Genomic DNA, 115343 nt, shown 5'->3' with positions numbered 1-115343 from the left:
ACGGTGATCACCAGGAGCGAGATGCCGACCGCTTCGCGGCCGCCGAGGAAGCTGACGCCGCCGAGGATCGCCGTGAGGATCGGCAGGTACAGCGCCATCACGAGGTCCTCGAACACCAGGATCGACAGCACCACCGGCGTCTCGCGGTTACCGAGGCGGCCGAGGTCGCCGAGCACCTTCGCGACGATGCCGGACGACGAGATGTAGGTGACGCCCGCCATCACGATCGCGCCGATCGGGCCCCAGCCCAGCAGCAGCGCCACGGCCGCGCCGGGCAGCGCGTTGAGCACGATGTCGAGCAGGCCCGCCGTCCACGAGCGGCGCAGGCCCGTGAACAGCTCCGCCGCCGAGTACTCCAGCCCCAGCAGCAGGAGCAGCAGCACCACGCCGATCTCGCTGGCCAGGTGAGTGAAGTCGCCGATGTCGGTGAGCGGGATCAGGCCGCCGGAGCCGAAGCACAGGCCGCCGAGGAGGTAGAGCGGGATGGGGGAGAGGCCGATGCGGCCGGCGAGCCTGCCCAGCACGCCGAGCACGAAGAAGACCCCGCCGAGTTCGATCAGGGACAGCGCGGTGTGGTCCATCAGCCTTGCTTGAGGATCTTGGCGGCGGCGTCCAGACCTTCGGACGTCCCGACCGCGACGAGCAGGTCGCCCGCTGTGAAGGTGAAGTCAGGCGTCGGCGACGGGTGCACCTGACCGGCGCGCGCCACCGCGACCACCGACACGCTGGTGCGGGTGCGCATCGCCGTGTCGCCGAGCGTGCGGCCGTCGAACGGCCCGTCCTCGGTGATCGGCAGCTGGCGCGTGTGGATGCCGGGCAGCTCCCGGTGCTCTTCGGTCAGCTGCGCGACGAGCTGCGGCGCGCCGAGCAGGTTGGCCAGCGCGCCGGCCTCGTCCGCGGTGAGCGGCAGCGAGGCGAGGCAGGCGTCGACGTCATCCGCCTTGGACACGATCAGCTCGATCTTGCCGTCCCGCTGGGTGACGACACCGATGCGCCGTCCCGCACGCGTGGCGAAGTCCTTCCGGACACCGATTCCGGGCAGGGGAGTCACTTCCACGTTCACACCGGCCACGGTAACCCATTGTCCGATTCGCGAGGCTCAGACGAGCTCCGGCAGCCGGGTGGTCACGACCACCGCGCGCGTCGCCGACCGTGGCGGCCCGGTGAAATTCCCGCCCCGCACGAGGTCTGGAGCACCACGGTCGTGCTCGCCTAGGGTTCCCCGTGCCGGGAGGAGGCCACGATGGCCGAGTTCGCACGGGACCGCGTCGCCGCCAACGGGATCACGTTCGAGTACCTCGAGGCCGGTGAGGGTCCGCTCGCGTTGTGCATGCACGGGTTCCCGGACACGCCCTTCACCTACCGGCACCTGCTGCCCGCGCTCGCCGCGGCCGGGTTCCACGCGGTCGCGCCGTTCGTGCGCGGGTTCGCGCCGACGGAACTGCCACCGCTGCGCCACTTCGTGCACTCGAGCGTGATGGTCGCCGACCAGATCGCGCTGACCCGGGCGCTCGGCGGTGGTCCGGACGCGCTGCTGGTGGCGCACGACTGGGGCGCGGTCGGGGCGTGGGGCGCGCTCGGGCGGGCTCCCGAGCTGTGGGGGCGCGCGGTGATCCTCAACATCCCGCCGTTCGAGATCTTCGGCGAGAACCTGGGCACCTACGCGCAGATCAAGCGCAGCTTCTACTTCTGGTACTTCCAGATGCAGCGGGCGATCGAGGACCGGATCCGCCAGGACGACTTCGCCTTCATCCGTGACATCTGGCGACTGGTCTCCCGGCTACCCGGCCGACGAGGACTTGGGCTACCTGCGGGCCGCGCTCGCCGATCCCGACCACCTGAACGCCGCGCTGGGTTACTACTGGGGCCAGTTCGACCCGACGCGCTTCGGCACGCCCGAGTGGATGGCCGAGCAGGCCGCCGCGTGGGGTGGCAGTGTGCCCCAGCCGTTGCTCTACCTGCACGGCACCAACGACGGCTGCCACGGCATGACCGCGGCCCAGGTCGAGCGGGTGACCGAGTTCGGCGGGCCGGGCTCCGAGTCGGAGCTGATCGAGGGGGTCGGGCACTTCATGCTCGTCGAGCGGCCGAAGGAGCTCAACGACCGCATCAGCGGCTGGCTGAACCGCACCGGCTGACCGGCCGCGCCACGTGCCGGGGCGCAGCCCCACGGTGCCGCCGGTCAGGAGAGCTCGAGCAGGAGCGTGGCCACGACCATGACGGCCGCCGTCGCGCCGTGGACGGAGAACGCGATCGCCCGGCTTCCCTTGTGGCGCAGGATGATCAGCATGTCGCCCACGGGGATGAACGCCTCGGCGAGCAGGATCCAGCCGAGGACGTGCGGACCGGCCGCGAGCATCGCCGCGCCCACCACCAGCCCGGACGCGATGTCGCGCACGCCCTTGATGTGGAAGAACGCCGTCGTGCCGGTCGGGATCGTGGCGAGGCCGAAGCCGGCGGCGGTCTTCTCCGGCGCCAGCAGGTAGCTCAGTCCCACGTAGATGATGCCGATCGCGACGATTCCGGCGATGACGTAGGCGGTGACGAGCACAGGGTCCTCCAGTGAATCTAGCGATGCTAGGAACCCCGTCAACGCTAACTTAGCTGAGATAGTTTGTCTAGCGGTGCTAGAGTCACTGCTCATGAACCGGCGACTGCGCAAGGAGCGCGGCCGAGCGGACCGGAAACGGCGGATCGTCGCCGCCGCCCGCGAGCTCGCCGAGGCGCAGGGCTGGGACGCGGTCACCACGCGCCGGCTCGCCGCGCTGATCGAGTACAGCCAGCCCGTGCTGCACAGCCACTTCGCCGGCAAGGACGCGATCATGGCGGCCGCCGCGCTGGCGCCCTGCACGGCCTGGTCATCCTCGACCGCGGGCACCGGCTGAGCCCGGGTCACCGCGAAAAGCGGCTGGCCGTGCTGGTGTCGCGCTTCGGCGGCTGAGCGGCCCGCCGGGCGCGCCGCCGGAACCGTTGCCGGACCCTTGCCGGACCCCTTGCCGGACCCGGACGAACAGCCCGGCAGAGCCGCCTCACCGGCCGTGCCGGGCGGCGGGCAGAATGAACGCCGATCACGCAGAGCAGGACGAACGCGAGGAGAGTTTCGGTGACGGGAGCCCTACGTGGTGTGGTCGCGCTGGACGGCCCGTCGGGAACCGGCAAGACCACGGTCGCGCGCAAGCTCGCCGACCGGCTCGGCGCGGGCTACCTCGACACGGGCGCGATGTACCGGCTCGTGACGCTCGCCGTGCTGCGCGCGGGCACCGACCCGGCCGACACCGACGCCGTCGGTCACCTCGCCCACGACGTGCACTTCAGCATCGGCACCAGCCCCGAGCGCCCCGAGGTCCGCCTCGGCGACGAGGACGTGGCCGCCGACATCCGCGGGCCCGAGGTCACGCAGGCCGTGTCGGCCGTCTCCGCGGTGCCGCAGGTGCGCGAGCTGCTCGTGTCGCGGCAGCGCCGGATCATCGCCGACGTGCTCGCCGACACCGGCGGCATCGTCGTGGAAGGCCGCGACATCGGCACGGTCGTGGCGCCCGAGTCGCCGCTCAAGGTCTACCTCACCGCGTCGGCCGACGTCCGCGCCGCGCGCCGCAGCGGGCAGGACAGCGCCGCCGGGCGCGACACGAGCGTCGAGGCGGCGCGCGAGTCCGTCGAACGCCGGGACCGCCTCGACTCCACGCGGGCGACGTCGCCGCTGCGCGCGGCCGGGGACGCCGTGCCGGTCGACACCTCGGAGCTGTCCATCGACCAGGTGATCGTGGCGCTCGCCGAGCTGGCCTGCCGTCGCGGCCTGCTCGACGACTGTCCCGCCGAAGCCGAGGTCGAGGCGCGGGCATGACCGGTGGCGCTCTCCCCGAGGGTGCGATCGGCCTCCTGCACGACGCCGGTCGTGTCTTCGGGCGGTACCATCTGCGATCGGTCTTCCGGATCCGGGTGCACGGGCGCGACCGGATGCCCGACGCCGGCCCGGTCGTGGTGATCGCCAACCACAGCTCCATGATCGAGCCGCAGCTGATTTTCGGAATGCTGCCGCGGCGTTCGGCGTTCCTGGTCAAGGCCGAGATGTTCAAGGGCGCGTCGGGGTGGTTCCTGCGGGCGATCGGCCAGATCCCGGTCAAGCGGGGTGAGATCGACCGCACACCGCTGATGACGGCGGTCGGCGTGCTGAAGGCCGGCGGGGTCGTCGGCATCTTCCCCGAGGGCACCCGGGGCGCCGGCGACGTCGGCGTGGCCGAAAAAGGCGCGGCCTGGCTGGTCCGCGCCGCCGGGGCGACCGTGCTGCCGGTCGCGACGCGGGGCACGTTGAAGCCCGCGAACGGGAAGCGGCGCTGGCGCCCGCGCGTGGACATCCTCGTGGGGGAGCCGTTCACGCCGAAGGTGGGCCCGGGCCGGACCGGCCTGGAAGAGGGCACCGAGGAGCTGCGCCTGCAGCTCGCGGGGCTCGTGAAGACTTTGGACGATTGGCGCGCCGAGAACCGAATCGGCTCGCCGTAGGTGAAGTGGGAACACGATGACAGGGTTTGACGGCGTCGCTGACGCCGGGTTCGAAGGTGCCGGAGAGATCGACGGCACCTGGTCCGACGAGACCGAGTTCGCCGCGCTCGACGCGCAGATCGAGGCCGACGGCGCCGCCGAGCAGGCGAACCTCGCGCAGCCGGTGCTGGCCGTGGTGGGCAGGCCCAACGTGGGCAAGTCCACTCTGGTCAACCGCATCCTCGGCCGGCGCGAGGCCGTGGTGCAGGACGTGCCGGGTGTGACGCGCGACCGTGTCGCCTACGACGCCTACTGGGGCGGTCGGCGGTTCACGCTCGTCGACACCGGCGGCTGGGAGCCCGACGCGACCGGCCTGCAGGCTTCCGTGGCGGCGCAGGCGGAGATCGCGATGCAGACGGCCGACGCCGTGCTGCTCGTGCTCGACGCGTCCGTGGGCGCCACGGCCACCGACGAGGCCGTGGCCCGCGTGCTGCGGCGCTCGAAGAAGCCGGTACTGCTGGCCGCCAACAAGGTGGACGACGACCGGCTGCTCGCCGACACCGCGTCGCTGTGGCGCCTCGGCCTCGGCGAACCGCACCCGGTCAGTGCCCTGCACGGGCGCAGCTCGGGCGACCTGCTCGACGCGATCATCGAGGCCCTGCCCACCGCGCCGCGCGAAGCCGGCACCGTGAGCACCGGCCCGCGCCGCGTCGCGCTCGTCGGCAAGCCGAACGTGGGCAAGTCGAGCCTGCTCAACAAGCTCTCGGGCGAGCAGCGCTCGGTGGTCGACTCGGTCGCCGGCACGACCGTCGACCCGGTCGACTCACTGGTCGACCTCGACGGCGAGACCTGGCGGTTCGTGGACACGGCGGGTCTGCGCAAGCGGGTGAACTCCGCCAACGGCGCCGAGTACTACGCCTCCCTGCGCACCAAGACGGCGATCGACGCGGCCGAGGTCGCGATCGTGATGCTCGACGCCGGCGAGCCGTTGTCCGAGCAGGATCTGCGGGTGCTCACGATGGTCGTCGAGGCGGGCCGCTCGCTCGTGCTCGCCTTCAACAAGTGGGACCTCGTGGACGAGGACCGCCGCCACGCGATGGTGCGCGAGCTCGACCGCGGCCTGGTCCGCGTGCCGTGGGCGGAGAAGGTGAACATCTCCGCGCTCACCGGCCGGTCCGTGCGCAAGCTCGCGCCGGCGCTGCGGACGGCGCTGAAGTCGTGGGACCAGCGCGTGCCCACCGGCCAGCTCAACGGGTGGCTGTCGGACCTCATCGCCGCCACGCCGCCGCCGGTGCGCAGTGGCAAGCAGCCGAAGGTGCTCTTCGCCACGCAGGCCGGCATCCGCCCGCCGACGCTCGTGCTTTTCACCACCGGTTTCCTCGAGGCCGGTTACCGACGGTTCATCGAGCGCAAGTTCCGCGAGCGGTTCGGCTTCGAGGGCAGTCCCGTCCGGGTGAACGTCCGCGTGCGCGAAAAGAAGGCGAAGCCCAAGGTCGGGGGCAAGGCCGCGAAGAGCCGCTGACCTCGTCGGACGCTGATCGGACGCGGTTCGGACGCGCCGGGGGAGATCGTTTCCCCGGCGCGTTTTCGCGCTCTGTCACCGAATGCGGAACCGGTGACGCCCGACACTCGACCGTGACCCTTGCGCTATCTGACGTTCACCTCCGCGTATGGTGGATGGCTGCACCGGGCGCCTCATTCGGAGAGCCAGCCCGAATGACGCTCGCGGAAGGTGAGTGATGGGCTTGCGCGCCCACGGTAGGACCCTTTACGGCCTTTTTTCGAAACCCGCGGCTACGCGGCGTGACGGGGTGGCCCGGTGACTCTCACCGCCGACCACGCCCCCACCACCGAACTCGCCCTCGCCGCCGACGAGGCAACCACCGCACTGGCCTGTGTCGCCGAGGTGACCCACGCTCCCTCCGACACCCCGATCGCCGACCGCGCCCTGTTCTGGTCCGGGCTCGGCGCCAGCGAGCGCACGCTGCTCCAGATCCTCATGGAGACGGCCGAGCAGCACCCCAACGCCGCTGCCATCGACGACGGCACCACCACCCTGACCTACCGCCGGCTGCTCGAGGAGATCGAGACCTACGGCCGCCGCCTGCGGGCACACGGCGTCGGCCTCGGAGACCGCGTCGGCGTCCGCGTCTCGTCCGGCACTGCCGAGCTCTACGTCGCGATCCTCGCCACCCTGTCCGTCGGCGCCGCCTACGTGCCGGTCGACGCGGACGACCCCGAAGAGCGCGCGGAGCTCGTGTTCGGCGAAGCCGGCGTGGCCGCGATCGTCACCGACGGCATCATCACCGTCGCCGGCACCACTCTGGGACAGGGTGACGGCCGCCCCGGCCCGGCCGACGACGCGTGGATCATCTTCACGTCCGGGTCCACCGGCAAGCCCAAGGGCGTCGCCGTCACGCACGCCTCCGCCGCGGCCTTCGTGGACGCCGAGGCCGAGCTGTTCCTCACCGAGGAGCCCATCGGCCCCGGCGACCGCGTGCTCGCGGGCCTGAGCGTCGCGTTCGACGCCTCCTGCGAGGAGATGTGGCTCGCGTGGCGCCACGGCGCCTGCCTGGTGCCCGCGCCGCGCGCGCTGGTGCGCACCGGTGTCGACCTCGGCCCGTGGCTGGTCGCGCAGCGCATCACCGTCGTCTCCACCGTGCCGACGCTGGCCGCGCTGTGGCCCGCCGACGCGCTTGAGGACGTGCGCCTACTCATCTTCGGCGGCGAAGCGTGCCCGCCGGAGCTGGCCGAGCGCGTGGCCGTGGAAGGCCGCGAAGTCTGGAACACCTACGGCCCCACCGAGGCCACCGTCGTCGCCTGCGCCGCGCAGATGACCGGCGAAGGCCCGGTGCGCATCGGCCTGCCCCTCGTGGGCTGGCAGCTGGCCGTGGTCAACGAGGCGGGCGATCCGGTCGCCATGGGTGAGACCGGTGAGCTCGTGATCGGCGGCGTCGGTCTCGCGCGCTACCTCGACGCCGAGAAGGACGCCCAGAAGTTCGCGCCGCTGCCCTCGCTGGGCTGGCAGCGCGCCTACCGCAGCGGGGACATGGTCCGCGCCGAGCACGAAGGCCTGCTGTTCCTCGGCCGGCTCGACGAGCAGGTGAAGCTCGGCGGCCGCCGCATCGAGCTGGGCGAGGTCGACGCCGCGCTGCAGTCGTTGCCCGGCGTGCAGGGCGCGGCCGCCGCGGTCCGCCGCACCAAGGCCGGCAACCAGGTCCTCGTCGGGTACGTCGTGCCGAGCGCCGGCGCCACCTTCGATTCGGACGACGCCGCCACCCGGCTGCGCGAGCAGCTGCCGGCCGCGCTGGTGCCGCTGCTCGCGGTCATCGACGACCTGCCCACGCGCACCTCGGGCAAGGTCGACCGCGCCGCGCTGCCGTGGCCGCTGTCCACTGTGGACGTCGGGGCCGCCGGCCTGTCCGCCACCGAGGCGTGGCTGGCCGAGGGCTGGTCGGAGATCCTCGGCGTGTCCGTGACGGACCCGAAGGCCGACTTCTTCACCCACGGCGGCGGCAGCCTCACCGCCGCGCAGCTCATCGCGCGCATCCGCACCCGCCACCCCGAGGTGTCGGTCAACGACATCTACCAGCACCCGAGGCTCGGGTCGCTGGCCACGATGCTCGACAAGCTCAGCGGCCAGGAGACCGAACGCCGCGACATCGCGCCGACGCCGCGCCGCGCGGGCGTGGTCCAGACGCTGCTGATGCTCCCCCTCATGGGTCTGGTCGGCCTGCGCTGGGCGTCGCTCGCCGCGGTGGCCTCCAATGTGCTGTCACTGCTCGGGTTCTCCTGGGCGCCCACGCTGAACTGGGCGTGGCTCGTGCTCGCGTGGCTGGTGCTGTTCAGCCCCGCCGGCCGCATCGCGATCGCCGCGGGCGGCGCGCGGGTGCTGCTGTCGGGCGTGCGCCCCGGCAGCTACCCGCGTGGCGGGAGCGTGCACCTGCGCCTGTGGACGGCCGAGAAGCTCGCGGAGTTCAGTGGCGCGGACAGCGTCGCCGGTGCTTCGTGGATGACGACGTACGCCAAGGCGCTCGGTGCCCGGGTCGCCAGGGACGTGGACCTGCACTCGCCGCCGCCGGTCACCGGCTTCCTGAAGCTGGGCCGCGGTGCCGCCGTGGAGCCCGAGGTGGACCTGACCGGCCACTGGGTCGACGGCGACCTCGTGCACATCGGCAAGATCCGGATCGGCGCGGAGGCCCGCGTCGGTTCGCGCAGCACGCTGTTCCCGGGCGCCCGCATCGGCAAGGGCGCGGAGATCGCCGCCGGTTCGACCGTGCGCGGTGCCGTGCCGGCCGGGCAGCGCTGGGCGGGTTCGCCCGCGGTGCGCTCGGGCAACGCCAAGGACGCGCTGAAGTGGCCGGGCAGCCGGCCGCCGCGGTCGCGCTTCTGGGCGACCGTGTACGGCATCACCTCGTTCGTGCTCGGGTTCCTGCCGGGCATCGCGGCGCTGCCGGGCGTGGCCGTGCTCGGCTACGCGATCTGGGGCGCGCCGACGCTGCCGGCCGCCCTCACGCAGGCCCTGATCTTCGCCCCGGTCGCCACCGTCGCCTACTTCCTCACCTACGCGCTGCTGGTGCTGGCCGGCGTCCGGGCGCTCGGCGTCGGCATGGTCGAGGGCTACCACCCGGTTCACGGCCGCGTCGCGTGGCAGGTGTGGGCCACCGAGCGCCTCATGGGGATGGCCCGCGAAGGCCTGTTCCCCTTGTACGCCAGCCTGTTCACGCCGGTGTGGCTGCGGCTGCTCGGCGCGAAGGTCGGCCGCAACGTCGAGGCGTCGACCGTGCTCGCGTTGCCGAAGATGACCAAGGTCGACAGCGGCGCGTTCCTCGCCGACGACACGATGGTCGCGACCTACGAGCTGGGTCACGGCTGGCTGCACGTCGCCCCGGCACGCATCGGCAAGCAGGCGTTCCTCGGCAACTCCGGTATGACGGCGCCGGGCCGTTCGGTGCCGAAGCGCGGCCTCGTGGGCGTGCTGTCCTCGACGCCGCTGAAGGCCAAGAAGGGCTCGTCCTATCTCGGCATGCCGCCGCTCCCGGTCCGCCGGGCGGTCGGCGACGCCGACACCAGCCGCACCTACACCCCGGCGCTGCACCTCAAGGCCGCGCGGGCGTTCGTGGAGCTGCTGCGGATCGTGCCGGTGATGTGCGGGGTCGCCCTCGCCGTGGGCGTCGCGTTCTCACTGCTGGCGATCGCGTCGCTCTGGGGGTTCGGCATCGCCGCGCTGCTGGCCGGACCGGTGTTGCTGGCCGCCGGTGTCGTCGCCGCGCTCACCGCCACCGTGGTGAAGTGGCTGCTGGTCGGGAAGTTCCGCGCGATCGAGCACCCGTTGTGGAGCTCCTTCGTGTGGCGTAACGAGCTGGCCGACACCTTCGTCGAGACGCTCGCGGTGCCGTGGCTGATCGGATCGGTCGGCGGCACGCCCCTGCTCACCGCCTGGCTGCGCACCATGGGCGTGAAGATCGGCCGCGGCGTGTGGCTGGAGACGTACTGGCTGCCGGAGTCGGACCTCGTCCGCCTCGGCGACGGCACGACGATCAACCGCGGCTGCGTGGTGCAGACGCACCTGTTCCACGACCGGATCATGAGCATGTCCCGGGTGGAGCTGGACGAGGGCGCCACGCTCGGCCCGCACGGCATCGTGCTGCCGGGCGCGAGCATCGGCGCGCGCACCACCGTGGGCCCGGGTTCGCTCGTCACGCGTGGCGACGCGGTGCCGGCCGACACGCGCTGGCTCGGCAACCCGATTTCGACCTGGCGTCGGTGAGCCCGGGACCGTTGCGGCGCGCCAAGATCCGCGCGATCCTGCTGGAAGACGATTACCTCACGGAAAGCGGGGTTCTGCTCGCGTGACGTCGAAGGCTGCCGCGCCGGCACCCGGCGCGGAAACCTCCGCAGATTCGTACCTCCCCGGTCACGGCAACGGTGGCTACCACGTCCGCCACTACGACTTGGACCTCGACTACCGCGTCGGGCCCAACCGGCTCAGCGCTACCGCGGTGCTCACCTGCGTGGCGACGCAGGCCCTGTCGCGGCTGTCGCTCGACCTCGGCGAGTTCCGCGTCTCGCGGGTGTTCGTCGACGGCCGGCCGGCGAAGTTCGTCCGGCGCGGGCTGAAGCTCCAGGTGAAGCCCGTCCGGTCGATGGCGGCCGGCACGGAGTTCCGTGTCGAGGTCCGCTACGTCGGCAACCCGCGGCCGGTGCCGAGCCGCTGGGGCGACATCGGGTGGGACGAACTCACCGACGGCGCGCTCGTCGCGAGCCAGCCGATCGGCGCTCCGTCGTGGTTCCCGTGTAACGACCACCCGGCAGACAAGGCGACCTACCGCGTCACGGTGACGACCTCGTCGTCGTACCTGGTCGCGGTGACGGGGAACCTCGTGTCGCGCTACCAGTCGGCGAGCACCGCGACCTGGGTGTTCGAGCGGCCGGAGCCGACGGCGACGTACCTGATGAGCGTGCAGGTCGGGCGCTACGACGACGTCGAGCTCGTGGCCGGGGCCGGCGCGGGCTGGTTCTCGCACCCCGAGGCGCGGGCGTTCCGGCTGCGCCTCGGGTTCGGGCGCGCCAGCAGCGTCGAGTCCGTGGTGTCGACCGTGCCGCAGCGGGCCGCGGTGCCGCCGCGGCTGCGCAAGGCGTTCGCGCGCGACTTCGGCCGCCAGGGCCGGATGATGGACGTGCTGCAGCGCCTGTTCGGTCCGTACCCGTTCGGCGAGTACGTGGTGGTCGTGACCGATGACGAGCTCGACGACCCGATCGAGGCGCAGGGGATGTCCATCTTCGGCGCCAACCACGTCGACGGCCGGCGCACCTACGAGCGCCTGGTCGTGCACGAGCTCGCGCACCAGTGGTTCGGCAACAGCCTCTCCGTCGCCGACTGGCGCCACATTTGGCTCAACGAGGGCTTCGCGACATACGCCGAGTGGCTGTGGTCGGAGGAGTCCGGCGGCCAGTCGGCGGAGTCGCTGGCGCGGATGTGGCACGCACGGATGAAGGCCAGGCCGGCCGACGTGCGCATCAGCGACCCGGGTGTGGGGCGGATGTTCGACGAGCGCGTGTACAAACGCGGCGCGCTCACGCTGCACGCCCTGCGCGGCGAGATCGGTGACCCGGCGTTCTTCGCGCTCGTCAAGGCGTGGACCTCGGAACACCGCCACGCCACGGTGAGCACCGAGGAGTTCGTCGCGTCCGCCGAGGCCTACGCGGCTCGCGCCCTGCGGCCGTTCTTCACCTCCTGGCTGGAGACACCCGCGCTGCCGGAGCTGTAACCCGTTCCCTCGCGCGAGCCGGAGCGGGCAGAATGGCGGCCTGACGAAGGGGGCGTCCATGACATGGCCGCAGCAGCCCGGTCCGCCGTGGCGAAGTGGTACCGGCGCTTGGGTGGTGTTCGGCGCGGTGGTGGTGGTCGTGGTCGCTTTCGGGGTGACCGCGTTCGTCGCCCCGGGGTTCCTCCGCCGGACGCGCACGGTGTCGGGCGTGGGACAGGTGGTGCCGGGCGCTTCCGTGGCGGCTCCGCCGTCTTCGGACGCCGCTGCGCCGTCGGCGGGCGACGGGCCGCCGGTCTCCATCCCGGCCGCGCGCACGGCGGAACCGCATCGCCCGCAACCGCTGGCCGACCCGTCGAGCTGCAGCTACCCGGCCGACCCGAACGGACCCGCCGCCAAGCCCGCGACGCCGCCCGCCGACGGGCCGGAGCCCGCGAGCGGCACCGTCGGCGCGACCTTGGCCACCACGGCCGGGGACATCGGGCTGACGTTGGACCGCGCGCTCGCGCCGTGCACGGTGGCGAGTTTCGTGACACTGGCGAAGGAGGGCTTCTACACGGGGACCAGCTGCCACCGGCTCGGCACGACCGATCTGCAGATGCTGCAGTGCGGCGACCCGGCCGGCGACGGCACGGGCGGGCCCGGGTACACGGTGCCGGACGAGTTCTTCCCGCAGCTGACCTACGGCCGCGGCCTGGTCGCGTTGGCCAACACGGGCCAGCCCGCCTCCGGCGGCAGCCAGTTTTTCCTGATGTTCGGCGACACGCCGATCCCGCCGACGTACACGGTGTTCGGCACCGTCTCCGACGCCGGGCTCACCGTTCTGGACAAGGTCGCGCGTGGTGGCGTGGACACGTCGTCGGCGGGTGCGTACGGCGACGGTACGGGACGGCCGCGGATCCCCGTCACCTTCACGGCGGTGTCGGTCCAGGGCTGAGCAGTCCGGGGCCGGCCGTCCGGAGTCGAGCACCCGGCCGTCACCCCGGCCGTCACGCGGACGGCGGCTGTGGCCCCGCTGGCTGGGACGGCAGGCTCTTCCGATGGCTTCCGTCAGGCGGCAACGGCATCTGAACAAGGCGCTCATGGGCATCCCGCGAAGGGCGGAGTCGTCGGATCGGGCCACGCTGACGCGGACGTTCGTGGCGGCCGGGTCGTTTTCGGCGATGCTGCACTCGACCGACCACCAGGTGCTCTACGGCCGCCGCGGCGCGGGTAAGACGCACGCTTTGCTGTACCTCAGTGATCTCGTGGACCGCACCGGCGACATCGCGGTCTACGTCGACCTGCGCACGCTCGGCAGTGCGGGCGGGTTGTACTCGGACGGCGGAACTTCGGCGGCCGTCCGGGGGACGCAACTGCTCGTCGACACGATCGAGGCGGTGCACGAGGAACTGCTGGCCGTGGCCGTGGAGCGCGAGCTGGGCAACCCGGACACGCTGTTGCCGGCACTCGACGCGCTCGCCGAGGCGGCCACGGCGGTCGAGGTGGTGGGGGAGGTGGAGCGCGAGACGCGGGCGAGTGCGTCGGAGGACGCGGTCCTCGGCGTCGAGGTCGGGCTGCCGCCCGCGGCGCGGATCTCGCTGGGGCACAAGCGTTCCGCCGGCCGCGAGAGCCGCCTGCGGCGCACCGGTACCGAGCGCCACCACGTGGTGTTCGGCCCACTGGGGCGCGCGTTGCGGGCGGTGGTGCGAGCGCTGGAGGGCCGGCGGCTGTGGCTGCTGCTCGACGAGTGGAGCGCGCTTCCCTTGCAGCTGCAGCCGTTGCTGGCCGACCTGCTGCGCCGCACGTTCCTGCCGACGGCCGGCGTCACCGTGAAGATCGCGGCCATCGAACGGCGCTCGCGGTTTCGGGAACGGCTCGCCGACGGCGATCACCTCGGCATCGAGGTCGGCGCCGACGCCGCTTCGGCCGTGAGCCTCGACGACATCATGATCCTTGACGACGCCCGCACCCGTGCGCTCGAGTTCTTCGCGCAGCTGTTCCACAACCACGCTGCCGTCCGGCTGGTCGCCACACTCCCGGCACCGCCGTCCGACGCCGAGGCGTTCGTCGCGGAAACCTTCCGCGGCACCGCGTTCGCCGAGCTGGTGCGCGCGGCCGAAGGCGTGCCGCGCGACGCGATCAACATCGCGGCCCTGGCGGCCCAGCACGCGCACGACCAGCCCATCGGGCTGCGCGAGGTCCGCCTCGCCGCCCGCGACTGGTACCTGCGCGACAAGCACAGCGCCATCAGCGCCGACGAGACGGCCACGACAGTGCTGCGCCTGCTCGTCGACGAGGTCGTCGGCCGGCGCCGCTCGCGCACCTTCCTGCTCGACCGCTCGCCCGGCCCGCGCCACGCCGTGATCGCCGACCTCTACGACGCGCGGCTGATGCACGTCCTGCGCCGCGGGCTCGCCGATCCGCACCGGCCCGGCACACTGTACGACGGCTTCGCCATCGACTACGGCTGTTACGTGGCTCTGCTGCTGGGCAAGGACGCCACTCGCCGCCCGCACGCCCGGGGTTCGTGGCTCACGTTGCCGAGGGGCGTGCCGCCCGACGGGTTCAACCTCGCGCACGAAGCCGTGGATCTCGAGGCCCTGTAACGCGGTCCGCCCGCGGAGCCACCGAAGTGACCCCGCGGGCGGGAGCGCGTCGAGCTCAGGCCCGCGACAGCACGGTTTTCAGCGCGGTCAGCAGCGCCGTCGTCGCTTCCGGTTCCGCGGCGCCGGTCGAGTGGCGCCAGGCGATGTAGCCGTCCGGGCGGACGAGGAGCGCGCCGGCCTCGTCGATCTCGCTGGCGCGGGTCCAGTCGCCGTAGGAGTCGCGGGCGTCGTCGGCGCCGACCGTCAGCACGCGCAGGTCCAGGCCGAGCTCCGCGGACGCCTTTTCCGCTGCCACGCGCCACGCGGCGCCCGAGAGCCCGGTGACCACCGTGAACTTGCCGTGGCCCACCAGGTCCAAAGTGGACTCCCGGCGGCCGTGTGCGCCGACGAGCCACACGTGCGGGATCTTCGCGCCCGGCGTGGTCGTCGCGTGGTGGAAGAGTTCCGGGTCGCGGCCGGACACCGGGGCTGTGTCGGCCGGGCCGTCGGCGAGCACGGCGGTCGAGGCGTAACGCTGGTCGAGCTCTACGCCGTGGGCGTTGAACTCGTAGTTCTTCAGCTCGATCGCCTTCTCCAGCCGGCGGCGGCGGCGCGCACCGTCCTCGGTGGCGGCTTCGCAGGCGGCCAGGCCGGCCGCGATGCCGTCGGAGTCGGTGTCGCCCGCGATGCCGAGCGCTTCGAAGATCGGGCCGAACTGGTCGCGCGAGAGGTTCGCCCGGTCGACGATCTGCTTGCCCACCGGCGCGCGCTCGGCCGAGTACGTCTCCAGCAGCCCCTCACCGGCTTCACCGCGCACGACCATCGCGAGCTTCCACGCGAGGTTGAACGAGTCCTGCACGGACGTGTTCGACCCCAGTCCGTTGGACGGCGGGTGCCGGTGCACGGCGTCGCCGGCGCAGAACACGCGGCCGCTGGAGTACTGCGTGGCGTAGGAGTGGTTGACCGTCCACAACGACGTCGAGGTGATCTCGACGTCGAGCTCGGGGTCGCCGATCAGGTCGCGCACGATCCGCGTGGCCTCGGCGACGTCGACCTCCGGCGCTTCACCGGCGATGTCGTAGCCCCACACGAGCAGCCACTCGTTCCACGGCCGCACCATGCGCACCAGGCCCATGCCGATCCCGCCCATGTGCGCGCCCGGCCGCATCACCCAGTAGAGGACGCTCGGCCGGTGGGCGACGTACGGCGCGAGGTCGGCCTTGAACGTGATGTTCATCGAGCCGGCTTTGCCCGTCTCACCCGCGATCGGCAGCCCGGCCTGCTCCGCGACGCGGCTGCGCGCGCCGTCGGCACCGACGAGGTACCGCGCCCGCAGGGTGAATTCGTCGCCGCGCACGCGGTCGAGGAACCGCGCGGTGACGCCGTCGGCGTCCTGGGTGTAGTCGAGGAACTCGGTGTCCAGCCGCAGCTTCGCGCCGCGCTTGGCCGCGTTGGAGACCAGGATCGGCTCGAGGTAGGTCTGCGGCAGGTCGATCATGTGGCACGGGCTCGCCGCGCCGTACTCGGACGCCGAGCGTTCCCCGGTGCCCCAGCTGGTGATGCGGCCGATCTCGTTGCCGGCCAGCGAGGTGCACAACACGGTGTCGCCCATCAGCTCCGGCGGGGTGCCCTGCGCCAGCGCCTGGTCCTCGACGCCGAGGTCACGCAGCACCTCCATGCCGCGCTGGTTGGTGATGTGGGCCCGGGGCGTGTTGGCCGTCCAGCCGTACTTGGTGGCCAGAACCGTGGGCACGCCGTAGGTCGCCAGCGCCAGCGCGGCCGACCCGCCGGCCGGCCCGCTGCCGACCACGATCACGTCGGTGTCGAACTCTGTCATGGCGGGATTCCTCGTCAGTGAGCGGGAGCGGGGGAGATGTGGAAGGTGAAGTCGAGCCGGCGCCAGTGGGCGGGCTCGCGGCCGTCCGGCGCCGGGCCGGTCTGCTCGGTGAAGTCGACGATGAGGCCGTCCTTGACGCCGAACACGGTGTCGGAGTCGAGGTAGTCGCCGCCCTTGACGAACAGCTGGGTCACCAGGGTCCGGTAACCGGGCTTGGCGATCATGAAGTGCACGTGGGGTGCGCGGTACGGGTGGCGGCCGACCGCGCCGAGCATCTGACCGACCGGGCCGTCGGCCGGGATCGGGTAGGCCGAGGGCACGATCGACCAGTACCGCAGCCGGCCTTCGGCATCAGTGCGGAAGCGGGCGCGCAGGACCGGGCCGTCGAGGTCCGGCAGCTGCACGTCGTAGAACCCGTCCTCGTTGGCCTGCCAGACGTCGACCACGGCGCCGGTCACCGGGGTGCCGTCGGGCTCGGTGACCCGCACGTCCGTCCACAGTGGAGTGCCGGGCAGGCCCGCGGCGAGGTCTGAGCCCTGCTCGGTCTCCGGCGGGCCTTCCACGTAGAACGGGCCGAGCACGGCCGACGGGGTGGTGTCCGGCGTGCGGGAGTTGGTGAGGACGTCGACGACGCTGGACACGCCGAGCGTGTCGGACAGCAGGATGAACTCCTGGCGCTTGTCGTCGGTGATGTGTCCCGTGCGCGTCAGGAATTCGATCGCGAACTCCCACTCCTGCTGGGTGAGGTCGGTGCGGACCACGTAGGAGTGCAGCGTGCGCACCAGGTCCTGCAGCAGCTCTCGCAGACGCGGGCTGGGCGTCGAGGCGAAGCTGTCCACGACCTCCCGTGTCAGGGCGCGCAGGTCCGGCTTGGTGCCCTCGGCCGGGGCCGGGCGGGTGCCCGCCCACGCCTGGCGCAGCAGGTCCTCGATGCCGTCACGGGTGATCTCGCGCGGGTTGGGGTAGGGCTTGGCGGTGGCGATCTCGGCGGCTGTGGTGATGTCGTTTTCGGTGAACCCGAGTTCGCTCAGCGAGTGGGGGACGGGCAGGCTCGCGATGAGGTCGTAGACGCCGGTGGCGGCGTCGGGTGTGCCGAGGACTTCGGCGATGCGGCGCAGGGCGTCGGGGGCGCCGGTGGTGTTGTAGGCCATGGCGTAGGGCAGGACCACGGTGTGGGTTTCGGAGTGCGGGAGGTCGAAGCTGCCGCCGAGGGTGTGGCAGAGCTTGTGGTGCAGGGCCATGCCGACGGAGCCGAGGCAGGTGCCGGCGAGCCAGGCGGCGCGCAGGGCTTCGCTGCGGGCGTTCGGATCGGACGGGTCGGCGGCGATGCGGGGCAGGGCGGAGGCGAGCAGGCGGATCGCTTCGAGGGCGAATTGGTCGATGATCGGGTTGGCGTCGGGCGAGTAGAGGGCCTCGACGGCGTGGGCCATGGCGTTGATGCCGCTGGTGAGTGACACCTGGACCGGGAGTTTGAGGGTGAGGTCCACGTCGTAGACGACGACTTCGGGCTGGACCTTGGGTGTGGTCTGGGTGGTCTTGCGCCCGTCGGCGGTTTCGCCGAGCACCGGGGTCATCTCCGAGCCGGCGTAGGTCGTGGGCACGATGATCTGCGGCAGATCCGTGCGCAACGCGATCGCCTTCGCCAGACCGGTCGTCGAGCCGCCGCCGATGGCGAGGACGCAGTCGACGTCGTTCTCGGTCACGACCTTGAGCGCGCGCTCGGTCACGTCCACGGGTGTGTGCATCGCGGCTTCGTCGAAGCGGGCGGCGAGCAGCGGGCCGAGCGAGTCGGCGACGCGGTCCGCAGGTCCGGCCAGCGGCGGGCTGCCCAGCAGCAGGACGCGGGTCGCGCCGAGGCGGCGCACCTCGTCGGGCAGCGAAGCGAGGGTGCCGCTGCCGAAGACGACCCGGGCCGGGTTCGCGGTGTAGCTGAACATCGTTGGTCCTTCCACGCGGGTGCCTCGAGTATCCGGATGTCGCCGCCCGGTTTCCTGCACGTTCCTGCCGCGCAGGCAGCACGAAACGCGCGCGTCACCCGCAGGGGCGCCTATCCCTCGCGCCGCAGGGCCGCGGGGGTGGTGCCGAGCTGCGTGCGCAGCACCCGCGTGAGGTGCTCCTGGTGCGAGAAGCCGCAGCCGGCCGCGATGTCGGCGATGGGGTCGCTGGAGGTGCGCAGCAGCAGCCGGGCCTGCTCGACGCGCAGCTTCAGCAGGTACTGGTGCGGGGGCAGGCCGGTGCGGGCCTTGAAGCGGCGGGCGAACCGGCTCACGCTCAGCCCGGTCACGGCCGCCAGCTCGGGCAGCCCCAGCGGTTCCGCGAGCCGCTCGGCCATCAGGTCGCGTACGCGGCCGAACTGCCGGTCCGACAACGCGGCGGGCGCCGCGGGGACCGGCTCGGCGGTGGTGCCCCCGGCACGGTGGCGGCGGGTGAGGTGGGTGGCCACGAGGGCGCACAGCTGGTCGGCGTAGGTGCGAGCACTCGGCTCCCAGTCGCGGACCACGCCGTCGAGGGAGAGCAGGAGCTGCTCCAGCAGCGGGTCGACGGTGCCGAGCTCCTCCGAGAGCCGGATCGGCGTGTCGGTGCCCGCGGCCTCCTGCACGGCCGAGTCGGCGACGTACACGTGCAGCGTGTCGAGCTCCCCGCCCAGCTCCACGGACAAGTCCGCGTGCGAAGGCTGCAGGAACAGGCCGCCGGCCGGCACACGCCGGCTCTGCTCTCCCGGCGTGCCGACCCGGCGGCGGACCGTCACCGGCCCGGCCAGGTGCAGGATGAGCTGGTGGGTCGGGGCCGCGGCGAACAGGCCGCGGTGGGGCCGTTCGTGCTGCTTCGACAGGTAGAGGTGCTCCCAGCCGAGACCGGCGCTGGTGCGTTCGGGCCGGATCCAGGGCAGCGCGAGGATGCCGTTGGTGTCGGCGGCCGAAAGCTCACCCACCCGCGTCCTCCTCGTCGCGCCGTCTCCGAACACCACGAGTGTAGGCGCCTGCGTGGCTCGACCGGACGCGTGAAGGCCCACCGGGCAGCTCGGGTTCCGGGAGTGGTCGCAACACCCCGGTTCAGGGGATGCCTCAGGCGGCCGTCCACCCAATGCGCTCGGCTGGGACACCCCAGCCGAGCGCTTGGCCCGACTCCTGACCGAAGCCGGTGGACACGTTGCCACGACCCTTCGGCTCCGCCCAGGCCGAGGGGCCTCACGGGCCCGCGGGGGTGGCTCAGAGCGGGTTGAACTGCCCGAGCGGAGCGGTGCAGAACGGCCCGCCGACGAACTCGGCGGCCGCGCCCGTCGGCGCGGGTTTGTCGGCGAGCTGCTCGGCGTAGACCTCGGCGTTGTCGAGGGACTTGTAGCCCAGCGCCTCGGCCTCGGCGAGAGAGTAGACGCGCCGGGTGTTGTCGGAGACACCCCAGACCAGCCGGTAGCCGGGCGAGGGCGCGCTCAGGCAGGCCTCGAACAGGCGGGCGCCATCGTCGGGGGAGAGCCACGTGGTCAGCCCGCGCGGGCCGAGGGGCAGCGGCGTCTCGAAGCAGGAGCCGATGCGGATCACGATCACGTCCATGTCGAACCGCGACGCGTACAGGCTGCCCAGCGACTCGATGGCCGCCTTGCTCACGCCGTAGTAGGTGTCCGGCCGCGGGCTCGAGTCGGCGGGCAGGCCGGCTATACCGGCGTCGGCGTTGCGGCGGAAGCCCACCGCGTGGTTGCTCGACGCGAGGACGACCCGCTTGACCCCGGCTTCGCGGGCGGCTTCGAGCACGGTGTGGGTGCCGTTGATGTTGACGTCGAGCGTGGCTTCCCACGTGTTCTCGCGGCTGTGGCCACCGAGGTGGATCATGGCGTCGGCACCGGCGCAGGCCGCCGCCATCGCCTCGCGGTCGGTGACCGAGCCGGTGACGATCTCGACGGCTTCGCCCGCCTCGGCCGGAGCCTGCTCGGCCAGGTCGAGCAGCCGCAGCACCCGGCCGGGCTTGCGCAGCCGCGGGCGCATCAGGGTGCCGACGATGCCTGCCGATCCGGTGATCAGCACGCGCTGGTCTGCCATGGGGTTCCTCTCGAAACGCTTCGCAACAGGGGAATGGCGGCGGTCAGCGGATGCCGGCCCGGCGCAGCTGCTGCCCGAGCTCGGCGGTCGTCTCGGCCAGGAGCTCGCCGACGCGCTGGACGTCGGCGTCGGTGACCTGGCCGACCGGCATCGAGCAGCTCATCGCGTCGGTGCCCGGGATGCGGTAGGGGATCACGGCGGCGACGCACCGGACGCCGAGCGTGCCTTCCTCGATCTCGGCGGCGTAGCCGACCTCGCGGGTGCGCGCGAGGTCGGCGTGCAGCTGCTCGCGAGTGGTGATCGTGTGCGGCGTGAGCGGCGGGAGCTTCGCCGGCATCAGCTCTTCGATCTCGTCGTGCGTCAGCTCGGCGAGCAGCGCCTTGCCCAGCGCCGTGGCGTGGGTGGGCAGCGTGCGGCCGACGCGCGAGACGAGGTGCGTCGAGTGCTGCGACTCGCGGGTCTCGAGGTACACGACCTCTGTGCCGTTGCGGCGCGCGAAGTGCGCGGTGAACCCGGTCTTCTCGCGGATGCGCTCCAGCGCCTCGGTGGCGAACGGGACGATCGCGTCGCGGTCGAGGTAGGCGGTGCCGCAGATCAGCGCGCGCACGCCGAGGCGGTAGCGCGCGGTGTTCGCGTCGGCTTCGAGCCAGCCGGCTTCCAGCAGCGTGCGCAGCAGGCCGTGGAGGCTGGACCGCGGGAAACCGGTGCGCGCGTGCAGGTCGGACAGCGACAGCCACACGTCGTTGGCCGCGAACGTCTCGATGAGGTCGATGGCGCGCCGCGCGGACTTCACGCCCGCGCTCTCCGCACCGGGCGTCGCGATCCGCTCCGCGGTGGCCGGCTTCTGCGCCATGTGCGTCCTCCAACCGGGCCGTTGACTTGTGACTCCGGCCATATTAGCGTCCCGAACAGCATTCTTATGGATGAACATAATCAGCATAACAGACTCCATTCAAGAATGTGAACACCGGGGCGGTCTCAAGCGAGGAGACGGCGGCGGTGGGATCGTCGAACCCGTGGCCGGGCACGCCACCCGGACGCCCCGACGAGGACGGAAAGAGCAGAAACTGATGGCACAGCCCAAGATCGAGCTGGACGGCCTGCTGGCGTTCCCGCTGACGCCGTTCACCGAGGACCTCGAGGTGAACCTCGACGGGTTCGCGGAGAACGTGGAAAGCCACGTGGCCGCCGGCGCGGGGGCGTTGTTCGTCGCGTGCGGCACGGGCGAGTTCTCCTCGCTGTCGCCCGACGAGGTCGCGGCGCTGCTGGCGCGGGCGCGCGAAGTCGTGGCCGGGCGCGTGCCCGTGTGGATCGGGGCCGGTGGCGGTGCGGCCGCCGCGCGCGCGGGTGTGGCCGCGGCTCAGGCCGGTGGTGCCGACGGTGTGCTGCTGCTGCCGCCGTACCTGGTTTCCGGGCCGCAGGCGGGGCTGGTCGATTTCGTGCGGTTCGCCGTGGGCGACACGTCGGTGCCGGTGATCGTGTACCACCGCGGCACCGGGGTGTTCACGGCTCCGTCGGCCGCACGGCTGCTCGACATCCCGTCGATCGTCGGGCTCAAGGACGGGTACGGCGACGCGGAAGTGATGACGCGCATCGTCACCACGATCCGCTCGCTGGGCACGCAGCGGTCCGAGGACTTCCTGTTCTTCAACGGGTTGCCGACGGCGGAGGTGTCGGCGAAGGCGTACGCGGCGATCGGCGTGGCGCGGTATTCCTCGGCGGTGCACTGTTTCGCGCCGGAGATCGCGCACCGGTTCCACCGCGCGCTGGCCGAGGGCGACACGGACGTGATGGACACGTTGCTGGCCGGGTTCTACCTGCCGCTGGTGGCGTTGCGAGATGAGACGCCGGGGTTCGCGGTGTCGCTGGTCAAGGCCGCCGCCCGCCTGCGCGGTGACAAGGTCGGCACGGTCCGGCCGCCGCTGGTGGAGCCGACGACCGAGCAGATCGACCGGCTCGGCGGAATCGTGGAGCGCGGGTTCGAGGTGCTCAAGGGGATCGAGGGCCGATGAACATCCGGGATGTGGTGCTCACGCCCGTCGCGTTCGCGGATCCTCCGTTGTTGAACGTGATGGGGGTGCACGAGTCGTTCGCGTTGCGCAGCGTGGTGCAGGTGGTGTGCGACGACGGTGTCGTCGGGCTCGGTGAGTCTTACGGTGACGCGGCGTTTCTGGGTGAGGTGCGCAAGGTTGTGCCCGAGGTGGCCGGGCACGATGTGTTCGATCTGCCGGGGTTGAAGCGGATCGTCACGCGGGTGCTGGCCGGGACGGTGCTGACCGACGAGCACGGGTTGATCGGCGGGTTCTCCATCCGCAAGACGATCGCCAGCGTGTATTCGCTGTTCGAGGTCGCATGCCTGGACGCGCAGGGCCAGGTGCTCGGTCGTCCGGTCGTCGATCTGCTGGGCGGCAAGGCCCGCGACGCGGTGGATTTCTCGGCGTACCTGTTCTACAAGTACGGCGCTCACGTCGGGGCCGACGTGGATTCCTGGGGCGAGGTGATCACGCCGGAGGCGCTCGTGGGCGAGGCCCGGCGGATGGTCGAGCAGTACGGGTTCCGCTCGATCAAGCTCAAGGGCGGCGTGTTCAAGCCTGAGGAGGAGGTCGAAGGCATCCGCGCGCTCGCGGAGGCGTTCCCGGGTCACCCGTTGCGGATCGACCCGAACGCCGCGTGGACCGTCGACACGAGCATCCGGGTCGCGGCCGAGCTCGACGGTGTCCTGGAGTACCTCGAAGACCCGACGCCCGGCATCGAGGGCATGGCGCGGGTCGCGGCCGAGGCGAGCATGCCGTTGGCGACCAACATGTGCGTCGTCAACTTCGGCGACATCGAGGCCGCGTTCCGGGCCCGGACGATCGGGGTGCTGTTGTCCGATCACCACTTCTGGGGCGGGATGCGCGACACCCAGGCGTTGTCGGTGCTGTGTGAGAGTTTCGGGGTCGGGCTATCGATGCACTCCAACAGCCACCTCGGCATCAGCCTCGCCGCGATGGTCCACGTGGCCGCCGCGACGCCGCACCTGACGTATGCGTGCGACACGCACTGGCCGTGGAAGACGACCGATGTGATCGTGCCTGGGGTGCTGGAGTTCGTCGAAGGCGCGGTGGTGGTGCCGGACAAGCCGGGGCTGGGCATCGAGTTGGACCAGGACGCGCTGGCCCGCGCGCACGAGGACTACGTTCGTTGTGGACTGACGAAACGGGACGACGTGACCTACATGCGCTCCTACGTACCGGACTTCGAACCCAACACGGCCCGGTGGTGACCCCGTGAAGGTGACTGGATACGCGTACTCCTGGGACGTCCTCGGCGACCCCGGTTTCGTGGAGCGCGTGCAGGACCTGGAGGTGGACGAGGTCGCCGTGGCGCTGACCTACCACAGCGCCCGGGCCGCCACGCCGTACTCCGCCGAGCGCACCTCGGTGATCGCTCGCACGGCGGCGAGCTACCGGCCCGTTCGTGAAGAAGCGTGGCAGGGCAGGGAACTGCGTCCGTCCACTCCGGACTGGGTCGCGCGGCCCGACAGCGGCGGCGACGCCGTGCGCCTGCTCAACACCGCGGGGATTCGCGCCGCTGCCTGGATCGTGCTCACGCACAATTCCCGGCTGGGCACGGCTTTCCCGCAGTACACCGTGCGCAACTGCTTCGGCGAGTCCTACCCTTGGGCACTGTGTCCGGCCCAGCCTGCCGTGCGCGAGTACGCGGCCACGCTGACCGCCGAGGCCGTGGCGGGGCTGGAGCTTTCGTCGGTGATCCTCGAGGCGTGCGGCCCGCTCGGCGCGGTGCACCAGCACCAGCACGAGAAGACCGACGGCGTGTGGGCGCCCGCCGTGGCGCGCCTGCTGTCGATCTGCTGCTGCGACGCGTGCGCCGAAGGCTGGACCGGTTTGGACACTGCCGAGGTGCGTGCGACGCTGCGCACGGAGGTCCGCCGGCTGCTCGACACGGCCGACCTCACCGTCACCGAGGACCGGCTGCCCGTCGTGCTCAAGGACACCGTGCTCGCCGGGCGCCACCGCGCCACCGACGCGTTGCGGGCCGCGGTGCTCGCCGAGCTGGAACCGGGCATGCGGATCGTGCTGCACGGCGCGCTCGACCCGTGGGTCACCGGTGCGCTGCCGGGCCTCACGCCGACCGCGGCCGCGGACGCCGCCGTGGTCGTGCTGCAGAACTGGGCGCCGGGACAGGGCAGCGTAGACGCCGTGGCCGCGGCCCGGCGGGCGCTGCCGGAGGACGTGGCGGTGGGCAGCTACATCACCGCCGTCGCCGCGAGCCCCGTGCCCGACGTCGAGGCGTACGTCACCGAGCTCGGCAAGGCCGGCGCGGCCGAGCTGCACCTCTACCATCTGGGCTTGGCGGGTCCCGGCCGGTGGCCGGACCTGCACGCGGCCACGGCGGCCGCCCGCAGCCTGCCCTGAACCGTGCCTGAACCTGAGCGATCCACCGAGGAGACACGTTCCACCATGAGCCGAGAAACCTCCGCACCGGAGCTCGAGCGCACCCTCGCCGCCGCGGCCGCGGCCGCCCGCCCGTTCGCGGCGAGCACGCCCACCGAACGCGCCGGCTGGCTCGAAGCCGCCGCCGACGCTCTTGACGCCGAAGCCGAGGAGCTGATCGCCCTCGCCCACACCGAGACCCACCTGCCCGCCGTGCCGCGGCTGAAGGGCGAGCTCGCCCGCACCACGTTCCAGCTGCGCCTGTTCGGCCAGGTCCTGCGCGACGGCGCGTTCCTCGGGGCCACCGTCGACCACGCCGACGCCGAGTGGCCCATGGGCCCGCGCCCCGACATCCGCCGCGTGCTCGTGCCGATCGGCCCGACGCTGGTGTTCGCGGCCAGCAACTTCCCGTTCGCGTTCAGCGTCGCGGGTGGCGACACCGCCTCCGCGCTGGCCGCGGGCTGTCCGGTGATCCTCAAGGCGCATCCGGGCCACGAGGAGCTGTCCACGCGCACGGGCGAGATCGTCGTCGGCGCGCTCGCCGCCGCCGGTGCGCCCGCGGGCGCGTTCGCCGTGATCCACGGATTCGAGCAGGGTGTGACCGCGCTCAAGGATCCGCGCGTCCAGGCCGCGTCGTTCACCGGCTCGGTGCCGGGCGGGCGCGCGCTGTTCGACATCGCCGTCTCGCGGCCCACGCCGATCCCGTTCTACGGCGAGCTCGGCAGCGTGAATCCGGTCGTCGTCACGCCGGGCGCGGTCGCCCAGCGCGGCGAGGCCGTGGCGAAGGCGTACGCGGGGTCGTTCAGCCTCGGTGCCGGACAGTTCTGCACGAAGCCGGGCCTGCTGTTCCTGCCCGAAGGCCACGGTCTGGACGACGTGCTGCGCGAGGCCGTCGGCGCCGTCGCCGGGCAGCCGATGCTCAACGAGCGCATCGCGCAGGGCTTCGCGCACAAGCTCTCCGAGCTGCGCCAGGCTCCGGGTGTGACCACGGTCGTCGACGGCACGCACCAGGGCGAGTCGTTCACCCCGAGCCTGCTCTCGACCACGGCCAAGGAGTTCCTGGCCGGCGGGGAAGCGGTGCGGGAGGAGCACTTCGGTCCCGCGTCGCTGATCGTCACCTACAGCGACGCCGACGAGCTCATCGGCGTGCTCGACACGCTGGAGCCGGGCCTGACCGCGACGGTGCAGGGCGAGGACGACGAGGCCGACTACGTCCGCCCGCTGCTGCCTTCGCTGACCCGCCTCGCCGGGCGGCTGCTGTGGAACGACTGGCCCACCGGCGTCACGGTGAGCTGGGCGCAGCAGCACGGCGGCCCGTACCCGGCCACCACGGCGCCCACCACCACGTCGGTCGGCACCGCCGCCATCGAGCGGTTCCTGCGCCCGGTCGCGTGGCAGGGCTTCCCCGACGCGCTGCTGCCCGAGCCGCTGCAGGAGCAGAACCCGTGGCAGCTGCCGAGGCGCACGGACGGAGCGCGCTGACCGTTTTCCCGCTGCGCAACCACAACTGAATTCTCGTTTTGCCGATCCGGCCAAAAGTAGGCCGACCCCCACGCGGCACGTAACCGTTGCTGCGAAGCCATTCGGCCGTGACTGTGGTCGGATCGGCAACGATCGGCACAGTCCCTTCCCCGAAAATCCCGCAAGCCAAGGACGTCTTGATCCTGGGAGGCATTGTCATGCCCGTAAACCGGAGAACTGCCCTGCGCGGCGGCGCCGTCGCGGCCGCGTCGGTGGCCCTGACCGCCGCCGCGCACCCGGCCTTCGCGGCGGGTGCCGCGCCCGCCGAGACCGGGTCCGCCGCGAACGGCACCGCCACGGATCCGCTGAAAGCGATCGTGGTCGGCTACCGCGAGATGCAGACCGGGATCAACCGGCCTTCGCCCGAGCGCACGGCCGCGCTGAAGAACCTCGGCCGCGTCGCGAAGGCCTACAACGACACGATGACCGTCACCGGCGGTCCACTGTGGACCGACCTGCCACTCGGGCCGGGCAGTGACTACACCACCTCGATGTACGCGCGGCTGCGGGCGATCGCCGTGGACTGGGGCACCCCGGGCGGCACGCTCTCGGGTGACCCGCAGGTGCTTGACCGCATCAAGAAGGCGCTCGAGCTGATCTACGCGAGCCAGTACAACCCGCAGGTCGGCGAGATCGGCAACTGGTACACCTACGAGATCGGCGTGCCGTACTACGTGCTGCACACCCTCGTCACGGTCGCCGACGAGCTGACGGCCGACGAGCTCGCGCGCTACGTCAGCCCGATCAAGCGGTTCGTGGGCAACCCCAACGTGCGGGCAAACAGCCCGAGCACCGTCGAGACCGGCGCCAACCGGGCCGACAAGGCCCTGATCTCGATCGTCTCCGGCGCGCTCATCGGCGACACCGCGTGGATCAAGACGGGCATCGACGCGCTCACCGACGTCGCCGGCGGCGGTGCGGCGAGCCTCGTGGCCAAGCTGGACAAGGCGGGCAGCGACGGCTTCCACGTGGACGGCTCGTTCATCCAGCACGACACCATCCCGTACCCCGGGCACTACGGCATCGTGCTGCTGACCGCGCTCTCCGGCGCGATCCACGTGACCGAAGGCACCGAGTACGCGCTGCCCGAGGACCTCAAGCAGAAGATCTACGCGCTGGTGCCCGACACGTTCGCGCCGTTCGTCTACGCGGGCGCGCTGATGGAGCCGGTGCGCGGGCGGATGCTCTCGCGCCAGGGCGAGACCGGCCACGACATCGGCCACCAGCTCACCGTCGCCACGCTCCTGCTGGCGCGCTCGGCCACCGGCGCAGCCAAGACCGAGCTGTCGGGCCTCGCGGCGAAGTGGATCTCCGAAGGCACGTACGCGCCGTTCCTGGAGATCCCCGACCCGGAGCGGTTCGCGCCGGGCCCGGACCTCGTGGCGACGCCAGGCATCGAGTTCGCGCAGGAGATGCTCGCGACCCACGTGCGGCCGACGCCGATCACGGCCACACACCGGATCTTCGGCCAGCAGGACCGGATGCTGCACGTGACCGAGGGCTGGTCGAGCTCGCTCGCCGTGGGATCCACGCGGATCTCGCGCTACGAGTCGATCAACGGCATGAACCAGCACGGCTGGTACGTCGGCGACGGTGTGCTGTACCTGTTCCTGCCGAAGGCCAAGGGGCACTACTCCGACGCGTACTGGCCGACCGTCGACCCGCTGCTGCTGCCCGGTGCCACCACGAAAGCCGGGCCGACGGGTGCGCTGCAGTCCACGCCGATGTCGACCAAGGCCCACGTCGGCGGCGTGCGCTGGGACGCGCGCCACGGTGCGTACGCTTTCGACTTCGTGTCGCTGGACGGCACGCTGACCGCGAAGAAGTCGTGGTTCTTCACGCCGGCGGGCGTCGTGTGCCTCGGCGCGGGGATCACCGACACGTCGGGGCAGCAGGTGCGGACCACGATCGAGAACCGCAACCTGGGGGAGAACGGCCGGGGCACGCTGCTGGCCGACGCGCGGCTCGTCTCGTCCGCGCTGGGCCGCACGGCGTCGCTGCGCAACCCGCGCTGGCTGCACCTCGACGACGTCGCCGGCTACGTGCTGCTCGACAAGGCCGACGTCACCGCGCTGCGCGAGGACCGCACCGGCGCGTGGCGTGACATCGACACGGGCGCGAACACCAAGGGCACGACCGATCCGTACACACGGCGTTACCAGAAGCTCGTGATCGAGCACGGAGTGAATCCGTCGGACGCGAAATACGCGTACGCGGTGTTGCCCGCGGCTTCGGTCGTGAGCACCGTCGCGTCGGTGCTCGCGTGGCGAGTGCGGGCGAACACAGCCGCCGTTCAGGCGATTCGGCTGTGGGACAACACACTGCTCGCAAACTTCTACAAGGCGGATACTGTAGATGAGGTGACTGTCTCAGGTCCGGCTTCCGTGGCCCTGGGGCGCAGCGGCTCGGGCTGGCAGCTCGCCGTCTCGGATCCGACGCAGACGCAGGACAGCGTGCGGGTGACGGTGCGGCGCCAGACCGTGGAGGTCCCGCTGAAGGGCACCTTCGGCGCGACGCAGGTGGTCCACCTGCCGCGCTGACCCAAGGTTTCCCTGCCGGGCCGGTGATTCCCCGCCCGGCCCGGCAGGGCCCCACTTCCGAATCTCGTTCTGCCCGGGCCCGGCCGACAGGGCCTTCCGACGGTACGATCCCGGGAACACGCTCGAGCCGGGGAGAGTGATCACGATCGCCACGCACGTCGATGTCCTCGTGGTGGGCGCGGGGTTGTCCGGGATCGGGGCGGCGTGCCGCCTCCAGCTGCGGACTCCCGGCAAGACGTACGCGATCCTGGAGGCCCGCGACTCGATCGGCGGGACCTGGGACCTCTTCCGCTACCCGGGCATCCGGTCCGACTCGGACATGTTCACGCTCGGTTACCCGTTCCGGCCGTGGAAGGACCCGAAGGCCATCGCCGACGGTCCGTCGATCCTCAGCTACATCCGCGCCACGGCCGAGGCCTACGGCGTCGAGCGCCACATCCGCTTCGGGCACCGTGTGGTGTCCGCTTCGTGGTCCTCGGCCGAAGCGAGCTGGACGGTCGAGGCCGAGCACGACGGCGAGCCGGTCACGTTCACCTGCTCATTCCTGTACCTGTGCAGCGGCTACTACAGTTACGACAGCGGCCACGTCGTCGACTTCCCGGGCCGCGAGGACTTCGCCGGCGAGATCGTGCACCCGCAGCACTGGCCCGCGGATCTGGACTACGCGGGCAAGAACGTGGTGGTGATCGGCAGCGGCGCCACCGCCGTGACGCTGGTGCCGGCGATGGCGCCCGAAGCGGCTTCGGTGACCATGCTGCAGCGCTCGCCGAGCTACGTCGTCGCGCGCCCCGGCGCCGACGCGCTCGCCGACCGCCTGCGGGCCGTGCTGCCGGAGAACCTGGCGCACCGGCTGGTGCGTGGCAAGAACGTGGTGATGGGCACGTTGTTCTTCCAGCTCATGCGCCGCCTGCCCGAGCGCGCGGCCGCGGTGCTGCGCGACGGCGTGGCGAAGCAGCTGCCACCGTCGATCCCCGTCGACCCGCACTTCGTGCCCGCCTACAACCCGTGGGACCAGCGTCTGTGCCTGGTGCCCGACGCCGATCTGTTCCGCGCCCTGCGCAGCGGCAAGGCCGACGTGGTCACCGACCACATCACCCGCTTCACCCCGGGCGGCATCCAGCTGGAGTCCGGCCGTGAGCTGCCCGCCGACGTCATCGTCACCGCGACCGGCCTGCGCATGGTCGCGTTCGGCCAGGTCGCGTTGACCGTCGACGGCCGGGCCATCAAGCCGGGCGAGCAGCTCGTCTACAAAGGCATGATGTTCGGCGGCATCCCCAACCTGGCGTGGTGCGTGGGCTACACCAACAACTCGTGGACCCTGCGCGCCGACCTCGCCTCGCAGTACGTCTGCCGGCTGATCTCGCACATGGACCGCCACGGCTACGTCGCCTGCGCCCCCGACCCGGGCCGCGCCCCGACCACGGGCCTGCGTCCGGTCGTCGACCTGATGTCGGGCTACATCAAACGCGCCACCTCGGCCCTGCCGAAACAAGGCGACCGCCGCCCGTGGGTGATGCGCCAGAACTACCTGCTGGACCTGGCCGACATGCGTCTCAACCGTCTCGACGACGGTGTCATGGCCTTCCGCCGGGCGGACGAACGCATCCCGACGCCGGCCTGAGCGCACGGCTGAGCGCACTCTGAGCGTAAAAAAGGGGCGCCACCCACCTGAGGTGGATGGCGCCCGACGCTGTGCAGCTCAGCCCTGGCGAGCCTTGTTCCGCGGGTTGTCGCGGTTGATCACGAGGATCTTGCCGTGCCTGCGGATGACCTGGGCCCCCTGCTGGCGAGCCAGCGACCTGACCGACGCGCGAACCTTCATGGTTACCCGTCCTCTCTTCGAAGTCTCGTTCTGTCTTCTTCAACCAGATGACCGGTCGGTTTAATCCCCGGTCGCGGTGGCGGCGCTCACCCAGCGGCCGAGGTCCTCGCGGCGCAGCGCCGCGGCCATCAGCTCGGGGAACAAGTCCGGGGTGCACGCGAAGGCCGGCACGCCGAGCTCGGCCAGCGCGGCGGCGTTCTCGTGGTCGTAGAACGGCGCGCCGGAGTCCGACAACGCCAGCAGGGTCACGACCTGCACGCCCGAGCCGACCAGCTCGCCGACGCGGCGCAGCAGCTCGTCGCGCACGCCGCCTTCGTAGAGGTCGCTGATGAGCACCAGCAGCGTCTGCTCGGGGCGTTCGACGAGGCCCTGGCAGTAGGTGATGGCGCGGCTGATGTCGGTGCCGCCGCCGAGCTGGGTACCGAAGAGGAGCTCGACGGGGTCGTCGAGGTGCTCGGTGAGGTCCACCACGGCCGTGTCGAAGGCGACGAACTTCGTGCTCAGCGCCCGCATGGACGCCAGCACGGCACCGAACAGGCCCGAGTACACCACCGACTCCGCCATCGACCCCGACTGGTCCACGGCGAGGATCACTTCGCGCTGCACGCTGAGCTGGCGCCGGCCGAAGCCGACCAGCCGCTCGGGCACGATGGTCTTCAGCTCGGGGGAGTAGTGCTTCAGGTTCGTGCGTACGGTGCGGGCCCAGTCGATGTCCGCGGCCCGCGGGCGCTGCGTGCGGGCTGCGCGGTCGAGCGCGCCCCGGATCGCCGCGCGCGTGGGTTCGGCCAGGCGCTCCTCGAGCTCGGCCACCACGGTGCGCACGACCGAGCGCGCCGTCTCCTTCGTCTCCTCGGGCAGCACGCCGTTGAGCGACAGCAGCGTGCCGACCAGGTGCACGTCGGGTTCGACCGCGCTCAGCAGCTCCGGCTCCATCAGCATGCGGGTGAGGCCGAGCCGGTCGACGGCGTCGCGCTGCATCACCTGCACGACCGAACCCGGAAAGTACCGCCGGATGTCGCCGAGCCAGCGGGCGACGCGCGGCGCCGAGGAGTTGAGGGTCGCGCCGCGGCGGTCGCCCGAGCGGACGGGCTCGTCGCGCCGGTCGTAGAGGGCCGCGAGCACGGCGTCGAGGCCACTGTCCTCTTCGGACAGCGAGCGGCCGGTGCCGTCCTCGCCACCGCCGAGCACGAGGCGCCAGCGGCGCAGACGATCGGGGTCCGGGGTGGTCATGACGCTGCTCCGAGAAGGGTCGCGAGCACGGGCAGGGCACTGCGGGCGCGGATCTCGTCCAGCTCGTCGGCGGCGAGGCGAGTCGCGGGGGCGCCGCCGGAGAGGGTGGCGGCGCGTTCGCCGATGGCGCGTTTCTCCGGTCCCGCGAAGGCGCCGAAAGTGCGGCGCAGCAAGGGAAGCACCTCGGTGAACACGTCGGACGGGATGGTGCCCAGCCAGGTGTCGACGACCCGCAGCATGCGCTCGTCGTGGACCAGCAGGAGCGCGCCGCCGGCGAAGAAGCCCTCGACGTAGGCCGCACCCGCGGCCGGCTCGACACCCGGGGTGAGCGCGCGGCCGAGGCGCAGCTCGACCTCCGCGCTGTCGAACAGGTCGGCGTCGTGCAGCAGCCGCACGATGCGGCCGGCGAGCAACGACGGCAGGGAGTCGCGGCCGGCGAGCTTGCGCAGCGCGGTGAGCCAGCGTTCGCGCGCCGCGTCGCCCAGGAGGGTCGTGGCTTCGTGGATGTTGTCGATCAGGTCGCAGAACTTCCGGGCCGCGTCGTCGTCGATGCCGTGGACGGCCGGCGGCAGCCCGGCGCACACGCGGGTGAGCAGGCGGTCCGCGACCTCCCGCAGCTGCGCGATGTCGGTTCCGCGCACATCGCCGTAGCGGGTGGACCGGGCCAGCGGGGGCAGTGAGGTCATGAGGTCGGCGACGTCGGTGTCGGCCGCCGCGCGGACGTCGAGTGCGGTCAGCACCTCCGGCAGCGCGTCGCCGAGACCGGCGAGCAGGCAGCCCTCCACGGCCGTGGTGATGTCGGCGAGCGGCGGCTTGCCGGCCATCGCCTCGCGCACGCGGGCGGACGCCGCCGAGGCGACGGTGGTGCCGTGCACGGCGGCCGCGACCAGGTCGACCTCGAAGCCCGGCTCCCAGCACAGCGTCCACGTCTCGCGGAAGGTGCCCTTGCTGCGTGTCGCCGAGATTTCCGGGCTGCCCCAAGGGATGTCGAGCAGCCTGAGCCGGTGCAGCAGCCGCGAGCGGTCGAGGCCGCCGGGCGTGCGCAGGTCGAGATCGAGCTCGCGCGCGGTCGGCTCGCGTTTGAGCCGCAGCCGGCGCGCGGTCGCGATCAGGTCGGCCGCGAGCGGAGCCTGCGGCACAGCTTCGGGGACCTCGCCGAGTCGTTCGCCGACTACGAGCTTGCGCGTGACGAGGTCCGCCTGCACGTCGTCGCCCGAGCACAGCACCGAGCGCGTGGCGGCGTCGACCTCCGCCAGGCCCGCCGAGGACCTGCCGCGCAGCGCCGCCAGCGTTTCCGCCAGTCGCACCGCCTCGATTACGTGCGCCGTCGAGACCGGCAGGTCCTCCTCGCGCAGCACCCCGGCCACGGCGGTGAGCCAGCGCGCGGTGACGTCGTCGGCCGTGGTGAACAGGTGGTGGTACCAGCCGGGCGAGCGCACGCCCGCGCCGTAGCCGCTCGCCGTGGCGAGCCGGCCGTGGGTCCACGGCACCCACGTGCACACGACCTTGCGCTTCGGCAGTCCTTTGAGGACGGTCTGGTCCCGGGTCGCCGGCGGCAGGGGATCGGCCAGCGCCGGTACGTGCCACGCGCCGCACACCACGGCGATGCGCTCGAAGCCTTCCTTACGCGTCTTGCGGAGCACGCCGCGCATGTACGCCTCGCGGCGCTGTTCGTGGAGGTCCTCGGGGCGTTCGTCCTCGCGCAGCGCGGTCATCGCCTCCGCGATCACCTCGAACGGCGACTCCCCGCCGCGCCGCGACTCCACGACGTCGTCCCACCACCGCTCGGGGTCGTCGTAGCCGCCCGCGGCCGCCAGCTCGGCGAGCGGATCGGTGCGCGGCACGCGATCTTCGTCGCCGAGCGCGAACTGGTGCGCGGCCGGCAGGTCGCAGAACCGCACGGGCACCCCGGCTTCCGCGGCGTAGCGCAGGGCCTGCCACTCGGGGCTGAACACCGCGAACGGCCAGAACGCCGCGCGCGACACGTCGTCGGCGGCGTACGCGAGCAACGCGACGGGCGGCCGCATGTCCTCGTCGGCCGCCAGGCCCACGAGCTGGTCGGCTTCGGGCGGGCCCTCGATGAGCACCACGTCGGGCTCCAGCTCGGCGAGCCTCGCGGCCACCGCCCGAGCCGAACCCGGCCCGTGGTGCCGGATCCCGAGCAGGTGCGTGGTCATCCGCTGATCTCCTGCCCCGCGCGGTAGAAGTCGGCCCAGCCGTCGCGTTCGCGGACCACGGTTTCGAGGTACTCGATCCAGATCGCGCGGTCGGCGACCGGGTCCTTCACCACGGCGCCGTGGATGCCGGCGGCGACGTCCTGCGCCCGCAGCACGCCGTCGCCGAAGTGCGCGGCGAGCGCGAGCCCGCCGGTGAGCACGCTGATCGCCTCGGCCGTCGACAGCGTGCCCGACGGGGTCTTGACCGCGGTGCGCCCGTCTTCGGTGCGGCCGGCGCGCAGCTCGCGGAACACCGTGACGACGCGGCGGATCTCGGTCAGCTCGGCCGCTTCGGCGGGCAGCGCGAGCGAGGCGCCCAGCTGCGCGACCCGGCGGCTGACGATCTCCACCTCGGCCTCGGCGGTGTCGGGCAGCGGCAGCACGACAGTGTTGAACCGGCGGCGCAACGCGCTCGACAGCTCGTTCACGCCCTTGTCGCGGTTGTTGGCGGTGGCCACGAGCGTGAAGCCGGGGCGTGCTTGAACCTCGGTGCCGAGTTCGGGCACGGGCAGGGTTTTCTCCGACAGGACGGTGATCAGCGAGTCCTGCACGTCGGCCGGGATGCGGGTGAGCTCCTCGAGGCGGGCCACCTTGCCGTCGCGCATCGCGCGCAGGATGGGGCTTTCCACGAGCGCCTGTTCGCTCGGGCCCTCGGCGATCAGGCGCGCGTAGTTCCAGCCGTAGCGGATCTGCTCTTCGGCGGTGCCCGCCGTGCCCTGCACGAGCAGCGTGGAGTCGCCGCTGATCGCGGCGGCGAGGTGCTCCGACACCCACGTCTTGGCGGTGCCCGGCACGCCGAGCAGCAGCAGCGCGCGGTCGGTGGCGAGCGTGGCGACGGCGACCTCGATCAGGCGGCGCGGGCCGACGTACTTCGGGCTGATCTCGGTGCCGTCGGGCAGCGTGCCGCCCAGCAGGTACGTGACCACGGCCCACGGCGAGAGCAGCCACGACGGCGGCTTCGCGCGGTCATCGGCCGCGGCCAGCGCGGCCAGTTCACCGGCGTACTCCTGCTCGGCGTGGGGCCGGAGGACTGCGGACGTCATGAGAGCTCCTCGTGCATTTCGCGGCGGAAAGTCAGGGTTTCGGCCACGGCGCGCCGCCACGGGGCGGCTTCGCCGGGCTGGGGGACCAGGGACAGGCGGTGGCGCAGGCAACCCGGCGGCACCGCTTTGGCGATGAGCGCGGCGGCGTGGGCCACCAGCCGGTGGTCCTGCTGCGCGGCGACCCAGTCGAGCAGCACCCGGCCCAGCTCCTCGGGCCACGGTTGCGGCAGGTCGAGGATCAGCCGCGTGAGCGCTTCGACCTTCAGGCCGCGCGCCAGCTTCGCGATGGTGGCGGCCTGCTTCTCCGGCGCGAGTACACCGACGAGCGCCGCCGTGGCCCGGCCGCCGGGTTCGGCTTCCACGAGCGCCTGCGCCCACGCCTCGTCGCGCTGCCGGATCGCCGCCGTGGCCCAGCTTTCGCGCACCACGGTGAGCGGGCAGCCCTCCACGAGCATGCCCACGAGGTCGCCCGGCGTGCCGAACTCCGCCCAGAAGGCAAGCGGAGTGGCGGCGATGATCGCCCGCAGCCGCGCGGTGTCCTGCCCGGGCCCGTGGGGCACGCGGACGCCGTCGCGTACCAGCGACTCGTCCGGCCCCGGCAGCGTGACCTGCAGGACGTCGGCCCGCAGCGACCGGCTGCGCACGGTGACGCACTCCTGCAGCCGCGCCGCCATCCGTTTGCCGAGCCCGGTGTCGGGCAGCCCGCCGAGCAGCCGCACAGCGGTGTCGCGCACCGCCGCCGCCCGGTCGGAGAGGGCCGCGTCGAGGAACGGCTCGTCGTCCTGGGTGAGGTGGCGGCCCAGCAACGCGAGGAACACCGCGCGCAGGTCGGCCGGCTCGGTGCGCCACGTCGCCATGAGCGCCGCGCGCGCCGCCGCGGGATCCTGCGCGAGCGCCCGTTCGAACCACGCCTGGCGCCGTGCGGGAGTGCCGAACTGCCAGGCGTCGTCGCTGTCGTCCTCGACCTCGGCGACCAGGAACGCCCAGCCGGTGTTGCGCTCGCCCAGCCACGCCCCGACCGGCCCCGCCACCTCCCCGAGCGGCGCCCGCAACGACACCCGCGCCCGCGCCGCGTCCGCCAGCGCCGGCAGCAGCTCCGGCCCCACCCGCAACCCTTGCCCGGCCGCCGTGTGCAGCCACTCTTCGAGCAGTTCGGGCCGGTTCGCGTGCAGCAACCGCGCCAGCCGCTCCCGCGCGAGCGGCGAGACGAACCGCCGCCCGTCGGGCTTGGCCGGCTCCTCGCGGCGCGCGTTCGCCACGGGGAGGCGGCCCGCACGGCGGTAGTTGGTGAGCAACGCCGCGGTGGCGAGCACGGCGTCTGCCTGGTCTTCGGCCTTGCCCGCGACCTCCCGCACCTCGTCCGGCAGCCCGCTCACGTCGAGACTCCGGCGGCGCGTGCCCAGCAACGCCGTGCCGACGAGGTCTTCCCACGCCTTCATCGGCCCACCACCTTCTCGGCTTTTCCGCCGGCACGCGCCTGCAGACGACCCGGGCCCCGCCCCGCGGCGATGGTGGGCGCGGAGGAACGGCCGGTCGCCGCTGTAGAGCGCGGGTGCGGCTGCGGGAGATGCGTTCCCGAGCCGGTGGCCGGCCGGGTTGGCCGGACTGGGCGGGTCGGGAATCGTTGAGCGGCCGCGCGTGCAGGACGGTTCCCGGCCTTGGTCGGGTAGGTGGTTGTGAGGTGCGGTGCGGGCCTGGGTTGTTTGGTCGGGTGCGCGGGGAACTGTTGCTCGGCTGCGCCTGCTGGACGATGTTCGGCCTTGGCCAGGTAGGTGGTTGCGGGATGGACTGCCGGCCTGGGTTGTTTGGTTGGGTGCGCTGGCAGTTGTTGCCCGGCGGCGTCTGCTGGACGGCTCCCGGTCTCGATCGGGAAGGTGGTTGCGGGGTGCGGTGCGGGCCTGGGTTGCTTGGTTGGGTGCGCCGGGCACTGTTGCTCGGCTGCGCCTGCTGGACGGCGTTCGGCCTTGGCCGGGCAGGTGGTTGCGAGGTGTGCTGCCGGCCTGGGCTGGTTGGTCGCGCGCGCCGCGGACCGTTGCTCGGCTGCGTTGGCGGGACGGCGCTCGGACTCGGTTGGGCAGGTGGTTGCGGGGTGCACTGCCGGCCTGGGCTGATTGTTCAGGCGCGCCGGCCGTTGTTGCCCGGCGGCGCCTGCCGGACGGCTCCCGGTCTCGGGCGGGCACGTGGTTGCGGGGTGTGCTGCCGGCCTGGGCTGGTTGGTCGGGCGCACTGGCGACAGATCGCCGGTCGAGACGTTCGGTTGAAGCCTTGGCGCGGCGGGGTCCGCGTGGTGCGAAGGCGGCGCCGTCGGCACAGCGGACCGGCGTGGGTGCGGCCGTGGCGCGGGCTGATGTGCTTGCGGTGCCAAGGTTTCCGGTCTCTCCCACAGTGTCGAAGTCACAGGCGCACCACGCCGTTCGGGTGCCAGCACGTCAGGGGGCGCAGGCCGGCCGGGGTCAGTTCGGCCGCGAGGGTCACCGGGTGTTCCGCGGCGAGGGCGAGCAGGGGCCACGGGTCGACGCCCGGCAGCAGGGGCAGGGCGGCACCGTCCACATCGGACAGGGCCCAGCCGCCGTCGTGGCGGGCGGGGGTGAGGTCGGACAGGAGCACGGGCCAGCGGTCGAGCCACGGGTCCACGGCGAGGGCCTCGGCGAACGCCGCCAAGGCGTCGGCGACGGTGTCGCCGCGGGGGACCGGGGTCGGGACGGCCGCGGTGCGATCCGCGACGAGCGCGCGCAAAGGCAGCGCGCCCGGGTGGAAGGCGAGCTCGCCGGGGACGACGTAGCCCGGGGGCAGCGAGCTGTCCAACGGCCGCCCGGGCGGGGCGAAGGACAGGACCAGCGCCACGCGCCCCGAATGGCGGCCGCGCAGCCAGGTGCGACGGGTGCGGAGGCTGTCCTGTTCGTCGTCGACCGCGCCGGTCACGAGCCACTGGTCGGCGACGCGTTCACCGGACTCCAGCACCTGCGCGGTGCCAGCCGAGAACCCCAGGCGCGTGCGCACGGTTTCGGCCAGCGCCGAAGGCAGCTCGTCCAGGCGCAGCGCCGCGCCCGCCAGTACGTACAGCAGCGACAGCTCGGCCAGCAGGTCACCCGGCCAGTCGCGGCCGCGCCCGACCAGCCCGGCCGCGCGCCGGAGGCCGCCGGCCAGGCCCGGCGCCTGGGCGTCGATCATCCGCGCGGCTACTGTGCGCAGCTGCTCAGCACCGCCTCCGAAACCGCCGCCGCCGTCGAAACCACCGCCCTCGAACGCACTGCGTTCGAAACTCGCGAAGCCGGCACCAACACGGTCGGTCAGCCAGCCGCGCAGCTCCGCCGCGCCCGCGGTGACGCGCGCGAGCCGCTCCTGCGCCCGTTTGGCGGCGGCTTCCAGGTCCTTCGGCGCGTCCGGTTTGCGTTCCGCGCGCGACGCCCGCGCCTCTCGTTCGGCAAGCCACGTGGCGACATCGGGCTCCTCGGCAGCGGACGGCACCTGCTCCGCCGACCACAGCAGCAGCAACCCCAGCGCGTGCTTGCACGGGAACTTCCGCGACGGGCACGTGCACTTGAACGCCGGCCCCGCCAGCTCGACCACCGTGCGGTACGGCTTCGCGCCACTGCCCTTGCACGAACCCCACACCGCCCGCGCCGAAGCGCCCGCACCCGACCACTTCGCCGGCGCCGCGAGCCCTCGCCCGGCCTTGGCCGACGCCGGGTCCGGCGCGAGCCCGGCGACTTGCTCGGGACTCCAGCGCGCTGCCACCTGTTCGGCCACGTTTCCCTTGCCGCTCCGTGTTTCCGACCCCGTGAGGGGCTGACCGGAGAAGCATCTCATCCGCCACCGACAGTTTCCGAGACCTGCCCGGCCGCGATGAAAAACGCCGGACCGCACAACGGCGATCCGGCGTTTCAGCGTGCCAAGGGAGCAAACAGGGTCAGGACTTGACCGCACCCCGCCAGCGCACGGTCGGGCGCAGCCGCTCGGAGTTCACGCGGTGCTTGTTCGAACCGACGATGTCGAACATCGACTCGATCAGCGTGTCCGACAGCAGGTGCGGCTGCAGGCCGAGCTCGACGAGCCCGGTGTGCTTCACGTTGTAGTAGTGCTCGGGCTGCTCGACCCGCGGGTTCTCGAGATTCTCGATCTGCACCGGGCCGGGGAAGCAGTTCGCGACGATGTCGGCGATCTGCGCCACCGAGTAGCTCTCGGTCATCTGGTTGAACACGCGGAACTCGCCGCGGTCGGCCGGGTTCTCCACGGCCAGGCGGATGCACTCCACGGTGTCGCGCACGTCGATCAGGCCGCGGGTCTGGCCGCCCTTGCCGTAGACGGTCAGCGGCTGGCCCAGCACCGCCTGGATCACGAAGCGGTTCAGCACGGTGCCGAACACCGCGTCGTAGTCGAACCGGGTCGCCAGGCGCGGGTCGAGGGTGGTCTGCGCCGTCTGCTGGCCGTACACGACACCCTGGTTGAGGTCGGTGGCGCGCAGGTCCCAGATGCGGCAAGCGAACTCGATGTTGTGGGAGTCGTGCACCTTCGACAGGTGGTAGAAGGAGCCCGGCTTCTTCGGGTAGAGCATGCGGTCCTTGCGGCCGTTGTGCTCGACCTCGAGCCAGCCTTCTTCGATGTCGATGTTGGGCGTGCCGTACTCGCCCATCGTGCCGAGCTTCACCAGGTGGATGTCCGGGTTGATCTCGGCGATCGCGTAGAGCAGGTTCAGATTGCCGACGACGTTGTTCTGCTGCGTGTAGACGGCGTGCTCGCGGTCGATCATCGAGTACGGCGCGGACCGCTGCTCGGCGAAGTGGACGATCGAATCGGGAGCGAAGTCGCGCACGGCCGAATAGGTGAACTCGGCGTCGCACAGGTCGCCTTCGAACAGGGCGATCTTCTTGCCCGAAACCTCCTCCCACGCCGCGATGCGCGTGGGCAGGTCTTCGATCGAGACGAGACTGTCGGCTTCGAGTTCCACGTCGTACTTGCGCCGGGCGTAGTTGTCCAGAACAGCCACTTCGTGGCCTTTGTCCGACAAGTGCAATGCCGTGGGCCAGCCGAGGTAGCCGTCACCGCCGAGAACCAGCACTCGCATTGAAAAGCCTTTCCGTATCGTTTACGCGACAAGCACGCTGATTCCTCTTTGTACATGACGCCTTGAACACGTCCGAACCTATCGACCGGGTGCTGATGATCACCTGGCAGACAGCTGTGAATCTACTGTGCGTCGGGGGGCCGCACGGCAGGCGGATCGGCCCGAGGGGAGACTGGGGGACATGACGACGGTAACCAACCCGGTGGAGCCTCGCACGACGGAGGATTCACCCCGGCGCCGGCGTCGCCTCGCCGGAAGGTTCTTCCGCGCGGCCACCAGTTCGGTCGCGGCGACTTTGCTCAGCCAGGCGGCGTTGCTCACGGTGCTCGCGATCGGCGGCGCTCCGTGGCTGGCCAGCGCGTTCGCGTTTGCCGCGGGCGCGGTGCTGAACTTCTTCCTCACCCGCCGCTGGGTCTGGGGCCGGCGCGGGAAGCCGGCCCTCGGGCACGAGCTGCTGCCCTACGTCGTCGTCATCTCGCTCGGCGGGCTTGCCTCCGTGGGGCTCACCACGCTCACCGGTCACCTGCTCGCGCCGCTGAACCTGCCGCACGCCTGGTGGATCGTTTTCATCGACGGTGCGTACGTGCTCAGTTACGCACTGGTTTTCGTGGTGAAGTTCACGATGCTCGACCGCTTCGTGTTCGCCCGCGGCGCAGCACGTACCCCCGCCACCACGTCCCCGTCATGACCCGCGCGTAGTTCGCGCCGTAGACGACGCTGCCGCCCTTCTTGCTCTTGCCGGCCTTGCGCAGCCGCATGCTCATCGGCCGTTCGAGCACCCGGGCGCCGCGCGCGGTGACTCCCAGCAACAGTTCCGAAGACTGGTACTGCGGCTCGTTGAGCGGAATCGCGCACGCGAGCTCAGCGCGCATGGACCGGAAACCGAAGGACGTGTCGGTGATCTTCCGCCACGTCAGCGCCGAAGCCAGCCACGCGAACACGCGCACGCCGAGCCAGCGCATGCGGCTGTCGGCCTCTTCGTGGCCCAGCCGCCGCGATCCCGTGACGAAGTCGGCGGTGCCGTCGAGCAGTGGTGCGACCAGTTCCGCCATTTCGCTGTTGTCGTACTGGCCGTCGCCGTCGGTCGTCACCACGTAGCGCGCGCCGCGTTCGGCCGCGAGGTGGTAACCGAGGCGCAAAGCCGCGCCCTGGCCCCGGTTCGTCGGCGCGACGCACACGTAGGCGCCGTGCTTCTCGGCGATGGCGGCGGTGTCGTCGCTGCCGCCGTCGACGACCACGAGCACGTCCACCGGCAGGCCGAGGCACTCGTCGGGCATCTTCTCGAGCACCTGGCCGATTCCGCCTGCCTCGTTGTAGGCGGCGATCACCACGGTCAGCTCCGAAAGCTTCGCGCCCGGGTGCCGGTCGTCGAAATCCTTGACCGCGCCGACATCCACGGCGTCCGGGTACGCGGCGAGGCGTCGGCGGCTCGCGGCCGTGAGCGTGGTGAAGCCCAGTGCGCCCGCGACGGGCAGCAGCACGAGCGCCGGGAGCTGGTAGCGCCAGGAGAACTCGAACACCGCCGACGCGAACAGGAGGAACAGCCCGGAACCTGCGGCGAGCAGCGCGCCGCTGCGGGCCTTGTCGCGCGGTTTCTTGCGGCGCAGCATGGTGAGCAGGCCGAGCAGGGCGAAGAACCCGAGCACGGCCCCGGGCACGAAGCCGCCGTTGATCTGGTAGTCGCGCAGGAAAGTCGCGATCGGCTCGTTCACGCTCGGGTTCACGCCGTCGTACTGCTGCGTGATCATCGCGATGTCGGCCGGTTCGTTCCACTCCGGGTAGGTCTGCTGGAACTGCCAGCGGTCGATCGGCACGTCGTTGATCGCCGTGCTGCGCGTGAACCGGAAGCTCTTCGAGAAGTCGCTCAGGATCGCCTTCGTGACGTCCCACCACTGGACCTTGAGCACGTCGATCGAGAACTCGTGCGCCAGAACGGTGCGGTCGGCGCCGGGCGGCAGCGGGCCCGGCCACGCCGGGTCGAGGTCGGCGTGTGTGTAGTTGTCCACCAGGCGGGTCGACACGTCTTCGGTGGGGCAGAACACCTGGATCTCGGGCGCCAGGTGCAGGTTCGCGCAGTCGGCGACGGCGGCGGTGCGCCCGTAGAGCATGCTGCCCGAAGGCCCGGTCAGCCCCCACTTTCCGGTCTGTGCCTTGACTTCCGCGGCGTAGGGCACGATCACGACGAGCATCGCCAGCACGCCGATGCCGGCGTTGCGCCAGCCGCGCCACGTCCGCCACGCGCTGCCGGCGCTGAGCACGTACAGCAGGAACGGCACCGCGAGCGCGACGCCGATCAGCCGCACCAGCACGGCGAACCCGACCACGAGACCCGCGAGCGCGATCCGCCGCCAGTTCGGCGCGCTCTTCGCCAGCAGGAGCCACAACAGCCCCAGCAGCAACGCTTCGAACAACACCTCGGACATGATGTTCTGCTCGATCTGCAGCTGGTAAGCGTCCAGCAGCAGCGGCGCCGTCGCGAGCGCCGAGACCCAGCGGCGCGCGCCGAGCCGGCGGGCCAGCGCGTAGATCCCCACCGCGATCGCCAGTCCGCCCACGTGCTGCACGGCCGCGACCCACGACAGCCCGCCGACCGCCAGCAGCGGCCGCAGGATCAGGTCGTAGCCGATCGGGTTGAGCTGGTCGGCGCGCAGCGCGTGCAGGTTGTCCAGGTACCGGTAGGAGTCGATATACAGCAGCGCCGGCCGGTAGGCCACCCACGTGAGCACGCGCAGGACCGTGCCCGCGACGAGCAGGAGGAGCAGGAAGGCGTGGCGGCGGAGGAACAGGCTCACGGGGTCGCTTTCAGGTCCAGTTCCGAGAAGTACTTCCAAGCGGTGGCGAGGCCGTCGGCGAGCGAGATCGCCGGGGTGAAGCCGATGGTCTCGGCACTGGCGGACACGTCGACGACGACCGCGGGCATCTCGCCCTTCGGCGCGGCCACGTGCTCCACGGGCAGCTCGGCACCCGTCACGTCGCGCACGGTCTGCACCATCTCCAGCACCGACACCGAATGCCCGGCGCCGACGATCGCCCGGCCGGAGTAACCGCTTTCGAGCGCGAGCGCGATGGCGCGCACCACGTCGTCCACGTGCACGAGGTCGCGGCGCTGCTCGCCCGTGCCGTACACGCGCACGCCCTCGCCCGCCATCGCGGCGCGCATCATGCGCGGCACGAAGCTGTCCTTGTGCGACATGCCGGGGCCGTAGACGTTGGTGAACCGCAAGACACACGTCGTCATGCCGTACGCCCCGGAGTAGCCCGACAGCAGCATCTCGCACGCGGCTTTCGTGGCGCCGTAGGGCGTGAGCGGCCGCGTGGGCAGGTCCACGGTGATGGTCGAGGTGCCGACGTCGCCGATCACGGCGTTGGTGGAGGCGAGCACGACGGTCTGTACCCCGCGTTCGCGCGCGAGCTCCAGCAGCCCGTGGGTCACGGCGACGTTCTCGGTGAACGTGTCGTCGGGCAGCTCCACCGACTTCAGCACCGACGTGAGCGCCGCGAGGTGGACGATGGCGCTCGTACCGGCGGTGACGGCGGCTTCGCGGGTCCCCGCGTCGCGCAGATCGCCGGTGACCACGCGCACGCCCTCGTCTTCGGTGACGTACGGGACCCGGTCCACGACGGTGACGGGGTAGCCGCGATCACGCAGCTCGCGCACGGCCGCGCGGCCGATGAAGCCGCTGCCACCGGTGACGACGACGGGTGTCCTTTCAGGACCGTTCTCCAGCACCATGGCGCACAACCTACCTCCGCAGCCTGTGAGCCAGGACAGCGGACGAGCGCGCCCGGGCCGATCGGTCCCGGATGTCCGGTAGGTCCGCCCGCTCCCGGCGCCCGTGTGTGGCCACCCCCAGTGACCACACACGGACGCCCGTCTCGTTTTCGCGACATCCCGTGCGCCGGAGTGTAGCGTTGACTGGACGGTTGATGTCAAGTTTTCGTGACAGCTATGCTTCATGTCGTCACGAGCGGAGGACGGTTGGGGGACTGATGACCGGGACGCCGGACACCGGGGACGCAGGGGACACGGCGAGCGGTCCCGACGAGGAGACCAGCTTCGCCGAACGGCTCGCGCACTTGATCTCGACGGTGCACCCGCCGGACCGCAAGCCCTACTCCTACCGCGAGATCGCGCAGGGGGTCGCCGAGCTCACCGGGGTGAGCATGTCGGCCACCCACGTGCAGCAGCTCGCCGTCGGGGCGCGGCGCGACCCGAAGCGCTCGCACATCCAGGCGCTGGCGCGGTTCTTCGGCGTGCCCGTCACCTACTTCTTCGACGACGACGTGGCCGAGCGCGTCGACGGGCAGATCGCCGACGTCGTCGCGTGGCGCGACACCGGCGCCCGCGACCTCGCGCAGCGCGCGATGCGCCTCTCCGAACGCGACCGCGACACCGTGTCGGCGCTGGTGGACCAGCTCAACAGCTACGACGCCGGGCGCGAGCGCTCCCGCCGCGGGCGCAAACCCGAGTAGCTATGCTGATCATCGCCGGGGCGCCGCGGTGCACCCGGCTGGTCCAGCCGCCGAGCGCACCGGGAGGGGTCATCGACCCGAGCCTGAGGGCGCGCGCCCGCACCCGAGTGCGTGAGCTGCTGCGCGACGTGCCGCCACCTCGCCCGTGGTCGATGAACGCGTGGGTCGACGAGCTGGAACGCCGCCGTGGCCGCGACATCGACCTGGTGGCGGTGGAGTACGAGCCGGGCCGGCCCTCGGGCGCCTGGCAGCGGCGCCCGGACTACGACCTCATCGCCTACACCGCCGGCACTTCGCCGTTGCACCAGGACCACATCATCGCCCACGAGCTCGCACACCTGCTGTGCGAGCACCGCGGGTCCTGCGTGATGTCCGACGCCGAGGCCGTGGCGCTGGCGCCCGACCTCAGTGCCCACACGCTGTCGCACCTGCTCACGCGCGTGACGACCGACGTAGACGAGTACGAGGCCGAGCTCATCGCCGTGCTGCTGATGAGCGCGGCGACGGCCGAGGACGAACCGCTCAGGCCCGGTGCGTCCGGGCGCTCGGCCGATCGTGCGCGGCGGCTCGCGTCGCTGCTCGGGTAGCGGCCGGATGATCGACGCGCTGTTCTTCGGGGTCGGGCTCGTCGCCGTGGCTGCCGGGATCTGGCGCGCCGTGCGGGCGCGGCGCACCGGCGCGGCCACCGGGCTGGCCACGAGCCTGATCGCGCTCGGTCTCGCGTTGTTCTTGCTGGCCGACAGCGCGCAGGCGATCGAAAGCCGGATCTATCCGAGCCTGGGGCGGCTGCTGTCGAACCTCGCGACGATGGTGGCCGCGTACGGCATCGAGGTCACCGTCGCCGAGATCGGTGGGGTGGCAGGGAAACGGCGCCGCAGCCGGCTCGCCGCGCTCGTGGTCGCGCTGGTCGTGCTTGTGGTGGCGTTCTTCTCGACCCGCGGCCTGCCGGTGGGCATCGGCCTGTTCGACGAGCTGTACCGGACCAATCCGACGCTGGTCGCCTACATCGTGGTCTACACGCTCTACCTCGGGTTCGCGGTGGTGGACATTGCGATCGTGTCGGCGGGCGCGGTCCGGGCGGGCGCCGGCGCGCTGCGAGCCGGACTCGGGCTGATGCTCGTGGCGTGCGTGTTCGCGCTAGCCTACCTCGCGGGCAAGATCGTCGATCTCGTCGCCGACGTGACCGCCGAGCACCCGGTCGCGGTGGTCTGCCGCGGCGCGTTCTCGACGGTCGACTGCGCGCTGGCCGTGGGCTTCCCGGCGATCTCGGTGCTGCTCATCGTGGTCGGCCTGACCGTGCCGGCGATCCCCGCCGCCGGGCGCGCGGTGCGTGACGCGCGGACGCGGGCCGAGCTGCGCCCGCTGCGCGAGCACCTCGCCGAGCGGTTCCCCGATGTCGTGCGCCTCGGCCGCGCGGGCGCGACCGGGCGCGAGCGGCTGCTGACGGTGCTGAGCGAGATCAACGACGGCCTGCTGCTCGCCGGTATCCCGCCGGCGGCTCCGCCCGAGACGGCGGCCGACCTGCTGCGGGAGGGTGGCGGTGACGCCGCGACGGGTGCAGCGGGCGACGTCGAAGGCGACACCGCGTTCGCCGCCGACGTGGCGCGGCTGCGGGCTATCGCGCGGGCGCTGCGAGGGGAGCGGTCAGCCGGAGCTGCCAACTCTGTCCGGTGAGCACGACCAGGTGCAGCGCCTCGGCGCGAGCGGTCAGCGGCAGGAGCCGCTCCACGCGCCGCGTCACCTCGGTGTTCTGCTCGTCGCTGCCGCCCATCGCGACCGTGAGGTGGGCCGGCGGGTGCGGGCCGAAGCGGCCGCCGTACGGCTGGACGCCGGGCCAGCGGTCGCACGCGGCGTCGGCGAGCGGCTGCAGCGCCGGGGCCGCCGCGGCGACGAACCCGGGGGCGACCACCACCTCGGCCAGTGCGACGTCGATCGCTTCGTGGGCGGCCGCCAGCGCGGTCACGGCGGCGTCGACCTCGTCCGTGAGCTCGGCGGCGGGCAGGAACGGGTAGAGCGCCGTGACGTGCGGCGGCAGGCCGGGCCGCACGAGCGGGGGACTGACCGCGACGGCGGCCTCGAGCAGGCCGGCCGCGGCGGGGAGCTCGACGACGAGGGCACTGGTTCCGGGAGCGGGCACGAAGTGATCTTCCCGCACCCGTGCCGTATCGAGAAATTGAGGCTAACCTACGTTCTCGGGTGTACCCGAATGGGAACCCTAAGTCTTCCCCAAGTTTTCCGCTGCACTGTGGGCCGGGCTCTACACTCGGTGAATGAAGATCGTCCTATGGACCGCATTGTGCGGATTGTGTGCCCTCGCCGGCCACGTGCTCCTGGGCGTCGTGGCTGTTTCCCTGCTCCTGGCCTGTGTTCCCGTGCGCCGGGAAGTCGGGCGGGGAGCCGAAGAAAGAGAATTGATCACCACCCGCGGCTGATATTCTCCGGGTCGCCGCGCAATTGCAATTCAGCGGTAATAACCGTCCACGGGCCGGCGGGCTTCGTCGAACAACGCGGGGCCCTGCAGTTCGAAACTCGCGCCGGGCGTGGGCGGTTTGAGGGTGGCCAGCTGCTGCGTGGACAGCGCGAAGACCACCCGGCCGAGTCCTGACCGTTCGATGGCGCCCGTGCACATCCCGCACGGCTGGCAACTGGTGTACATCGTCGTCAGCGCGGCCGCCTCGGGGCTGAGCTCGCGCGCGGCCCAGCGCGCTAGCTTCAGCTCGGGGTGCGCGGTGATGTCCCGGTCCGTGAGCGACGTGTTCCACTCCTCGATGAGCACCTTGCCGTCGGCGGTGGCGAGCAGCGAGCCGAACGGCGGGTTCCCGCTCGCCCGCGCCGTGGCGGCGAGCTCGATCGCATGGCGGAGCAGGGCCTCGGTCATCGTGGTCCCCTTTCGAGGGAGTGCTGCTTCCAGGCGTCCGCGACGGCCGCGAGCGCCCGCCAGGCCGCCGAGGGCCGCCGGGTCTCTTCAGGGTCGCCCGAGAACGGGTCGAACACCACGTCTTCGGCGCCGAGCCGCCGAAGTTCCTCCAGATCGCTCAGGACCTGCTCCAGCGTGCCCTCGCCCGCGAGCCGGTCGGCGGGCGGCGAGTCGGTGAGCCGCAGGACGATCCGCGGCGCGAACCCGGGCACCGGCCTGCCCTCGGCGTCGGCGAGGGTCCGCAGCCGGCAGAGCGCGTCGCGCACCCACGGCAGCCGGAAGCGCAGCGGGTGCCACGCGTCGCCGAAGCGCACCGAACGGCGCAGGGCGGCGTCACTGCCGCCGCCGATCCACAGGGGCACCCGGCCCGCGCGGTAGTCGTCCTCGTCGGCCCACGCGGCGCGGATGGTCGCCAGGTGCGCGTCGGTCAGCGCGCCGCGGCGTTCGAACGGCACGCCGAGCGCCGCGTACTCCTCGCGCGCCCAGCCGACGCCCACGCCGAGCAGGAACCGGCCGCCGCTGAGATCCGCCAGGTTCGCGGCCATGCGCGCGGTGAGCAGCGGGTGCCGGTAGGGGAGGATCAGCACGGTGGTGCCCAGCCGCACGTTCGCCGTCGCGCCCGCCAGCCACGACAACGTGGTGAACGGCTCGTAGAACGGCGCGGGGTACTGCGCCGCGACGTGGGGCGTGATGGCGACGTGGTCGGACACCATCAGCAGGTCGTAGCCGAGCCCCTCGCCGGTCTGCGCCCACGCGCGCAGCACACCGGGGTCGGTGCCGGGGCCGAAGTTCGGGATGTTCACACCGAGTCGCACGCCACCAACGCTATCGGCGCGGACCCGACCGGTGAAGGGAATCCGTCCGGCATATCGGCCCGATGGCCGTGGATCTGCCGGTAGATTGCGGGAATGGCCGAGACTCTCGACGACACCGACTGGGCGATCCTCGCCGAGCTGCAGCAGGACGGCCGGCTCGCGCTCACCGAGCTGGGCAAACGTGTGAGCCTCAGCGCCTCGGCGGCAACCGACCGCGTGCGCCGGCTCGAGGCGCTCGGCGTGATCACCGGCTACCGCGCCGAGGTCGACCTCGGCAAGGTCGGGTTCGGCGTGCTGGCCGTGGTGCGGCTGAAGTTCCCCGGCAACCACCACGAGCCGCTGCACCGGCTGCTGGCCGAACGCGCCGAGCTGATCGAGTGCCTGCGCACCACCGGCGACGACTGCTACACGCTCAAGGTCGCCGCCACGTCCATGGCGCACCTCGAGCAGCTCATGGGGGAGCTGGCTCGGTTCGGCAGCACGACCACGAACGTCGTCTACAGCCAGACGCTGCCGTACCGGGGGCCGCGCAAACCCGCCTGAGGAAATTCCCGCCGATTTGTCGAAGCGCGCCCGCCCCCTCCGACGCGTCCGTGAAGGGGCGCATCGAGCGTCCCCTCCGACCGAAGGAGACGACATGGGCACGGAGATCGACGTCCGGTGGGAAGGCGTGCTGGCGGGGACGCCGGAGCAGGTGTGGGACGCGTTCACCACGCACACCGGCGGCTGGCTGTGGGAGATCGCCTACGAGCCGCGCCCCGGCGGGGCCGAGCGCGGCCTGACGCCGACCGGCGGCACCGTCGTCGAGTGGGACCCGGCGCGGCGGTTCGTGACGCGCGCCGACTCCGCCGACGGCTGGTTCAACCAGCTCGACTACGACCTCGAGCCCCGCGGAGCCGGCACGCTGCTGCGCTACCGACACCGCTCGGTGCTCGGCGAGGACCACGACGTGCAGCTCGACTCGTGCCTGCACCACACGAAGTTCTACTACCACTCGCTCACCGAGTACGTCCGCCACTTCGCGGGCCGCGACGCGACGTACGTGTCGGCCGGTGCGCCGCCGTCCTCGGCCGACGGCGGGTTCGCGGCGGTGTGCGACGCGCTCGGCGTGGGTGACGCGGCTGTCGGCGACCGGGTCGTGGCCGCAGGACCGACGCGGATCGAAGGCGTCGTCGACTACCGCACCGACCGCTTCCTCGGCATCCGCACGGCCGGCGCGCTCTACCGTGTGTACGGCCGCGACGCGTGGGGCTGGCCGGTCGCCGTCGCGGCGCACGTCTTCGCCGGCCCCGCGGACCCGGAAGTGGCCTGGACCACCTGGCTGGCCCGTGTTTTCCCCGCGGGAACGGACGAATAGCCTGGGTCGCCGAGTGTTCACCCGCGCGTCGTTGATGGCGGCGCTCGGCCTCGCCTAGCGTCGGGCCGTCTTCGACCTATGCGGAGGAACGCATGTCCACTGGGGATCTCAGCCGGCGTAACTTGTTGCGTGTGAGTGGTGTCGTGGCGGCCGGAGCGGCGATGGGCATGCTGCCCGGCGTCGCGTTCGCGGCTCCCGCGCCGGGCACGGCGCAGCAGACCAAGACGGTCACGGGCACGTTCAAGCCCGACGTGCCGGACTGGTATTACCTGCCCGTCGACGTGCCCCGCGGGGTCAAACAGATCGATGTCGTCTACTCCTACGACCGGCCGACCGTGCCCGCCGGCGTGCGCGGAAACGCCTGTGACATCGGCATGTTCGGTCCCGAGGGCCACGACCTCGGCAACACCCGCGGCTTCCGCGGCTGGTCCGGCGGGTTCCGCGACCGCTTCTCGATCAGCGCTTCCGACGCCACGCCCGGCTATGTCGCCGGCCCGATCAAGCAGGGCCGCTGGCACGTGATCCTCGGCCCGTACACCGTGGCACCCCAGGGCATGAACTACCGCGTGGACATCACGCTGACGTTCGGCGCGGACGACAAGCCGTTCAAGCCGAACCCCGCGCCGGAGACGGCTCCGGCGCGCCAGCGCGGCAAGTCCTGGTACCGCGGCGACTGCCACCTGCACACCGTCCACTCCGACGGCAAGCGCACGCCGGACCAGCTCGTCGCCGACGCCCGCGCGGCCGGGCTCGACTTCATCGTCTCCACCGACCACAACACCAAGAGCTCGCAGCTGATCTGGGGCGACTACGCCACCGACGACCTGCTGATCCTCAACGGCGAAGAGGTCACCACGCGTTCGGGCCACTGGCCCGCGATCGGCCTGCCCGCCGGCACCTGGATCGACTGGCGCTACCGCGCGTCCGACGCGGCGGACTTCCGGCACTTCACCGACCAGGTGCACCGCGCGGGCGGCCTGGTCACCGCGGCGCACCCGTTCGCGAACTGCTTCGGCTGCACGTACGAGTTCGCCTACGAGATCGCCGACCTCGTCGAGGTCTGGAACGGCCCGTGGACCCAGGACGACGAGGCCAGCGTCACGCACTGGGACGGCCTGCTGCGCGGCGGCCGCTGGATCCCCGCGATCGGCGACTCCGACGCGCACAACCCGGACCAGATCGTGGCCCTGCCGCACACCGTGGTGAAGGCGAACAGCCTCCGCCGCGCCGACCTGCTCGCCGGTCTCAAGGCGGGCCGGACGTGGCTGGCCGAGTCGAAGGACGTGAACCTCGAGTTCGGCGTGTCCGGCGGCGGGCGCAGCGCGGGCATCGGCGAGCGGCTCACGGCCGGCACCGGCACCGCGGTCACGGTGACCGCGACGGTGACCGGCGCGCCGGGCACCACCGTCACGTTCCTCGACCAGCTCGGCCCCGAGCACGTCGAGACGGTACCCGCGAGCGGCACCGCCACCGTGACGTGGACCACCTACCCGCGTTACAGCCGGTGGGTGCGCGTCGAGGTGCGGCGTCCCTCGGGCGGCCCGAACACCACCACGCCGAACGCGATGGTCGCCATGTCCAACCCGATCTTCCTGGGCGCCGCCGACGGCAAGTGATCCCGGCCCGTCCTCCTTCACCCACACACGGGCCCTACCGGTCCTCCGGGCAGAATTGTCCGAACAGGTCTCGGAGAAGGGTGGGGGAGGACGGGTGCGCGGGTGCGGGGTCAAGGCGGCGATCGCTGCGGTTGTCGTGGTCCTCGTGGCCGTGGTTGTCGTGGTGGTGGTGCTGTCGCGCAGCGATGTCGCGACACCCGGGTGCACGGTCACGTTGCCGCAGGAGCCGGGTCAGCAGGATCCGACGCAGTACACGCTGCAGCCCGACCAGATGAGCAACGCGGCGACGATCGCCGCGGTGGCCTCGAAGGAGGGGCTGCCGTCGCACGCCGTCACGGTCGCGCTGGCCACCGCGTTGCAGGAGTCGAAGCTGCGCAACCTCAGCGGTGGTGATCGCGACTCGGTCGGCCTGTTCCAGCAACGGCCGAGCCAAGGCTGGGGCACACCGGCGCAGCTGCAGGACCCGGTCTACGCGGCCACGGCGTTCTACGAGAAGCTCGCCAAGCTCTCGGGCTGGGAGTCGATGCCCATCACCGAAGCGGCGCAGGCGGTGCAGCGCTCCGCCGCACCCGACGCCTACGCCCAGTGGGAACCCGTCGCGCGCGCCGCGGCGAGCGCGCTGACCGGCCAGATCCCGGCCGCGCTGACCTGCCGCAACATCACCGTCGGCCCCGCCACGGCCGACCTCGTGACGACCGCCAACGACGAGTTGGGCACGGCCCGCCTCAGCGGCGCCCACCCGGCCGCCCAGGGTTGGGCGATCAGCACCTGGCTGGTCGCCCGCGCCGCCACGGTGGGCGTCGACAAGGTCACCTTCGCCGGACAAGCCTGGACGGTCGAGTCGGGTGCGTGGACGGCCGACCCGTCCGTCGGGCAGAACCTGACGTTGCACCAAGTGCCGGCTACGCCGCCCAGCTCGCGCTGACCGTCCACTTCGGACTTCGGCTCAACCCGCGAACGCGTCGACCCCGGTCAGCTCCGCGGAAAGCCGCCACAGCCGCGCCGCCGACTCCGCGTTGACGGCGTGGGAAGCGACACGGTTGACGGCCGTCGCCTCGTTGACCTCCGCCTCGACCCACCCGCGCTCCACCACCTCCTCACGCGAGAGGTGCCGCTGCAGCGGCCTCGCGATCGGCCCGGGGTGCAATGCGAACGCGCGGATGCCTTGCTGCTTGGCCAAAGCGTCGAGCTGCACGGCGAACAAGACGTTGGCGTGCTTGCCGTGTCTCCGGCGATGCCCCGAGTCTCGGGGTGGAAGGGCGGCACGTCCGCAAGGTCACCTTCAACGGCTGCAGGCGCCGGCGAACGGCTGATCCACTCGTACCGTGAAACGAGGCTCCTGGGCGCCGCGTGCGGCCGGGAGTCTCCTTTTGTGCCGGGCCGTCCGACCTTGCAGAATGTTGATCACGTGGGGCGGGGAGGAACCGCCGGCGCGCCGGTCATCAGACCACGGCGCGAGACGGTGCAGCGGGAAGGTGGAACCGGAGATGACCTACTCACCTCAGCCGGGGCAGGGCGGCCGGCCCGGCCCCTACGGCCAGGGCTGGCAGCAACCCGGCCCGGGCGGGCAGCCGGGGTGGGTCCCCAACGCTCAGCAGCCCGGGCAGGCCCCGAACACGCAGCGGTACGCGCAGCCCTATCCGGGAACCCAGCCGTACCAGCAACAGGGCTGGGACCCGAACCAGCCGTACGGCGGGGGTTACGGCGGCGGCCCGAAGCCACCGAGGAACAGCAAGACCGGGCTGTGGATCGGCGTCGCGGTGGCCGTGGTGGTGGTCGTGGTGGCACTCGGCATCACCGGGTTCGTCGCGCCGGGTTTCTTCCTGAGCAAGGACTCCTCGAACACCACGGCGCAGATGCAGAACCCCGTCCCGCCCGCGCAGGCGTCGCGGCCGCAGCCGACGGGGTCGCGCCTGCCCACCGATGAGACCGCCGCCCCCGGCACCGGCGGCTCAGCATCGGCCGACGGCAAACAGATCGTCGACGACTTCGTGGCCAAGCTCAACGCCAAGGACGCCTCCGGCGCCAGGGCCCTGGCGTGCAAGGGCGGTAGCGCCACCTTCAAGGACGACGTCGACGAAGCCATCGGCGGCGATCCGCAGCTGACAGTGGACGACTACAGCACCTCGACCAGGACCGCGGACCTCGGCGGTTCGTTGTCCGGTAAGGACGCCCACGGTTCGGTGCTCACCACCGATATCTACGGTGACTGGTGCGTCGACTTCTTTTACGTGCTGGCCTACTGACGCGCGCGGCCCCCTCTGTCGTGGACGTTCGTCGCGTCCGTGCTGCTGCTCGTCGGGGCCGCGGCTGGCTGCTGCCCGGCCCCGACGAGCAGCAGCGACGCACTGAAGACCGGTGGTCCCGCTTACAACCTGGGAGAACGATCTGTACCCGCAAGGTCGGGGATGTGGGACAGAAACGATCGTTTTCGCGCACTCCACGAGCCAAGCCCGGCTCCCACGCCAGCCTGGTTCTCACCCCGCCCGGGACCTTGCCTGGGCGGGATGATCCGCGCGCACGACGGGCGGTGGCGGCACCTGCGGCTTTCGCCAGCCGACTGATTGAGCCGCAGCGCGGTCACCCTTCTGCCGCCGCGTCAGCGGCACGGTCAGGGTTTGCGGCCCACGGCTGCGACCAGGCAGTGATCGGAGAGTTTGAGCGGCTGCACGCGGGGGCCCCCGGGCCACCAGTCGGCCGGCTGCACCAGGCCGGGCTTGAGCAGTTCGAGTCCGGCGAGCATGGCGTTGATCTCGGCGCGGGTACGGAAGTGGATCCGCCCGGAGGAGGCGCCTTGATATACGCGTTCGATGTTGCGGGCGACGACGCTGTATTCGTCGTCTTCGGGATCGAGGGCGTGGCTGAACACCAGATACGATCCTGACGGCAGAGCGTCGAGGTAGTCATGCAGCACTGCGGCCGGGTCGTCGGCGCAGAAGTGCAGGCTCATCGAGTGGATCAGTGCGATGGGTTTGTCCCAGTCGAGCTCACCGCGCACGGTCTGATCGGCAAGCAGCTTCGCGGGCTGGAAGATATCGCCGCTGACGAAGTGGGTTTGCATGTTGTCGGCCAGCAGCGCCCGGCCGTGGGCGAGCACCACCGGATCGTTGTCGACGTAGACCACGCGCGCGTCGCTGTTGGACCGTTGGGCGACCTCGTGGACGTTCTCGGCGGTGGGTAGCCCGGAACCACAGTCGAGGAACTGTTCGATGCCGACGTCGCGGGCCAGGAAGCGCACGGCGCGGATCAGAAATTCTCGAGCGACGATGGCCAGTTCTGTCACCTCGGGCGCCACGGCTTGTACCTTGCGCAGCATTTCCCGATCGACCTCGTAGTTGTCTTTGCCGCCCAAGCCCGCGTCGTAGACCCGGGCGGTACTCGGCACGGTCGGATCGATGACCATCGCAAGGTCGTCAGGCTCGCTCATGAGCAGCAACGTACCGCAAAGCGGTTGCGCCGCGACTTCGACCGAGTGCCCACCGTGATGAGGAACCCGAACCGGCTCTGCTCTCAATACGGGAAACATGTGTTCCGTGTGCCTGAGCAGCAGAAAGGCCAGGTCTCCCGCGAAGGGAGCCCGGCTTCTCGTGGCTGCTGCAGGAGATCACGAGCCGCCACGGACCCGTCGGGCATCGGAGATCCAGACCTCGTCCATCATCCGCTGCGCGGATACCGGGCCGAACCCAGGCAGGGACCTCAACAGCAGCCGCAGGGAACAAGCCGTTGCCGATCCGGACGGTGCGGCCGCCCGCACGCGGGGAGCGCGAATCCGCGCTGGAGAAGGCGAAGCTGCTGCGACCAGACTCTGCCGGCAGCTGCACGCCTACAAGGACGGCGGCGACTGCGCTCTGGTGTTCTACCGCAGTGTCACGGCCATGGCTTCGAGGCAGGAGCTCGAGCGCGTTCCAGGTCAAGTTCGCGGGGCGAGCGACGGTACCGAAGGCGCGACCTCCGGCACGTGGTCCGTGCGTCGCCGGGTGGCGATCGCGAGGCCGGCCACGGAAGTGGCGACGCCGGTGCCGAGGATCAGCAGCCAGCCTCGCCGGAAGGCCGCGAGGTCCTGGGTGCCGGCGTAGATCGCGACGAGCACGGCGGTGCCGAGCACCGTGCCGATCTGGCGGCTGGTGTTGATCATCGACGAACCCGCGCCCCAGCGGGCGGCGGGCAGGACCGTGGCGACGATGCCGGAGACGCTCGGCATGGTGAGGCCCACGCCGGCGCCGGTCAGGAACTGTCCGGGCAGCATCGCCGTCAGGTAGGCCGGTTCGGACCCCATCCGCAGCAGCCACACCGTCACGCCGAGCGCCATGGCCAGGCCGCCGGCCGCGATCACCGGCCCAGGGCCCGTGCGGTGCGCGAGGCGGCCCGCGAGCTGCGACATCGGCACGACCACGAGCGGGCCGGGCGCCAGCGACAAGCCCGCCACGAGGATCGAGTCGTGCCACTGCGATGTCAGGAACAGCACGTTGCCGAACAGCATCGCGCCGAAGCCCGCCGAGTACACGGCAACCGCGAGGCACGCGAGCCACAGCGTCGGCACGCGCAGCGCCGGGAGGTCGAGCACCGGCACGGCGTGGCGCGCGGAGCGCCACGGGACCCACGCCAGCGCCACCGCGGCGACGGCGAACGCGATCAGCACGGCCGGCGAGCCCCAGCCGCGGTCGGGCGCCTCGACCAGTGCGTACGCGAGCGCCCCGACGCCGACGAGCAGGCCGAGCGCGCCGAGGAAGTCGGGCACTCCGGTGGTGCCGTCGCGAGTTTCGCGCAGCACCCGCGGGCCGAACACGAGCGTGAGCACCCCGATCGGCAGGTTCACCAGGAACACCCAGCGCCACGACGCTTCCACCAGCAGGCCGCCGACCGGCGGACCGAGCGCCGCGGCCACCGCGCCGATCGACGCCCACACCCCGACCGCCATCGAGCGCCGGTGCGGTGGGAACGCGGTGAGCAGCAGGGCCAGCGCGGTCGGCATCACCAGCGCCGCGCCCACCGCCTGCAGCGCGCGGAACGCCACGAGCAGCTCGATCGACGTCGCCGCCGCGCACGCGGCCGAGGCCAGCGTGAACACCGCGACGCCCAGCAGGAACAGCCGCCGGCGGCCGTAACGGTCGGCCAGCCGGCCCGCCGGGGCGAGGAAGGCGGCGAAGAGCACGGTGTAGCCGTTGAGCACCCACGACGTCGTCGCGAGGTCGGCGCCGGTGAAGGCCGTGCGGATGGCCGGGAACGCGACCGTGACGATGAACAGGTAGAGGCTCGCCAGGAACGTCGCGGCCGAGACCACGAGCAGGACCGCGCCGGGACGGACCGGGACTGGGGACATGGACGGGCTCCCGTCGAGCTCAGTTGGCAAAGGCAACCTAGCTGGCGGGAGTCGGTCCTCACAAGAGACTGTGCTGGTTGTTACTCGGTGGGCTCAGCCGGTGACGGAATCGTAGAGCCGCTGGATGTCGTCGTCGAAGTACGCGCTGTAGGACACGTCCGGGGTGTCGCCGCCCTGCTCGTAGCCGCCGATCACGCCGACCACCGTGCCGAGCCCGGTCGCCGGGTCGGCCGCCGTGACCCACGGGCCGCCGCTGGTGCCGTCGGGGAAACCGGGGCATTCCACGCGCTGCTGGTAGGTGTCCGACTGGGTCGTGGTGTTCGCGCAGACGACCGGGGCGTCGGCCGTGTCCGGGTAGCCGGTGAGCGTGATGGGGTTCGTGAAGCCCCGGTCGACGCCGAGCTGGTTCGCTCCGGTCAGGCTTTCCAGCGACGCGGCGGTGCCGGGCTGGGCGACGGTGAGGAACGCGAAGTCGAGGTCCTGGTCGGCCAAGGCCGTCCAGCCCGCCGGCACGGCCGCGGCGGTCACCGTCCAGCTGCCGTAGGGGGCGACGCCGTCGTGGTAACCGGGCTCGAACGTCAGGCCCTCGGTGCCGCCGCCGAGGCAGTGCGCGGCGGTGAGGACGAGGTCGCCGGCCGGGCTGTGGACCACGCTGGCGGAGCAGAAGTGTTTGCCTCCGGAGAACAACGCGCCGACCGCATCGGTGGCCGCGATCGTGGGCGTGGGTGACGGGGTCTCGGGCACGGCCGCACTCGCGACGGTGTCGCTGCCGAGCAGCCCGCCGGAGTCCGCGACCGAGGCGGACACCGCCGCGCCGCCCGTCAGCACCAGCACCGCGGCGGCAGACACCGCCAGCGCCGCCCGGGAAACGTTGATCACCACCCGTTCAGGTCAGCACGCTTTCAGGCGCAAAGCACGCCGAGCGCCCGGATGCACAGCAACCTCACAGTGGCGCCGAACGGTGGTGGCGGCCCGGGGGATCCCGCCGCCGGGATCCCCCGGATCCGGCTCAGAAGCGCGTCACCAGCAGGGTCACGCCCGCTTCGCCGCCGCAGTCGACCAGGACCGGCCCGACCCCCGAGCCGATCTGGTCCGACACGCGGGCGGTGGCCCGGTAGTGCGCCGGGTTCGGGTCGGCGACGTGGATGTCGACGAGCGCCGGGTGGTCCGGCAGCCCGCCCAGCACGGACTTCAGCCCGGTGCCGCCGCCGCAGTTCCCGGTGATCGAGACTTCCTGGCCCCGCGCGGTGGCCGGGTTGGGGCTCACGTGCACGGTGGCCCGCGCGCCCTCCGGCGGCTGGTCGCCGCTGGCCGACGCGGTGGTGATCCCGATCGTGCCCGCCGCCGCCAGCGTCACGGCCACGGCCGCCACCAGCACTGTTTTCCTGTTCCCCACAGCGTTCTCCCTCCTCGGGTGTCCACTTCGGACACCAGCCGGCGGGCCCCACGGCGTGGGGCCCGCCGGGCTAGACGCCCAGGGAGACGGCGGAGGTTCTCCATGTGATCCGGATCACTGAAGATCGTCGAGGAACGCGGTGAGCACGGCCTCGTATGCCTCCGGGGTCTCGTCCTGCGGGGTGTGGCCGGCGCCGGGCAGCCCCTGCACTTCGCCGCGCCACAGCCGAGGTGAGGTGACGGTGCGCAGGTACTCGAGGTTCACCAACTGCTCCTCGGCGCCGTGCAGGATCGCCACCGGCACGCGGGAGCCGGCGACGATCGCGCGCTCGTCGGCGTTCTCGACGCTCTGCAGGCTGCGGCCGAGCGCCGCGCGCGCCTCGGGGTCGGTGGCGAGGATGTGGGCGACCGCCGCGTCGACCGGCAGGGCGAGCCGAGCGCGAGCTGGGCGCGGGCGTACGCCGTCGCGTCCTCTCGGGACACCTCGCCGGTGAACCCGGTGGCCACGGCCGGGTTCGGCAGGAAGGCCGTGGCGAGGTCGGCCGGCGACGCGACCGGCGGTGTGCCGTGCACGACGATCCCGCGCACGCCGGGCAGCCGTGTCGAGGCCGAGAGCGCGATGTGCCCGCCGAGGCTCCAGCCGACGAGCACGGCGTCACCGGCGCCCGCCGCTTCGGCGAAGTCCGCGACCACGCGGGCGTAACCGGGGATCGAATAGGCGGCCGGGTCTTTCGCGCGCGCGGACTCGCCGTGGCCCGGCAGGTCGAGCGCGAGCACGCGGAACCGCTGTCCGAAGGCGCCGTCGAGCACCCGCGCCCACGCCGCCGAGGACGAGGAGTTGCCGTGCACGAACACCACGGCGGGGCCGGAACCGGGGCTGGTGCGGTAGGCGATCCGCTGCCCGCCCGCGTCGAGGGTTTCCATGCGGCGCACGCTAGGCCGGGAGGCGCCCGCGCGGTAGCGGCCGCACGGCGGATCGTCCGGCGCTACGATGGCGTGAATCGTCGCCGGAGCCCCGCAGGGTGGTCGTTTCGTGGCAGAAGCCGGACAGACGCGGCAGCCCGGGGAGCGCCTGAGCCCGCGAGTGGCCAAGCAGGTTCGCGACCTCATCATGAGCGGCGCCGTGCGCGGCGGCGAACGGCTGCGCACCGAGCACCTCGCCGAACAGCTCGGCGTGAGCGCGACTCCGGTGCGCGAAGCGCTGATGTCGCTCACCGGCGAGGGCATGGTCGATTTCCGGCCGGGCCGTGGCTTCAGCGTGGTGCCGGTGACGCGCCAGGACGTGACCGACCTCTACGACACTCAGGCCTACCTCTCCGGCGAGCTCGCGGCCCGCGCGGCGGGGCGGCTCACCGCCGCGGACCTCGCCGGCCTGGCCGAGCTGCAGGACGAGCTGGAACGGGCCGTGGCCGCCGGAGATCTCGACGCCACCGAACGCGCCGACTTCGAGCTGCACCGCCGCGTGAACCACGCCGCGGCCGCACCGAAGCTCACCTGGATGCTGTCGCTGACGCTGCGGTACGTGCCGTTCACCGCCTACGCCGACATCCCCGGCTGGCCGCTCGCCGCGCGTGACGGCCACGAGCCGATCCTCGCCGCGCTGCGCGAAGGGGCCACCGCGCGGGCGCGCGCCGCGATGAGCGCGCACATCCGGCTCGCCGGCGATCTGCTCGTCGACTTTCTCGCGGCGCAGGGCGTGCTGGCGGGCGAGTGACGAATCCGCACTGGGCACACGACCGGAGTTTTCTATAGAATCCGCCGCGAAGGCGGTTCCCGGTCGAAGGAGACTCGGTGCAAGAGCGCAACGTGCTGTACATCGGCGGCGAGTGGGTCCCGGCGGCGGGAGCCGCCACGATCGCCGTCGAGAACCCGGCCACCGAACAGGTGCAGGCGCAGATCCCGGAGGGCTCGGCCGACGACGTCGACCGAGCGGTGCGGGCGGCACGTGAGGCCTTCCCGGCGTGGTCGGCCACCACGCGGGCCGAGCGCGCGGAGCTGCTGCGCAAGCTCCACGAAGGACTCGCCAAGCGGGCCGAGGAGATCGGCGAGACGATCGCGCGCGACGTCGGCACGCCGCTGCGCATCGCCACGCGCATCCAGGCCGCGCTGCCGCAGACCGACGTGCAGACGTACGTGGACCTGCTCGGCGAAGACGCGCCGGAGGAGAAGGTCGGCAACTCGCTGATCGTGCGCGAGGCCGCCGGGGTCGTCGCGGCGATCACGCCGTGGAACTACCCGCTGCATCAGATCACCTGCAAGATCGCGCCCGCGCTGGCCGCCGGCTGCACCGTGGTCGTGAAGCCCAGCGAGGTCGCGCCGCTGAGCGCCTACCAGCTGTTCGACGCGATCCACGAGGCCGGTTTCCCGGCCGGCGTGGTCAACCTGGTCACCGGCTTCGGCCCGGTGGTCGGCGAGGCGCTCGCGACGCACCCGGAGATCGACGTCGTGTCGTTCACCGGTTCCGTGCGCGCCGGCACGCGCGTGGCCGAGGTCGCCGCGCGCTCGGTCAAGCGCGTGACGCTGGAGCTGGGTGGCAAGTCCGCCAACGTGATCCTCGACGACGCCGACCTGGCCACCGCCGTGAAGGTGGGCGTCTCCAACGCTTTCCTCAACGCCGGCCAGACCTGCACGGCGTGGACGCGCATGCTCGTGCCGCGCGAGAAGCACGAGGAAGCCGTTGCGCTGGCGAAGAAGTTCGCCGAGGGCTTCACCCCCGGCGACCCGCTGGACGCGAAGACGAAGCTCGGCCCGCTGGTGTCGGCCGCGCAACGGGAGCGCGTGCGGGAGTTCATCGCGAAGGGCGTCTCCGAAGGCGCGACGCTGGTGACCGGCGGCGCCGAAACCCCCGAAGGGCTCGACACCGGCTACTTCGTGCGGCCGACCGTGTTCGCGGGCGTGGACCCGGACTCGACGATCGCTCAGGAGGAGATCTTCGGCCCCGTGCTGTCGATCATTCCGTTCGACGACGAGGAAGACGCGCTGCGGATCGCCAACAACTCGAAGTACGGTCTGCACGGCGCCGTGTGGTCGGGCGACCAGGATCGCGCACTGGCGTTCGCGCGCCGCGTGCGCACGGGCCAGATCGACGTGAACGGCGGCGCCTACAACCCGCTCGCGCCCTTCGGCGGCTACAAGGCCTCCGGCGTCGGCCGCGAGATGGGCCGGCCCGCGCTCGACGAGTTCACCGAGATCAAGTCCATCCAGCTCTGAACCGGATTCTCAAGCGCGAGGAAGGAGAAGACACCGTGGTCAAAGCCGTGGTCGTGCGCGAGCCGGGTGCCGTGCCCGAGGTTCGCGACATCGTGCTGCCGCCCGTCGGTCCCGCCGACGTACGGGTGCGGATCGCCGCCGCCGGCGTCTGCCACTCCGACCTCTCGATGGTCGACGGCACGCTGAAACCGCATTACCCGTTCGTGCCCGGGCACGAAGCTTCGGGCATCGTCGCCGAGACCGGCGCGCAGGTCACGCACGTGAAGCCCGGCGACCGCGTCGTGCTCAACTGGGCCGCGGCGTGCCGCGAATGCTGGTTCTGCCAGGCCGGGGAGCCGTGGCTGTGCTCCACGATCGAAGGCATCACGACCTTGCCGCGCGGCGAGGTGGACGGCGAGCCGCTCAACGTCGTGCTCGGCGTCGGCGGCTTCGCCGAGGAGACGGTGCTGCCCGGCAAGTCCGTGGTTCCGCTGCCCGACGGGGTGCCGCTCGACCTGGCGGCGCTGATGGGCTGCGCGGTGCTCACGGGCGTCGGCGCCGTGCGCAACACCGCGAAGGTCCGCAACGGACAGTCGGTGCTCGTCATCGGCCTCGGCGGCATCGGGCTGTGCGCGGTGCTGGGTGCGAAGCTCGCGGGCGCGTCGCCGATCATCGCCGTGGACGTCTCGCCCGAGAAGGAAGAGCTCGCCCGCGCGGCGGGGGCGACGCACTTCCTGCTGAGTGAGGAGAAGCTCGCCAAGCAGGTGCGGGGCCTCACCGAGGGCCGCGGTGCCGACCACGCCTTCGAGTGCGTGGGCGCGGCCGCGACGATCCGCACGGCGTGGAGCTCGGTGCGCCGCGGCGGGCACTGCACGGTGGTCGGCGTCGGGCGGCGCGACCAGGAGGTGGTCTTCAACCCGCTGGAGATCTTCCACTTCGCGCGCACGCTCACCAGCACCGTCTACGGGGCCTCTGACCCGGACCGCGACATTCCGGTACTCGCCGAAGAGGTGCGCGCCGGTGAGCTGAACCTGGAAAGCCTGGTGACGCACCGCATCTCTCTCGACGAGGTGCCCGAGGCGTTCGATCGGATGCGCGCGGGCCAGGGCGCCCGCTCGCTGATCCGGATCGCGGCGGAGGCCTGATGGGGGAGCTAGACACCGAGGAACAGGCCATTGTGGACACAGTGGCCGAGTTCGTCGACCGCGACGTTCGCCCGGTGGCGCGCGACCTGGAGCACTCGGACACCTACCCCGAGGCGCTGATCGAGCGCATGAAGGAGCTCGGTGTCTTCGGGCTGGCCATCCCGGAGCCCTACGGCGAGGTCAAGGTGTCCACGCCGTGCTACGCGCTCGTCACCGCGGAGCTCGCGCGCGGCTGGATGAGCCTCGCGGGCGCGATGGGCGGCCACACTGTCGTCGCGAAGCTGCTGCTCATGTACGGCACGGAAGAACAGAAGCAGAAGTACCTGCCGCGCATGGCGACCGGTGAGCTACGGGCCGCGATGGCGCTCACCGAACCGGGTGGCGGCTCCGACCTGCAGGCGATGCGCACGCGCGCCCGCCGGGTCGACGACGGGTACGTGGTCGACGGCACCAAGACGTGGATCACCAACGCGCGCCGCGCGGGCCTGGTCGCGTTGCTGTGCAAGACGGATCCCGAGGCCGAGCCCAAGCACCGGGGCATCAGCGTGCTGCTGATGGAGAAGGTGCCCGGCTTCGAGGTCTCGCGCGACCTGGGCAAGCTCGGGTACAAGGGTGTGGAGACCTGCGAACTGTCCTTTTCGGACTGCCACGTTCCTGCGTCGGCGTTGCTGGGCGGGGAAGAGGGCCGCGGCTTCGCGCAGATGATGCGCGGCCTGGAGATCGGCCGGATCCAGGTCGCCTCGCGCGCGCTCGGCGTCGGCCGAGCCGCGTTCGACGACGCGTTCCGCTACGCGCAGGAACGCGAGTCGTTCGGCAAGCCGATCTGGAAGCACCAGGCGGTGGGCAACCACCTCGCCGGCATGGCGACGAAGCTGACGGCCGCGCGGCAGCTCATCCTGCACGCCGCGCGCCAGTACGACTCCGGTGCGCGCTCCGATCTCGAGGCCGGCATGGCGAAGCTGTTCTGCTCCGAGGCCGCGATGGAGGTGGCGCTCGACGCCATCCGCGTGCACGGCGCCTACGGCTACTCCACCGAGTTCGACGTGGAGCGCTACTTCCGCGACGCCCCGCTGATGATCGTCGGCGAGGGCACCAACGAGATCCAGCAGGACGTGATCGTGCGTCAGCTCATCGCCCGCGGTGGTCTCTGACCGACCGCGGGCGATCAGCGCCTCAGTCCGCGACGTCCAGCGCGGCGCGGATGATGTTGTCGGTGTCGATGCCGTGGTGGCGGTACACGCTCTCCAGGTCGCCCGACTGCCCGAACCGCGTCACGCCCAGGTGCGCGGCCCGCACGCGGTGCACGTTGGCTAGGAAAGCGAGCGTGTGCGGGTGCCCGTCGAGCACCGTCACCATCGGCGCGGAGCGCTCGGACGGCAGCGCCGAGTCGAGGATCCACGTGTCGGCGCTGTCCTGGCCCGAGCGCGCCTGCAGCGCGCGGAAGAGCAGGCCCGCGCTCGTCACGCACACGACGTCGGCGTGCTTGCCGAGCGCGTCGAGGCGGTCGGCGGCGGCCAGCGCCTCGGTGACCATCGCGCCCATCGCCACGATCGTCACGTCCGGGCGCGCGACCGCGGCCGTGCGGATCGGGTAGGCGCCGGCCACGACCTGGCGGCGGCGGCGCTCGCGCGCGGCCGGGTCGGTGGGCACCGCGGCCAGGTTCTGCTCCACGGGCCGGGTCGAGAGCCGCAGGTACGCCGACGTGCCGTCAGGCCGGCCGAGGCGCGCCAGTGATGCCAGCAGCGTCCACTCGACGTCGATCGCGAACGCGGGCTCGTAGGTGATGCAGCCGGGCTGCTCGAGCCCGACCGACGGAGTGGTCACCGACTGGTGCGCACCGCCTTCCGGCGCCAGCGTGACGCCCGAAGGCGTGCCGACGAGGATCGACTGCCCGCCGCCGTAGATGCCGAACGACCACGGTTCCAGGGCGCGCTCCACGAAGGGGTCGTAGAGCACGCCGATGGGCAGCAGCGGCCGGCCCCAGCGCGACCACGTGGTGCCCAGCTCGCCCAGCGCGCTCACCAGGTTCACCTCGGCGATGCCCAGCTCCAGGTGCTGGCCCGTGGGCCGCTCACGCCAGTGCAGGATCGTCTCGGGGTCGTCGGCGAACCAGTCCACGCGCTCCTGCGGCGACCACACGCCGACCTTGTTGACCCAGCCGCCGAGGTTGGTGCTCGACGAGACGTCGGGGCACAGCGTCACCACGAGCTTCGCGGCGTCGGGCGCTTCCCGCGTGAGGTCCAGCAGCGCGCGGCCGAGCGCGGCCTGCGTGGTCGTGCGGCCCGACGGAGTGCGGCCGATGTCGGTGGGAATGGCCGGAACCTCGTGGACGACAACGGGTTCGCGGTGCAGCCGCGTGGCTGTTTCGGCGCACAGCCGAGCGGCGGCCGAGCTTTCGGGGAACTTGTGCCACGGGTCGTCGACCGACGTGCCGACGCGCTCGGCCAGCTGCCCGAGCTGCTCGGCCGTGAGCAGCGACGAGTGGTTCTGCGGGTGGCCCTCGCTAGCGAGGCCGAAGCCCTTGACGGTGTAGGCGAAGATCACCGTGGGACGGCGGTCGTCGATGGCGTCGAACGAGTCGAGCAGCGCCGACAGGTCGTGGCCGCCGAGGTTGCGGATCGCCGCGTGCAGGGTCTCGTCGTCGAGCGAGTCCAGCAGCGGCGCCAGCTCGGCCGACGCGAGGCGCTCGCGCAGCTGGGCCGGCGTGCAGCGCAGCAGGCGCTGGTACTCGGGATTGGGCATGTCGTCGATGCGCCGGCGCAGGGCTTCGCCGCCCGGGCGTTCGAACAGCTCCTGCAGGAGGCGGCCGTACTTGACGGTGAGCACCTGCCAGCCCGCCGCGTCGAACATGCCCTGCAGGCGCGTGGCGCCGATGTTGGGCACCACGCGGTCGAGCGACTGGCGGTTGAGGTCGACGATCCACACGACCTCGCCGAGCTCCTGCACGTTCGGGTCGAGGATCGACTCCCAGACCGCGCCCTCGTCGAGCTCCGCGTCGCCGACGAGCGAGTACTGGCGGCCGGTGCCCGCGCCGCCGGTGGTCGACTCGACGTAGCGCCGCGCCAGCGCGCCCCAGATGGGCGCGGTGGCGCCGATGCCGACCGAGCCCGTGGAGTAGTCGACCTGGTCGGGGTCCTTCGAACGCGACGGGTAGCTCTGCAGGCCGCCGAACTCGCGCAGCGACGTCAGATACTTCTCGTCGAGGCCATCGAGCAGGTAGTTGATCGCGTGGAGCACGGGGGAGGCGTGCGGCTTCACCGACACCCGGTCCTCGGCGCGCAGCCGCGCGAACCACAGCGCGGTCATGATCGAGACCATCGACGCGCTGGAGGCCTGGTGGCCGCCGACCTTGAGGCCGGTCGGGTTGGGGCGCACGCGGTTCGCGTGGTCGATGATCGCGGTCGAAAGCCAGAGCACGCGGTCCTGCACCTCGCGCAGGACTTCCGTGTCCACTGCGGTTCCTGGTGTGCGCTCGGCGGCTGGACTGCTCACGACGACAACGACCTCTCTGCGATTTTCTTGGGCGTAACGCGGTCTTCAGTCCAACAGAGCTGGGTATGATGCACAACCGATGGTCTGTTCAGTGAGCAGAACGCCCAGAATCGCGCCTCAGGCGCCGAGAGGACTGCGCACCATGCCCAGTGGCCAGCGGCTCGACGCCACCGACGCCCGGATCCTGCTCGCGCTCAACCGCAACCCGCGCGCCACCGCGGTCGCGCTGGCCGATGAGCTCGGGCTCTCGCGCAACACGGTGCAGAGCCGCCTCGCGCGGCTGGAACAAGGCGACTCGCTGCGCTCGGTCGAGCACCGGATCGACCCCGCCGCGCTCGGCTACCCGCTCACGGCGTTCGTGACCGTGCAGGTCACGCAGCGGCTGCTCGACGAGGTCGGCCGCGCGCTGGCCGCCGTGCCGGAGGTGCTGCAGGTGCGCGGGCTGACCGGGCAGTCCGACCTGCTGGTGCACGTCGTGGCCCGCGAGGCCGACGATCTCTACCGCATCGCCGGGCAGATGCTCGAGATCCCCGGCGTGGAGCGCACGCACAACGCGCTCGTGATGCGCGAGATGGTGCCCTACCGGATCACGCCGCTGCTGGAGCGCGCCGTGGCCGGGAAGTGAGCCGCGAGGGCACACTGGAGCCGTGAACGATCTTGTCGCGCGGGCGCGGAAGCTGCGGCCCCTGCTCACCGCCGAGGCCGCGCAGGGGGAGACCGACCGCAGGCTCACCGACAAATCCGTGCGCGCACTCGACGACGCCGGCCTGTTCCGGCTCGGCACGCCGCGGCGCTTCGGCGGCCACGAGGCCGGCCTGCGAACGCTGCTGGACATCGGCGCGGAAGCGGGCGAGGCGGACGGCGCGACGTCGTGGGTGCTCACGCTCGTGAACGCGTGCGCGTGGGTGGTGAGTCTCTTCCCGGAGCAAGCGCAGGAGGACGTTTTCGGGGCGGACGCGCAGGCGAAGATCGCGGGCGCGCTCGCGCCGACCGCCCGGGCCGAGCGGGTGCCCGGCGGGTACCGCGTCGAAGGGCGCTGGCCGTACGCGTCGGGGATCGCGCACGCGGGCTGGGCGCTGCTCGGGATCCCCGTGGGGGACAGTGGCGAACCCGCGATGGCGCTCGTGCCGGCGAGCGACTACGGCATCGAGCACACGTGGGCCGTCGCCGGCATGCGCGGCACGGGCAGTGACACCGTGGTCGCGGACGAGCTCTTCGTGCCCGAGCACCGCGTCGTGCGGACGGCCGCGCTTCTGGAACGTGTTTCAGTCTTCGCGCCGTATCTGACCGTGGTGCTGGCGGCGCCGCAGCTGGGGCTCGGCCGGGCCGCGCTGCGCCTGGTGCGCGAGGCCGCGTCGGCAAAAGGTGTGACCGGAACCGCCTATGCGCGCCAAGCCGACTCGGCAGTGTTCCAGGTGCGCTTCGCCGAAGCCGCGTTGAAAATCGACACCGCGGGACGACGTCGACGCGGCCCTCTCGTGCGGCGAACCGATGACCGAACTGGCGCGGGCGCGGGTGCACGGGGACATCGGACTGGCCGTGCAGAGCGTCGTCGACGCGATCGGAATCCTCGTGGCGGCGCACGGCACGGGAGGGTTCGCCGACGGGCACCCGTTGCAGCGCATCTGGCGCGATGCGAACTTCGCACTGACCCACGCGATGGCACAGCCGGCGGTGAACCACGAGATCTACGGCAAGGCGCTGCTCGGTGTCCGGCCGAACATCACCGCAATGCTCTGAGCCTGCGCTAGGCCTTCGCGTCGTCGGCAGTGTGGTCGCGCTTGTGCATGAGGATCGACCGGTGGATCCAGACGAGCACCGGGATCGTGACGAGGCCCCACAGGAACATGCCGGTGCTGCCGGCCAGCAGCCCGACCACGATCATCAGCACCACGGTGATGTCTGCGAGGATCAAGGTGGTGAGCCACGTGCGCGACCGCACGGGCGGGGCGCCGGCGCTCAGGGCCGCGACGAAGTCGGGGTCGCTCGCGGCCAGCTCTTCTTCGATCTTCCGCAGTGCACTGCGGTCACGATGGGGAAGCATGACCCCCTCCTCAGGACGGATCGGGCCGGGTGATCGCCCCTACCAGTTCAGTACCCCAGCCCACCCCACGTCAAGCGCCGCTTTTCCAGGAATAATCGCCAAACCGGACGGGCGGTGCGGTGCTCCGTGGCCCGAAGGCCACCTGCTCACTGTAGAACACTTCCGGCGGCCAGGCGGATTTCGTTGCAAACTGAAACACGTTCTAATACTGTCGGAAGTTGTGAGATACGGCATCGTGCTCTTCACGAGCGACCGCGGGATCACCCCCGCGGCGGCGGCGCAGGCTGCCGAATCGGCCGGGTTCGACACCTTCTACGTCCCCGAGCACACGCACATCCCGGTCAAGCGCACGGCCGCGCACCCGCGCACCGGCGACGCGAGCCTGCCCGACGACCGGTATCTGCGCACGCTCGATCCGTGGGTCTCGCTCGCCACCGCGGCCTCGGTCACCACGCGCATCCGCGTGGCCGCGGCGGTCGCGCTCCCGGTGGAGAGCGACGCGATCACGCTCGCCAAGACGATCGCCACGCTGGACCACCTCTCGGGTGGGAGAGTCACGCTCGGCGTCGGGTTCGGGTGGAACACCGACGAGTTGGCCGACCACGGCGTGCCGGCGGGCAAGCGCCGCACCGTGCTGCGCGAGTATCTCGACGCGATGCATGCCTTGTGGACCGACGAGGTCGCGAGCCACGACGGCGAGCACGTGGCGTTCGGCCCGAGCTGGGCGTGGCCGAAACCGGTGCAGGAGCGGATTCCCGTGCTCGTGGGCGCGGTCGGAACCGAGCGCACGTTCCGCTGGATCGCGCGCTCGGCCGACGGCTGGCTCACCACACCGTCCGAAGTGGACGTCGAGGAGAACGTCGGGCTGTTGCGGGAGATCTGGCGCGCCGAGGGTCGCGCGGGTGAGCCGGAGGTGGCCGCGCTCGGGCCGCGGCCCGATCCCGAAGGTCTCGCGCGGCTCGAAGCGGCCGGGGTCACGGAGGTGATCTTCGGGCTGCCGGACCGCGAGCCGGCCGAGGTCCTGGCCTGGCTCGGGCGGCTCGCGGGCAAACTCGATCACGGAACCCTCATCCGGCCCTGACAAGTTCCTGACCGGTTCGGCCCGCCGTTCTGCCAGCCTGGCGCGGTGCTGAAGAGAGTGTGGGCGACCGCGGTCGCCACCGGCTCGATCCTCGTGCTCGACGTCGCGCTGGACTACGACCCCGCGAAGCCCGATTTCCTCACCGGCGACACGACGGCCGACGCCGTCGCCACCCAGGACCTGAGCCGTTTCGATCTCGATCTCGAGGGCTTCACCGTGCAGGGCGTGACGGTGGCGGGCGCGCCCGCGGCCTTCACGCGCACCGGCGAGCACGAGCTCGTGATCACGCCCGCCGAGCCCCTGCGGCGCGGGCAGTCCTTCCGAGTGCGTGTGCGCTACCGGGGCACACCGGGCTTCTTCTGGATGACCGCCGACGACGCGGGCGCGGTGCACGCGTTCGGCGAGCCGCATTCCGCGTCGAGCTGGTACCCGGTGAACGACCACCCGTCGGACAAGGCGAGGTCCCACCTCGCCGTGACGATGCCGGACCTGCCGGGCTGGGCCGTGGTGGGCAACGGGGTGCCCGCGCCGCCGGTGGCGCGCGGCGGGCGCGAGACGTTCTCGTGGACCGAGGACCACCCCGTGGCTTCCTACTTGACGGGCGTGGTGATCGACCGGATAACCGTCCACACGGGACACCTTGCCGACGGCACCCCGGTCGTCGACGCGTACACCACGGGCGCGGAGGCCGCGAAGCCGTTCGAGGACCGGCTGCCCGAGGTGCTCGGCTTTCTCGCCAGTCGCTTCGGCGAGTACCCGTTGTCCTCGGCGGGCGGGATCTTCTACCCCGGCGACACCGGTGGCGGGTTCGAACTGCAGGACCGGCCGGTCTACTCGGGCGGGGTCCCCCCGGAGCGGTTCACCGACATCGTGCACGAGCAGGCGCACCAGTGGTTCGGCGACAGCGTCTCGGTGGCGCGCTGGTCCGACATCTGCCTCAAGGAGTGCTTCGCCACCTACGCGGAATGGCTGTGGCGGGAGGCGAAGGAAGGCCACGACCTCGACGCCGACTACCGCGCGGCGCTCACCGACGCCGCCGCCGACCCGGGCTTCTGGAAGATCCCCCTCGCGGACCCGGGCGACGGGTTCTACGGCGGCTCCTACACCGTAGGCCCGCTCATGCTGCACGCGCTGCGCCGCACCGTCGGCGACCCCGTGTTCTTCCGGACGCTGCGCGATTTCCTCGGCCAGCACCGCGACGCCAACGCCTCCTGGGCCGACTTCGAGCACCTCGCGGCCCACGAGTACGGCCACGACCTCACCGGCTTCTTCACCGCGTGGGCCCACAGCACCGTGATCCCGCTCGAGCCCTACCTCCACCCCGGAACCCTGAAGGACAACGCGTGAGCTGGTACAAAGCGCTCGCCCTCGTCGCGAGCGGAGCGGCGGCGCTCGGCATGGCGCAGCCGCCGGCGATCGGCGCGGACGGCGTCGGCGACCCCTACTTCCCCGGGACGGCAACGGCGGCTACGACGTCTCGCGCTACGAGGTGAAGGTCTCCGTCGACCCCGCCGCCCCCGCGTCCTTCACCGGCGACACCACGGTGCACGCGACGGCGCGCCAGGACCTCGATCGGTTCGACCTCGACCTGGAGGGCTTCACGGTCTCGGCGGTGACCGTGAACGGCGTGCCGGCCACGGCGATCGCGCGGTCGGGGGCGCACGAACTGGTGATCACGCCGCGCACGCGGGTGCGGCGCGGCAGCATCTTCTCCGTGCGCGTCGTGTACTCGGGCCCGCCAGTGGGCGCGAGCTGGCACCGGCTCGTGGGCGGCGGCATCGACGTGAGCGGCGAGCCGCACTCGGCCACGGCGTGGTTCCCCTTGAACGACCACCCCTCGGACAAGGCGGCGCTGCACCTGGAGGCGACCGTGCCGACCGGGTGGACGGTGGTGGGCAACGGGCTGCCCGGCCCGACCACCGCGAACGCCGGGCACACGACGTTCCGCTGGCACGAGGACCACCCGATCGTCTCCTACGCCACGACGATGGCGATCGACAAGTTCACCGTGTACACCTCGAAGCTCGCCGACGGCACGCCCGTGATCACCGCGTACGGGCAGAACACGAGCATCCTCCCCGACTCCGAGGCGCTGCTGCCGAAGATCATGGGCTTCCTGACCGAGGCGTTCGGCCCGTACCCGTTCGACTCGACCGGAGCGATCGTCGTCGAGCCGGAGGCCACCGAGGGCAGCCTCGCGCTGGAGACGCAGACGCGCCCGACCTACGACGGCGCGTTCTTCGACGCGTCGGCCGTGCACGAGCTGGCGCACCAGTGGTTCGGCGACGCGGTGTCCTTTTCGGACTGGCGCGACGGCTGCCTGGCCGAGTGCTTCGCCCAGTACGCCGGGCAGCTGTGGGACGAGGCCGAGAACGGGGCCGACCTCGACGAGAGCTACCGCACGATCGTCGAGCAGAACGCGGGCGACGCGGCCTACTGGCAGGTGCCGATCTACGACCCGGGCAAGGACCGGCCGCTCGACTACGCCCTGTACGACCGGGGCTCGCTCATGCTCCACGCGCTGCGCCGCACGATGGGCGACGACAAGTTCTTCGGCCTGCTGAAGCACTGGATCGCCGCGCACCGCGACGGCAACGCGTCCTGGCCCGACTTCGAGCACTTCGCGTCGGCGCAGGCGGGGCAGGACCTGTCGGGCTTCTTCACCGCGTGGGCGCACAGCTCCGTGATCCCGCCGGTCCAATACCTGCACCCGGGCTCGCTCGCGCGCTGAGCGGGGCGTACTTCACCCGAAATAGTGAAGTGCGCCGCCACGCGTCATTCTGTTCACCGGATGGCCTCTCGGTGGGTGTGGCGGTGACCGGCCGGCACGCCCCCCGACTGGCCGGTCACCGCTGTACGCATCCGGCATTCGGGTGCCGCCCGGCGAGGCGATTGGCGCACCCCGGCGCGGGCCGCGACACTGGGCCGGTGCAGAGCCCGACCGCCTCCGGATCACCGACCCCCGCCGTTTCGCCCGAGCTGGCCGAGCTGGCCGCCGCCTACGGCGTGGCGACCCACTACGAGAACTCCGACCGCGTGGAAGTCCGGGTCGAGGCCGAGGTGGTCGTCGCCGTCCTCGCACAGTTCGACGTGGACGCCTCGAGCGCGGAGTCGATCCGCCGCGCACTGGAGCGCGTCCGAGCGGCCCGGGCGTCGGCCGACCTGCCGCCCACGATCGTCGTGCGCGCCGGTGCCACGCGCGAGCTGGGCCGCGAGGTCACCGTCGAGCTGGAGGACGGCACGACTCGCGACGTCGGCACCACGCTGCCGGCCGACCTGCCGCTGGGCTGGCACCACGTCGTCGCCGGCGAGCGCCGGGTGCCGCTGGCCGTGGTCCCGGCGAAGCTGCCCGAGGTGCCCGCCGCATGGGGCTGGATGCTGCAGCTCTACGCCCTGCACTCGGCCGGGTCGTGGGGGATGGGCGACTTCGGCGACCTCCGGACCACGGCCACGCGCTCGGCCGCCGAGCTCGGCGCGGGTGTGCTGCTGGTCAACCCGGTGCAGGCGTTCAGCCCCGCGCACCCCGTGGAGCGCTCGCCTTACTCGCCGTCGAGCAGGCGCTTCGCGAACCCCGTGTACCTGCGGGTCACCGACACCGAGGCGTTCGCCAAGGCCGACGAGGCCACGCGCACGAAGGTGCTGGCCCTGGCCCCGGACGCGGTTCCGGACCTGATCGACTACGACGCCGTGTGGGACGCCAAGCGCACCGCGCTCGAGCTGCTGCGCCCGCACCACCCGCGGCCCGTCGAGCTCCACGGCGATCTGCGCGACTTCGCGACGTTCGGCGCGCTGGCCGAGGTCCACGGCGCCGACTGGCGCGAGTGGCCCGAGGCGCTGCGCGACCCGGCGAGCCCCGAGGTGGCCGCGGCCCGCGAGAAGCTGGCCGACCGCGTCGAGTTCCACGGCTGGCTCCAGCAGCTGTGTCACGAGCAGCTCGACGAGGTCCGTCTCGCGGCGCGTGAGGCCGGGATGACGGTGGGTGTCGTGCACGACCTGCCCGTCGGCGTGCACCCCGGCGGCGCCGACACGTGGGCGCTGCGCGACGTGTTCGCGGCCCGCGTGCGCGTGGGCGCGCCGCCCGACGCGTTCAACCAGCAGGGCCAGGACTGGAATCTCCCGCCGTGGCGGCCCGACCGCCTCGCCGAGGCCGGGTACGCGCCGTTCCGAGACGTCATCCGCGGCGTGTTGCAGCACGCCGACGGCATCCGCGTGGACCACATCGCGGGCCTGTGGCGTCTGTGGTGGATCCCGCCGGGCGAGCCCGCCGGCCGCGGCACCTACGTGCACTACGACGCCGAGGCGATGCTCGGCGTCCTCGCGCTGGAGGCCCACCGTGCCGGCGCCGTGGTGGTCGGCGAGGACCTCGGCACGGTCGAGGAGACCGTCACCGAGACCATGCACGAACGCGGCGTGCTCAGCTCCGCCGTGCTGTGGTTCCAGCGCGACTGGGACGCACCGGGCAAACCGTTCGTCCGCCCCGCGGACTGGGACCCGCACGCGATGGCGAGCATCTCGACCCACGACCTGCCCACCGTGTCCGGCTGGCTCGAAGCGGAGCACGTGCGCGTCCGGGCCGAGCTGGGCCTGCTCGACCGGCCCGTGGAGCAGGAGTACACGGAGGCGGCGGCCGAACGCGGCGCGCTGCTCGACCTCGTTGCGCGCGAAGGCATCCCCGCCGACGACCCGGTGGTGGCCCTGCACACGCTCCTGGCCTCGGCGGCGTCACGCCTGGTGCTCACCTCGCCCGCCGACGTGATCGGCGAACGGCGCCAGCCCAACCTGCCCGGAACGGTCGACCAGTACCCTAACTGGCGGATCCCGCTCCCCGTCAGTGTCGACGGGTTCTTCGCCGACGCGCGGGTGCGTGCGGCGGTCGCCCCGCTCAAGGCCGCCCGCCCGCTCCCGTAACCGCCCGGGCCGGCCTTCGTGGTTCGAGACCCGCCCGCGCGGGTAAGTCAGTCTTCCCCGAGAAACCCGACAAACCGATGTCCCCCAAGGAGAGTCCCGTGCGTCCCTGGCCCGGAAGGCCCTACCCGCTCGGCGCCACCTACGATGGGGTGGGCACGAACTTCGCCCTGTTCTCCGAAGTCGCCGAGTACGTGGAGCTCTGCCTGTTCGACGAGGACGGCACGGAAACGTGTTCGCGCCTGGAGGAGGTCGACGGGTTCGTCCACCACGGCTACCTGCTCGGCATCGGTCCCGGTCAGCGCTACGGCTTCCGCGTGCACGGCCCGTACGACCCTGACCGCGGCCTGCGCTGCAACCCGAACAAGGTCCTGATCGACCCGTACGCCAAGGCGCTTTCGCGTGGCGTCGACTGGTCGGAGGCGCTGTTCGGGTACGAGTTCGAAAACCCGGAGACGCGCAACGACCAGGACTCGGCCGGGCACGTGCCGTACTCGCTGGTGGTGAGCCCGTTCTTCGACTGGGCCAACGACCGCGCGCCGCGCACGCCCTACCACGAGACCGTGATCTACGAAGCGCACGTGCGCGGCATGACGATGACGCACCCGTTCGTGCCCGACCGCCTGCGCGGCACGTATGCCGGTCTCGCGCACCCCGCCGTGATCGAGCACCTGAAGAAGCTCGGCGTCACGGCGGTGGAGCTCATGCCGGTGCACCAGTTCGTGACCGACCACGGCCTGGACCAGAAGGGCCTGCGCAACTACTGGGGCTACAACACCATCGGCTTCTTCGCGCCCCACGACGCCTACGCGGCGATGCCGGGGCAGGGCGGGCAGGTGCAGGAGTTCAAGGGCATGGTCCGCGCCCTGCACGAAGCCAACATCGAGGTGATCCTCGACGTCGTCTACAACCACACCGCCGAGGGCAACCACCTCGGCCCGACGCTGTCCATGCGCGGCATCGACAACGAGGCCTACTACCGGCTGGTCGAGGACGAGCCGAAGTACTACATGGACTACACGGGCACGGGCAACTCGCTCAACGTCCGCAACCCCCACACGTTGCAGCTGATCATGGACTCGCTGCGCTACTGGGTCACCGAGATGCACGTGGACGGGTTCCGCTTCGACCTCGCCTCGGCGCTGGCGCGCGAGTTCTACGACGTCGACCGCCTGTCCACGTTCTTCGAGCTCGTGCAGCAGGACCCGATCGTGAGCCAGGTCAAGCTCATCGCCGAGCCATGGGACGTCGGCCCCGGTGGCTACCAGGTGGGTAACTTCCCGCCGCTGTGGACGGAGTGGAACGGGCAGTACCGCGACACCGTGCGCGACTTCTGGCGCGGCGAACCTTCGACGCTGGGGGAGTTCGCCTCCCGCATCACAGGCTCGTCGGACCTCTATCAGGACGACGGCCGACGGCCGTTCGCGTCGATCAACTTCGTCACCGCCCACGACGGCTTCACGCTCGAGGACTTGGTGTCCTACAACGAGAAGCACAACGAAGCCAACGGCGAGGACAACCGCGACGGCGCCGACGACAACCGGTCGTGGAACTGCGGCGTGGAGGGCCCGACCGAGGACGAGGAGGTCCTCGCGCTGCGCGCCCGCCAGCGCCGCAACCTGCTCGCCACCGTGCTGCTGTCCCAGGGCGTGCCGATGCTGCTGCACGGCGACGAGCTCGGCCGCACGCAGCAGGGCAACAACAACGCCTACTGCCAGGACTCCGAACTGTCCTGGATGGACTGGGCGCTCGCCAAGGAGAACGCCGACCTCGTCGACTTCACCGCGGCGCTCACCGCGTTCCGCAAGCGCCACCCGGTGTTCCGGCGTCGCCGGTTCTTCCAGGGCAAGCCGGTGCGCAAGGGCGAGGAGCTCGGCGACATCGCGTGGTTCACCCCGGCCGGAGAGGAGATGACCGAGCAGAACTGGGACGACGGCTTCGGCAAGTCCGTGGTCATCTTCCTCAACGGCGAGGGCATCTCCGACCTCGACCCGCGCGGCATGGCGGTGGTCGACGAGTCGTTCCTGCTCGCGTTCAACGCGCACTACGAGGACATCGCGATGACTTTGCCCGCCAACGGGTACGGCACCGAGTGGACGGTCGTCGTCGACACGGCCACCGGTCAGGTCGGACAGTCCGATGTGGACCCGGTGCCGGGCGGTGGCAAGCACACGCTCGCCGCGCGGTCGCTCGTGGTGCTGCAGCGCACCGGCCGGGAGGAGCAGGAGTGAACCCGCCGTCCTCGACGTACCGGGTTCAGCTGCGCCCGGAGTTCACCTTCACCGACGCCGCCGGGATCGTCGACTACCTGCGCTCGCTCGGTGCGGGTGCGCTCTACACCTCGCCGGTGCTCGACGCGACCACCGGCTCCGCGCACGGCTACGACGTGGTCGACCCGACCCGCGCGCGGCCGGAACTGGGCGGCGAGGAAGCCCGTCAGGTGCTCGTGGCGCGGCTGAAGTCCGCCGGGCTCACGCTCGTGGTCGACATCGTGCCGAATCACATGTCCGTCGAGGTCCCGAAGCTCAACCGCTGGTGGTGGGACGTGCTCCGCCACGGGCAGGCGTCGGAATACGCGGGGTTCTTCGACATCGACTGGAGCCGCGGCAAGGTGCTGCTGCCCGTGCTCGGCGAGGACGCGGCCGTCGCCGAGCTGACCGTGGACCGCTCTGGTGACGACGACGAACTGGTCTACTACGACCACCGCTTCCCGATCGCGCCCGGCACCGGCGAGGGCACGCCGCAGGAGGTGCACGCGCGCCAGCACTACGAGCTCGTCGGCTGGCGCCGCGGCAACGCCGAACTGAACTACCGCCGCTTCTTCGACATCACGAACCTCGCGGCTGTCACGGTCGAGAAGGCCGAGGTGTTCGCCGAAACGCACGGCGAGGTGCTGCGCTGGGTGGCCGACGGCGACGTCGCCGGCCTGCGCGTGGACCACCCGGACGGCCTGGCCGACCCGGGCGGCTACCTGCGCCGGCTGCGCGCGGGCGCGCCCGACGCGTGGCTGGTCGTGGAGAAGATCTTGCACCCGGGCGAGGCGCTGCCGCAGAGCTGGCCGGTCGACGGCACCACCGGCTACGACGCGCTCAACGAGATCACCGGCGTGTTCGTGGACCCGGCCGCGAAGCCCGTGTTCACCCGGCTCGTGGGTGAGCTGGGCGGACGCACCGACTACCTCGCCGTGGAACAGCAAGCGCGGCGCCTGGTCACCGACCGGATCCTCGTGGCCGAGGTGCACCGCATCGCGGGCCTGGTCGAGGGTGTCGAGCCGGACGCCGCGCGCGCCGCCGTGGCCGAGGTGATGATCGCCTTCGGTGTCTACCGCTCGTACCTGCCGGAGGGCGCCGCCGAGTGGACGGGCGCCGTCGAGCGCGCGCGGTCGCGCCGGCCCGACCTGGGCGAGGCCCTGACCGCGCTGGACACACAGGTCCGCGCGGAACCCGGCGGCGAGCTGGCGACGCGCGTCCAGCAGACGTCCGGCATGGTCGTGGCCAAGGGCACCGAGGACACGACCTTCTACCGCTTCACCCGTTTCGCCGCGCTCAACGAGGTCGGCGGCGACCCCGACCGCTTCGGGCGCGGAGTGGCCGAGTTCCACGAGCTGGCCGCGGGCCGTGCCGCTGGACGTCCGGCGAGCATGACCACGCTGACCACGCACGACACCAAGCGCTCCGAGGACACGCGGGCGCGGCAGGCGGCGTTGTCGGAGCTGGCCGAGGAGTTCGGCGACGCCGTGCGCCGCTGGACGAAGCGCCGCGGCATCGACGAGCCGGCGCTGAACCTGCTGGCGTGGCAGACGCTCGTGGGCGCGTGGCCCATCGCGCCCGAGCGCCTGCGCGACTACCTCGACAAGGCGGCGAAGGAGTCGAAGCTCCGCACCACCTGGACCGACCACGACGAGGTGTTCGAGCAGGCCGTCGCGGCGTGGCCCGAGCAGGTGCTGGGCGATGCCGAGCTGAGGGCGGAGGTCGAGGAGTTCGTCGGGAAGCTGCGCGGTCCGGGCTGGGTGACCTCGCTGGGCCAGAAACTGGTGCAGCTGGCCGGGCCGGGCGTGCCGGATGTCTACCAGGGCACCGAGCTGTGGGACTTCTCGCTCGTGGACCCGGACAACCGGCGCGAGGTCGACTACGGCGCGCGCCGCGAGATCCTCGAGCGCGTGCTGGCCGGCGAGCAGCCGGAGGTCGACGAAACCGGTGCCGCCAAGCTGCTGCTGGTCCACCGGACGCTGACGCTGCGGCGCGAACGGCCTGAGCTGTTCACCGGCTACCGCCCGCTGAAGGCCGAGGGCGCGGCCGCCGAGCACCTGCTGGCGTTCCAGCGCGGGGAGGACCTGGCGGTGGCCGTGACGCGGCTGCCCGTCGCGCTCGAGAAGACCGGCGGCTGGCGCGACACCGTGCTGCCGCTGACGGATGGCTTCTGGACCGACGTGCTCACCGGCCGTGCGGTCGGCGACGCGCCCCTGGCCGCGGCGCTGTTCGACAAGTACCCGGTGGCTCTTCTGGTGCGAGGGGATTCCTGAATGTTCACCGTATGGGCGCCCGCCGCGGACCGCGTGCGGGTGCGCGTCGACGGCACTGACCACGAGATGCGCCCGACCGCCGGCGGCTCGTGGCAGGCCGACGTCACCGGTACCGACTACGCCTTCCTTCTCGGCGACGACGACAAGCCGCTGCCGGACCCGCGTTCGCTGCGCCAGCCGGCCGGCGTCCACGAGGCTTCGCGCGCCTACGACCACGCCGAGTTCGAGTGGACCGACGGCGCGTGGACCGGCCGTCCGCTGCCCGGCGGCGTCGTCTACGAGCTGCACTTGGGCACCTTCACCGAGGGCGGCACGTTCGATTCGGCGATCGAGCGGCTCGGCCACCTCGTGGACCTCGGCATCACGCACGTCGAGCTGCTGCCGGTGAACTCGTTCGACGGCACGGCCGGCTGGGGCTACGACGGCGTGCTGTGGGGCGCGGTGCACGAGCCCTACGGCGGACCGGACGGCCTCAAGCGGTTCGTCGACGCGTGCCACTCCCGCGGCCTCGCCGTGGTGCTGGACGTCGTCTACAACCACCTCGGCCCCTCGGGCGCCTACCTCGATCGCTTCGGCCCGTACTTCGCCGGCCACACCGACTGGGGCGCGGGCCTCAACCTCGACGGCCCGGGTTCCGACGAGGTGCGCCGGTACGTGCTCGACAACGCGCTGGGCTGGCTACGCGACTTCCACGTGGACGCGCTGCGGCTCGACGCCGTCCACGCGCTGGTGGACAAGCGCGCCACACACCTGCTGGAGGAGCTGTCCACCGAGGTCGGCGAGCTGTCCGCGGCCGTGCGCCGCCCGCTCACCCTGATCGCCGAGTCGGACCAGAACGACCCGCGGCTCGTGACCCCGCGTGAGGGCGGCGGCTACGGGGTGCACGCGCAGTGGTCCGACGACCTGCACCACACGCTGCACGTCCGCATCACCGGCGAGACTTCCGGTTACTACGCGGACTTCGCCGCGCCCGGCGCGCTCGCGAAAACGTTGCGCGAGGTGTTCTTCCACGCCGGCACCTGGTCGTCGTTCCGTGAACGCACCCACGGCCGCCCGGTGGACACGCGGAAGGTACCGGGTCACCGGTTCCTCGCGTACCTGCAGAACCACGACCAGATCGGCAACCGCGCCACCGGCGACCGGCTCTCGGCCACCGCCGCGCCGGGCCGGATCGCGGCCGCGGCCGCGGTGGTGTTCTGCTCGCCGTACACGCCGATGGTGTTCATGGGCGAGGAGTGGGCGGCGAGCACGCCGTGGCAGTTCTTTGCTTCCTTCCCCGACCCGGAGCTTGCCGAGGCTGTGCGCACGGGCCGGCGGCGTGAGTTCGGCCGCCACGGCTGGGGCGAGGCCGACGTGCCGGACCCGATGGACCCGGCGACCGTCGCGCGCTCGCGGCTCGACTGGTCCGAGCCGGAGCAGCCGGCGCACCAGGAGATGCTGCGGACCTACCGCACGCTGATCCGGCTGCGCCGCGAACGGCCCGAGTTGGCGAACCCGAGCCTCGACGGATTCGTCTTGCGGGCGGCTCCGGACGACTCGTGGCTCGTGCTGCACCGCGGCGCGCTGAGACTCGCCTGCAACTTCGGCGAAACCACGGCGACCGTCCCACTGGGCGGGACGCCGGGGGAGGTCCTGGCGTCCTGGGACACGCCGGAGTTCGACCATGCCGGTGAATCCGTGCGGCTTCCTCCCGCGTCTTTCGTGCTGGTGGCCACCTCCTGACCGGCGTTTACCAATCCGGCCAAAAGTAGGCCGACCCCTACTCGACACGTAACCGTACCTGCGAAGCCATTCGGCCGTGACTGTGGTCGGATTGGTAACGATCGGCACAGTTCGCGGGAAATCCGGCACTTTTCCCGAAAAGTTCAGCCGGGTAGCCGGACCCGCGGGACCGGCCGGTTTGGGAGGATCTCCCCATGGCAACACGACCCGCTTCCGACACCCAGGTCCTGGCCGGCCGCCCCTTTCCGCTCGGCGCTCACCCGGAAGCCGGAGGGGTGCGGTTCGCCGTCACCTCGGCGGTGGCCGACGCCGTGGAGGTCTGCCTCCTCGGCGACGACGGCACCGAGCGCCGGATCGAGCTCACCGAGCGGACGTTCGGCGTCTGGCACGGGCTGGTCCCGGGCGTGACGCCGGGGCAGCGCTACGGCTACCGCGTGCACGGCCCGTACGACCCGGGACGAGGGCTGCGCTGCAACCCGGCGAAGCTGCTCGTGGACCCGTACGCGCACCGGATCAGCGGCCGCCTGACCGACCTGGCGGCCGCGCAGGGGTTCGTGGGCGACCCGGACCGCGGTCAGGCGTCCACTGTGGACTCACTAGGCAGCGTGCCGCTGTCAGTGGTCACTTCGCCCGGCGGGCCGGACACGGGCGTGAAGCCCGAAGTGCCGTTCGAGGAGTCGGTGATCTACGAGTTGCACGTGAAGGGGTTCACCGAGCTGCACCCGTTCATCCCGGAAGCGCTGCGCGGCACCTACCTGGGCCTCGCGCACCCGGTGGCGATCGAGCACCTCACCCGGCTCGGCGTGACCACAGTGGAGCTGCTGCCCGTGCACGCGTTCGCCGACGAACCGTCGCTGGTGCGCGCGGGCCGGCACAACTACTGGGGCTACTCGCCGCTGGGCTACTTCGCGCCGCACCCGGGATACGCGAGCGAACCCGGCCGCGAGATCGAGGAGTTCCGGACGATGGTGGCCGCGCTGCACGCGGCCAACATCGAGGTGATCGTCGACGTCGTCTTCAACCACACCTGCGAGGGCGGCCCCGACGGGCCCACGCTGTTCCTGCGCGGGCTCGACGCGCCGACGTACTACCTGCACACCAAACGCGGGCAGATGGCCGACATCACCGGCTGCGGCAACACCCTCGACTCGGGCTCGCCGACCGTGGTCCGGCTCGTCACCGACTCGCTGCGGTACTGGACGCAGGAGCTCGGCGTCGACGGCTTCCGGTTCGACCTCGCGAGCACGCTGGGCCGCCCGCGCGGCGGCATGTTCGACCGCGACTCCACCATGCTCACGGCCATCACCACCGACCCGGTCCTGTCGCGGTGCAAGCTCATCGCCGAACCCTGGGACGCGACGGGGGAGGGCTACCGCGTCGGCGACTTCGGTGCGCAGTGGGCCGAGTGGAACGGCCGCTACCGCGACACCCTGCGCGACTTCTGGCGGGGGGTCACGGGTGTGCGCGACCTCGCGTACCGGCTCTCGGGTTCGTCGGACCTCTACGACCACAACCTGCGCCGGCCGTGGCAGTCGGTCAACTTCGTGACCGCCCACGACGGCTTCACGTTGCGGGATCTGGTGTCCTACAACGAAAAGCACAACGAGGACAACGGCGAGGACAACCGCGACGGCACCACCGACAACCGCTCGTGGAACCACGGTGTGGAGGGCGAGACCGCCGACCAGGCGATCGTCGCTCTGCGCACCCGCCAGGCGCGCAACCTCTTCGCCACGCTGCTTCTGTCCACCGGCACGCCGATGTTCGTCGCGGGCGACGAGATGTGGCGGACCCAGGGTGGCAACAACAACGCCTACTGCCTCGACGACGAGACGTCGTGGGTCGACTGGACGCCCTCGGCCGCGTCGGAGCCGATGCTCGCCTTCGCCCGGCGCGTGGTGCGCCTGCGCGCAAGCAGCCCCGCGCTGCGCCAGCCGGAGTTCTTCGAAGGCCGCACCACGCCCACCGGCAAACCGGACCTCATCTGGTTCCGGCCCGACGGCGAGGAGTTCGACGAGATCGACTGGTTCGACGAGAGCCGCCGCACGCTGTGCATGTGGATCGACGGGTCCAATTCCCAGGCCCGCAACCGCGAGGGCGAGCTCGTCACCGACCACTCGTGGCTGCTGATCCTGCACGCCGGCGAGGACGACGTGGAGGTGGTGCTGCCCGGACCCGAGTACGGTGCCACCTACAAACCCACGCTCGACACGGGCACGGCCGACGGCAGCCCCGCGTACGTCGGGGTGCTGGAACCGAAGACCCGCATCGTCGTGGCGGCCCGGTCGTTGCAGCTGCTCCGAGCGCCACGGGACTTCGTGTCGGGCCCTCAGCCGCTTTAGCGCGGGGAGCCGGCGGTCCCCGAGGTGCATCGATCAAGAGGTTTCGCAGAAATCGGTCAAGAGATCACTCTCACCTCGGAACGCCGGAATCCCCCTCGTCATCCGGATCGTTGGATGTTGAAATCCAGCGTGGCTATCCCCGAGGAGAAGTGCATGAGCGACGACGGCACCGGATCCGAGCCCGGTCTGCGTATCGGACTGGTCGCGGAGTCGACGAAAACCGAGACCCGTGTCGCGCTGACGCCGGACACCGTGCGCAAGGCCATCGGCCTGGGTTACCGCGTGGTGGTGGAGTCCGGGGCCGGCGTGCGATCGGGGTTCGACGACGAGGCCTACCTGTCCGCGGGCGCCGAGGTGTCGGCCGATCCGGTGTGGGACGCGGACGTGGTCGTCACCGTCAACGCGCCCGACCCGGGCGAAATCGAGAGCTTGCGCCCGGGCACGACGCTGGTGTCGATGCTGGCCCCGGCGCTCGAGCCGGATCGGCTGGCGGCGCTGGCCGAGCGCGGGGTCACGGCGTTGGCGATGGACGCGGTTCCGCGCATTTCGCGGGCGCAGTCGCTGGACGTGCTGAGCTCGATGGCGAACATCGCCGGCTACCGCGCGGTGATCGAGGCCGCGCATGTGTTCGGCCGGTTTTTCACGGGCCAGGTCACCGCGGCCGGGAAGGTGCCGCCGGCGAAGGTGCTCGTGGCGGGGGCCGGGGTGGCCGGGCTCGCGGCGATCGCCGCGGCCAACAGCCTGGGTGCGGTGGTGCGGGCGACCGACCCGCGGCCGGAGGTGGCCGACCAGGTCCGGTCGCTCGGTGGCGAGTACCTGGCGGTCGAGGTCGAGCAGGAGGCCAGTACCGACGGGTATGCGAAGGCGACGTCGGAGGCCTACGACAAGCGGGCGGCGGAGATCTACTCCGAGCAGGCCGCGGACGTGGACATCGTCATCACGACCGCGCTCATCCCGGGCCGGCCGGCGCCGAAGCTGCTCACGGCCGAGCAGGTGGCGTCGATGAAGCCGGGCAGCGTCGTGGTCGACATGGCCGCGGCGCAGGGCGGCAACGTCGCCGGCACCGAGGCCGGGGAGGTCGTGACGACCGACAACGGGGTCACGCTGATCGGTTACACCGATCTGCCGGGCCGGTTGCCCGCGCAGGCCTCGCAGCTCTACGGCACGAATGTGGTGAACCTGCTGAAGCTGCTGACGCCGGAGAAGGACGGCAGGCTCGCCCTCGACTTCGAGGACGTCGTGCAGCGCGGGCTGACGGTGGTTCGTGACGGTGAGGTGTTGTGGCCGCCGCCGAAGGTGTCGGTGAGCGCGGCCCCGCCGCCCGCACCCGCCCCGCAGGCTGCGGCACAGCCGGAGAAGCCCAAGTCGCCGTGGGCCCGGGCGGTGGTCGCGGTGATCGGCGCGGTGGTCCTGTTCCTGGCGTCGGCGTTCGCGCCGCCGGAGCTGGCGGGGCATCTGACGGTGTTCGTGCTCGCCATCGTGATCGGTTTCTACGTGATCGGCAACGTGCATCACGCGTTGCACACGCCGTTGATGTCGGTGACCAATGCGATCTCGGGGATCATCGTCGTCGGCGCGATCCTGCAGATCGCCGGCGGCGGGATCGCCACCACCATCCTGGCCGGAGCCGCCGTGCTGCTGGCCGCCATCAACATCGTCGGTGGGTTCATGGTGACCCGCCGGATGCTGTCGATGTTCTCGAGGAGCTGAGTGACCAGTGCACGCTGAAACGTGGAAGTCGGCGGCGTACCTGATCGCCGCCCTGTTGTTCGTGGCCAGCCTCGCGGGGCTGGCCAAGCACGAGACCTCGCGCCGCGGGGTCTGGTTCGGGATCGCCGGCATGGCGATCGCGCTGGTCGCGACCGCGGTCACCGCGCTGGGCCTGGCCTCGGGCCTCGGCATCACGCTGCTGCTGATCGCGCTCGTGATCGGCGCGGCGATCGGGGTGTGGCGGGCGCGCGTGGTCGAGATGACCGGCATGCCCGAGCTGATCGCGCTGATGCACAGCTTCGTCGGCCTGGCCGCGGTGCTGGTGGGCTGGAACGGGTTCCTCGAGGTCGAGGGGAACGACGCGCAGACGGAGCTGGTGGGGTCGCTGCTGGGCATCCACCACGCCGAGGTCGTGATCGGCGTGTTCATCGGCGCCGTGACTTTCACCGGCTCGATCATCGCGTTCCTCAAGCTGTCGGCGCGGATCCCGTCCAAGCCGCTGCAGCTGCCGGGCAAGAACGTGCTCAACCTCGGCGCGCTGGTCGCGTTCGCGGTGCTCACGGTGTTCTTCGTGCTCACCCCCGCGACCTGGCTGCTCGTGGTGGTCACGGTGCTCGCGCTGGCGCTCGGCGTCCACCTGGTCGCCTCGATCGGCGGCGGTGACATGCCGGTGGTCGTGTCGATGCTCAACAGCTACTCGGGCTGGGCCGCGGCCGCGTCGGGCTTCTTGCTGGGCAACGACTTGCTGATCATCACCGGCGCGCTCGTCGGCTCCTCCGGTGCTTACCTGTCCTACGTGATGTGCAAGGCGATGAACCGCTCGTTCATCTCCGTCATCGCGGGTGGCTTCGGCGCGCCGGCGACCAGCGGCCCGGCGGAGGTCACCGGCGAGCACCGCGAGATCGACGCCGCCGGGGTGGCCGAGCTGCTCTCGAACGCGAGCTCGGTGGTCATCACGCCGGGTTACGGCATGGCGGTCGCGCAGGCGCAGTCGCCGGTGGCCGAGCTGACGCGACGGCTGCGCGAGCAGGGCGTGAACGTGCGGTTCGGGGTGCACCCCGTCGCCGGCCGGCTGCCCGGGCACATGAACGTGCTGCTTGCCGAGGCGAAGGTGCCCTACGACATCGTCCTGGAGATGGACGAGATCAACGACGACCTGGCCGACACCGACGTCGTGCTCGTGATCGGGGCCAACGACACGGTGAACCCGTCGGCGGCGGAGGATCCGGGCAGCCCGATCGCCGGCATGCCGGTGCTGCGGGTCTGGGAGGCCGGCAACGTCGTGGTGTTCAAGCGGTCCATGGCGCCGGGCTACGCGGGGGTGCAGAACCCGTTGTTCTTCCGCGACAACAGCCAGATGCTCTTCGGCGACGCCAAGCAACGGGTGCAGGACATCCTCGCCGCGCTTCCGGCCCGCGTCGGGTAGCACCCCGAGCAGTCCCGCCCGACACCTGTGCCGCCGGCTCCCGGAGCCGGCGGCACAGTCGTGTTCGGAGCCCATTGTGGACAGTCGGGCGCGAACCACCGCGCGGCGACTCACGCCTGATTGTGAACGGCGCTCGACTTCCGTGTTACGGGGAAACCGCCAAAACCATGCGCGGGTGATTGTTCCGGCGTTCGAGTTGCGAACACACCGAACGTGTGGGAACGGCGAAAACTTCGTCCGCCGGAGCCGTTTCGCCCGACCGGGTGGCGGGTACAACCGTAAAAGGCCCCGCTGTCAAGGGCTTTGAGGGAATCAGGCACACTGACCGTGCTCGCGTTCGCGGGGGATCAGCGGAGTCAAAAGAGGGGCGTTGCCATGACCGGCCGGCTCGGTATCGACGACGTCAGCCCCACGGTCAGCTGCGGCCGCTACCCGGCCAAAGCCGTTGTGGGGGAACACTTTCCGGTGTCCGCGACGGTGTGGCGCGAAGGCCACGACGCCGTGTCGGCCACCGTCGCGTGGCGCGGTCCCGGCGACCGCGTGTCGCGGCAGACGCGGATGGCCGAGCGAGGCAAGGGATTGGACCTCTTCGCCGCGGTGATCGTGCCTGACACCGAGGGCCTGTGGACCTACCGCGTCGACGCGTGGAGCGACCCGTGGGCCACGTGGGAACACGCGGTGGAGGTCAAGATCGCGGCGGGACAGGGGCCCGAGGACCTCGCCAACGACCTCGAGAACGGGGCGCGCCTGCTCGAGCGCGTGTCCCGCCGGCCCGAGCGCCGGGCCGAGCGCGCATTGCTTGCCGGCGCGGCCACCGATCTGCGCGACGCCGGCCGCGACCTCGCCGAGCGCGTGGGCGCCGCGCTTTCGCCCGAAGTGCGCCACTTGATGCACGAATTCCCTGTGCGGGAACTGATCACCAAGGGCAAACCGCTGAAGCTGTGGGTCGACCGCAAGCGTGCGGCCTTCGGTTCCTGGTACGAGGTCTTCCCGCGTTCCACGGGCGGGGTCGACGAGCGCGGCAACGCCGTCCACGGCACGTTCGCCACCGCCGCGCGTTCACTCGACCGGGTCGCGGACATGGGCTTCGACGTGGTGTACCTGCCGCCGATCCACCCGATCGGGCGAGTGAACCGCAAGGGCCCCAACAACACGCTCGTCGCCACGCCCGAGGACGTCGGCTCGCCGTGGGCCATCGGCGCCGACGAGGGCGGGCACGACGCGATCCACCCGGACCTCGGCACGTTCGAGGACTTCGACGCCTTCGTCGCCCGCGCCGAAGAGCTCGGCATGGAGGTGGCGCTCGACCTCGCGCTGCAGGCCGCGCCCGATCACCCGTGGGTGCTAAAGCACCCGGAGTTCTTCACCACCCGCCCGGACGGCACGATCGCCTACGCCGAGAACCCGCCGAAGAAGTACCAGGACATCTACCCGGTCAACTTCGACAACGACCCGCGCGGCGTCTACGACGAGGTGCTCCGCGTCGTGCTCCACTGGGTGTCGCACGGGGTGCGCATCTTCCGGGTCGACAACCCGCACACCAAGCCGCCGGACTTCTGGGCGTGGCTGATCCAGTCGGTCAAGGACGCGCACCCGGACGTGCTGTTCCTGGCCGAGGCGTTCACGCGCCCGGCGCGGCTGTGGGGCCTGGCGAAGCTCGGCTTCACCCAGAGCTACACCTACTTCACCTGGCGTACGAGCAAGGAGGAGCTGACCGAGTTCGGGACCGATCTGGTCGAACACTGGAACGAGGGCCGCCCCAACCTTTTCGTGAACACCCCGGACATCCTCCACGAGTCGCTGCAGCACGGCGGGCCGGGAATGTTCGCGTTGCGGGCGGCGCTGGCCGCCACGCTGTCGCCGACGTGGGGTGTGTACTCCGGGTACGAGCTCTACGAGCACCAGCCGGTGCGCGAGGGCAGCGAGGAGTACCTCGATTCGGAGAAGTACCAATTACGTCCGCGCGACTTCGAGCGGGCGCTGGCCGAAGGCCGCTCGCTGGAGCCGTGGATCACGAAGCTCAACACCATCCGCAAGACCCATCCGGCGTTGCAGGGTATGCGGACCCTGCGGTTCCACCACGTCGACAACGGCGCGCTGCTCGCCTACTCCAAACAGGACCCGGCGACCGGCGACACCGTCGTCACGGTGGTGAACCTCGATCCGCACGGTGCGCAGGAAGGCACCCTGTGGCTCGACCTGGAGTCGCTCGGCTTCGACTGGCACGAGCGGCTCATCGCCCACGACGAGGTCACCGGGGAGACCTGGGACTGGGGCCAGGCCAACTTCGTCCGGCTCGAACCGTGGCGTGCGGTCGCGCACGTGGTCGCGGTCCGACGCCGGCTCGCGGCATAGCTGTGTTTCCGGTTCCCCATCCGACCACAGTCACGGCGGGAACAGTCGCCACACGCAGTAACGTGCGACGGGGTTCCCGCCTCCTTTTGGTCGGATGGGGAATGAGGCCCCTTCACGAAATTTCCAGCCACCCTGCACGCACGGCACGCGGCAGGGACGATCGAACGTACCGCCGGAACGCGGGACGAGGTGGAGTTTGATGGACGACGAGAGCCGGCCCGACGCAGCTCTGGGCCTGGACGGTGTTCCGCACACGGGTGAGGCGATAACCGCCGAGGGCCTGCTCGTGGAACCGCAGGCCGACGAGTTCGCACACGCCGAAGCGGCGCCGCGCGACCCGCACTGGTTCAAGGGCGCCGTGTTCTACGAGGTGCTCGTGCGCGCCTTCACCGACTCGAACGGGGACGGCACGGGCGACCTGCGCGGCCTCGCGAGCCGGCTGGACTACCTGGAGTGGCTCGGCGTCGACTGCCTGTGGCTGCCGCCGTTCTACGCTTCGCCGCTGCGCGACGGCGGTTACGACATCAGCGACTTCCGCTCGGTGCTGCCGGAGTTCGGCACCGTCGAGGACTTCGTGTACCTGCTCGGCGAAGCGCACAAGCGCGGCATCCGGGTCATCACCGACCTGGTGCTGAACCACACCTCCGACGCGCACCCGTGGTTCCAGCAGTCGCGTTCGGACCCGGACGGCCCGTACGGCGACTACTACGTGTGGAGCGACGACGACTCGCGCTACGCCGACGCGCGCATCATCTTCGTCGACACCGAGACGTCGAACTGGACCTACGACCCGGTGCGCGGCCAGTTCTACTGGCACCGCTTCTTCAGCCACCAGCCGGACCTCAACTACGAGAACCCGGCCGTGCAGGAAGCGATGATCGACGTGCTGCGGTTCTGGCTCGACCTCGGCATCGACGGGTTCCGGCTCGACGCCGTGCCGTACCTGTTCGAGCAGGAGGGCACCAACTGCGAGAACCTGCCGCGTACGCACGAGTTCCTCAAGCACTGCCGCAAGGTCGTCGACGACGAGTTCCCCGGCCGGATCCTGCTGGCCGAGGCGAACCAGTGGCCCTCGGACGTGGTCGAGTACTTCGGCGACCAGGCGGTCGGTGGCGACGAGTGCCACATGGCGTTCCACTTCCCGCTGATGCCGCGCATCTTCATGGCCGTGCGGCGCGAGTCGCGGTTCCCGATCTCGGAGATCCTGCTGCAGACCCCGCAGATCCCGAGTGGCACGCAGTGGGGCATCTTCCTGCGCAACCACGACGAGCTCACGCTCGAGATGGTGTCGGACGAAGAGCGCGACTACATGTACTCCGAGTACGCCAAGGACCCGCGGATGAAGGCCAACATCGGCATCCGCAGGCGCCTGGCGCCGCTGCTGGACAACGACCGCAACCAGCAGGAGCTGTTCACGGCGATGCTGCTGTCGCTGCCGGGCTCGCCCGTTCTGTACTACGGTGACGAGATCGGCATGGGAGACAACATCTGGCTCGGCGACCGCGACGCGGTCCGCACGCCGATGCAGTGGACACCGGACCGCAACGCGGGCTTCTCCTCGTGCGACCCCGGCCGCATCTACCTGCCGGTGATCATGGACCCGGTCTACGGCCACCAGGCCGTCAACGTCGAGGCTCAGTCGAACAACGCGTCCTCGCTGCTGAACTGGACACGGCGGATGATCGAGGTGCGCAAGCAGCACCACGCGTTCGCCGAGGGCGACTTCGTGGACCTCGGCGGGTCCAACCCGAGCGTGCTGGCGTACAAGCGCGAGTGGCGTCGTCCCGACGGGTGCATGGACGTGGTGCTGTGTGTGAACAACCTGTCGCGGTTCCCGCAGCCGGTGGAGCTCGACCTGTCCGGTCACCGCGGGTCCGTGCCGGTGGAGCTCACCGGCGGGGTGCGATTCCCGGAGGTCGGTGAACTGCCGTACCTGCTCACGCTGCCCGGTCACGGGTTCTACTGGTTCCAGCTCCTCGAGCGGGAAGCCGAAGGCGAAATGAGGTGAGTGCCTTGAACGACCACGGGCACCTGGTGGAGCAGCTCGTCGCCGAGCTGCCGGTCTGGCTTCCGGCGCAGCGGTGGTTCGCGGGCAAGGACCGGCCGATCACGGCCGTCCGCGCGCTCGCGTCCACCGAGCTGGTCGAAGGCGACCCGCAGCTGTTGCACGTGGTCGTCGAGGTGGTGCAGGGCGAGCGGTCCGAGCCCTACCAGCTGCTGGTAGGGCGCCGTTCGCACCCGCCGGAGATTTCGTCGTCGGCGTGGATCGGCGCCGACGGCGGCCTCAACTTCTACGAGGCGAGCGGCGACGCGGACCTGACCGCGGTGCTGCTCGACCACGTGGTGGCCGGCGACCGCGTCGGCCCGCTGGTGTTCGAGCACGAGCCCGGCGCGCAGCTGACCGGCGGGCTGCGCGCGCGGCCCATCACCTCCGAGCAGAGCAACACCTCGCTGGTGTACGGCGGCCAGTACATCCTCAAGCTGTTCCGCAAGCTCAGCCCCGGGACGAACAAGGACCTGCTGCTGCACCGCGCGCTGCAGAAGGCGGGCTGCGAGCACATCGCCGAGGTCGTCGGCTCGATCACCGGCGAGCTCGCCGGGGAGCCGGCGACGATCGCGATGCTGCAGGTGTTCCTGCCCGACGCCGTCGACGGCTGGGCCATGGCCACCACGAGCGTGCGCGACCTGATGGCCGAGCCGGAGCTGCACCCGGACGAGGTCGGCGGCGACTTCGCCGGCGAAGCCGAACGCCTCGGCGCGGCGGTGGCGCACGTGCACACCGACCTCGCTGCGGCGCTGGGCGCGCACCTGGTGGACGAGTCCGAGCTCGCCCGCACGGTGGCGGGCATGACCGAGCGGCTCGACCGCGTCGCCCGCGACGTCCCGCAGCTGGCCGAGCACGCGCCCGCGCTGCACAAGGTGTACGCCGCGCTGCATGAGCTGCCGCCGGGCCGGCCGGAGATCTCGATGCAGTACATCCACGGCGACCTGCACTTGGGCCAGGTGCTGCGCACGGTCGGCGGCTGGCTGCTGCTCGACTTCGAGGGTGAGCCGGCCGCGCCGTTGGAGGAGCGCCACGCGCTGCGCTCGCCGCTGCGTGACGTCGCGGGCATGCTGCGCTCGTTCGACTACGCGGCCAGGCAGCTGTTGGTCGGACAGCCGGAAGACCCGGCCACGACGGAGCGCGCGCTCGAGTGGGCGCTCCGCAACCGCACGGCTTTTTGCGACGGGTACGCCGGGGCCGCCGGCCCGATCGGCGACCCGCGCGAGCACGGAGAGCTGCTTCGTGCGTTCGAACTCGACAAAGCGGTGTACGAAGTGGCCTACGAGCACGCAAACCGGCCCGACTGGCTGGCCGTGCCCATGGCGGCGATCGCCCGCATCGCCCACGGAGGTGTGTGAAGACGTGAACGCGGTTTCCCGGGATCTGCCCGCGGCGGCTCCGTCCCCGCAGGACATCGACCGGCTGCTGGCCGGCTCGCACCACGACCCGCACTCGGTGCTCGGCGTGCACGCCCAAGGCACGGTGGGCATCGGCAGCACGAGCCCCGGCACCGTCGTGGCGCGCGCCTTGATACCGGGGGCGAAGTCGGTCTCCGTGCTGGCGGGGGACCGTCGGTTCCCGCTGGAGCGCGTGGCCGACGCGTTGTTCGCGGCTCCGCTGCCCGAGCACCCGGGCGACTACCGCCTCGAGGTCGACTACGACGGGCACACCGTGGTCACCGACGACCCGTACCGCTGGCTGCCCACCGTCGGCGAGCTCGACCTGCACCTCATCGGCGAGGGCCGGCACGAACGGCTGTGGGACGTCCTCGGCGCTCACGTGCGCGATTACGACACGCCCCACGGCGCGACCGAGGGCGTGTCGTTCGCGGTGTGGGCGCCGACCGCGCGCGGCGTGCGGGTGATCGGCGACTTCAACGGCTGGGAGGGCCGCGGGCACGCGATGCGCTCGCTCGGCTCGTCGGGCGTGTGGGAGCTGTTCGTGCCCGACGTGCCGGTCGGCTCCTGCTACAAGTTCCGGATCCTCGGCGCCGACGGGCACTGGCACGAGAAGGCCGATCCGATGGCGTTCGCGACCGAGGTGCCGCCCGCGACCGCGTCGAAGGTCACGAAGTCGGCCTACACCTGGGCCGACGACGAGTGGACCGCACGACGCGAGGCGACGAACTGGGCCGACGCCCCGATGAGCGTCTACGAGGTCCACCTCGGCTCGTGGCGGCCCGGGCTGGACTACCGCGAGCTGGCCGACCAGCTCGCCGACTACGTGAGCGACACCGGCTTCACCCACGTCGAGTTCCTGCCCGTGGCGGAGCACCCCTTCGGCGGTTCGTGGGGCTACCAGGTCACCTCGTACTACGCGCCGACCTCGCGGTTCGGCTCGCCCGACGACTTCCGCTACCTCGTGGACCACCTGCACCAGCGGGGGATCGGCGTGCTCGTGGACTGGGTGCCCGCGCACTTCCCGCGCGACATCTGGGCGCTCGCGCGCTTCGACGGCAGCCCGCTCTACGAGCACGAGGACCCGCGCCGCGGCGAGCAGCCCGACTGGGGCACGCTCGTGTTCAACTTCGGCCGCAACGAGGTGCGCAACTTCCTCGTGGCCAACGCGCTGTACTGGCTCGAGGAGTTCCACCTCGACGGCCTGCGCGTGGACGCCGTCGCGTCGATGCTCTACCTCGACTACTCGCGCAAGGACGGCGAGTGGCTGCCCAACGAGTACGGCGGCCGCGAAAACCTCGACGCCGTGCGGTTCCTGCAGGAGCTGAACGCGACCGTCTACAGGCGACACCCGGGTGTGGTGATGGTGGCCGAGGAGTCCACGGCGTGGCCGGGCGTCACGCGGCCGACGCACCTCGGCGGGCTCGGCTTCGGCTTCAAGTGGAACATGGGCTGGATGCACGACACGCTGCGCTACCTCGGCCACGAGCCGATCCACCGCGCGTACCACCACAACGAGATGACGTTCTCACTCGTGTACGCGTGGAGCGAGAACTTCGTGCTGCCGCTCTCGCACGACGAAGTGGTGCACGGCAAGGGTTCCCTGTGGGAGCGCATGCCGGGCGACGACTGGAACAAGGCGGCGGGCCTGCGTTCGCTGCTGGCCTTCATGTGGGCCCACCCGGGCAAGCAGCTGCTGTTCATGGGCGGCGAGTTCGGGCAGCCGCGGGAGTGGTCGGAGTCGCGCGCGCTCGACTGGCACCTCCTGGAGGCGCCGCTGCACCGCGGGGTGCAGGACCTGCTGCGCCGGCTCAACGACATCTACCGGTCCACGGCCGCGCTCTTCAGCGGTGACGTGCACCCGGAGGGCTTCCAGTGGATCGACGCCAACGACTCGGCCGGCAACGTGCTCAGCTTCCTGCGCGTCGGCTCGGACGGTTCGAGGCTGGCGTGCATCGCGAACTTCGCGGGCGTGCCGCACCACGACTACCGCGTGGGCCTGCCCGCCGCCGGACGCTGGACCGAGCTGCTGAACACCGACGCCGAGGTCTACGGCGGGTCCGGGGTCGGCAACCTGGGTGCGGTCGAGGCGGTCGCCAAGCCTTGGCACGGGCTGTCGGCATCGGCCGTGCTGCAGCTGCCGCCGAACGGTGTCCTGTGGCTGCTGGAGGAGGCCACGGTTACCGCCGAGTGAGGTTGTCGGAAAATTCCTCACGTTGACTCTTGTCGGTGAATGCCGCCGCGGGTTAGCTTTGTTGTGATCCACAACAAACCCGGGGTGGCGCCGCCAGGCCGCCCCTCGAGTGACGAGGGATGACGACGATGAAGTCTCTGAAGACGTCTGCCCGGTGGCGGCTGCTGGCGATCCCGGCGGCTCTGGCGATGGCGGCCGGCCTGACCCTCGCGGTCGCGCCGGCCGGCAGCGCGGCGCCCGCCGCCAGTTTCACCGACGACTTCGACGGGCCCGCGGGCAGCCCGGCCGACGGCTCGAAGTGGAACTACGAGACCGGCGACAACGTGAACAACCACGAGCGCGAGTGGTACACCTCCGGTGCGGCCAACGCGGCGCTCGACGGTCAGGGCCACCTGGTGATCACGGCGAAAAAGGAGAGCTCGGGCAACAACTGCTGGTACGGCCCGTGCGAGTACACCTCGGCGCGGCTCAACACCTCCGGCAAGTTCTCCACGGGCTCCGGCCACGTCGAGGTCCGCATGAAGCTTCCGCGCGGGCAGGGCATGTGGCCCGCCTTCTGGATGCTCGGCGGCGGCAACTGGCCGACGGACGGCGAGATCGACGTCATGGAGAACATCGGCAAGGAGCCGAACACCGTGCACGGCACGATCCACGGCCCGGGCTACTCCGGCGCCAACGGCATCGGCGCGGCCTACAACGGGCCGAACTTCTCCGACGACTTCCACACCTACGCGGTGGACTGGTCCACGAACAAGATCGTGTGGTCGGTGGACGGCAACGCCTACGAGACGCGCACGCCGGCCGACCTGAACGGCAACAAGTGGGTCTACGACCACCCGTTCTTCCTCATCCTCAACCTCGCCGTGGGCGGCGACTGGCCCGGTGACCCGGACGGTGGCACGCAGTTCCCGCAGCAGCTCGTGGTCGACTACGTGCACGTGAGCTGAGCGTCCGCTTCGGACGTTTCACGCCACCGGACGCCTCCGCGAATTCGGGCCGCGGCGGTGGGCGGAGATCGGGCGGGCGCGGATCTCCGCGGCTTCGCCCGGCTCGACTTGCGGCGAGCCGGGCGAAGCTCCGGAAACCGGCTGGCCCGGGGTGATCAGACCTGGCCCGGGCCGGGGTTTCCCGTTGCGGCGGCGGGAAAACCCCGGCCCGGGCCGGAACCACGTCCCCGGTTTTGTCCACTGTCGGCCTAGAGCCAGCCGCGAGCTTTCGCGTTCATGCCGGCCTGGAAGCGGGTCGTGGCGTTGAGCTCGGTCATCAGCCGTTGCACGCGCCGCTGCGTCGTGCGGGGGCTCCAGCCGAGGGCGCGGCCGATGCCGGCGTCGGTCTGACCGGCGGCGAGCAAGGTGAGCAGGGTCGTCGTTTCGGGATCGCGGTCCGGGGCCGGGTCGGTGAAGGTCTCGGCCATCGGCACGGCGCGGTCCCACTCCGCTTCGAACAGCGTGACGAGCGCGTCGAGCAGGGCCGAGGCGTGGATGATGTAGGCCGCGTCCACTACGTGCGGTGACGAGCTGATCGGGATCACCGCGACCTCCTCGTCGGCCATCACCATCTTGATCGGCAGCTGCGGGCGCACGCGCGAGCGTTCGCCGTGGGTGCCGCTGACGAGGATGTCGTTCTGCAGCCGGCCGGGGAAGGCGATCGCTTCGCGGTCGTAGATCACGCGGAAGACGATGCCGGCCTTGAGCCGCTGCCGTTCCAGGTCGAGGTTCTCCCCGGGCACGCTGACATACGGCGGCCGGTCGAACCCGCGGATCTGCGTGCGGGCCTCGTCCTGCAGCCGTCGCACGCGGACGTCGATGTTCTCCGCGCCGGTCACGACCTCGACGAGCTCGGCGGGGTGGGTGAACCGGCTGGCTTCGCGGTGCACGGCCATGAGGTCCTCGATCGCCGCGCGGGCGCTACGCAGCTCGGCCGCGCGTTCGGCCGCGAGCGCACCCAGTGCGATATCGGGGGCAGCGGCGAGGTAGCGCGGGGGGCGCCCGGGCACCCGGCTGGCCATGCCGCTCGCGGTGAGCCGCGAGAGCGCCCGCGCCACCTGCTGGGCGGAAAGTCCGCATTGTTCCACCAGGTCCACGGCCCGCGTGCGCGGATGGCCGAGCAGCGCCGTGTAGACACGCGCGTCGGTGGCCGGAACGCCGAGCGCGTCGAGGTCTCGCAGCTGCTGGCGGGAACCCGCCACCTGGCGACTATTGGTCATGGTGGCTATCTTGCGCCACCGCTGCCACGGCTGGGAAATTGATCCGATCACTGGCCAACCGCGCAGTGTTTCCCCGCCAACGACCCTGTGAACTCCCCGTCCCCCCGACCCGAAAGGGAGTCAGGTGCCCCGCGCCCGAACGATCCCGTTTCGCCGTGTCCTGACCGCTGTCACCGCAGCCGTGACCCTCACCGGTCTCGCCGTCGCACCGGCTACCGCCGCACCCGAGCCCGCTCAGCCACCACCGTCGAGACACGTCGCGATGCCCGACGGCGGCGCCATCACTGTTGCCCCCGACGGCACCGCGACCCGCACCGACGCCCACGGCAAAACACTCGGCAAGACCGTGCTCGCGCTGCCGCAGGGCACTTCCGCCCTCGGCTCGCTGGCCCCGACCGACGACGCCGTGCGCGCAGCCTTCACCCCGGGTGCCACGCCCGAGCAGCCGCGTGACGTCCTCGTGCAGCTCGCCGCGGCCACCGCCGTGACCGGCGCCCCGCTCGCGGCGGGTCGCCGCGCGGCCAAGACGTCGGACAACGGCGTCAACGCGGCCCTGTCCGCGGTCGGCGCGACCTCCGTCGAACCGGTCTTCCCCGACGCCACCGACGTGCCCGCGCTGGCCAAGACCGTGCTGGTGCACCTGGCCGACAGCTTGCACACCGATGCCGCCGCGCAGAAGCTCGCCGCCACGGCCGGTGTGGTCAGCGCGCAGCCCGACCGTCGCGTTTCGGCGATGTCCACCGGCCCCGTGCGCTTGCCCCAGCCGGCGGTGAAAGCGGCGAAACTGCCGCAGGCGCACCAAAAGCCGCCGACCGGCCTGCCCTCGAACTACGGCGTGACGTCGTCGGCGCAGAGCTACCTCAACGCGGGCGGCACCAACGCGCTCGGCGCCTACAGCCTGCTGGACGGGAAGCTGCCGGGCAGCGGCGAGATCATCACCAACGTCTCCCTCGGCGACCTCACCGACCAGGGCATGGCCGACGCGGGCGACACCTACGTCCGCAACTACGGCCCGACCACCGTCGTGCAGGGCGGCCAGCGCTACCTCGACGTGCCGTCGATGCCGCTGATCCCCACCTACACCGCCGACTCCTCGGGCCGGCTCGACCCGCTCGGCTCGGTGGAGAACCAGGACCCCGCGCTCGGCGAGGTGCTGCTCGACTTCGGTGTGATGGCCCCGCTGCCGCACGACGCGCAGCGCGCCGGCGCCCAGGGCGACGGCTTCACCGACCTCCTCGGCATCGCGCCCGGCGCGCAGTACCGGCTGGTGGTGCCTCAGGAGCCGACGCTCGACCAGATCTCCGTGGCACTGCTGGCCGCCGCGCGCCAGACGCCGCGCCCGGACGTGATCACCGCGAGCCTCGGCGTCGGCACCGACAGCGCGGGCTTCCCGGGCCGCTACCTCGAAGACGACCCGGTGGCGCAGGCCGTGATCTCGACGATTGTGAAGCAGTACCACATCGTCGTCACCATCTCCTCCAACGACGGCACGCGCCTCTACACCCCGGCGGCCGTCGGTCCGGACGGCGGCAGCACGCCCACCGACGTGACCAAGGACGCGCGCGAGACCACGGACATCGCCGACGACCAGTTCTCCACCACGCCGACGAAGGTGCTCGACAGCGGCGCGATCGCCGTCGGCGGCACCACGCTCGACGACACGCTCGCCGTGCCGCAGCAGGCCGGCGGCGCGGCCGCGCACAACCCGACCTTCGCCACGACCCGCACCGACGGCGGCGGGAACTTCTCCTCGGGTTTCGGCACGCGCGTGGACGTTTCCGCGCCCAGCGACGGCATCCTCGTCGGGGAGCACACGCAGCGCGGGGGCGCGCAGGACGTGACGCCGGTGCTCAACGGTGGCACGTCGGCGTCCGCGCCGATGACCGCGGCCGCGGCGGCGGTGGTGCTGCAGGCGGCGAAGCAGGCCGGCCGCTCGCTGAGCCCGGCCGACGTCCGCTCGGTCCTGCAGCACACGGCGCGGCCGGTCGCGTCGCCGCCGCAGATGGACCGGCCGGTGACGGTCGGTCCGCAGATCGACGTGACCGCGGCCGTGCAGTCGGTGCTCGGTGACCGTCGTGCCGACCCCGCGATCACGCGGGTTTCCGAGGCGCACCGCGTGACCGTGGGTGGCCTTGGCGGTTCTTTCACCGAGAACGCCGACGGCGGCCGCATCGACCTCGACACCGGCGGAACGGGGGAGGGGCTGGTCGGCCCGGTCACCGTCGGCGCCGACGTGGTGGGTGCTCCGGCCAACGCGACCTACGCGGTGAAGATCCACGGCCACGAGTTCACCTCGGCCGTGCCCGCCGTGCGGCTGAGCCCGAAGGAAATCCTGGCGGCAGCGGGACTTCCCGTGGTGTCCACGGAGGACCGTTCGGTGCCCGTCACCTTCGAGGTCCACTCGGGGCACCGGGTGGTGGCGTCGGCAGCGCAGACGCTCACCTTCGGCCCGACCGACGGCACCTACGCCGAAGCACTCGCCCCGGTGGCGCCGGCGACCGTGGCCGTGGGCAAGGAAGTGCGGGTGCACTACGACCTCACCGGTGTGCGGAATCTGTCGAACCCGCAGGTGGTCGTGTCCACGCTGGGGCACTGGAACCCGGTCAGCGCGCCGCTGTTCGGCACGGGGTTCGTCGCGCCGATCACCGCGACCTCCGGCGACGTGGTCGTGCCGGCTTCGGCTTTCGCCGGCGGCGCCGGGATCTACGGCATCGGGATCGTGCAGCGTTCGGTGACCGGCGCCGCCGGTGACCCGACGTACGGCGAGTTCACCGCGATCCGCGTCGGCGGCGCGGCGCAGCGGCCCGACGCGCCGATCCTCACGGCGGGCGGGACTTCCGGGCACTTCGCGGAGATCACCCGGGCCGCGCAGGCGTTCTCGCTCGGCTACGACGTTCGCGGCGTGCCGGGTGCGGCCGGCGCGGCGGTGGAGGTGTCGGCTCCCGCGCCGACGTTGTACAACTCGCTCAACACCGTGACCAACGCCAACGGCGACCGGCGCGACCAGGGCGGCCCGAGCGCGGGATCCGTGGCTTACCAACAGCTCCCGGCGCCCAACGGCGTCGCGAAGCTGGACGCGGTGAAGCTCGGTCTGGGCGGCTCGGTGGCGTACGACGTGCGTGTGCTGGCCACCGATCGCCACGGCAAGGTGCTCGGCCAGGCTTCGCCGACGTCGTTCCTCGCGGTCGACGACGGCTACGCGCCCGGCAACACCGTGGTGACGAGTTTCGCCGCGGCGGCCCAGGGAATGTCGTACGCCGCGCTGCGCACGCCCGGCGGTGGTGAGTCGGTGCAGGAGTACGACGCCGTGAAGGGCACGTACGGGCGGGTGCTCACGTCCGACGCGTCCGGCGACGGCGGCTACCAGGTGCTCGGCGCGGACGCTTCGGCGCACCGGCTGGCGGTGCTGCACTTCACGAACGCCGGGTGGACGCTGGAAACGTACGACACCACGTCGTTGCAGCGGGTGGCTTCCGTGACCGCGGACGGCTACTCCGTGCAGGGCGGCCGCGTCGACGCGACCCGGCACCGCGTGGCGATCCTCGCCAAGCGGACGGCGGACAACACCGACTTCGTCCTGCCGCTGACGCTGGCCGACGGTGCGCTCGGCACGCCGCTGCTCGCGGACCCGCCGGGTGCCGTGGCGGGCGCGTTCAAGATGATCGAGCTCGACCAGGCCACCGGGCTGGTCTACCTCGCCCGCACCGGCGGCGGCCCGATCTGCTTCGGCGGCGGCGCGGCCTCGATGGCGAGCGTCGACCTCGACTCGGGCGCGACGACCTTGTCGGGCGCGGGCAGCATCTGCGCCAACGCGATGGCCTACGACGACGGCGCGAACAAGCTGTACCAGCTGGTGTACCGCTCGGTGAGCCTCAACATCGTCGGCACCACCTCGCTGGGCTCGATCGCGGGCGACACGCTGACGGCGGGGGACTCGTACACCGTGCGCCAGCAGCAGGCGGCGTTCCTCGCCGTGGACGGGGTGCACCACCTCGGCCTCGTCGCGTTCCGCACGCCACCGGTGATCTCGCAATTCGGCAAGGTGGGCGGCGTGATCACGGACAACAACGCGACGAGCCAGCTCGCGGTGATCGACCTGGCCACCGGCAAACAGCTGTCGGTGGTGTCCGGGCTGAACTTCGTGTCGGGCCCCTTCGGCGGCGAGTACAACTCCCTCACCGAACGCTCGATCCAACTCGACCCGGCGACGCGCACGGGCTGGGTGCCTTCGTACGACGGGAGGCAGCTGCAGCAGTTCCGGTACTGAGATTCTTGTGGTAGCAGTTTGGTGATCGCGGCGGGGCCGGTCCGAAGTGGACCGGCCCCGCCGTGGTGCGGGCGGGCAGACCGGGTGGCTTCAGGGTCGGCTTGGCCGCGGATCGGTGTGGCCCGGCCTCGAGGCCGCGCGGTTCGTGCTCGCTCGGTGTGGGCGCGCCGGACGCGTGCCTCTTTCGGCACGGGCGAGTTCGCCGCGGGTCGGTGAGGGTGCTTTCGCGGCTCGGCTCGCCATCGTCGGGTGCGGCCGGTGTGGCGGGTGCGCAGCAAGCGCGGCGTCGGGCTCGGCGCTTTTCGTGGGTCGGTGCGCGTGGGGAGGGTGCTTTCGTGGTTCGGCGGTACTCCATGGTCCGGCGTGGCCGGTGCGGGTGGGCAGGAAGGGTGCCTTCCCAGGCCAGTCGTTCGCCGTGATCCGGCGGCGCGGGTTAGATCGGGATCATGAACGGAGCTTTGGCGGGCAAGATCGCGGTGGTCACGGGCGCGACCCGGGGCGTGGGCAAGGGCATCGCCCTCGAACTGGGTGCGGCGGGGGCGACGGTGTACGTCACGGGCCGCACCGCCGAGCCCGGGCCGTTGCCCGGCACGCTCGCCGAGACGGCCGCCGAGGTGACTGCCCTGGGCGGCACCGGCATCGCCGTGCGGTGCGACCACCACGACGACGCCCAGGTGGAGGCGGTCTTCGCGCGCGTCGCCGAGGAAGCCGGGCGGCTCGATGTGCTGGTGAACAACGTCTTCTCCGCGCCCGACCTGGCGGCCTGGCTGAACCGGCCGTTCTGGGACCTGCCGCTGACCGCGTGGGACGAGGTCCTCGGCATCGGCGCGCGCTCGCACTACGTGGCGACCGTGTTCGCCGCCCCGCTCCTCTTCGCCGCGGGCGGCGGCCTGATCGCCAACATCTCGTCCTCGGGCGCGGCGGCGTACCAGCAGAACACCGTCTACGGCGTCGGCAAGGCCGCGGTCGACAAGATGACCGCCGACATGGCCCTGGAACTGCGCGACCGCGGCGTCGCGGCTGTCTCGATCTGGCCGGGCCTCGTGCGCACCGAACTGCTCGCCTTCGCCGGCCGCGCCACCCCCGACGGCCGCACCGTCCTGGACATCCCGGGTGCCGGCGAGTTCGACCTCGCCGCGGCGGAGTCCCCGCGCTTCGTCGGCCGCGGCGTCGCGGCCCTCGCGGCGGACTCCGCCGTGCTCACCCGCTCGGGCCGCGTCCACACCACCACGGACCTCGCCACGCACTACGCCTTCACCGACCTCGACGGCACGCTGCCAGGCGAGGTCGCCGCGTCATGACCCCCTGCCTGCCATCGCCGGCGGACAAGCCCTATTGATCCCAGGGACGCTGCGAAGACCAACGCCGAGCCGTCGAAGACCTCCTCGGCGTTGTCGGGGTGCAGGTTCCCGAAGCGTTCGGCGCACAAGCCGACCTGCAGCAGGCCGTCGAAGCGGGTGAACTGCGGCGGATCGTAGAGGATCCACGATCCCTCGACGTTCTCGTCGATGCGGAACCGTCGCACGTCGAGCAGGTCCAGGGACACCGTTTCCCAGCGGAGATCTTCCCAGCGGGCACCCTCGCTCAGAACCCTGGCGTCGATCACGAGCCGGACGACCCGTCTTGCCGGCACGCCCCATTCCTGATCAACGACGACGCGGCGGACGAGGGAGTCGTGGAACGCGTAACGGCCCAGCAGCGCCGAGACCCCCTCCTCAGTCAACGGATACGGCCCGAGCTTCCGCTCCGGCACCGGCGGTCTGGTGTCCACTGTGCTCCTTCGTGAGCCGGCGATAGTCAGGGCGTGGCCTCATCACGCGGCGGGCTGCTGCCCGGAAGCAGCCCGCTCCGGGCCAGCTGGCAGGAGCATGTGCTGGGACGAACTCCGCGATCGAGGCCGGGCGCCCCGACGGTTGTCGAGGCGCCCTGTGCAGCGGTGGAAGCGATCAGCCACCCATCTTCTTCACGATCTCGCTCATGTCCGCGATCTGGTCGGCCGGCGGAGCGGTGATGGTGACGGGGGCGCCCCAGTCGCTGTATTCGAGCGTGCTCTTGCCCAGGCCGGCGCCGCCTGTGCCCTCGGCCTGCGTCAGCGCGGTCTCGTCCATCGTGATCTGCCGCGGGAGCTGGTTCTTGTCCACCCAGAGCTCGGTTGGCAGCATGATGTGCTTGCCCTTCACCTGCTGCTCGAGCTTGGCCTTGGTCGCGGCCGGCATCAACGCGGTGAACTTGTCCAGAATCTTGTCGAGATCGAGCTCCACCTTGTCGTGGTTCACTTTCTCGCCGTCCAGGGTGGTCTGGTCGGAGCTGACGATCCGGCCGGCTTCGGCGACCCGGTCGAGCAGCTCGGTCGGGTCGCTCGCCTGGGAGGTCGAACCCATGCTGCCCGACATCGCCTGCGAGAGCGGGTCGTCGGCACCTGGCGTGATCTTGAGCCACGGCTTGTCCGTGCCGAACCGGCTCGCCTCGGCCGGCGGAATCTTCACGTACAGGGTCTTGTCGACGATCCGCAGCTCGACCTGCTGGCCTTCGAGGGTCTTGGTCAGCGAAAGCTCGATGTTCCCGGCTGGAACAGGTAGTCGCCTTGGGCCGTGACCATCTTGCCGGCCGCGTTCGCCACTATCGAGACTTTCGCCGATTTCGACTTCTGCGTGCCTTGCTTCGAGGCGGCCGACAATCCAGCACATTCTGGAACGGCGCGGCGAGCCCTGGTTCCGGCTTGTCGCCGGAGGCCGACGTCGCCCCGTTCTGGCCCTTGGCGCCACAGCCCGTCAGCACGAGCGCCAGCGCGGCGCCCGCGGCGACGACGAAAGTGGTTCTGCGCATGCAATCGCCCTGGGAGGTCATTGGTTCACGCGCATATCGCCGTGGTGGGCCGGCGGTTACGCCGTTTCGGCCACGATTCGGGGTCGCCGTATCGCGTGCGGAGCCAGAGGCGTGCAAAACATTCAGATGGATGGATAAACCCAGATCTTCGAGAAGGCGTCATCCTAGGCCAAAACCGTCAAGGAAAAGGTATGTGTAGGTGGTGGCGAACACCCCACCCCACGCTCGAAGCAGCCGGGTGGAATAGTCCCAAGAGGGCCCGTTTGACCGAAAAATCCCCGACATACGGCGACACATCCCCGCAGGTTCACCCCACGGGCCGAGAGGAACACCACTCTCGACATCGCTTAGGTTTGCCTAAGCTCACCCTGCCCGACCTGCCGGGCAGTCCTCTGGAGTCCGGAAAGGACCTTCGCCGTGAGTACCCCTGTCACTCAAGCCGCGCCTGTCGCGGGTTCCGTGTCCCCCACCTTCCGGCGGCTGCACGCCGCTGCCGTCGCCCGGATCGTGTTCGGCGTGGTGTGGGCGATCGACGCCACGTTCAAGTGGCTGCCGGGCTTCGTGCACGGCCAGACGCTCGGCAAGGAGCTGGGCAAGGCCGACAAGATCACCATCCCCGTGGTGCACCAGTGGCTGGAGCTGTGGCACACCGTCGCGGGCTGGAGCCCGGCGGCGTTCGCCGTGGGCACCGCGGTGATCGAGACGCTGATCGCGCTCGGGCTGATCTTCGGGGCGTTCTCGAACCTCGTGTTCATCGGGAGCGCGGTGTTCTCGTTCGGCATCTGGTCGGCGGCCGAAGGCTTCCACCTGCCGTGGGACGCGCCGGGCATGACGGACCTCGGCCCGTCCGTCGGCTACATCTTCGCCTCGCTCGGCCTGTACTACGCGGCCGCCGGCTCCGTGTGGAGCGTGGACGCGGTCCTGCAGCCGAAGCTCGGCAAGCTTTCCTGGCTGGCCGCCAAACCGGCCACCGTCTAGTCGGAGCCGCCGCCGGACCGCTCGTGGCCGAGGTCGAGCAGCTCTTCGAAGAACCCCCCGATCCGCCGTTCGCGGTCGACGAGGTGGACCTCGAGGATCCAGTGCGACGTCTGCCCGTTGCGGTCCGGCCGGCGCATCGGGCGGTCGCTGCCCGGCGCGATGTAGGACTCGATCCGCTCGCCGTCGATCGTCTCGTGCGGGAACTGGCCGACGAGGTGCCCGGAGTGCGCGCCGCCGAACTCCCAGCCGGCCTCGGCGGCGAGCTTGGTGACGTGCTCGTACAGCTCGGCGCCGGTCACGTCCGGGTGGGCCTCGAAGTATTCGCGCCCGGCCTGCCACACCACGGGCAGGCTGTCGCGCAGCCGCAGCTTCACGGGGTCGTCGCCGAGCACGAACGTCCGCCCGAAGTCCGCCTCGAACTCTTCGAAGATCGGCCCGAAGTCGACGAACACGATGTCGTCCTCGGCGACCACGCGGTCGGGCGGGTTCTCCCGGTACGGCCGCAGCGTGTTCTCGCCCGCGCGCACGATCCGCTTGTGCCAGTAGCGGTCCACGCCGAACAGCTCGGCCGCGAGGTCGCGCACCGCGTTGCTCGCCTCGGTCTCGCGCACGCCGGGCGCGAGCAGCCCGCGCCGCTCGACCTCTTCGAACAGCTCGACGGCCTTGGCCTGCGCGTCCAGCAAACGCGCCGCGCGTTGTGCCTCGTCCTCGATCAGTTCACCCATGCCCCCGACGGTAACCACCGCCGCGCGCGGCCACCAGGCGAGTCCGATTTGGGCGCCTGCGGGAGGAATCACCCGATCCGCGGTCGAGCCTGGGAGAACTCCACAGGTTTCCCACGGAGCCCGGCAAGGAAAATCTCAGGTACGGGGTGTGTTCTGGTCGAGGCGGTAGCCAGGAGCGGGACGAGGCTGGAGCGGGAACATGAGCGAACAGGAGCCGGGGTCGACCGGTGGGCAGACCGGCGGTTGGCCGTACGGACACGGTGACCAGACCCAGCCGGGCGCGTATGGGCAGTACGGACAGCAGGATGCAGCGGGTCAGCCGGGGACGCCGGGTCAGCCAGGCGCGGCGGGTCAGCAGGGTCACTATGGCCCGTACGCCGGCTACAACCCAGGCTGGGCACCGCAGGGTGCTTGGGGCCAGCACCCGGGTACCCAGCAGTTCCCGCAGACGCCGTACCACCGGCCGCCGCGGCCGATGCGCAGCGCGGCGATCGCGGTCGGCGCCATCGGGCTTTCGGTGGTGCTCGGCCTGGGCATCGGGCACTTCGTGTGGACGCCCGGCTCGGATTCCGCCGGGGGCAACCAGAACTTCGGGTCCGTCTCTCCTCCCGGGGGCACGTCGAGCACGTCGATCGACCCCAACGGGATCGCGACGAAGGTCGATCCGGGCCTGGTCGACGTGAACACCGAGCTCGGTTACCAGAGCGCCGCCGCGGCGGGCACCGGCATCGTGCTGACCTCCGACGGCGAGATCCTCACCAACAACCACGTCGTCGAAGGCGCCACCAGCATCAAGGTGACCGACATCGGCGACGGCAAGACCTACACCGCCTCCGTGCTCGGCTACGACCGCAGCCACGACATCGCGGTGATCAAGCTCAACGGCGCCTCCGGCCTGAAGACCGCGTCGCTCGGCAATTCCTCCGCGGTCGCGGTCGGCGACGCCGTGGTCGGGATCGGCAACGCGGGCGGCGCCGGCGGCACCCCGGCCGTGGCGGCCGGCAAGGTCACCGCGCTGAACCAGTCGATCACCGCGTCGGACGAGTCCGCCAGCTCGTCGGAGCAGCTCACCGGCCTGATCCAGGTCGACGCCGACATCCAGTCCGGCGACTCCGGCGGCCCGCTGGTCAACGCCAACGGGCAGGTCGTCGGCGTCGACACCGCCGCGTCGCAGGGATTCCAGTTCAACGGCGGCCAGGGCCAGGGCGGTCTCGGCCGCGGCCGCGGCGGGCTGGGCCAGGGGCAGGGCGGCCTTGGGCAAGGCGGTCTCGGGCAGGGTGGTCTCGGGCAGGGCCAGGGCGGTCTCGGCGGCCTCGGCCAGGGAGACGGCGGTCTGGGCCAGGGCCAGGGCGACGGCGGCCTCGGCGAAGGCGACGGCCAGCAGGGCGCCTCGGGCGGGCACCAGGGCTTCGCGGTCCCGATCAACCAGGCGATCGACCTCGCCCACCAGATCATCGGCGGCAAGTCGTCCGACTCCGTCCACATCGGACAGAGCGCCTTCCTCGGCGTGTCGGTGAGCGACGCCGGCCAGGCGCAGCAGTCCCCGGGCGGGCTCGGCCAGGGACAGGGCCAGGGTGGCCTCGGCCAAGGACAGGGCCAGGCCCAGGGTGGCCAGGGCCCATCCCAGGGCAGCTCAACCGGTGCCCAGATCCAGGACGTCGTGGCTGGCGGCCCCGCCGCCACGGCCGGCCTCACGGGCGGCGACGTCATCACCGCGGTCGACGGCAAGGCCGTCGACTCGGCGACCACCCTCACGACCCTCATGGACACCCACCACCCGGGCGACAAGCTCACCGTCACGGTGGTGGACCAGACCGGCCAGCAGCACGACGTCACCGTGACCCCGGTCAACGGCCCGGTCGGCTGAGCCAGGGCACACGAGGAGGGGTTCCGGTCCCAGCGGGCCGGGACCCCTCTTGTCGTCTCAGCGCCAACTTCGCCGTCGCGGGGTGCGGCACCGCATGCCGGCGACGCCGGTCGGCTGAGTTCGGCCACGCCAAGGAGAATCCGGTCCATCGCGGGCCGATGCCCTCTCTCCGCTTTGGCACCAACTTCGCAACCGCCGGGCGGCCACCGGGTTTGTGGCAGGGCAGGTCGGTGGCGCCGGCCGGCCGAGTCCGCGCGAGTAGCGCGAGGGCTCGGATCCGTCGCGAATCGGGGCCTCTCCCGTCGTTGCGCCGGTGATCTCGCTGCTGTTGGCGGTCGTCGGGTGTGGCAAGACGTGTCGGTGGCGCCGATCGGCTGAGCTCGACCACGTCCAGCAGGATCCGCTCCATCGCGTGCCGGTGCTCCCGCTGTTGTGACGGCACCTTCGCTGGCGCTGGCGCTGGCGGTTGCAGGGCCTGGCGCGGTAGTTCGGTCACACGGGTCGGCTGAGCTCGAACGCGCTCAGGAGGACCTCCGGCTTTCGCGGAACGGTGCCCTCTCGCCGTTGTGGCAGCGACTTCCTCTTGGAGCGGGGGATGCGCCCGTCGATCGCGATCGGCCCATCGCTCAGCGGCTGCCGACCTCGCCGGATGCGACGCCACGTCGGTGGCGTGAATCGGCCCCGGGCGGCTGAGTTCAGCCGGGACCCCTCCCGCGGTTGCGGCGCTACCTTCCTCCCGAACCGACGCGAGCACGCGAGCGGGCAAGCACGCGAACGAGGGAGGAAGCCCGATGAACCGCAAATGGCTCACCCCCTTACTACTTCTGGCAGCCACCAGCTGCAGTACCAGCACAACCGGCCAGGCACACCCCGCCGGCGGCGACCTGCCCAGCGCCGCCGACGCGCGCAACTACGCGGCCTGCGCCGACGGCAACTGCGAAGTGCTCGTGACGAAGGCGGTCGACCTGCCGGCCGGCGGGCGCGGCGACGTCGACACCCTCTCCATCACCCGCATCGGGCCCGGCGGCGTGGACTACGAGCTCAAGAGCGCGCACGGCAGCGGCTCCGGGAACCTGACCACCGGCTGCGTTTCGACGTTCTACGAGGGTGGGGGCGGGTCGGCGTGCTACTCCGGTGACGTGCCGCAGCCGGAGGCGCAGACGGGGGTGCTCGCGGTGCGGCTGACGGGGGCGTCGGCGGTCGGGGCCGTGGTGCAGCTGGTTTCCGGGCCGCCCGGGCCGCCGCCGGAGTCACTCGTGCCTCACATTCCCGGTTTCGGAGGCTGAGCGAGGCCTATTCTCTCCTGCGGCACCGTCGCCGAAGCCGGGAGAGGAATCCGTGGACTCCATCAGCACCCTGTCGTACGAGCCGCTCACCCCGACCGCCTACCTCGACCGCGCAGCGGCCGCCCACGGCAACCGGATCGCCGTGGTCGACGGTGAAGACCGCTGGACCTACACGGAGCTGCACGAGCGGTGCCGCCGGCTCGCCGGGGCGCTGGCGCCGCTCGCGGACGGGCGGCCGGTGGCCGTGCTGGCGCCCAACACCCACGTCCTCCTCGAAGCCAACTTCGGCGTGCCGTGGGCGGGCGTGCCGCTCGTCGCGGTGAACACGCGGCTCGCGGCGCGCGAGGTCGCCTACATCCTGGAGCACGCGAAAGCGGCGGTGCTTGTGCACGACCCGGTGTTCGACAAGCTCGTCGACGACGCCGTCGGGCTGATGTCCGAAACCGCGCCGCGCCGGATCCGCACGGGCGAGGAGTACGAACGGCTGCTCGCGGCCGCCGAGCCACTGGCGATCACGCCCGAGGACGAGCGGTCCGTGCTGTCGATCAACTACACCTCCGGCACCACCGGCCGGCCGAAAGGCGTGCTCTACAGCCATCGCGGCGCGTACCTGCAAGCGCTGGCGATGGTCGGGCACACCGGCCTGTCGCCCTCGGCTGTGCACCTGTGGACGCTGCCGATGTTCCACTGCAACGGCTGGTGCTTCCCATGGGCGGTCACGGCGGCCGCGGCCACGCACGTGTGCCTGCCGAAGGTCGAGCCCGCCCGGGTGTGGCAGCTCATCCGTGAGCAGGGCGTGACGCACCTCAACGGCGCGCCGACGGTGCTGTCGATGCTCGCCTACGCCCCGGAAGCGGCACCGGTCGAGACGACGGTGCGCGTCGCCACCGGGGGAGCGCCGCCGTCGCCCGCGATCCTGCGCCGCATGAGCGAGCTCGGCTTCGACGTGACGCACCTCTACGGCCTGACCGAAACCTACGGCCCGGCGATGATCTGCGACTGGCGCCCCGAGTGGAACGCGCTCGACGAGCAGGAGCAGGCGCGGCTCAAGGCCCGCCAGGGCGTGGGCAACATGATCTCCTGCACCGCCCGCGTGATCGCCGACGACGGCACCGACGTGCCCGCCGACGGCGCCACCATCGGCCAGATCGCCCTGCGCGGCAACAACGTCATGCTCGGCTACCTCGACGACCCCGAAGCGACGCGCGCCGCCGTGCCCGACGGCTGGTTCCGCACCGGCGACCTCGGCGTCGTACACGCGGACGGCTACGTCGAACTTCGCGACCGCAGCAAGGACGTGATCATCTCCGGTGGTGAGAACATCGCGTCGGTGGAGGTGGAACAGGCGATCGCCGAGCACCCGGCCGTGCTGGAGGTGGCCGTGGTCGCCGTGCCGGACGACCGCTGGGGCGAGGTGCCCGCCGCGTACGTGACCTTGCGCGACGGCGAAAGCGCCACGGAGGCGGAGATCGTCGAGTTCGTGCGCGAGCGGCTGGCGCGGTTCAAGGCGCCGAAGTCGGTGACGTTCGGGGATCTGCCGAAGACCTCGACCGGGAAGATCCAGAAGTACGTGCTGCGCGAGAAGGCCTGGGCCGGCGTGGAGCGGCGCATCCAGTGAACGCTCAGCCCAGCCGGTAGAAGCGCCACATGTCGTGGTCGATCGGCAGGGTCTCGACGCGGTCGAACCCGGCTTCGCGCGCATAGGCCTCGACGGTCGAGCGGCGGATCGCGGTGCCGGTGGCGGCCGAGCTCGGGCTGCTCATGCTGTCGGGCAGGCAGATCGACACGCTGAAGCCGTACATCAGCCGCTCGACGGCGTCGCCGGGTGCGGTGAACTCGTCGGCGACCTTCATGTCGGCCACGAGCACCGGTCCGCCGAGGCCGCGCATCGCCGCGAGCGCGCGGACGGGGTAGGGCAGGTCGTGCAGGCATTCGAAGGCCATCACGAGGTCGTACGGCTCGGCCTCGACCGTGCCGATGTCCTGGCGGTGCACGGTGATCCGGTCGGTGAGGCCGGCTTCGGCGACGTTGGTCCGGGCGAGATCCACCGAGGCTTGGTCGAGGTCGTACGCGTCGACGCGGGTCTGGGGGAACGCGCGCGCCAGGGCGATCGCGGCCCAGCCGCCACCGCAGCCGATGTCGGCGACGCGCGACGGTCTGTCGGCCAGGCGCGCGAGCACGTCGGGCATCGCGGGCAGCCATTGGGGCGCCAGCAGGTGCAAGAAACCCGGACGGTTGAGCGCCGCCTGCGATTCGCGCATGTCGGCGCCGTAGCCGGCCCACGGGAAGCCGTGACCGGTGCGGAACGCCTCCGCGACCTCGGGCACGTGTCCGGCGGCGCTCACGAGCTGGCGCGCGAGCGGGCTGAGGTAGGCGAGTGAGTCCTGGTCGGCGAGCACCGTCTCGGCGCCGGGGGCGAAGCGGTAGTGCCGTTCGGCGTCGGTGCCCGTGACGTCCAGGAACCCCGACACCGCCTGCTGTTCGAGCCATTCGCGGGCGCATCGCTCGTCGGTACCGGTCGTCTCCGCGAGCTGGGCGGACGTGCGGTCGCCGCCGGCGAGGGAGCGGTAGTAGCCGAGGCGGTCGCCGAGCGCGATGGCGATGACGTCGGAAGTCGCGACAGCGGCGTCGAACACGCGCGCGGCCATGGCTTCGGCGGGGTCTTGGGGCATCACACAGTATTCGCAGAGCGGCCTGAACCGGACAACGACGGGCTTTTCACCGGGGCCCGCGCTCGTGGCCCGGGCCCCGTCGGTGATCAGCGAGCGATCGCGGTGAGCAGTTCGGCGTTCGTGGTGTCGCCGGAGAGCTCCCACGCGAAGACGCCACCGAGCCCCTGCGACTTCGCGTAGCCGGCCTTGGCCGACGCCGTCGCGGGGGTGTCGTAGCTCCACCACTGCGAGCCGCATTTCGCGTAGGCGGTGCCGGCGATGAGGCCGTTGGACGGGCACGTGGTCTTGAGGACCTTGTAGTCCTCCACGCCGTCCTCACCCGTGGTGGTGCCCTTCACCGGGCCGGTAGCGGTGCCGCCGGGCTGCTTCTGCGTGACGCCGTCCCAGCCGCGGCCGTAGAACCCGAGGCCCAGCAACAGCTTCGCCGACGGCACGCCGTCACGGCGCAGCTTCTGGATGGCGGCGTCGGCGTAGAACCCAGCGGTGGGGATGCCGTAGTACGAGCGCAGCGGCGAATGCGGCGCGGTGGGACCGGTCGGAGTGGCGCCGGCCACGAAGTAGTCGTAGGTCACCACATTGTACCAGTCGAGGTAGCGGCTCGCGCCCACGTAGTCGGTGGCGTCGATCTTGCCCCCGGGCGCGCCGTCCGCGGTGATCGCCGCGGTCACGAGCTGCTTCCCGAAACTGGCGCGCAGCGCCTGGACGACCTTGGTGAAAGCGTCCGGGCCGCTGGCGTCGCACTCGAGGCCGCACGCGTTGGGGTACTCCCAGTCGACGTCGATGCCGTCGAAGAGCCCGGCCCAGCGCGGGTCGTTCACGAGGGCGTAGCAGGAGTCCGCGAACTTCGCGGGGTCTTTCGCCGCCTCGGTGAAGCCGGGGGAGAAGGTCCAGCCGCCGAACGACCACAGGATCTTCAGGTTCGGGTGCAGCTTCTTGAGCTGCAGGAGCTGGTTAAAGCTGCCGTGCAACGCGCCGGGTTCCGCGCTGTCGGCCTGCCCGTTGACGCTCGTGGCGGCGTCGTAGGGCTGGTCGGCGTCGGCCCATTCGTCGCCGAACGCCCACTGGCCCGCGGAGACGGTGCCGAACGCGTAGTTGATGTGGGTGAGCTTCGCGGCGGAGCCGGAGGTCTCGATGTCCTTGACGCGGTAATTGCGGGCGTACACGTCCCAGTCGGCGAAGTAGGCCATGACCTTGTGGTCTTGCCGGTGGTTCGCCGCGGCTGGGGCAGGTGCCGGTGTGGTCGCCGAACTCGGCGCCGCGAGCGAGGCGAGCACCAGGGCCACCCCGGCCCCGGCCGTGACCAGACGTCTCAGCACGATCGTTTCCCTTCGACGGGGGAAGAAGACCGCCGGACGCTAACAGGTCCAGACCATTGGGGAGGGTCCGCCGGGAGAGCGGGCAGCAACGCGGCCCGTTTTGACCAGGCCGACGCGCGGACGCGGGCGGGCTTCTGGTTCGGGCCCCGGGCGCTGCTCGGAAACAGTCGCTCGGGACCCGCCGACGAGTCCCCGGCTCGGATCAGGCCGGTGTGACCTCGCAGCGCCAAGCGCCGCCGGCGCCGCGGGTGCACGTGAGCTGCTGCTCGTCGGTCGCGCCACCGGGCCGGAGCCACGGCATCACGGTGTCGCCGGCGATGAGCGCGTCGAGCGTCTGCAGCTGCGGGTTGCGCGGCTCGGGGTGGTGCTCGTACCCGGCCCGGCCGAGCGCCAGCGCGATGGCCATCCCGAGCAGGTTGACGTCGTTCGCGTCGGTCGGCAGCTCGCCGCCCTCGGGGCGCAGTCGCACCCCGGCCTCGGGCGAGGGGACGATCGCTGCGGTGTAGCTGTCGGACATCAGCCGGCACTCTCCGTTCGTGGACCTTCGGGCGGCGCTCAGCCTATTTCGCCCGCACACCGGTGTCACCGGCGACCCGCCGGGGATCAGCCCAGCGCGCGTCGCAGCCGGGGTGCGCGCAGCAGGACCCGGCACGCGTACCGGACTTGGGCCCAGCGCCCGCTCCTGGTCTGGGCGAGGTCGTGCAGCTCGGAGAGGAACAGCTCGGCGTACTCGGCTCGGCTCCCGGCCGGCAGCAGCGCCGCCGCGCACGTGGCCGTCACGCGGGAGAACGCGATCACCTGAGCCGGGCTCGTCGTCCGTCCCGCCCACCCGTGCCAGCGGGGATGCCGCGAGCCGAACCCGTGGTCGGAGAGCACGGCGACCACGTCCGTGCGTGCCGCGTAGAGCTGCTCCACCACCTCGATCACGCAGCGGCGCGCGAGGTCGTGATCGTCGCGGCCGGTGCCCTCGCCGACCAGTGCCAGCGCGCGCCACGCGTAGGCGCGGGCGTTGCCGAGCGCGGGTCCCAGCTCGGCGGCGCTCGCGAGGTCGCCCGTCACGTCGAGCTCGCGGCACAGGTCGTCGAGCCGCCCGCCGACGAGCAGCAGGTCGATCACGCGGTGAGAGCTGCTCAGATGGGGGAGCAGCGTCGCCGCGACGCGATCGTGGGTCCGGCCGAGCATCCGATCCAGCCCGAGCAGCAAGTCGAGCGATGGGTTCACCGCGCGTCCCCTGCCAGGCCCGGGCGCAGCCGCGTCAACGCGCGCGCCGAGGTTTCCGCGCGGTGCAACGCTTCCCGCACGGCATCGAGGCCGTCGGAGTCGAGCCGGTAGTAGCGCCGCCGCGGCCGGCCCGCCTCCGACGGATCCGCTTCCTCCCACCGCGACCGCAGCCAGCCCGCCTTCTCAAGGCGCGCGAGGATCGGGTGGATCGTGCCGCTGGGCAGCCCGGCGGCAGCGCAGATCTCAAGCCCGTACAGCTCCTGGGCGGGTTCCCTCATCAGCGCGTGGAGCACCAGCTGGGTCGGGAGGGTCATCCGGGGACCGGCCATGCAAGAGCTCTACCTAGCCCCCGTGTTCGGGGGAAGCCCGTCCGCGGCTCGGCGTCCGGGTGGCCTTCGAGAAGTGGTCTGGACACTTCACACATTGGTCCAGACAATAGGCACCTCCCCGTCGAAGCCGGAGGTAGGCGATGAGGCGTTCCCGACTGTCCTTGTTCCTGGCCGCGTTCGCCGTGACCCTGGGTGGGCTCGTGGCCGTGCCCGGCAGTGCCGGGGCCGCGAATCTGCTGGTCAACCCCGGGTTCGACGCCGGGTCGACCGGCGGGTGGGAGTGCGCGAGCGGGGCGGCCACCGTCGCTTCGCCGGTGCGTTCGGGGGCGGGGGCGCTGGCCGTCACGGCGTCCGCGGCCGACACCGGGCAGTGCAGTCAGACGGTGTCCGTGCGGCCGAACACGACCTACGCCGTGGAGGCCTGGGTGCGGGGCAACCCGGTGTACCTGGGGGTCACCGGAGGGCCCTCGACCTGGGCGGGCTCGGGTGACTACACGCGCCTGGCGCTGTCGTTCACCACGGGCGCGACCCAGACGTCCGCGCAGCTCTACCTGCACGGCTGGTACGGCGGCGGCACCTACTACGCCGACGACGTCAGCCTCGACGGCCCGGGCGGCGGGACCCCCGGCGCACCCACCGCGCCGGCAGCGCCCAAGCTCGGCGCGGTCACCAGCACGTCGATCGGCCTGACGTGGACCGCACCGGCGGGCACCGTGACCGGCTACCGCGTCTACGAGGACGGCACGCTGCGCACGACCGTCACCGGCACTTCGGCGACGTTGACCGGGCTGTCGCCGTGCACCACGCACAGCTACACCGTCGCCGCGTACAACACAGCGGGGGAGTCGCCGTGCAGCGCCACGGTCTCCGGCAGCACCGGCGGCTGCACCAACTCCGGCCTGCCGAAGCACGCCCTCATCGGCTACCTGCACGCCAGCTTCGCCAACGGCTCCGGCTACGTCCGCATGGCCGACGTGCCCGACGCGTGGGACATCATCGACCTCGCGTTCGGCGAGCCGACCACGCCGACATCCGGCGACATCCGCTTCAACCGCTGCCCGGCGACCGAATGCGCCGGCGTGGAGAGCGACGCCGACTTCATCGCGGCGATCCGCGCGAAGCAGGTGCAGGGCAAGAAGGTGCTCATCTCCATCGGCGGCGAGAAGGGCCAGGTGCAGCTCACCACCACGACCGCGCGTGACGCGTTCGTCAGCTCCGTCTCGGCGATCATCGACAAGTACGGCCTCGACGGGCTCGACGTCGACTTCGAGGGCCACTCGCTGTCGCTGAACGCGGGCGACACCGACTTCCGCAACCCGACCACCCCCGTCGTCGTCAACCTCATCTCCGCCCTCAAAACGCTGAAAGCCCGCTACGGCAGCGCGTTCGTGCTCACGATGGCGCCCGAGACGTTCTTCGTGCAGGTCGGCTACCAGTTCTACGGCGGCTCGTCGGCCGGCGACCAGCGCACCGGCGCGTACCTGCCGGTGATCAACGCCCTGCGCGACTCGCTGACCGTGCTGCACGTCCAGGACTACAATTCCGGGCCGGTCATGGGGCTGGACAACCAGTACCACACCATGGGCGGCGCCGACTTCCACATCGCGATGACCGACATGCTCAAGGCCGGCCTCCCCGTCGCCGGCGGCGCTTTCTTCCCCGGCCTGCGCGACGATCAGATCGCGCTCGGCGTCCCGGCGACCGTCAACGCGGGCAACGGCTACACCGCCCCCGCCGACGTGCAGACCGCCCTGACGTGCCTCACCAAGGGCACGGGCTGCGGCGGTTACACCCTGCGCGGCGGCACCGTGCCGGGCCTGCGGGGGCTCATGACGTGGTCGATCAACTGGGACCACTTCTCGGGCTGGACGTTCCAGAACGCGCACGCGCCGTTCCTGGACACGCTTCCCTGAGACACCCTGCCTGAGACGCACGAGACATGGCGGGCCGCCGGCGATCTTCGGCAGACTGGGAACCACCGGCGAAGATCGTGAGGACGAGCGATGGACCTGAAACTCCGCGGCAGGCGTGCCCTGGTGACCGGCGCGTCGAAGGGCATCGGCGCTGCCGTGGCCGAGGTGCTCGCCGCCGAGGGCAGCCACCTGCACCTGGCCGCGCGCAGCGGCGAGGCGCT

The 115343-nt window shown here is 71.5% G+C and carries 92 protein-coding genes and 2 pseudogenes (2 of these 94 cut by a window edge); 56 read left to right on the top strand and 38 right to left on the bottom strand.

The features are described 5' to 3' along the window. Together AB0M56_RS19125 and AB0M56_RS19120 are read right to left on the bottom strand one after the other, a co-directional pair. Positions 1-581 carry the beginning of a cation:proton antiporter gene (locus AB0M56_RS19125; protein ID WP_364177621.1) on the bottom strand. Its footprint begins 610 nt before the window's first position, so 581 of the gene's 1191 nt are visible here — the first part of the coding sequence; the start codon lies at positions 579-581; its stop codon lies off the left edge, out of view. Beyond that, on the bottom strand, positions 581-1063 hold the full coding sequence (locus AB0M56_RS19120) for a cation:proton antiporter regulatory subunit (protein WP_364177619.1): 483 nt from the start codon (positions 1061-1063) through the stop codon (positions 581-583). The genes AB0M56_RS19125 and AB0M56_RS19120 overlap by 1 nt, the downstream gene beginning before the upstream one ends. 180 nt (positions 1064-1243) lie before the next feature. Between AB0M56_RS19120 and AB0M56_RS19115 the strand changes: the two are divergent. Then, a pseudogene (locus AB0M56_RS19115) lies at positions 1244-1609 on the top strand (alpha/beta fold hydrolase); the annotation flags it as partial. 145 nt (positions 1610-1754) lie between these two features. After that, complete coding sequence (locus AB0M56_RS19110) at positions 1755-2138, top strand: alpha/beta hydrolase (protein ID WP_364177616.1); 384 nt, start codon at positions 1755-1757, stop codon at positions 2136-2138. Positions 2139-2182: 44 nt separating this feature from the next. Here the strand turns inward: AB0M56_RS19110 and AB0M56_RS19105 are convergent, their stop codons facing one another. Next, the gene (locus tag AB0M56_RS19105) at positions 2183-2551 is read right to left on the bottom strand and encodes a DUF4267 domain-containing protein (protein WP_364177613.1); all 369 of its coding nucleotides are present in this window, start codon (positions 2549-2551) and stop codon (positions 2183-2185) included. 91 nt (positions 2552-2642) lie between these two features. On the opposite strand from AB0M56_RS19105, the gene AB0M56_RS19100 reads away from it, so the two are divergent. From AB0M56_RS19100 to AB0M56_RS19065, 8 genes are all read left to right on the top strand, one after another. Continuing rightward, positions 2643-2885 (top strand): helix-turn-helix domain-containing protein, encoded by a 243-nt coding sequence (locus tag AB0M56_RS19100; RefSeq protein ID WP_364177610.1) that lies wholly within the window; start codon positions 2643-2645, stop codon positions 2883-2885. 239 nt (positions 2886-3124) lie between these two features. Further along, entirely contained in the window at positions 3125-3841 is a 717-nt protein-coding gene (cmk, locus tag AB0M56_RS19095; RefSeq protein WP_364177693.1) for a (d)CMP kinase, read from the top strand. After that, positions 3838-4497, top strand: a complete 660-nt coding sequence (locus AB0M56_RS19090; RefSeq protein ID WP_364177607.1) for a lysophospholipid acyltransferase family protein — start codon at positions 3838-3840, stop codon at positions 4495-4497. The genes cmk and AB0M56_RS19090 overlap by 4 nt, the downstream gene beginning before the upstream one ends. A gap of 16 nt (positions 4498-4513) precedes the next feature. Further along, a complete protein-coding gene (der, locus tag AB0M56_RS19085; RefSeq protein ID WP_364177604.1) occupies positions 4514-5998 on the top strand; it encodes a ribosome biogenesis GTPase Der in 1485 nt (494 codons plus the stop codon). Between the two features lie 366 nt (positions 5999-6364). After that, complete coding sequence (locus tag AB0M56_RS19080) at positions 6365-10246, top strand: Pls/PosA family non-ribosomal peptide synthetase (protein ID WP_364177690.1); 3882 nt, start codon at positions 6365-6367, stop codon at positions 10244-10246. An 82-nt stretch (positions 10247-10328) separates the two neighbouring features. Further along, a complete protein-coding gene (locus tag AB0M56_RS19075) occupies positions 10329-11747 on the top strand; it encodes a M1 family metallopeptidase (protein WP_364177601.1) in 1419 nt (472 codons plus the stop codon). 58 nt (positions 11748-11805) lie between these two features. Next, positions 11806-12681, top strand: coding sequence for a peptidylprolyl isomerase (locus AB0M56_RS19070; protein WP_364177598.1), 876 nt, complete (start codon positions 11806-11808; stop codon positions 12679-12681). Between the two features lie 103 nt (positions 12682-12784). Further along, entirely contained in the window at positions 12785-14332 is a 1548-nt protein-coding gene (locus tag AB0M56_RS19065; protein ID WP_364177595.1) for a hypothetical protein, read from the top strand. Between the two features lie 55 nt (positions 14333-14387). Here the strand turns inward: AB0M56_RS19065 and AB0M56_RS19060 are convergent, their stop codons facing one another. From AB0M56_RS19060 to AB0M56_RS19040, 5 genes are all read right to left on the bottom strand, one after another. Then, positions 14388-16148 (bottom strand): FAD-dependent monooxygenase, encoded by a 1761-nt coding sequence (locus AB0M56_RS19060; RefSeq protein ID WP_364177592.1) that lies wholly within the window; start codon positions 16146-16148, stop codon positions 14388-14390. 14 nt (positions 16149-16162) lie between these two features. Further along, on the bottom strand, positions 16163-18085 hold the full coding sequence (locus tag AB0M56_RS19055) for a maleylacetate reductase and hydroxyquinol 1,2-dioxygenase domain-containing protein (protein ID WP_364177589.1): 1923 nt from the start codon (positions 18083-18085) through the stop codon (positions 16163-16165). Positions 18086-18195: 110 nt separating this feature from the next. Beyond that, positions 18196-19080: an AraC family transcriptional regulator gene (locus AB0M56_RS19050; protein ID WP_364177587.1), complete on the bottom strand. Its 885-nt coding sequence runs from the start codon at positions 19078-19080 to the stop codon at positions 18196-18198. A 277-nt stretch (positions 19081-19357) separates the two neighbouring features. Next, the gene (locus AB0M56_RS19045) at positions 19358-20182 is read right to left on the bottom strand and encodes an NAD(P)-dependent oxidoreductase (RefSeq protein ID WP_364177584.1); all 825 of its coding nucleotides are present in this window, start codon (positions 20180-20182) and stop codon (positions 19358-19360) included. Between the two features lie 43 nt (positions 20183-20225). Then, complete coding sequence (locus AB0M56_RS19040; protein ID WP_220241887.1) at positions 20226-21035, bottom strand: IclR family transcriptional regulator; 810 nt, start codon at positions 21033-21035, stop codon at positions 20226-20228. Between the two features lie 217 nt (positions 21036-21252). Here AB0M56_RS19040 and AB0M56_RS19035 point away from each other — a divergent pair, with 217 nt between their 5' ends. From AB0M56_RS19035 to AB0M56_RS19010, 6 genes are all read left to right on the top strand, one after another. Continuing rightward, positions 21253-22194 carry a 5-dehydro-4-deoxyglucarate dehydratase gene (locus AB0M56_RS19035; protein WP_354867754.1) on the top strand — a complete coding sequence of 314 codons (942 nt, stop codon included), beginning with the start codon at positions 21253-21255 and terminating at the stop codon, positions 22192-22194. Further along, positions 22191-23447, top strand: coding sequence for a glucarate dehydratase family protein (locus AB0M56_RS19030; RefSeq protein ID WP_364177580.1), 1257 nt, complete (start codon positions 22191-22193; stop codon positions 23445-23447). Before AB0M56_RS19035 ends, AB0M56_RS19030 begins: the two co-directional genes overlap by 4 nt. Positions 23448-23451: 4 nt before the next feature. After that, a complete protein-coding gene (locus tag AB0M56_RS19025; protein WP_364177577.1) occupies positions 23452-24600 on the top strand; it encodes a hypothetical protein in 1149 nt (382 codons plus the stop codon). Positions 24601-24603: 3 nt separating this feature from the next. Next, positions 24604-26100 carry an aldehyde dehydrogenase (NADP(+)) gene (locus AB0M56_RS19020; RefSeq protein WP_364177574.1) on the top strand — a complete coding sequence of 499 codons (1497 nt, stop codon included), beginning with the start codon at positions 24604-24606 and terminating at the stop codon, positions 26098-26100. Positions 26101-26297: 197 nt separating this feature from the next. Continuing rightward, positions 26298-28679, top strand: coding sequence for a polysaccharide lyase 8 family protein (locus AB0M56_RS19015; protein WP_364177572.1), 2382 nt, complete (start codon positions 26298-26300; stop codon positions 28677-28679). 145 nt (positions 28680-28824) lie between these two features. Further along, positions 28825-30300 carry an NAD(P)/FAD-dependent oxidoreductase gene (locus AB0M56_RS19010; RefSeq protein WP_364177687.1) on the top strand — a complete coding sequence of 492 codons (1476 nt, stop codon included), beginning with the start codon at positions 28825-28827 and terminating at the stop codon, positions 30298-30300. Positions 30301-30378: 78 nt separating this feature from the next. Here the strand turns inward: AB0M56_RS19010 and rpmJ are convergent, their stop codons facing one another. The 7 genes from rpmJ to AB0M56_RS18975 all read right to left on the bottom strand — a co-directional run bounded on the left by rpmJ (position 30379) and on the right by AB0M56_RS18975 (position 40055). Continuing rightward, positions 30379-30501, bottom strand: coding sequence for a 50S ribosomal protein L36 (gene rpmJ / locus AB0M56_RS19005; RefSeq protein ID WP_220241881.1), 123 nt, complete (start codon positions 30499-30501; stop codon positions 30379-30381). 60 nt (positions 30502-30561) lie between these two features. Further along, positions 30562-31731 (bottom strand): VWA domain-containing protein, encoded by a 1170-nt coding sequence (locus tag AB0M56_RS19000; protein WP_364177569.1) that lies wholly within the window; start codon positions 31729-31731, stop codon positions 30562-30564. Continuing rightward, the gene (locus AB0M56_RS18995; RefSeq protein WP_364177566.1) at positions 31728-33908 is read right to left on the bottom strand and encodes a DUF5682 family protein; all 2181 of its coding nucleotides are present in this window, start codon (positions 33906-33908) and stop codon (positions 31728-31730) included. The genes AB0M56_RS19000 and AB0M56_RS18995 overlap by 4 nt, the downstream gene beginning before the upstream one ends. Then, positions 33905-34990: an AAA family ATPase gene (locus AB0M56_RS18990; protein WP_364177563.1), complete on the bottom strand. Its 1086-nt coding sequence runs from the start codon at positions 34988-34990 to the stop codon at positions 33905-33907. The genes AB0M56_RS18995 and AB0M56_RS18990 overlap by 4 nt, the downstream gene beginning before the upstream one ends. Then, positions 34987-36429: a DUF5691 domain-containing protein gene (locus tag AB0M56_RS18985; RefSeq protein WP_364177561.1), complete on the bottom strand. Its 1443-nt coding sequence runs from the start codon at positions 36427-36429 to the stop codon at positions 34987-34989. The genes AB0M56_RS18990 and AB0M56_RS18985 overlap by 4 nt, the downstream gene beginning before the upstream one ends. Before the next feature lie 955 nt (positions 36430-37384). Further along, positions 37385-38740, bottom strand: a complete 1356-nt coding sequence (locus AB0M56_RS18980; RefSeq protein WP_364177559.1) for an SWIM zinc finger family protein — start codon at positions 38738-38740, stop codon at positions 37385-37387. A gap of 160 nt (positions 38741-38900) precedes the next feature. Beyond that, positions 38901-40055 carry an NAD-dependent epimerase/dehydratase family protein gene (locus AB0M56_RS18975; RefSeq protein ID WP_364177557.1) on the bottom strand — a complete coding sequence of 385 codons (1155 nt, stop codon included), beginning with the start codon at positions 40053-40055 and terminating at the stop codon, positions 38901-38903. 181 nt (positions 40056-40236) lie between these two features. Here AB0M56_RS18975 and AB0M56_RS18970 point away from each other — a divergent pair, with 181 nt between their 5' ends. Continuing rightward, the gene (locus AB0M56_RS18970; RefSeq protein WP_364177554.1) at positions 40237-40743 is read left to right on the top strand and encodes a GtrA family protein; all 507 of its coding nucleotides are present in this window, start codon (positions 40237-40239) and stop codon (positions 40741-40743) included. Here AB0M56_RS18970 and AB0M56_RS18965 read toward each other — a convergent pair. Next, positions 40673-42847 (bottom strand): glycosyltransferase family 2 protein, encoded by a 2175-nt coding sequence (locus AB0M56_RS18965; RefSeq protein WP_364177551.1) that lies wholly within the window; start codon positions 42845-42847, stop codon positions 40673-40675. The genes AB0M56_RS18970 and AB0M56_RS18965 overlap by 71 nt on opposite strands. Next, positions 42844-43788: an NAD-dependent epimerase/dehydratase family protein gene (locus AB0M56_RS18960; RefSeq protein ID WP_364177548.1), complete on the bottom strand. Its 945-nt coding sequence runs from the start codon at positions 43786-43788 to the stop codon at positions 42844-42846. Before AB0M56_RS18960 ends, AB0M56_RS18965 begins: the two co-directional genes overlap by 4 nt. A gap of 257 nt (positions 43789-44045) precedes the next feature. On the opposite strand from AB0M56_RS18960, the gene AB0M56_RS18955 reads away from it, so the two are divergent. From AB0M56_RS18955 to AB0M56_RS18945, 3 genes are read left to right on the top strand one after another with little or no spacing between them, the layout of a single operon-like run. Then, positions 44046-44528: a helix-turn-helix transcriptional regulator gene (locus tag AB0M56_RS18955; protein WP_354867786.1), complete on the top strand. Its 483-nt coding sequence runs from the start codon at positions 44046-44048 to the stop codon at positions 44526-44528. Between the two features lie 2 nt (positions 44529-44530). Next, positions 44531-45115: a hypothetical protein gene (locus AB0M56_RS18950; RefSeq protein WP_364177545.1), complete on the top strand. Its 585-nt coding sequence runs from the start codon at positions 44531-44533 to the stop codon at positions 45113-45115. Positions 45116-45122: 7 nt separating this feature from the next. Beyond that, positions 45123-46202, top strand: a complete 1080-nt coding sequence (locus tag AB0M56_RS18945; RefSeq protein WP_364177542.1) for a hypothetical protein — start codon at positions 45123-45125, stop codon at positions 46200-46202. On the opposite strand, the gene AB0M56_RS18940 is transcribed toward AB0M56_RS18945, so the two are convergent. Then, positions 46144-46665, bottom strand: coding sequence for a 2'-5' RNA ligase family protein (locus AB0M56_RS18940; protein WP_364177539.1), 522 nt, complete (start codon positions 46663-46665; stop codon positions 46144-46146). The genes AB0M56_RS18945 and AB0M56_RS18940 overlap by 59 nt on opposite strands. A 133-nt stretch (positions 46666-46798) precedes the next feature. Between AB0M56_RS18940 and AB0M56_RS18935 the strand changes: the two genes are divergently transcribed. Then, positions 46799-46960: a hypothetical protein gene (locus tag AB0M56_RS18935; protein ID WP_220241868.1), complete on the top strand. Its 162-nt coding sequence runs from the start codon at positions 46799-46801 to the stop codon at positions 46958-46960. Positions 46961-46989: 29 nt separating this feature from the next. Here AB0M56_RS18935 and AB0M56_RS18930 read toward each other — a convergent pair whose 3' ends face one another. After that, complete coding sequence (locus tag AB0M56_RS18930) at positions 46990-47406, bottom strand: nucleoside deaminase (protein WP_364177536.1); 417 nt, start codon at positions 47404-47406, stop codon at positions 46990-46992. Beyond that, the gene (locus AB0M56_RS18925) at positions 47403-48260 is read right to left on the bottom strand and encodes an LLM class flavin-dependent oxidoreductase (protein WP_364177533.1); all 858 of its coding nucleotides are present in this window, start codon (positions 48258-48260) and stop codon (positions 47403-47405) included. Before AB0M56_RS18925 ends, AB0M56_RS18930 begins: the two co-directional genes overlap by 4 nt. 93 nt (positions 48261-48353) lie before the next feature. On the opposite strand from AB0M56_RS18925, the gene AB0M56_RS18920 reads away from it, so the two are divergent. From AB0M56_RS18920 to AB0M56_RS18905, 4 genes are all read left to right on the top strand, one after another. Continuing rightward, positions 48354-48803, top strand: a complete 450-nt coding sequence (locus tag AB0M56_RS18920) for an Lrp/AsnC family transcriptional regulator (protein ID WP_364177530.1) — start codon at positions 48354-48356, stop codon at positions 48801-48803. A gap of 94 nt (positions 48804-48897) precedes the next feature. Further along, positions 48898-49617 (top strand): SRPBCC domain-containing protein, encoded by a 720-nt coding sequence (locus tag AB0M56_RS18915; protein ID WP_364177527.1) that lies wholly within the window; start codon positions 48898-48900, stop codon positions 49615-49617. Positions 49618-49709: 92 nt separating this feature from the next. Further along, entirely contained in the window at positions 49710-51233 is a 1524-nt protein-coding gene (locus AB0M56_RS18910) for a CehA/McbA family metallohydrolase (RefSeq protein WP_364177524.1), read from the top strand. Positions 51234-51327: 94 nt separating this feature from the next. After that, positions 51328-52158, top strand: coding sequence for a hypothetical protein (locus AB0M56_RS18905; RefSeq protein WP_364177522.1), 831 nt, complete (start codon positions 51328-51330; stop codon positions 52156-52158). 21 nt (positions 52159-52179) lie between these two features. Here the strand turns inward: AB0M56_RS18905 and AB0M56_RS18900 are convergent, their stop codons facing one another. Beyond that, positions 52180-52437: a hypothetical protein gene (locus AB0M56_RS18900; RefSeq protein WP_364177519.1), complete on the bottom strand. Its 258-nt coding sequence runs from the start codon at positions 52435-52437 to the stop codon at positions 52180-52182. Between the two features lie 283 nt (positions 52438-52720). Here AB0M56_RS18900 and AB0M56_RS18895 point away from each other — a divergent pair, with 283 nt between their 5' ends. Next, positions 52721-53479 (top strand): hypothetical protein, encoded by a 759-nt coding sequence (locus AB0M56_RS18895; protein WP_364177516.1) that lies wholly within the window; start codon positions 52721-52723, stop codon positions 53477-53479. A gap of 365 nt (positions 53480-53844) precedes the next feature. Here the strand turns inward: AB0M56_RS18895 and AB0M56_RS18890 are convergent, their stop codons facing one another. The 6 genes from AB0M56_RS18890 to AB0M56_RS18865 all read right to left on the bottom strand — a co-directional run bounded on the left by AB0M56_RS18890 (position 53845) and on the right by AB0M56_RS18865 (position 58872). After that, the gene (locus AB0M56_RS18890) at positions 53845-54660 is read right to left on the bottom strand and encodes an SAM-dependent methyltransferase (RefSeq protein WP_364177513.1); all 816 of its coding nucleotides are present in this window, start codon (positions 54658-54660) and stop codon (positions 53845-53847) included. Between the two features lie 483 nt (positions 54661-55143). After that, the gene (locus tag AB0M56_RS18885; RefSeq protein ID WP_364177510.1) at positions 55144-56553 is read right to left on the bottom strand and encodes an MFS transporter; all 1410 of its coding nucleotides are present in this window, start codon (positions 56551-56553) and stop codon (positions 55144-55146) included. A gap of 93 nt (positions 56554-56646) precedes the next feature. Continuing rightward, on the bottom strand, positions 56647-57435 hold the full coding sequence (locus AB0M56_RS18880; RefSeq protein WP_364177507.1) for a trypsin-like peptidase domain-containing protein: 789 nt from the start codon (positions 57433-57435) through the stop codon (positions 56647-56649). A 127-nt stretch (positions 57436-57562) separates the two neighbouring features. Further along, positions 57563-57949: a hypothetical protein gene (locus AB0M56_RS18875; protein ID WP_364177504.1), complete on the bottom strand. Its 387-nt coding sequence runs from the start codon at positions 57947-57949 to the stop codon at positions 57563-57565. A gap of 114 nt (positions 57950-58063) precedes the next feature. Then, positions 58064-58213 (bottom strand): hypothetical protein, encoded by a 150-nt coding sequence (locus AB0M56_RS18870; RefSeq protein WP_364177501.1) that lies wholly within the window; start codon positions 58211-58213, stop codon positions 58064-58066. Next, entirely contained in the window at positions 58210-58872 is a 663-nt protein-coding gene (locus AB0M56_RS18865; RefSeq protein ID WP_364177498.1) for an alpha/beta fold hydrolase, read from the bottom strand. Before AB0M56_RS18865 ends, AB0M56_RS18870 begins: the two co-directional genes overlap by 4 nt. A 109-nt stretch (positions 58873-58981) precedes the next feature. Here AB0M56_RS18865 and AB0M56_RS18860 point away from each other — a divergent pair, with 109 nt between their 5' ends. From AB0M56_RS18860 to AB0M56_RS18845, 4 genes are all read left to right on the top strand, one after another. Then, entirely contained in the window at positions 58982-59662 is a 681-nt protein-coding gene (locus AB0M56_RS18860) for a GntR family transcriptional regulator (protein ID WP_364177496.1), read from the top strand. A gap of 77 nt (positions 59663-59739) precedes the next feature. After that, entirely contained in the window at positions 59740-61158 is a 1419-nt protein-coding gene (locus AB0M56_RS18855; RefSeq protein ID WP_364177493.1) for an aldehyde dehydrogenase family protein, read from the top strand. A 35-nt stretch (positions 61159-61193) separates the two neighbouring features. Next, complete coding sequence (locus tag AB0M56_RS18850; protein ID WP_364177490.1) at positions 61194-62282, top strand: Zn-dependent alcohol dehydrogenase; 1089 nt, start codon at positions 61194-61196, stop codon at positions 62280-62282. Next, positions 62282-63433 carry an acyl-CoA dehydrogenase family protein gene (locus tag AB0M56_RS18845; protein ID WP_364177487.1) on the top strand — a complete coding sequence of 384 codons (1152 nt, stop codon included), beginning with the start codon at positions 62282-62284 and terminating at the stop codon, positions 63431-63433. The genes AB0M56_RS18850 and AB0M56_RS18845 overlap by 1 nt, the downstream gene beginning before the upstream one ends. 22 nt (positions 63434-63455) lie before the next feature. Here the strand turns inward: AB0M56_RS18845 and AB0M56_RS18840 are convergent, their stop codons facing one another. Next, positions 63456-65735, bottom strand: a complete 2280-nt coding sequence (locus AB0M56_RS18840; RefSeq protein ID WP_364177484.1) for a pyruvate dehydrogenase — start codon at positions 65733-65735, stop codon at positions 63456-63458. A gap of 181 nt (positions 65736-65916) precedes the next feature. On the opposite strand from AB0M56_RS18840, the gene AB0M56_RS18835 reads away from it, so the two are divergent. Together AB0M56_RS18835 and AB0M56_RS18830 are read left to right on the top strand one after the other, a co-directional pair. Further along, positions 65917-66399 carry an Lrp/AsnC family transcriptional regulator gene (locus tag AB0M56_RS18835; protein ID WP_220241846.1) on the top strand — a complete coding sequence of 161 codons (483 nt, stop codon included), beginning with the start codon at positions 65917-65919 and terminating at the stop codon, positions 66397-66399. 866 nt (positions 66400-67265) lie between these two features. Further along, a complete protein-coding gene (locus AB0M56_RS18830; protein WP_364177482.1) occupies positions 67266-67514 on the top strand; it encodes a hypothetical protein in 249 nt (82 codons plus the stop codon). Between the two features lie 7 nt (positions 67515-67521). Here AB0M56_RS18830 and AB0M56_RS18825 read toward each other — a convergent pair whose 3' ends face one another. Beyond that, complete coding sequence (locus AB0M56_RS18825) at positions 67522-67818, bottom strand: DUF3040 domain-containing protein (RefSeq protein ID WP_364177479.1); 297 nt, start codon at positions 67816-67818, stop codon at positions 67522-67524. Positions 67819-68038: 220 nt separating this feature from the next. On the opposite strand from AB0M56_RS18825, the gene AB0M56_RS18820 reads away from it, so the two are divergent. From AB0M56_RS18820 to AB0M56_RS18745, 16 genes and pseudogenes are all read left to right on the top strand, one after another. Beyond that, positions 68039-68899, top strand: a complete 861-nt coding sequence (locus tag AB0M56_RS18820) for an LLM class F420-dependent oxidoreductase (protein WP_364177477.1) — start codon at positions 68039-68041, stop codon at positions 68897-68899. 45 nt (positions 68900-68944) lie between these two features. Then, entirely contained in the window at positions 68945-70246 is a 1302-nt protein-coding gene (locus AB0M56_RS18815; protein ID WP_364177474.1) for a M1 family metallopeptidase, read from the top strand. Then, a complete protein-coding gene (locus tag AB0M56_RS18810; RefSeq protein ID WP_364177471.1) occupies positions 70243-70392 on the top strand; it encodes a hypothetical protein in 150 nt (49 codons plus the stop codon). Before AB0M56_RS18815 ends, AB0M56_RS18810 begins: the two co-directional genes overlap by 4 nt. Further along, positions 70389-71630, top strand: coding sequence for a M1 family metallopeptidase (locus AB0M56_RS18805; RefSeq protein WP_364177468.1), 1242 nt, complete (start codon positions 70389-70391; stop codon positions 71628-71630). The genes AB0M56_RS18810 and AB0M56_RS18805 overlap by 4 nt, the downstream gene beginning before the upstream one ends. Before the next feature lie 197 nt (positions 71631-71827). Then, a complete protein-coding gene (malQ, locus tag AB0M56_RS18800; protein WP_364177466.1) occupies positions 71828-73807 on the top strand; it encodes a 4-alpha-glucanotransferase in 1980 nt (659 codons plus the stop codon). Between the two features lie 98 nt (positions 73808-73905). Further along, on the top strand, positions 73906-76035 hold the full coding sequence (gene glgX, locus AB0M56_RS18795; RefSeq protein WP_364177463.1) for a glycogen debranching protein GlgX: 2130 nt from the start codon (positions 73906-73908) through the stop codon (positions 76033-76035). Further along, on the top strand, positions 76032-78326 hold the full coding sequence (treY, locus tag AB0M56_RS18790; RefSeq protein WP_364177460.1) for a malto-oligosyltrehalose synthase: 2295 nt from the start codon (positions 76032-76034) through the stop codon (positions 78324-78326). Before glgX (AB0M56_RS18795) ends, treY begins: the two co-directional genes overlap by 4 nt. Next, positions 78327-80048 (top strand): malto-oligosyltrehalose trehalohydrolase, encoded by a 1722-nt coding sequence (gene treZ / locus AB0M56_RS18785; RefSeq protein ID WP_364177457.1) that lies wholly within the window; start codon positions 78327-78329, stop codon positions 80046-80048. Positions 80049-80242: 194 nt separating this feature from the next. Next, a complete protein-coding gene (gene glgX, locus AB0M56_RS18780) occupies positions 80243-82390 on the top strand; it encodes a glycogen debranching protein GlgX (RefSeq protein ID WP_364177454.1) in 2148 nt (715 codons plus the stop codon). 153 nt (positions 82391-82543) lie between these two features. Then, the gene (locus tag AB0M56_RS18775; RefSeq protein WP_364177451.1) at positions 82544-84100 is read left to right on the top strand and encodes a Re/Si-specific NAD(P)(+) transhydrogenase subunit alpha; all 1557 of its coding nucleotides are present in this window, start codon (positions 82544-82546) and stop codon (positions 84098-84100) included. A gap of 7 nt (positions 84101-84107) precedes the next feature. Then, positions 84108-85526, top strand: coding sequence for a Re/Si-specific NAD(P)(+) transhydrogenase subunit beta (gene pntB, locus AB0M56_RS18770; protein ID WP_364177448.1), 1419 nt, complete (start codon positions 84108-84110; stop codon positions 85524-85526). Positions 85527-85901: 375 nt separating this feature from the next. Next, positions 85902-87881, top strand: a complete 1980-nt coding sequence (locus AB0M56_RS18765) for a maltotransferase domain-containing protein (RefSeq protein WP_364177445.1) — start codon at positions 85902-85904, stop codon at positions 87879-87881. A 199-nt stretch (positions 87882-88080) separates the two neighbouring features. Continuing rightward, a complete protein-coding gene (gene treS, locus AB0M56_RS18760; RefSeq protein ID WP_364177442.1) occupies positions 88081-89889 on the top strand; it encodes a maltose alpha-D-glucosyltransferase in 1809 nt (602 codons plus the stop codon). A gap of 5 nt (positions 89890-89894) precedes the next feature. Beyond that, a complete protein-coding gene (locus AB0M56_RS18755) occupies positions 89895-91283 on the top strand; it encodes an aminoglycoside phosphotransferase (protein ID WP_364177439.1) in 1389 nt (462 codons plus the stop codon). A 4-nt stretch (positions 91284-91287) separates the two neighbouring features. Further along, positions 91288-93516, top strand: coding sequence for a 1,4-alpha-glucan branching protein GlgB (gene glgB / locus AB0M56_RS18750; protein ID WP_364177436.1), 2229 nt, complete (start codon positions 91288-91290; stop codon positions 93514-93516). 137 nt (positions 93517-93653) lie between these two features. Continuing rightward, positions 93654-94460: pseudogene (locus tag AB0M56_RS18745) on the top strand (glycoside hydrolase family 16 protein); the annotation flags it as partial. Positions 94461-94711: 251 nt separating this feature from the next. Here AB0M56_RS18745 and AB0M56_RS18740 read toward each other — a convergent pair. Further along, positions 94712-95722 carry a helix-turn-helix domain-containing protein gene (locus AB0M56_RS18740; protein ID WP_364177434.1) on the bottom strand — a complete coding sequence of 337 codons (1011 nt, stop codon included), beginning with the start codon at positions 95720-95722 and terminating at the stop codon, positions 94712-94714. Between the two features lie 181 nt (positions 95723-95903). Here AB0M56_RS18740 and AB0M56_RS18735 point away from each other — a divergent pair, with 181 nt between their 5' ends. Continuing rightward, the gene (locus AB0M56_RS18735) at positions 95904-99989 is read left to right on the top strand and encodes a S8 family serine peptidase (protein WP_364177431.1); all 4086 of its coding nucleotides are present in this window, start codon (positions 95904-95906) and stop codon (positions 99987-99989) included. A gap of 446 nt (positions 99990-100435) precedes the next feature. Beyond that, positions 100436-101290 (top strand): SDR family NAD(P)-dependent oxidoreductase, encoded by an 855-nt coding sequence (locus AB0M56_RS18730; RefSeq protein ID WP_364177428.1) that lies wholly within the window; start codon positions 100436-100438, stop codon positions 101288-101290. Here AB0M56_RS18730 and AB0M56_RS18725 read toward each other — a convergent pair. Both AB0M56_RS18725 and AB0M56_RS18720 read right to left on the bottom strand, forming a co-directional pair. Then, positions 101236-101760: a hypothetical protein gene (locus tag AB0M56_RS18725; protein WP_364177425.1), complete on the bottom strand. Its 525-nt coding sequence runs from the start codon at positions 101758-101760 to the stop codon at positions 101236-101238. The genes AB0M56_RS18730 and AB0M56_RS18725 overlap by 55 nt on opposite strands. 175 nt (positions 101761-101935) lie before the next feature. Then, the gene (locus tag AB0M56_RS18720; protein ID WP_364177422.1) at positions 101936-102676 is read right to left on the bottom strand and encodes a hypothetical protein; all 741 of its coding nucleotides are present in this window, start codon (positions 102674-102676) and stop codon (positions 101936-101938) included. 556 nt (positions 102677-103232) lie between these two features. Here AB0M56_RS18720 and AB0M56_RS18715 point away from each other — a divergent pair. After that, the gene (locus AB0M56_RS18715; RefSeq protein WP_364177419.1) at positions 103233-103793 is read left to right on the top strand and encodes a hypothetical protein; all 561 of its coding nucleotides are present in this window, start codon (positions 103233-103235) and stop codon (positions 103791-103793) included. On the opposite strand, the gene AB0M56_RS18710 is transcribed toward AB0M56_RS18715, so the two are convergent. Next, positions 103790-104518: a M24 family metallopeptidase gene (locus AB0M56_RS18710; RefSeq protein WP_364177418.1), complete on the bottom strand. Its 729-nt coding sequence runs from the start codon at positions 104516-104518 to the stop codon at positions 103790-103792. The genes AB0M56_RS18715 and AB0M56_RS18710 overlap by 4 nt on opposite strands. Positions 104519-104717: 199 nt before the next feature. Here AB0M56_RS18710 and AB0M56_RS18705 point away from each other — a divergent pair, with 199 nt between their 5' ends. The 3 genes from AB0M56_RS18705 to AB0M56_RS18695 all read left to right on the top strand — a co-directional run bounded on the left by AB0M56_RS18705 (position 104718) and on the right by AB0M56_RS18695 (position 109289). Next, on the top strand, positions 104718-106385 hold the full coding sequence (locus AB0M56_RS18705; protein ID WP_364177415.1) for a trypsin-like peptidase domain-containing protein: 1668 nt from the start codon (positions 104718-104720) through the stop codon (positions 106383-106385). A 791-nt stretch (positions 106386-107176) separates the two neighbouring features. After that, the gene (locus AB0M56_RS18700; protein ID WP_364177412.1) at positions 107177-107671 is read left to right on the top strand and encodes a hypothetical protein; all 495 of its coding nucleotides are present in this window, start codon (positions 107177-107179) and stop codon (positions 107669-107671) included. A 61-nt stretch (positions 107672-107732) separates the two neighbouring features. Continuing rightward, on the top strand, positions 107733-109289 hold the full coding sequence (locus AB0M56_RS18695; RefSeq protein ID WP_364177684.1) for an AMP-binding protein: 1557 nt from the start codon (positions 107733-107735) through the stop codon (positions 109287-109289). A gap of 4 nt (positions 109290-109293) precedes the next feature. On the opposite strand, the gene AB0M56_RS18690 is transcribed toward AB0M56_RS18695, so the two are convergent. The 5 genes from AB0M56_RS18690 to AB0M56_RS18670 all read right to left on the bottom strand — a co-directional run bounded on the left by AB0M56_RS18690 (position 109294) and on the right by AB0M56_RS18670 (position 113194). Next, positions 109294-110343 carry a methyltransferase domain-containing protein gene (locus AB0M56_RS18690; RefSeq protein WP_364177409.1) on the bottom strand — a complete coding sequence of 350 codons (1050 nt, stop codon included), beginning with the start codon at positions 110341-110343 and terminating at the stop codon, positions 109294-109296. Between the two features lie 86 nt (positions 110344-110429). Continuing rightward, the gene (locus AB0M56_RS18685) at positions 110430-111659 is read right to left on the bottom strand and encodes a glycoside hydrolase family 18 protein (RefSeq protein WP_364177405.1); all 1230 of its coding nucleotides are present in this window, start codon (positions 111657-111659) and stop codon (positions 110430-110432) included. Positions 111660-111861: 202 nt separating this feature from the next. Next, positions 111862-112176, bottom strand: coding sequence for a hypothetical protein (locus AB0M56_RS18680; RefSeq protein WP_364177403.1), 315 nt, complete (start codon positions 112174-112176; stop codon positions 111862-111864). Between the two features lie 86 nt (positions 112177-112262). Then, positions 112263-112880: a hypothetical protein gene (locus tag AB0M56_RS18675; RefSeq protein WP_364177400.1), complete on the bottom strand. Its 618-nt coding sequence runs from the start codon at positions 112878-112880 to the stop codon at positions 112263-112265. Beyond that, positions 112877-113194: a helix-turn-helix transcriptional regulator gene (locus tag AB0M56_RS18670; RefSeq protein WP_364177398.1), complete on the bottom strand. Its 318-nt coding sequence runs from the start codon at positions 113192-113194 to the stop codon at positions 112877-112879. Before AB0M56_RS18670 ends, AB0M56_RS18675 begins: the two co-directional genes overlap by 4 nt. Before the next feature lie 155 nt (positions 113195-113349). Here AB0M56_RS18670 and AB0M56_RS18665 point away from each other — a divergent pair, with 155 nt between their 5' ends. Both AB0M56_RS18665 and AB0M56_RS18660 read left to right on the top strand, forming a co-directional pair. Continuing rightward, entirely contained in the window at positions 113350-115122 is a 1773-nt protein-coding gene (locus AB0M56_RS18665; RefSeq protein ID WP_364177395.1) for a glycoside hydrolase family 18 protein, read from the top strand. Positions 115123-115212: 90 nt separating this feature from the next. Then, positions 115213-115343 carry the beginning of a short-chain dehydrogenase/reductase gene (locus tag AB0M56_RS18660; RefSeq protein WP_364177392.1) on the top strand. It continues 619 nt past the right edge of the window, so 131 of the gene's 750 nt are visible here — the first part of the coding sequence; its start codon is at positions 115213-115215; its stop codon lies beyond the right edge, outside the window.

The organism is Amycolatopsis sp. NPDC051372 (assembly GCF_040682095.1).
Classification (GTDB): Bacteria; Actinomycetota; Actinomycetes; order Mycobacteriales; family Pseudonocardiaceae; genus Amycolatopsis.
The sequence above is the reverse complement of the archived record's forward strand: the minus strand, read 5'-3'. Positions and strand labels throughout refer to the sequence as shown.

Bases quoted from the DNA above. Each gene is read 5' to 3' on its own strand.
- AB0M56_RS19015 (WP_364177572.1), top strand. From the start codon at position 26,298: ATGCCCGTAAACCGGAGAACTGCCCTGCGCGGCGGCGCCGTCGCGGCC.
- AB0M56_RS18910 (WP_364177524.1), top strand. From the start codon at position 49,710: ATGTCCACTGGGGATCTCAGCCGGCGTAACTTGTTGCGTGTGAGTGGT.
- AB0M56_RS19090 (WP_364177607.1), top strand. From the start codon at position 3,838: ATGACCGGTGGCGCTCTCCCCGAGGGTGCGATCGGCCTCCTGCACGAC.
- AB0M56_RS18775 (WP_364177451.1), top strand. From the start codon at position 82,544: ATGAGCGACGACGGCACCGGATCCGAGCCCGGTCTGCGTATCGGACTG.
- AB0M56_RS18930 (WP_364177536.1), bottom strand. From the start codon at position 47,406: ATGACCGAGGCCCTGCTCCGCCATGCGATCGAGCTCGCCGCCACGGCG.
- rpmJ (WP_220241881.1), bottom strand. From the start codon at position 30,501: ATGAAGGTTCGCGCGTCGGTCAGGTCGCTGGCTCGCCAGCAGGGGGCC.
- AB0M56_RS18985 (WP_364177561.1), bottom strand. From the start codon at position 36,429: ATGAAGGCGTGGGAAGACCTCGTCGGCACGGCGTTGCTGGGCACGCGC.
- AB0M56_RS19100 (WP_364177610.1), top strand. From the start codon at position 2,643: ATGAACCGGCGACTGCGCAAGGAGCGCGGCCGAGCGGACCGGAAACGG.
- AB0M56_RS19035 (WP_354867754.1), top strand. From the start codon at position 21,253: ATGGCACAGCCCAAGATCGAGCTGGACGGCCTGCTGGCGTTCCCGCTG.
- AB0M56_RS18975 (WP_364177557.1), bottom strand. From the start codon at position 40,055: ATGCGAGTGCTGGTTCTCGGCGGTGACGGCTACCTCGGCTGGCCCACG.
- AB0M56_RS18845 (WP_364177487.1), top strand. From the start codon at position 62,282: ATGGGGGAGCTAGACACCGAGGAACAGGCCATTGTGGACACAGTGGCC.
- AB0M56_RS18920 (WP_364177530.1), top strand. From the start codon at position 48,354: ATGGCCGAGACTCTCGACGACACCGACTGGGCGATCCTCGCCGAGCTG.
- AB0M56_RS18970 (WP_364177554.1), top strand. From the start codon at position 40,237: ATGACGACGGTAACCAACCCGGTGGAGCCTCGCACGACGGAGGATTCA.
- AB0M56_RS18670 (WP_364177398.1), bottom strand. From the start codon at position 113,194: ATGACCCTCCCGACCCAGCTGGTGCTCCACGCGCTGATGAGGGAACCC.
- AB0M56_RS18740 (WP_364177434.1), bottom strand. From the start codon at position 95,722: ATGACCAATAGTCGCCAGGTGGCGGGTTCCCGCCAGCAGCTGCGAGAC.
- AB0M56_RS19040 (WP_220241887.1), bottom strand. From the start codon at position 21,035: ATGGCGCAGAAGCCGGCCACCGCGGAGCGGATCGCGACGCCCGGTGCG.
- AB0M56_RS18945 (WP_364177542.1), top strand. From the start codon at position 45,123: ATGATCGACGCGCTGTTCTTCGGGGTCGGGCTCGTCGCCGTGGCTGCC.
- AB0M56_RS18990 (WP_364177563.1), bottom strand. From the start codon at position 34,990: ATGACGTCCGCAGTCCTCCGGCCCCACGCCGAGCAGGAGTACGCCGGT.
- AB0M56_RS18995 (WP_364177566.1), bottom strand. From the start codon at position 33,908: ATGACCACGCACCTGCTCGGGATCCGGCACCACGGGCCGGGTTCGGCT.
- AB0M56_RS19000 (WP_364177569.1), bottom strand. From the start codon at position 31,731: ATGACCACCCCGGACCCCGATCGTCTGCGCCGCTGGCGCCTCGTGCTC.
- AB0M56_RS19045 (WP_364177584.1), bottom strand. From the start codon at position 20,182: ATGGCAGACCAGCGCGTGCTGATCACCGGATCGGCAGGCATCGTCGGC.
- AB0M56_RS18915 (WP_364177527.1), top strand. From the start codon at position 48,898: ATGGGCACGGAGATCGACGTCCGGTGGGAAGGCGTGCTGGCGGGGACG.
- AB0M56_RS19055 (WP_364177589.1), bottom strand. From the start codon at position 18,085: ATGTTCAGCTACACCGCGAACCCGGCCCGGGTCGTCTTCGGCAGCGGC.
- AB0M56_RS19060 (WP_364177592.1), bottom strand. From the start codon at position 16,148: ATGACAGAGTTCGACACCGACGTGATCGTGGTCGGCAGCGGGCCGGCC.
- AB0M56_RS18710 (WP_364177418.1), bottom strand. From the start codon at position 104,518: ATGGGTGAACTGATCGAGGACGAGGCACAACGCGCGGCGCGTTTGCTG.
- AB0M56_RS18865 (WP_364177498.1), bottom strand. From the start codon at position 58,872: ATGGAAACCCTCGACGCGGGCGGGCAGCGGATCGCCTACCGCACCAGC.
- AB0M56_RS18935 (WP_220241868.1), top strand. From the start codon at position 46,799: ATGAAGATCGTCCTATGGACCGCATTGTGCGGATTGTGTGCCCTCGCC.
- AB0M56_RS18705 (WP_364177415.1), top strand. From the start codon at position 104,718: ATGAGCGAACAGGAGCCGGGGTCGACCGGTGGGCAGACCGGCGGTTGG.
- AB0M56_RS18665 (WP_364177395.1), top strand. From the start codon at position 113,350: ATGAGGCGTTCCCGACTGTCCTTGTTCCTGGCCGCGTTCGCCGTGACC.
- AB0M56_RS19065 (WP_364177595.1), top strand. From the start codon at position 12,785: ATGGCTTCCGTCAGGCGGCAACGGCATCTGAACAAGGCGCTCATGGGC.
- AB0M56_RS18890 (WP_364177513.1), bottom strand. From the start codon at position 54,660: ATGAGCGAGCCTGACGACCTTGCGATGGTCATCGATCCGACCGTGCCG.
- treZ (WP_364177457.1), top strand. From the start codon at position 78,327: ATGTTCACCGTATGGGCGCCCGCCGCGGACCGCGTGCGGGTGCGCGTC.
- AB0M56_RS18680 (WP_364177403.1), bottom strand. From the start codon at position 112,176: ATGTCCGACAGCTACACCGCAGCGATCGTCCCCTCGCCCGAGGCCGGG.
- AB0M56_RS18720 (WP_364177422.1), bottom strand. From the start codon at position 102,676: ATGTGCTGGATTGTCGGCCGCCTCGAAGCAAGGCACGCAGAAGTCGAA.
- AB0M56_RS18955 (WP_354867786.1), top strand. From the start codon at position 44,046: ATGACCGGGACGCCGGACACCGGGGACGCAGGGGACACGGCGAGCGGT.
- AB0M56_RS18835 (WP_220241846.1), top strand. From the start codon at position 65,917: ATGCCCAGTGGCCAGCGGCTCGACGCCACCGACGCCCGGATCCTGCTC.
- AB0M56_RS18730 (WP_364177428.1), top strand. From the start codon at position 100,436: ATGAACGGAGCTTTGGCGGGCAAGATCGCGGTGGTCACGGGCGCGACC.
- AB0M56_RS18830 (WP_364177482.1), top strand. From the start codon at position 67,266: ATGACCGAACTGGCGCGGGCGCGGGTGCACGGGGACATCGGACTGGCC.
- AB0M56_RS18825 (WP_364177479.1), bottom strand. From the start codon at position 67,818: ATGCTTCCCCATCGTGACCGCAGTGCACTGCGGAAGATCGAAGAAGAG.
- AB0M56_RS18885 (WP_364177510.1), bottom strand. From the start codon at position 56,553: ATGTCCCCAGTCCCGGTCCGTCCCGGCGCGGTCCTGCTCGTGGTCTCG.
- glgX (WP_364177454.1), top strand. From the start codon at position 80,243: ATGGCAACACGACCCGCTTCCGACACCCAGGTCCTGGCCGGCCGCCCC.
- AB0M56_RS18950 (WP_364177545.1), top strand. From the start codon at position 44,531: ATGCTGATCATCGCCGGGGCGCCGCGGTGCACCCGGCTGGTCCAGCCG.
- AB0M56_RS18765 (WP_364177445.1), top strand. From the start codon at position 85,902: ATGACCGGCCGGCTCGGTATCGACGACGTCAGCCCCACGGTCAGCTGC.
- AB0M56_RS18690 (WP_364177409.1), bottom strand. From the start codon at position 110,343: ATGCCCCAAGACCCCGCCGAAGCCATGGCCGCGCGCGTGTTCGACGCC.
- AB0M56_RS18700 (WP_364177412.1), top strand. From the start codon at position 107,177: ATGAACCGCAAATGGCTCACCCCCTTACTACTTCTGGCAGCCACCAGC.
- AB0M56_RS19030 (WP_364177580.1), top strand. From the start codon at position 22,191: ATGAACATCCGGGATGTGGTGCTCACGCCCGTCGCGTTCGCGGATCCT.
- AB0M56_RS18895 (WP_364177516.1), top strand. From the start codon at position 52,721: ATGACCTACTCACCTCAGCCGGGGCAGGGCGGCCGGCCCGGCCCCTAC.
- treS (WP_364177442.1), top strand. From the start codon at position 88,081: ATGGACGACGAGAGCCGGCCCGACGCAGCTCTGGGCCTGGACGGTGTT.
- AB0M56_RS18960 (WP_364177548.1), bottom strand. From the start codon at position 43,788: ATGGTGCTGGAGAACGGTCCTGAAAGGACACCCGTCGTCGTCACCGGT.
- der (WP_364177604.1), top strand. From the start codon at position 4,514: ATGACAGGGTTTGACGGCGTCGCTGACGCCGGGTTCGAAGGTGCCGGA.
- AB0M56_RS19070 (WP_364177598.1), top strand. From the start codon at position 11,806: ATGACATGGCCGCAGCAGCCCGGTCCGCCGTGGCGAAGTGGTACCGGC.